The organism is Actinoplanes sp. ATCC 53533, assembly GCF_003947245.1.
Genome location: NZ_QHHV01000055.1, coordinates 1 through 115,343, shown reverse-complemented (window position 1 = coordinate 115,343; position 115,343 = coordinate 1). Strand labels below are relative to the sequence as shown.

The 115,343-nt window shown below is 72.8% G+C and carries 93 protein-coding genes and 1 pseudogene (1 of these 94 running past the window's edge); 49 read left to right on the top strand and 45 right to left on the bottom strand.

Translation table 11 applies throughout. From position 1 onward, the window contains the following. The 25 genes from DMB66_RS19000 to DMB66_RS18885 all read right to left on the bottom strand — a co-directional run. On the bottom strand, positions 1-591 hold the 5' portion of the coding sequence (locus DMB66_RS19000; RefSeq protein ID WP_199752484.1) for a class F sortase. It extends 54 nt beyond the left edge of the window; only the first 591 of its 645 coding nucleotides appear in the window; the start codon lies at positions 589-591; its stop codon lies beyond the left edge, outside the window. 3 nt (positions 592-594) lie between these two features. Beyond that, complete coding sequence (locus DMB66_RS62610) at positions 595-1,050, bottom strand: hypothetical protein (RefSeq protein ID WP_199752482.1); 456 nt, start codon at positions 1,048-1,050, stop codon at positions 595-597. 184 nt (positions 1,051-1,234) lie between these two features. After that, entirely contained in the window at positions 1,235-2,170 is a 936-nt protein-coding gene (locus DMB66_RS18990) for a pentapeptide repeat-containing protein (protein ID WP_158647277.1), read from the bottom strand. Positions 2,171-2,180: 10 nt separating this feature from the next. Beyond that, entirely contained in the window at positions 2,181-5,255 is a 3,075-nt protein-coding gene (locus tag DMB66_RS61235; RefSeq protein WP_158647276.1) for a hypothetical protein, read from the bottom strand. Between the two features lie 775 nt (positions 5,256-6,030). Further along, positions 6,031-8,154 (bottom strand): ATP-binding protein, encoded by a 2,124-nt coding sequence (locus DMB66_RS18985; protein WP_125805431.1) that lies wholly within the window; start codon positions 8,152-8,154, stop codon positions 6,031-6,033. Between the two features lie 2 nt (positions 8,155-8,156). Continuing rightward, positions 8,157-10,100, bottom strand: a complete 1,944-nt coding sequence (locus DMB66_RS18980; RefSeq protein ID WP_125805430.1) for a hypothetical protein — start codon at positions 10,098-10,100, stop codon at positions 8,157-8,159. After that, positions 10,097-10,672 (bottom strand): hypothetical protein, encoded by a 576-nt coding sequence (locus DMB66_RS18975; protein ID WP_125805429.1) that lies wholly within the window; start codon positions 10,670-10,672, stop codon positions 10,097-10,099. Before DMB66_RS18975 ends, DMB66_RS18980 begins: the two co-directional genes overlap by 4 nt. 5 nt (positions 10,673-10,677) lie before the next feature. Next, a complete protein-coding gene (locus DMB66_RS18970; protein WP_125805428.1) occupies positions 10,678-11,820 on the bottom strand; it encodes a hypothetical protein in 1,143 nt (380 codons plus the stop codon). Continuing rightward, positions 11,817-13,526 carry a hypothetical protein gene (locus tag DMB66_RS18965; protein WP_125805427.1) on the bottom strand — a complete coding sequence of 570 codons (1,710 nt, stop codon included), beginning with the start codon at positions 13,524-13,526 and terminating at the stop codon, positions 11,817-11,819. The genes DMB66_RS18970 and DMB66_RS18965 overlap by 4 nt, the downstream gene beginning before the upstream one ends. After that, positions 13,523-14,830, bottom strand: a complete 1,308-nt coding sequence (locus DMB66_RS18960) for a hypothetical protein (protein ID WP_199752480.1) — start codon at positions 14,828-14,830, stop codon at positions 13,523-13,525. The genes DMB66_RS18965 and DMB66_RS18960 overlap by 4 nt, the downstream gene beginning before the upstream one ends. A gap of 13 nt (positions 14,831-14,843) precedes the next feature. After that, positions 14,844-16,814, bottom strand: coding sequence for a phage tail protein (locus tag DMB66_RS18955; RefSeq protein WP_125805426.1), 1,971 nt, complete (start codon positions 16,812-16,814; stop codon positions 14,844-14,846). After that, on the bottom strand, positions 16,811-18,841 hold the full coding sequence (locus DMB66_RS18950) for a putative baseplate assembly protein (protein WP_125805425.1): 2,031 nt from the start codon (positions 18,839-18,841) through the stop codon (positions 16,811-16,813). Before DMB66_RS18950 ends, DMB66_RS18955 begins: the two co-directional genes overlap by 4 nt. Further along, positions 18,835-20,958 carry a putative baseplate assembly protein gene (locus tag DMB66_RS18945; protein WP_125805424.1) on the bottom strand — a complete coding sequence of 708 codons (2,124 nt, stop codon included), beginning with the start codon at positions 20,956-20,958 and terminating at the stop codon, positions 18,835-18,837. Before DMB66_RS18945 ends, DMB66_RS18950 begins: the two co-directional genes overlap by 7 nt. Next, positions 20,955-21,353, bottom strand: a complete 399-nt coding sequence (locus tag DMB66_RS18940) for a GPW/gp25 family protein (RefSeq protein ID WP_125805423.1) — start codon at positions 21,351-21,353, stop codon at positions 20,955-20,957. Before DMB66_RS18940 ends, DMB66_RS18945 begins: the two co-directional genes overlap by 4 nt. Continuing rightward, entirely contained in the window at positions 21,350-22,072 is a 723-nt protein-coding gene (locus DMB66_RS18935; RefSeq protein ID WP_125805422.1) for a phage baseplate assembly protein V, read from the bottom strand. The genes DMB66_RS18940 and DMB66_RS18935 overlap by 4 nt, the downstream gene beginning before the upstream one ends. After that, positions 22,069-23,298: a phage late control D family protein gene (locus DMB66_RS18930; protein WP_125805421.1), complete on the bottom strand. Its 1,230-nt coding sequence runs from the start codon at positions 23,296-23,298 to the stop codon at positions 22,069-22,071. The genes DMB66_RS18935 and DMB66_RS18930 overlap by 4 nt, the downstream gene beginning before the upstream one ends. After that, positions 23,298-23,957, bottom strand: coding sequence for a LysM peptidoglycan-binding domain-containing protein (locus tag DMB66_RS18925; protein ID WP_125805420.1), 660 nt, complete (start codon positions 23,955-23,957; stop codon positions 23,298-23,300). The genes DMB66_RS18930 and DMB66_RS18925 overlap by 1 nt, the downstream gene beginning before the upstream one ends. Further along, positions 23,954-24,130 (bottom strand): putative phage tail protein, encoded by a 177-nt coding sequence (locus DMB66_RS18920; RefSeq protein ID WP_199752478.1) that lies wholly within the window; start codon positions 24,128-24,130, stop codon positions 23,954-23,956. The genes DMB66_RS18925 and DMB66_RS18920 overlap by 4 nt, the downstream gene beginning before the upstream one ends. 19 nt (positions 24,131-24,149) lie before the next feature. Continuing rightward, a complete protein-coding gene (locus tag DMB66_RS18915; protein ID WP_199752476.1) occupies positions 24,150-24,671 on the bottom strand; it encodes a phage tail protein in 522 nt (173 codons plus the stop codon). Then, positions 24,668-26,278 (bottom strand): phage tail sheath subtilisin-like domain-containing protein, encoded by a 1,611-nt coding sequence (locus tag DMB66_RS18910; protein ID WP_125805418.1) that lies wholly within the window; start codon positions 26,276-26,278, stop codon positions 24,668-24,670. The genes DMB66_RS18915 and DMB66_RS18910 overlap by 4 nt, the downstream gene beginning before the upstream one ends. Before the next feature lie 13 nt (positions 26,279-26,291). Beyond that, positions 26,292-26,747, bottom strand: a complete 456-nt coding sequence (locus tag DMB66_RS18905; protein WP_125805417.1) for a phage tail protein — start codon at positions 26,745-26,747, stop codon at positions 26,292-26,294. 13 nt (positions 26,748-26,760) lie between these two features. Next, positions 26,761-28,836: a phage tail sheath C-terminal domain-containing protein gene (locus DMB66_RS18900; protein ID WP_199752474.1), complete on the bottom strand. Its 2,076-nt coding sequence runs from the start codon at positions 28,834-28,836 to the stop codon at positions 26,761-26,763. A gap of 219 nt (positions 28,837-29,055) precedes the next feature. After that, positions 29,056-29,838, bottom strand: a complete 783-nt coding sequence (locus tag DMB66_RS18895; RefSeq protein WP_125805416.1) for a carboxypeptidase-like regulatory domain-containing protein — start codon at positions 29,836-29,838, stop codon at positions 29,056-29,058. Beyond that, complete coding sequence (locus DMB66_RS18890; RefSeq protein ID WP_125805415.1) at positions 29,835-30,431, bottom strand: DUF4255 domain-containing protein; 597 nt, start codon at positions 30,429-30,431, stop codon at positions 29,835-29,837. Before DMB66_RS18890 ends, DMB66_RS18895 begins: the two co-directional genes overlap by 4 nt. A gap of 132 nt (positions 30,432-30,563) precedes the next feature. Then, on the bottom strand, positions 30,564-33,434 hold the full coding sequence (locus tag DMB66_RS18885) for a LuxR family transcriptional regulator (protein WP_125805414.1): 2,871 nt from the start codon (positions 33,432-33,434) through the stop codon (positions 30,564-30,566). Positions 33,435-33,752: 318 nt separating this feature from the next. Between DMB66_RS18885 and DMB66_RS18880 the strand changes: the two genes are divergently transcribed. Together DMB66_RS18880 and DMB66_RS63820 are read left to right on the top strand one after the other, a co-directional pair. Then, entirely contained in the window at positions 33,753-33,938 is a 186-nt protein-coding gene (locus tag DMB66_RS18880) for a hypothetical protein (protein WP_125805413.1), read from the top strand. A gap of 122 nt (positions 33,939-34,060) precedes the next feature. After that, on the top strand, positions 34,061-34,882 hold the full coding sequence (locus tag DMB66_RS63820) for an ATP-binding protein (protein ID WP_125805412.1): 822 nt from the start codon (positions 34,061-34,063) through the stop codon (positions 34,880-34,882). Positions 34,883-35,108: 226 nt separating this feature from the next. Here DMB66_RS63820 and DMB66_RS18870 read toward each other — a convergent pair. The 3 genes and pseudogenes from DMB66_RS18870 to DMB66_RS18860 form a co-directional block, all read right to left on the bottom strand. Further along, positions 35,109-36,365: pseudogene (locus DMB66_RS18870) on the bottom strand (tripartite tricarboxylate transporter permease); the annotation flags it as partial. 66 nt (positions 36,366-36,431) lie between these two features. Further along, positions 36,432-36,893: a tripartite tricarboxylate transporter TctB family protein gene (locus tag DMB66_RS18865; RefSeq protein ID WP_125805411.1), complete on the bottom strand. Its 462-nt coding sequence runs from the start codon at positions 36,891-36,893 to the stop codon at positions 36,432-36,434. 1 nt (position 36,894) lies between these two features. Further along, positions 36,895-37,917: a tripartite tricarboxylate transporter substrate-binding protein gene (locus tag DMB66_RS18860; protein ID WP_125805410.1), complete on the bottom strand. Its 1,023-nt coding sequence runs from the start codon at positions 37,915-37,917 to the stop codon at positions 36,895-36,897. A 146-nt stretch (positions 37,918-38,063) separates the two neighbouring features. Here DMB66_RS18860 and DMB66_RS18855 point away from each other — a divergent pair, with 146 nt between their 5' ends. Both DMB66_RS18855 and DMB66_RS18850 read left to right on the top strand, forming a co-directional pair. Continuing rightward, positions 38,064-38,747 (top strand): response regulator transcription factor, encoded by a 684-nt coding sequence (locus tag DMB66_RS18855; protein ID WP_125805409.1) that lies wholly within the window; start codon positions 38,064-38,066, stop codon positions 38,745-38,747. Positions 38,748-38,753: 6 nt separating this feature from the next. Next, complete coding sequence (locus DMB66_RS18850; RefSeq protein WP_125805408.1) at positions 38,754-40,187, top strand: HAMP domain-containing sensor histidine kinase; 1,434 nt, start codon at positions 38,754-38,756, stop codon at positions 40,185-40,187. Between the two features lie 12 nt (positions 40,188-40,199). On the opposite strand, the gene DMB66_RS18845 is transcribed toward DMB66_RS18850, so the two are convergent. After that, positions 40,200-41,159: a TAXI family TRAP transporter solute-binding subunit gene (locus tag DMB66_RS18845; protein WP_125805407.1), complete on the bottom strand. Its 960-nt coding sequence runs from the start codon at positions 41,157-41,159 to the stop codon at positions 40,200-40,202. A gap of 285 nt (positions 41,160-41,444) precedes the next feature. Here DMB66_RS18845 and DMB66_RS18840 point away from each other — a divergent pair, with 285 nt between their 5' ends. From DMB66_RS18840 to DMB66_RS18820, 6 genes are all read left to right on the top strand, one after another. Beyond that, entirely contained in the window at positions 41,445-44,267 is a 2,823-nt protein-coding gene (locus tag DMB66_RS18840; protein ID WP_125805406.1) for an AAA family ATPase, read from the top strand. 19 nt (positions 44,268-44,286) lie between these two features. Further along, a complete protein-coding gene (locus DMB66_RS18835; RefSeq protein WP_125805405.1) occupies positions 44,287-46,794 on the top strand; it encodes a caspase family protein in 2,508 nt (835 codons plus the stop codon). Next, positions 46,791-47,024 carry a hypothetical protein gene (locus DMB66_RS18830; protein ID WP_125805404.1) on the top strand — a complete coding sequence of 78 codons (234 nt, stop codon included), beginning with the start codon at positions 46,791-46,793 and terminating at the stop codon, positions 47,022-47,024. The genes DMB66_RS18835 and DMB66_RS18830 overlap by 4 nt, the downstream gene beginning before the upstream one ends. Before the next feature lie 136 nt (positions 47,025-47,160). Next, on the top strand, positions 47,161-48,231 hold the full coding sequence (locus tag DMB66_RS18825) for a hypothetical protein (RefSeq protein ID WP_125805403.1): 1,071 nt from the start codon (positions 47,161-47,163) through the stop codon (positions 48,229-48,231). A gap of 19 nt (positions 48,232-48,250) precedes the next feature. Then, the gene (locus DMB66_RS65240) at positions 48,251-48,379 is read left to right on the top strand and encodes a hypothetical protein (RefSeq protein ID WP_255440832.1); all 129 of its coding nucleotides are present in this window, start codon (positions 48,251-48,253) and stop codon (positions 48,377-48,379) included. Positions 48,380-48,384: 5 nt separating this feature from the next. Next, positions 48,385-48,573, top strand: a complete 189-nt coding sequence (locus DMB66_RS18820; protein WP_125805402.1) for a hypothetical protein — start codon at positions 48,385-48,387, stop codon at positions 48,571-48,573. A gap of 5 nt (positions 48,574-48,578) precedes the next feature. Here the strand turns inward: DMB66_RS18820 and DMB66_RS18815 are convergent, their stop codons facing one another. Then, positions 48,579-50,729: a CHAT domain-containing protein gene (locus tag DMB66_RS18815; protein ID WP_125805401.1), complete on the bottom strand. Its 2,151-nt coding sequence runs from the start codon at positions 50,727-50,729 to the stop codon at positions 48,579-48,581. A 124-nt stretch (positions 50,730-50,853) separates the two neighbouring features. Between DMB66_RS18815 and DMB66_RS18810 the strand changes: the two genes are divergently transcribed. After that, a complete protein-coding gene (locus DMB66_RS18810) occupies positions 50,854-54,537 on the top strand; it encodes a CHAT domain-containing protein (RefSeq protein WP_125805400.1) in 3,684 nt (1,227 codons plus the stop codon). Between the two features lie 10 nt (positions 54,538-54,547). Here DMB66_RS18810 and DMB66_RS18805 read toward each other — a convergent pair whose 3' ends face one another. Further along, complete coding sequence (locus DMB66_RS18805; RefSeq protein ID WP_125805399.1) at positions 54,548-57,355, bottom strand: CHAT domain-containing protein; 2,808 nt, start codon at positions 57,353-57,355, stop codon at positions 54,548-54,550. 37 nt (positions 57,356-57,392) lie between these two features. Here DMB66_RS18805 and DMB66_RS18800 point away from each other — a divergent pair, with 37 nt between their 5' ends. From DMB66_RS18800 to DMB66_RS18710, 19 genes are all read left to right on the top strand, one after another. Then, a complete protein-coding gene (locus DMB66_RS18800; protein ID WP_125805398.1) occupies positions 57,393-58,160 on the top strand; it encodes a hypothetical protein in 768 nt (255 codons plus the stop codon). 69 nt (positions 58,161-58,229) lie between these two features. Beyond that, positions 58,230-59,060, top strand: a complete 831-nt coding sequence (locus DMB66_RS18795) for a hypothetical protein (RefSeq protein WP_125805397.1) — start codon at positions 58,230-58,232, stop codon at positions 59,058-59,060. Then, positions 59,057-59,818, top strand: coding sequence for a hypothetical protein (locus tag DMB66_RS18790; protein ID WP_125805396.1), 762 nt, complete (start codon positions 59,057-59,059; stop codon positions 59,816-59,818). Before DMB66_RS18795 ends, DMB66_RS18790 begins: the two co-directional genes overlap by 4 nt. 4 nt (positions 59,819-59,822) lie before the next feature. Next, complete coding sequence (locus tag DMB66_RS18785; protein WP_125805395.1) at positions 59,823-60,284, top strand: hypothetical protein; 462 nt, start codon at positions 59,823-59,825, stop codon at positions 60,282-60,284. Continuing rightward, positions 60,281-61,174, top strand: a complete 894-nt coding sequence (locus DMB66_RS18780) for a hypothetical protein (protein WP_125805394.1) — start codon at positions 60,281-60,283, stop codon at positions 61,172-61,174. The genes DMB66_RS18785 and DMB66_RS18780 overlap by 4 nt, the downstream gene beginning before the upstream one ends. Then, a complete protein-coding gene (locus DMB66_RS18775; RefSeq protein ID WP_125805393.1) occupies positions 61,171-62,352 on the top strand; it encodes an OmpA family protein in 1,182 nt (393 codons plus the stop codon). Before DMB66_RS18780 ends, DMB66_RS18775 begins: the two co-directional genes overlap by 4 nt. A gap of 7 nt (positions 62,353-62,359) precedes the next feature. Next, positions 62,360-64,597, top strand: a complete 2,238-nt coding sequence (locus tag DMB66_RS18770) for a serine/threonine-protein kinase (RefSeq protein ID WP_125805392.1) — start codon at positions 62,360-62,362, stop codon at positions 64,595-64,597. Between the two features lie 42 nt (positions 64,598-64,639). Next, entirely contained in the window at positions 64,640-65,899 is a 1,260-nt protein-coding gene (locus DMB66_RS18765) for a hypothetical protein (protein ID WP_125805391.1), read from the top strand. Then, positions 65,896-67,887: an AAA family ATPase gene (locus DMB66_RS18760; protein WP_125805390.1), complete on the top strand. Its 1,992-nt coding sequence runs from the start codon at positions 65,896-65,898 to the stop codon at positions 67,885-67,887. Before DMB66_RS18765 ends, DMB66_RS18760 begins: the two co-directional genes overlap by 4 nt. Next, positions 67,884-68,432, top strand: a complete 549-nt coding sequence (locus DMB66_RS18755) for an FHA domain-containing protein (RefSeq protein WP_158647275.1) — start codon at positions 67,884-67,886, stop codon at positions 68,430-68,432. The genes DMB66_RS18760 and DMB66_RS18755 overlap by 4 nt, the downstream gene beginning before the upstream one ends. Positions 68,433-68,444: 12 nt before the next feature. Next, complete coding sequence (locus tag DMB66_RS18750; protein ID WP_125805388.1) at positions 68,445-69,644, top strand: hypothetical protein; 1,200 nt, start codon at positions 68,445-68,447, stop codon at positions 69,642-69,644. Further along, a complete protein-coding gene (locus tag DMB66_RS18745) occupies positions 69,641-70,387 on the top strand; it encodes a 4Fe-4S single cluster domain-containing protein (RefSeq protein WP_125805387.1) in 747 nt (248 codons plus the stop codon). The genes DMB66_RS18750 and DMB66_RS18745 overlap by 4 nt, the downstream gene beginning before the upstream one ends. Beyond that, positions 70,362-70,610, top strand: coding sequence for a hypothetical protein (locus DMB66_RS18740; protein ID WP_125805386.1), 249 nt, complete (start codon positions 70,362-70,364; stop codon positions 70,608-70,610). The genes DMB66_RS18745 and DMB66_RS18740 overlap by 26 nt, the downstream gene beginning before the upstream one ends. 2 nt (positions 70,611-70,612) lie before the next feature. After that, on the top strand, positions 70,613-72,295 hold the full coding sequence (locus tag DMB66_RS18735) for a ThiF family adenylyltransferase (protein ID WP_125805385.1): 1,683 nt from the start codon (positions 70,613-70,615) through the stop codon (positions 72,293-72,295). Positions 72,296-72,346: 51 nt separating this feature from the next. Then, complete coding sequence (locus DMB66_RS18730) at positions 72,347-72,727, top strand: hypothetical protein (RefSeq protein WP_125805384.1); 381 nt, start codon at positions 72,347-72,349, stop codon at positions 72,725-72,727. 1 nt (position 72,728) lies between these two features. Then, positions 72,729-73,202, top strand: coding sequence for a hypothetical protein (locus DMB66_RS18725; protein ID WP_125805383.1), 474 nt, complete (start codon positions 72,729-72,731; stop codon positions 73,200-73,202). Positions 73,203-73,239: 37 nt separating this feature from the next. After that, on the top strand, positions 73,240-74,247 hold the full coding sequence (locus DMB66_RS18720) for a hypothetical protein (protein ID WP_125805382.1): 1,008 nt from the start codon (positions 73,240-73,242) through the stop codon (positions 74,245-74,247). Beyond that, on the top strand, positions 74,231-74,980 hold the full coding sequence (locus DMB66_RS18715) for a Mov34/MPN/PAD-1 family protein (RefSeq protein WP_125805381.1): 750 nt from the start codon (positions 74,231-74,233) through the stop codon (positions 74,978-74,980). The genes DMB66_RS18720 and DMB66_RS18715 overlap by 17 nt, the downstream gene beginning before the upstream one ends. Further along, a complete protein-coding gene (locus tag DMB66_RS18710) occupies positions 74,977-77,076 on the top strand; it encodes an AAA family ATPase (protein WP_125805380.1) in 2,100 nt (699 codons plus the stop codon). The genes DMB66_RS18715 and DMB66_RS18710 overlap by 4 nt, the downstream gene beginning before the upstream one ends. Before the next feature lie 75 nt (positions 77,077-77,151). On the opposite strand, the gene DMB66_RS18705 is transcribed toward DMB66_RS18710, so the two are convergent. Together DMB66_RS18705 and DMB66_RS18700 are read right to left on the bottom strand one after the other, a co-directional pair. Then, a complete protein-coding gene (locus DMB66_RS18705) occupies positions 77,152-77,445 on the bottom strand; it encodes a hypothetical protein (RefSeq protein WP_125805379.1) in 294 nt (97 codons plus the stop codon). After that, positions 77,442-78,269 carry a phytanoyl-CoA dioxygenase family protein gene (locus tag DMB66_RS18700; protein WP_199752470.1) on the bottom strand — a complete coding sequence of 276 codons (828 nt, stop codon included), beginning with the start codon at positions 78,267-78,269 and terminating at the stop codon, positions 77,442-77,444. The genes DMB66_RS18705 and DMB66_RS18700 overlap by 4 nt, the downstream gene beginning before the upstream one ends. A gap of 98 nt (positions 78,270-78,367) precedes the next feature. On the opposite strand from DMB66_RS18700, the gene DMB66_RS18695 reads away from it, so the two are divergent. Together DMB66_RS18695 and DMB66_RS18690 are read left to right on the top strand one after the other, a co-directional pair. Further along, positions 78,368-79,168 (top strand): AraC family transcriptional regulator, encoded by an 801-nt coding sequence (locus DMB66_RS18695; RefSeq protein ID WP_125805378.1) that lies wholly within the window; start codon positions 78,368-78,370, stop codon positions 79,166-79,168. 367 nt (positions 79,169-79,535) lie between these two features. Beyond that, positions 79,536-82,142, top strand: a complete 2,607-nt coding sequence (locus DMB66_RS18690) for a S8 family serine peptidase (RefSeq protein ID WP_158647274.1) — start codon at positions 79,536-79,538, stop codon at positions 82,140-82,142. 211 nt (positions 82,143-82,353) lie between these two features. Here the strand turns inward: DMB66_RS18690 and DMB66_RS18685 are convergent, their stop codons facing one another. Continuing rightward, positions 82,354-85,776: a BTAD domain-containing putative transcriptional regulator gene (locus DMB66_RS18685; RefSeq protein ID WP_125805376.1), complete on the bottom strand. Its 3,423-nt coding sequence runs from the start codon at positions 85,774-85,776 to the stop codon at positions 82,354-82,356. Next, positions 85,773-86,537 carry a transposase gene (locus DMB66_RS18680; protein ID WP_233624693.1) on the bottom strand — a complete coding sequence of 255 codons (765 nt, stop codon included), beginning with the start codon at positions 86,535-86,537 and terminating at the stop codon, positions 85,773-85,775. The genes DMB66_RS18685 and DMB66_RS18680 overlap by 4 nt, the downstream gene beginning before the upstream one ends. A 245-nt stretch (positions 86,538-86,782) precedes the next feature. Here DMB66_RS18680 and DMB66_RS18675 point away from each other — a divergent pair, with 245 nt between their 5' ends. From DMB66_RS18675 to DMB66_RS65560, 8 genes are read left to right on the top strand one after another with little or no spacing between them, the layout of a single operon-like run. After that, the gene (locus DMB66_RS18675) at positions 86,783-87,469 is read left to right on the top strand and encodes a triacylglycerol lipase (protein ID WP_125805374.1); all 687 of its coding nucleotides are present in this window, start codon (positions 86,783-86,785) and stop codon (positions 87,467-87,469) included. A 33-nt stretch (positions 87,470-87,502) separates the two neighbouring features. Then, positions 87,503-88,558, top strand: coding sequence for a calcium-binding protein (locus tag DMB66_RS18670; protein WP_158647273.1), 1,056 nt, complete (start codon positions 87,503-87,505; stop codon positions 88,556-88,558). Between the two features lie 60 nt (positions 88,559-88,618). Next, on the top strand, positions 88,619-89,878 hold the full coding sequence (locus DMB66_RS18665; protein WP_125805372.1) for a tyrosinase family protein: 1,260 nt from the start codon (positions 88,619-88,621) through the stop codon (positions 89,876-89,878). Between the two features lies 1 nt (position 89,879). Next, positions 89,880-93,350: a DUF6603 domain-containing protein gene (locus DMB66_RS18660; protein ID WP_125805371.1), complete on the top strand. Its 3,471-nt coding sequence runs from the start codon at positions 89,880-89,882 to the stop codon at positions 93,348-93,350. Between the two features lie 13 nt (positions 93,351-93,363). Then, complete coding sequence (locus DMB66_RS18655) at positions 93,364-95,916, top strand: hypothetical protein (RefSeq protein ID WP_125805370.1); 2,553 nt, start codon at positions 93,364-93,366, stop codon at positions 95,914-95,916. Beyond that, positions 95,913-99,524: a hypothetical protein gene (locus DMB66_RS18650; protein ID WP_125805369.1), complete on the top strand. Its 3,612-nt coding sequence runs from the start codon at positions 95,913-95,915 to the stop codon at positions 99,522-99,524. Before DMB66_RS18655 ends, DMB66_RS18650 begins: the two co-directional genes overlap by 4 nt. After that, the gene (locus DMB66_RS18645; RefSeq protein ID WP_125805368.1) at positions 99,521-100,993 is read left to right on the top strand and encodes a hypothetical protein; all 1,473 of its coding nucleotides are present in this window, start codon (positions 99,521-99,523) and stop codon (positions 100,991-100,993) included. The genes DMB66_RS18650 and DMB66_RS18645 overlap by 4 nt, the downstream gene beginning before the upstream one ends. A gap of 32 nt (positions 100,994-101,025) precedes the next feature. Beyond that, entirely contained in the window at positions 101,026-101,757 is a 732-nt protein-coding gene (locus tag DMB66_RS65560) for a hypothetical protein (RefSeq protein ID WP_125805367.1), read from the top strand. A gap of 37 nt (positions 101,758-101,794) precedes the next feature. Here DMB66_RS65560 and DMB66_RS18635 read toward each other — a convergent pair whose 3' ends face one another. From DMB66_RS18635 to DMB66_RS18625, 3 genes are all read right to left on the bottom strand, one after another. Beyond that, complete coding sequence (locus DMB66_RS18635) at positions 101,795-102,205, bottom strand: hypothetical protein (protein WP_125805366.1); 411 nt, start codon at positions 102,203-102,205, stop codon at positions 101,795-101,797. A 109-nt stretch (positions 102,206-102,314) separates the two neighbouring features. Continuing rightward, positions 102,315-103,001, bottom strand: a complete 687-nt coding sequence (locus DMB66_RS18630) for a hypothetical protein (protein WP_125805365.1) — start codon at positions 102,999-103,001, stop codon at positions 102,315-102,317. Between the two features lie 14 nt (positions 103,002-103,015). After that, positions 103,016-103,522 (bottom strand): SigE family RNA polymerase sigma factor, encoded by a 507-nt coding sequence (locus DMB66_RS18625; protein WP_125805364.1) that lies wholly within the window; start codon positions 103,520-103,522, stop codon positions 103,016-103,018. Positions 103,523-103,724: 202 nt separating this feature from the next. Here DMB66_RS18625 and DMB66_RS18620 point away from each other — a divergent pair, with 202 nt between their 5' ends. The 9 genes from DMB66_RS18620 (at position 103,725) to DMB66_RS18585 (ending at position 111,352) form a co-directional block, all read left to right on the top strand. After that, positions 103,725-104,612, top strand: a complete 888-nt coding sequence (locus DMB66_RS18620; RefSeq protein ID WP_125805363.1) for a hypothetical protein — start codon at positions 103,725-103,727, stop codon at positions 104,610-104,612. A 3-nt stretch (positions 104,613-104,615) separates the two neighbouring features. Beyond that, positions 104,616-105,908, top strand: a complete 1,293-nt coding sequence (locus DMB66_RS18615) for a Tat pathway signal protein (RefSeq protein ID WP_125805362.1) — start codon at positions 104,616-104,618, stop codon at positions 105,906-105,908. Next, positions 105,905-106,699, top strand: a complete 795-nt coding sequence (locus DMB66_RS18610) for an ABC transporter ATP-binding protein (RefSeq protein WP_125805361.1) — start codon at positions 105,905-105,907, stop codon at positions 106,697-106,699. The genes DMB66_RS18615 and DMB66_RS18610 overlap by 4 nt, the downstream gene beginning before the upstream one ends. After that, on the top strand, positions 106,696-107,937 hold the full coding sequence (locus DMB66_RS18605) for an ABC transporter permease (protein ID WP_233624681.1): 1,242 nt from the start codon (positions 106,696-106,698) through the stop codon (positions 107,935-107,937). Before DMB66_RS18610 ends, DMB66_RS18605 begins: the two co-directional genes overlap by 4 nt. Before the next feature lie 580 nt (positions 107,938-108,517). Further along, positions 108,518-108,745, top strand: coding sequence for a hypothetical protein (locus DMB66_RS18600; protein ID WP_125805360.1), 228 nt, complete (start codon positions 108,518-108,520; stop codon positions 108,743-108,745). Then, positions 108,745-109,236, top strand: coding sequence for a hypothetical protein (locus DMB66_RS18595; RefSeq protein ID WP_125805359.1), 492 nt, complete (start codon positions 108,745-108,747; stop codon positions 109,234-109,236). Before DMB66_RS18600 ends, DMB66_RS18595 begins: the two co-directional genes overlap by 1 nt. A gap of 662 nt (positions 109,237-109,898) precedes the next feature. Then, the gene (locus DMB66_RS18590; RefSeq protein ID WP_125805358.1) at positions 109,899-110,126 is read left to right on the top strand and encodes a hypothetical protein; all 228 of its coding nucleotides are present in this window, start codon (positions 109,899-109,901) and stop codon (positions 110,124-110,126) included. Positions 110,127-110,652: 526 nt separating this feature from the next. After that, on the top strand, positions 110,653-110,814 hold the full coding sequence (locus DMB66_RS61230) for a hypothetical protein (RefSeq protein ID WP_158647272.1): 162 nt from the start codon (positions 110,653-110,655) through the stop codon (positions 110,812-110,814). A gap of 274 nt (positions 110,815-111,088) precedes the next feature. Continuing rightward, entirely contained in the window at positions 111,089-111,352 is a 264-nt protein-coding gene (locus DMB66_RS18585) for a hypothetical protein (protein WP_125805357.1), read from the top strand. Between the two features lie 333 nt (positions 111,353-111,685). Here DMB66_RS18585 and DMB66_RS18580 read toward each other — a convergent pair whose 3' ends face one another. The 7 genes from DMB66_RS18580 to DMB66_RS61225 all read right to left on the bottom strand — a co-directional run. Next, entirely contained in the window at positions 111,686-111,907 is a 222-nt protein-coding gene (locus DMB66_RS18580) for a hypothetical protein (RefSeq protein WP_125805356.1), read from the bottom strand. A 63-nt stretch (positions 111,908-111,970) separates the two neighbouring features. Further along, on the bottom strand, positions 111,971-112,414 hold the full coding sequence (locus tag DMB66_RS18575; RefSeq protein WP_125805355.1) for a hypothetical protein: 444 nt from the start codon (positions 112,412-112,414) through the stop codon (positions 111,971-111,973). A gap of 18 nt (positions 112,415-112,432) precedes the next feature. Beyond that, positions 112,433-112,927 carry an EndoU domain-containing protein gene (locus DMB66_RS18570; RefSeq protein WP_233624680.1) on the bottom strand — a complete coding sequence of 165 codons (495 nt, stop codon included), beginning with the start codon at positions 112,925-112,927 and terminating at the stop codon, positions 112,433-112,435. A 6-nt stretch (positions 112,928-112,933) separates the two neighbouring features. Beyond that, positions 112,934-113,428, bottom strand: coding sequence for a hypothetical protein (locus DMB66_RS18565; protein ID WP_125805354.1), 495 nt, complete (start codon positions 113,426-113,428; stop codon positions 112,934-112,936). A gap of 3 nt (positions 113,429-113,431) precedes the next feature. Then, on the bottom strand, positions 113,432-113,758 hold the full coding sequence (locus DMB66_RS18560; RefSeq protein WP_125805353.1) for a WXG100 family type VII secretion target: 327 nt from the start codon (positions 113,756-113,758) through the stop codon (positions 113,432-113,434). Then, the gene (locus DMB66_RS18555) at positions 113,755-114,183 is read right to left on the bottom strand and encodes a YbaB/EbfC family nucleoid-associated protein (RefSeq protein WP_158647271.1); all 429 of its coding nucleotides are present in this window, start codon (positions 114,181-114,183) and stop codon (positions 113,755-113,757) included. Before DMB66_RS18555 ends, DMB66_RS18560 begins: the two co-directional genes overlap by 4 nt. A gap of 166 nt (positions 114,184-114,349) precedes the next feature. Further along, positions 114,350-115,343, bottom strand: a 994-nt coding sequence (locus DMB66_RS61225) for a hypothetical protein (protein ID WP_158647270.1), incomplete at its 5' end; no start/stop codon positions are given.

Here is a 115,343-nt window from a genome sequence, read left to right as displayed (position 1 = left end):
GGATCCGCCACAAGTGACCAGGCGCAGCGCCGGATAGGCGGTCGGGCCGTAGACCAGGCTGGTAGGAAACTGCGACTTCGGATACCGGGCCACGCCGGTCACCGTGAACCGGGCCACCGTGCCGTCCGCCCGAAGGACAGAGATCCGGTCACCCGTTCGGAGCGTGCCCAGCAGATAGAAGACGGCGGGACCGTCACGCGCCGAGTCGACGTGGCCGAGGATCACCGCGGCGCCGGTCTCACCCGGGACCACCGAGTTCTCGTACCAGCCGGCGGGGGCGTCGCTCTCCAACGGCGGGACCTCGACCGTGCCGTCGGGTTTCAGCCCCAGTCGAGCCAGGTCGGTGTGCACCCCGATCCTCGGAATGTCGAGGCGGATCGGGAGCGAACGGGCCGGCGTCGGCGCGGGCAGGTGCGATGGGGACAGACCGGGTGCGGGGACCGACTCCCGCACGCCGGCCGGCGCCGCGGGATCCGCCTGCCGGACGGGGGCGGAATGAGGCTGGGCGATGCCGACGGCGGTCAAGGTCGTGCCCACTAGCGCGAGGGCGGCGGCCAGGGCCGCCACCCTCGGACGCGGGATGCGACGCACTCGTCAGCGATCCGCCGGCCGGCGGCGGAAGGCGAACACACCGGCGAGCAAGGCGGCGAGCAGAGTGATCAGACCGGCCACCAGAACGCCCGGGATGCCACCGTCGGCGGTGCTGCCACCGCCCGTGTCGGGCCCGCCCTTCGGCGGAGCCGTCGTGGGTTCACTGTTGACCGGCGTCGTCGGCGTCGTGGGCGGTGTGGTCGTGGGTGTGGTGGGTGGCGGCGTGGTCGGCGGCGGCGTGGTGGGCGTGGTGGTGGTCGGCACGGTCGTCGGGGGGTCGGTGACCTTTGTGGGCGTGGGCGGGCTGCTCGTGGAGCCGCCGACCGGGGTGGTGCCCCCGTCGCCGCAGAACGCGAGCAGCAGCAGAATCAGAATGATGATCGCGACAAGAGCGGCCCAGAGAAAGCCGAGCCGACGACGCCGGTAACCCCGAGTCTGCGCCGGAGTGCTGTCAGACATTGCCTCTGCCTCCTGATGTAGTAATCGGATTCCGTCCACTCAGCCGACAGCGGGTTCCGGAACGGCGAGCAGCACGTCGAGATAACAGCGACCGCGGTCGAACCCGGCCAGTAGCGGCACAATGGACTCGTGGGCCCACCCCGCGAGATCCGGACGCTGGGACGCATCGGGGCGTGCCGTGGTATCAGGCGTTCCCGGCGCATTCCGCGTCAAGCTCGATCAGGATGTCGGCTACCTCGTTTCGTTCCGCGTCCGTCGTGCCCAGTTCGTCTCGGTGCCAGATCCCGATCTTGCGGTCGGGGTGCGCCCACCGGATCTGATTGGCGAGGACCGCGGCGAACGCGTGGGTTCCCGACAGGCTGTCCATACCGCGTTCGAGCACGCAGCGATAGTTGCGCACAACAACATGGCCGTCGCCACTGGGCAAGGTCACTCGCTCAAGCGAAAGCTGCCGGAACTCCACATCGTGCAGCTCCGCGCCGCCGAAGTCGACGTCTTGCATCGGATTCTCGGTAGTCACCTCACTATCCGGCGGCTTCCGCCAAAATATGATCTCGCGCAGCACACCAGCGAAGGTGCACCGTACGAAGCTAGACGCATCGAAGTCTATGCCGGCAAGCTCGGCCTGCGAGAAATCGACGTCGATAAACTCGGCGACCGAACACACAATGCCCCGCAGATCAGCGCCGACAAAACTCGTGGCTTCGTAGCGGTCCCCTATCCCGTCTTCCCAACCGCCCAGCACGGCATCCCTCAGGCCGGCGCCATCGAATGAACAACGGTACAACTTCGTAGCCCACAACCCGAGGTCATCGAATCGGACTCGGTCGAATCTGCAGTTGTCGACAGTGGCGCCGAAGAAGCGCAGATCCGTCAGCCTGCTTCCGGAAAAGTCGATGCCTTCGAGGCGCACCCCGTCGAACGTCAGATCTCCGGCCGACTTGCTTTCCGCGTCTGACTTCGACAGCCGGGATGCGACCGCGTCCGGCGACGGACTCGTGATGCCTCTGAGGTCCACTCGGCCATCGACGTCGGACAGACCCAGATCATCGAGGGACCGGCCCGTCAACAGCCTCGCAAAGATTTCGACGATATTCTCATGGCTCCGGGCCTCTGCCACTCTGAACCTCCTATGGCTTCCTCGCTGCGCGCACCTGCTCGTTGAATTCCTTAACATATTCCGAGTAGGACATCGGACTGTAGAGCAACGCCAAGGCCTCCACGCCGAAGTCCGGAGCATAGGCCGCCAAGTGAGCGGACCAACTGTTGCTCGTGGTGACGTCGCCCCACCACAGTCTCGACGCCTCGTACACGTCGGGCACCCGGGAGCCCTGCGGTAGGCCTCGCGGAGAAACCTGCACCTTCGCCCGCTTGAGGGACCCGTCGGCCGCCACCTTGGTCTTGAACGCACTGTCGATCTGAGTGCCCTGATGCTGGAAGAACCGAACGTACCACGGAGCCTTTTTGTCCTTTGTCGACTTCTTCGAGCCATCCTTCTTCTGGGCTTCTTCGGCTATTCGCCCCTGCTCGACGTCACGAATCTGCGGATCGCTCAAGCCCTTGCTCTTGAAGGAAGCAACCGCAGAGCGCTGGTGTTTGCGCAGGGCGGCTTCGACCTTTGGGGTCCACTTCGCGGGTACCAGAAGATCCCCACGTGTGAACGTCTGACCGTAGCTGGCGATCGCGGCGTCCAGCGAGGTGAAGGCTGCCTTGCTCGTTTGCAGGTGCGCCTTCCTGTCAGCGGCCTTGGTGGCGGCCTTCGCACGCCCCGCGGCCTTCTCCGCCTTGCCGGAGAGTTGCACGATCCCGCGCAGCGCGGCAACCTCAGCCTTGCTGGCAGGCTTTCCCTTCAAGGTCACGATGATCGCCTTGCACTTGTCGATCACGCGGCCAGGGACACTCGCCATGGTCAGTTCCCCGGACTGAGTCAGCCGGAGGGTGTGCTTCTGATCGACCATCGGCACCTTGGCCGAAAGCTCCGGTATGGGCCCACCGGGCGCTTCCTCCTTCTTCGCCTTCTTTCCCTTCCTCGTGAACCTCGACGCGATCTTCGCCCAGGCTTTCTTGATGAGGGTGACGATCTTGTTGATGACCCAGTCGAGGGCTCGGCCCACCTGCTTGGCGAGCTTCTCGACGAACTTCTTCACCCGGCCCGGGATTCCGCCCAGGCCGAGGACCGCCGCCAGCACGCCGATCAGGACCGGGATCGATCTGGCCAGGGCCTTCTCGATCAGGGCCGGCACTCCGCCCGAGCCGCCCTTGGCGATTGCGATGATCGCGTCCAGGACCGCGTTGACGAAGTCGATGATCTGGCGGCCGCGCTCCACGATGAACCGGACGATGTCGATGATCAGTTTCACCGCTCGGATGAAGGCGGACGCCGGGTTGAGCAGCGACAGGATCCAGGTGATGCCGGCCTCGATCACCGTGGGCACGATGAACTCGGCGATGTTGTCGAAGAGGTTCTTCTTGAGGTCGCCGACCCTGGTCTTGACGTCGTCCCAGACCGCGCCGACGCCGTCCTTGGTGATGCGGACCAGGATGGGCACGGCCTGCTCGACGTGGCCGATCGCCTGTTGCACCGGCTTCGGGAGCTTCTTCATGATCCGGGCCCGGATCGCCTGGACGGTGAGGCCCAGCATGCTCGCCAGCATCAGCGCCAGGCTCCTGGCGTCGAGCTTCGCCGGCAGTTGGATGCCGGCCTGGGCCGCCGCGCCGAGCAGCCAGCCGAGCAGGCCGTCCAGCAGGTGCTTCCAGATGTTGCCGAGGAACTGCTTGAGTCCGGCGCCGACCGCGGAGACCAGGTTGCGCAGGAAGCCGATCGGGTCCTTGAGGATCAGCATGACCGCCTGCGCGGCCTTCGCCAGCACGCCGAGCAGCAGGTTCTTCAGCTCGAGGATGGCCTTGATCACGCCCTTGACGGCGTCGACGGCCTTGGCGACCAGGCCCTTGTTCTTCTCCTTCTCGGCGGCGATCTCGTCGTCGACCGCCTTGAGCGCGTCGGTGTACTTGGTCGCCAGGGTGTCGACCAGTTCGGTGCCCTTGTCGTCGACGGACTGCTGCAGGTCGTCGAAGCGGCCGGCGAAGTCCGCCGCGGCCTCGCGGGCGATCGCCTTCTGGTCCGCGGGCAGCTTGGTGATCGCCGTCTGGAGTTCGGTGCGGCCCTGGGCGATGCGCTGCTTGGCGCGGCCCAGCTCGGTCGCGATGAGGTCGGCGACGTCCGCGATGACCTGACGCATGCCGCGTAGATAGCCTTCGCGGGCGCGTACGAAGATGTTGTCGGCTTCCTTCGGCAGGCCGAGCAGTTTGTCCCGGCCCCAGCGATACCAGCCGAGCTTCCCGCTGTACCGCCGGTCCTTGTACGCCTCCATCTCCCGCTTGTGCTCGGCGGTGAAGGCGTCGCGGACCTCCTTCTCCCGTTCGGTGAACTTGGTGTCGACCTTCTCGTCGAGGCCGGTCAGAATCTCCTCGACGTCCTTCTTCGTCGCGTCGAAGACCCTTTGCAGCAGGGCCATGACGGCGGCCTGCTTCGCCTCGTCGGTGGTCTGTGCCTTGGTCTTGCCGCCGGTGACCTCCTGGCCCGTGGCACGCCGGGCCGCGGCGAGCCCCGCCATGCCCTCGGCTCCGGTCTTCCCGGCTGCGGCGGTGGCTGCGTTCAGGGTGGTGCGCTCGTTGGCGCGTACCTTGCCGGGTGCCTCGGCGGAGTGCTGGGCGACCGTCTTGCGCTGGTCCAGAGCGCCGGTGAACTGGGGCTCGTTGGACTTGACCAGTTGCGGTTCGGTGATCTGAGCGTCGGCCATCTGGGCGTCGATCTGCCGGGGGCCGGCGGAGAAGTCAGTCGCGGCGGGCGGGGCGGGATCGGGCACCGCGAGGCGCGGGTCCGGGCGGGCGGGTGCGCCCGGCGGGCGGTCCGGTGCCAGGGGTACGACCTGCTTGTCGACCACCTTGGACGTGTCCGGCCCGGCCGCTGTGGTGGTGGCGATCTCCCCCGCCGAGGTGGCCTTGCCGGTCTGCACCTGGCCCTGCACCTCGGCCTTGGCTTCGGCCGCCTTGCCGGAGTCGGCGAACTCGTCGGCCTCCTCCAGGTTCTGCGGTGCCCGCTTGGCGATCGCCTCCTCGACGGCCCGGATGAACGCGTTCTTGTCGAACTCGCGCGGCTTCGCGGCGTCCATGTTGTCGGCCTGGGCGGCCTTGCCCTCGGCCACCCGGTGGTCGTCGGGCTGACGGGCGGCAGCGCCGGCGGCGCCCGCCTCGGCCTCGGCGGGCGGGTGACCTGGCGCCGATCCGCCGCTTCTTGGCTTTGACGTCCTTGGCGAGCGCACGGAACTTCGGATCCGACCCGGGACCGCCCCGCTGCCCGGCCGGAGCCGCACCATCGGCAGCCGGGGAGGCGGCAGCGGAAGAAGCGGCAGCGGAAGAGGCCGCAGCCGAGGAAGCAACCGGGGAAGCGGCAGCGGAACGGGCCGAGGACGAGGATTCGACCCGGGAGGCGGCAGCAGGGGAAGCAGCAGCGGAGGCTTCCCCAGCCCGGACCGGTGTGGCCGCGGCAGCGGAAACCGGCCCGGCCGCGGAACTCGCGACGCTGCCGGGCGGGCCCGAGCCGGCCCCGGCCGGCAACGGCGGGGCCGCGAGAGCGGCCGATGCGGGACCCGAGAGGACGGAGGCGGAAGAGTCCGGCCCGCCGCGCGACGGCAGACCAAGCGACGGTACGGCCGAAACCGCCGCCCGGGCAGCCGGAGCCCCACCGGACAACCGCCGCCCCGCATCCGCGACCGCCGCACCCGGCGGCAACGCCTGCAGCATCGACGCGACGGCCGAGTTGCCGGCTACCGGTCGCATCCCGGGCCCGGCCGAGCCACGTCCCGCCGGCCGGGCCCGGACCGGCTCGGCCGCCCGCACCGGGGCACGTTTGCGCGCCGGGGCGACCGTCGCCGCCGGACGGGGTCCGGGCATCCGCGTCTTCGCCGGCGGGGGCACGGCTCAGCTCCGTCCCTGCTTGGCGTGCCCCTCCAGGAGGCTCGCGTACGCGCCGAGGTCGCTCTGGCGCAGCAGCCTGGCCTCGCGCTGATACTGCCGGGCCACCCCGGCGACCACATCGCGCATGGTGATCGCGCGCCCGTCGTCGTCCGCCGCGATCAGCGCCGCGTTGCGGGCCGCCGAGGAGATTCCCGCGCCGGTCATGTCGAGCCGTGCGAGGGCCTCCATGTCCACGTCCGGGGCGACGGGTGCCTCCGGCGGAAACGCGCCGTCCCACAGCCGCAGCCGCTCCGCGTGGCCGGGACGCACGAAGTTGACGACGAAGTGGAACCGCCGGGTGAACGCGACGTCGATGTTCTCCTGCAAGTTGCTGGCGAGCACGACCAGCGCGTCGCTGGCTTCGAGCCGTTGCAGCAGATAGCCGACCTCGAGGTTGGCGTACCGGTCGGTGCCGTGCCGGACGTCGCCGCGCTTGCCGAAGAGCGAGTCGGCCTCGTCGAAGAACATCAGCGCCTGGCTCTCCTCGGCCTGGCGGAACACCGTTTCCAGGTTCTTCTCCGTCTCGCCGACCCATTTGGAGACGAGCTGGGAGAGGTCGACCTTGAGCAGGTCGAGGCCGAGGAGCCCGGCGATGATCTCGGCGGTCAGCGTCTTGCCGGTGCCGGGCTCGCCGGTGAAGAGCGCCTTGACGCCCGCGTCGCTGGTGCGCCGCCCGAAGCCCCACGCCTCGGCCACCCGGGGCCAGGCCCGGAACGCCGCGGCTATCTCCAGCACCCGGCGGTACTGCTCCGGCGGCAGGACCAGGTCGTCCAGGGTGCGCCGCGGGGCTACCGCGCGCGCGTACGCCGAGGAATGCCCGCGGGTGACGGCGGCGAGCGCCGGCGGCAGGTGGTTCTCGATCCGGTCCGGGCGGCCGTTGCCCGCGAAGTGGGCGCCGGTCTCGGCCACCGCGGCGACCGCGCGCAGTTCGTCGCCGCTCATCCGGTACCGGACCGCGAGGTCGGTCACCAGGTCGGCGGCGAGCTGCGGCAGGGCTGCGGACCACGCGGCGCGGCGCTGCCGGTGGTCGGGCGCGGGCAGGGTGGTCTCGGCGTACGCGCGGCAGGTGAGCAGGGGCACCGGTCGCCAGGGCACGGCTCCGCTGACGATCACGGGCAGGCGGGTAAGGGTGAGGAGTTCGACGATCGCCGCCTCGGCCGGGCCGTCCCGCACCTCGTCGGCGGCGATCCAGACCACGGCGCGCAGGGCGGCGGCGGTCCGGGCGGCGGCCGCGAGCCGGGCGGTCAGGGCGCCGGGCGGGTCGTCGGGCACGTACCCGGCGGGCAGGGTCCGCAGTGGCCGGCCGGCCGCCGCGGCGACGGCCAGGGCGGCGTCGCGCTGGGTGGCCGCGGCGCCCCACATGCCGATCAGGTTCAGGCGTCCGTCGGCGACGGCCGGGCCGAGCCGGTCGGGTACGGCCGGGTCCAGGTTCGCCGGCGGGGCCCAGCCCGGCGGCGCGAGCACCTCGCCGGGGTCGCGGGCCACCAGGTCGAGGTCGCCGGACCAGCCGAGCAGCAGGTCCAGCACGCCGTCGCCGAGCCGGAACTCCTGGCCGGGGCGGGACGTGTCGCCGGGCAGCGCGCGCAGCAGACCGTACCGGCGCAGCGGCGCGAACTCGGCGAGCAGCCGCGGCACGGCGAGGCCGCCGCCGAGAGTCGCGGCGAGGAGTTCGGCGCTGGGGGCGCGCCGGTTCAGGTCGTCCACCACGTACGCGAAGATCCGCTCGTACGCCGCATCGAGATCGGGCAGGGCAACCAGCAGGAGCAGGTCCTGCTCGGCCCGGCACAGCCGGAGCCGGGCCGCGAGCGCGTCGAGCGGCAGCGCGTATCCGATCGCAGCCGCCGCGCGCCGCACGTCACGTTCCTCGCCGGAGACCTCACCGGGCGAGAAGCCGACCGGAGCCGCCGCGTCCACCTGGTCGAGGAGGGCCGCCACCTGCTCGTCGGTGACGCAGAACGGGGTCAGGTCGGGACGGCTGAGCCGGGCGGCCGACTGGCCGCGCCGGTCGGCGGCGGCGCGCAGTGCGCGGTGCAGCGGCCCCAGCCGGATCCGCAGCTGGGCGTGGGCGAGGTCGGACCGCTCGGGCATGGCTACCCTCCGCTGAAGCGCAGTGTGCGACCGCCCAGCCAGAACGCCCCGGGCACGTCGGCGAGCAGGCCACAGCGGTCGAGGTCGGCGTGCCGCCGGCCAAGGGGCAGCCGGACGCGCACCTCGTCCGGCGTATGGGTGACGACCGCGCTGAGATCGCCGAAGCGTTCCGCGGCCAGCGTCGCCTCGGTGGGCTCGCGGTCCCGCCAGAGCTGCCAGGCGATGGTGGCGAGGCCGATGCCGGCGGCGAGCGTGACGGTGCGTTGCAGTGGCCCGCCGTGGTCCAGGGGGACGGCAGCGCGGGCGGCGGCGTCGGCCATCTGCCGGTCGAGGGTCTCCGCCAGCAGTCCGAAGTCGACGTCGGCGGGCGGTTCGGCGGCGGGGTCCGTGGCCCAGAGCCGGCGCCGCCCGGGAAGCCGGTGCCACCGTTCGCCCCGGCTGGGTGGGAACGCGGCGCAGAGGGCTACGCCCGCGGCGGCCAAGGCCCGGGCGGGTGCCGTGCCGAGCGCCGGGCCGGCGATCAGGGTGAGTGGTCGTCCGGCCGCCCGCCAGCCCGGCACCAGGCCGTCCGCGCCGGTGGTCCAGGCGATCGGGAACGCCCCGTCCGCCTCGGCGAGCAGCAGCCCGTCCCCGTGCCCGGCGGCGACGCGGGTCACCACCAGCGGGCGGCCGGGTTCGTGGCCGGCCGCCACGGCGAGACCGAGCAGCGCGTCGATCAGCGGCAACGCCGTCCGGGCGCGGCGGGCGAAAGCGGCGAGGTCCGGCTCGGGCCGTCCGGCCGCGAGCCCGGCGAAGGCGGCCGCGTCGTGCCGGTCGGTGGGTGGGCGGCGCCAGCCGCGTTCCAGCGGGCCGAGGGCCTGGTAGGCCAGCGCGGTCGCGAGCAGCGGGGCGTCGGCGGCGAGGCCGGCGGTGGTCAGGGCGGTGCCGATGCGGTCGAGGACGCCGATCCGTGCCAGGGCGGCGGCGACCAGGAAGGGCACGGCGGACCGGACCTCGACGGTGCCGAGCCGCACCGGCGGGGCGTCGTGGGGCGCGGTGGTGGTGGCTTCGGCGGGTGGGCCGTACCGGCTGGTCAGCGCCGCGGCGAGGGCCCGGCCGTCCGGAGTGTCGGCGGGGAGCGCCGCGGCGTCGGCCAGCCGTCGCCGCGCGGTGCCGTGGGCAGTGACCGGTTTCCCGCCGTCGGGTAGCGCCTGCGGTGCGGGCGCGGCCACGACGGCGACGTCCTTGTCCGGGTGGGATCCTGCCGGCTCGGGCGCGGTGCCGGTCGCAGGATCGGTGGCAGCGCCGGTCGCCGCCCGGGGCACGGCCGGCGGGCCGGCTTCCGGGTGAGCCGGTTCGGGGTGGACGCCGCCGAGCACCGCGGCGTAGTGGCTCAGCGTCTGCTCCGGCAGCAGGTCGAGCAGTTCGGCCAGGTTGCCCTGGGCGCGGATCTCGGCGAGCAGCCGGGCCAGCGCCACCGCGGGCGGCAGGTCCGCGAACGACGTCGCTCCCGCCCCGGCGGCCTCGTCGTCGCGGCCCGAGCGGGCCGGGGTGATCCCGCCGTCCGGGTCGTGGAGCACCTGGTACGCCGGGCCGGGGCCGGCAGGTGCCCGCGCGGCGCCGCCCGGCCACTGCGCGAACGTCGGCGTGTGGGGACTTTCCACGAACACCGTGGTCGGGCCCGGGCCGGGCCGGGAGGCGTGCAGAGCGGCCGCGGCGAGCACCGGCCATCGGCCCGGCGCAGCGCGCAGGGTCGCGGCGGAGACCGGGACCACGATCGTCACCGGTTCGGTGATCTCCACGTCCTCGCCGCCGGCCGGCTCGCCGGCGTACCGGGCGGCGATCAGGTCGGCGACCGCCTGGACGATCGCGGGCGGCAGGTCCCGGGGGTGCGGACCCCAGCTCCATCCGCCGCGGCGCAGCACCCGCACGACGCAGCGCTCGACGAGGATCGTCGGCTCGGTCACGACGTCGCCCGCAGGGCTTCGAGCCGGCCGTGCCAGCCCGCGGCCAGGGTGAGCACCGTGTACCAGGCGTCCGCTTTCAGCGCGACGCCGATCGTGGTCAGCTTGCGACCGGCGAAGACCTGGCCGACGAGGGTGATCTCGGTGACCTCGCCGGTGAGGGTCTGATCGCCGTCGCTTCCGGCGAGAACCACCAGCACCGGGGTGGGCTGGGCGGTCGAGGTGCGGTCCAGGGTGATATTGATGCCGGTGGTCTTGAGCTCGACCGGCTTGCTGCCGGCCTTCCACGGGCTGAGCGGCGCCGGGGTACGGCCCGGGCCGATCCCGAACGCCATCGGGTCGTCCAGCAGCCCCGCCACCCGCTCGGCGGCGGCCGTGGCGAGTTGCTCGGCCGGCACGAGCACCCGGGGCGCCTGCTCCGTGCCCCCGCCGTCGTCGGCTGCCCGGCCCAGGCGCAGCGGGAGCGCGGCCCCGACCAGCCGGTCCCGCGACGCCGGGGGGCCCGGCGGCCCGGTCAGGTCGATCGCGCCGAGGATGTGCTTGGTCAGCGTCGTGTGGACGACCGTGACGCCCATCGGAATCAGCCTCCCTGCTCTGTCGCGGCCACCGCCAGCAGCAGGAAATCGGCCGGCGCGGGCGACTCGGTCTGCACCGGGCCGCCCGTCGGGAACGTGACCGTGCGGATCCGGCAGTTCACCCGCCGCTCCTCGTCGAGGTGGCAGACCACGGTGGTCTCGATCGAGATCTCGTCCAGCGGGGGCGCGATCTCCGGGCGATGCGGCCGCAGCCACACGTGCAGCACGACGCTCCCCTCGGCGACCTTGTCCGGGTCCACCCCCGCCGGCAGGGGCAGCAGCAGGCCGTCGTTGATCACTCCGGAGGCCACCAGGACGTCGCCGCCGCGGGGCGCTTCCGTGATCGAGCCGCGGACGGTCAGCGTGCCCGCCGGCGAGACGGTCACGAGGTCCTGCTCGCTGCCGCCGGCGCCGACGGTGCCGAAGAAGAACCCGTCCTTCTCGTCGATCCGCAGCACCGTGCCCGGCTCGCCGACCGGCCGGGTGCGCAGGACCAGCCCGCCGGCCGGCGCCGCCACCACGGCGGCGCGGACCCCGGCGCGGGGCGGCGCCACTCCCTGCGGATCCTCGTCGCTGATGTCGACGAAGTGCTCCCCGTTCCAGTGCACATAGCCGAGCAGGACCCGCCACCGGTCGCCGTCGCCGGGCCCGTCGCCGACCGCCACCGGGTCGAACGCCGTCAGCTGGTCGCCCAGCTTGCCGAAGATGATCTGGTAGGTCTCCTCGATCCGGGCCGGCGGCTGCCCGGTCCCGCACCGGTCGCTGGTGAACGAGAGCGGCACCTGCTCGTCGTCCAGGCCGGCGAGGAAGACCGGGTACGGGTCGGTAGCCGCCGGGTTCTTCGGGTCGGCACCGTTGATCTCCTCGAAGCCCGACTCCAGCAGCACCACCGGATCCGGGACGACGATCTCGCGCCCGGTGCCGTCGATCGCCACCCCGGCCCGGAGGGTCACCTCCACGTACGGGTCGCCGCCGCCGGGGTCCTCCTTCTGCTCCTTGGCGAGCGTCAGCCCCTCGGCGATCCCCCACTGGTGCAGGTAACGGTCGTGCCGGGCGGCGTGGTTCCGCGGGTGCCCGACGCCCGCCTCCAGGTCGGCGGCGGCGAGGATCTGGCCCTCGGAGAACGTGGGCCGCAGCACCGCCGTCACGGCGCGGCCCTCCGCTCCAGCTCGGCGAGCCGCTCCCGCAGGTCGGCCAGCTCGTCGCGGGCCGGTTCCCGGAGCAGGGCCAGCAACTCGTCGAGGTCGGAGCCGTAGACCGGCGGGGCGAGCAGGCCCTCGACGTACGCGAGTTCCAGCGGCTCGTCCTCGCCCTTCTCGCCCGGGTCCGGCTGGTCCGCCGGGGGCGAGCAGCAGATCCGGGTGGCCAGTTCCCAGGCCCGGTGCAGGGCCGGCGTCCAGGCGCCGCCGGTGTGCACCTGGGGCCGCTCGATCGTGCAGATCCGCAGCACCGCGCAGTCCCGCAGGGTGAGCCGGGCGAGCAGCACGTCGGAGTCGGCGCAGTCGTGGCACGCCGGCAGCAGGCTGCGGCAGGCGCAGTCCGCGAGCAGCCGGCGCAGGCAGCCGATCAGCCGCGCCGCCGCCTTCTCGAGCGCCAGCAGATCCCGCGCGTCGGCCGGGCCGGCGCCGGCGGCGGGCTCCGGCACGGGCAGGCTCACGTCCGCCGGGAGCGTGCAGTCGCCACGGTCCGGGATGTTCTCCAGCCGGACGAAGAGCCACTCGCGCAGCCGCCGCAGGTCGGCACGGACCTCCGAGGTCAGCGGCAGCCCCGCGAGGAGCATCCGCCGTTCCTGCTCCCAGCCGTGCTCCGGCCTGGTGCCGCAGCGGGCCACGGCCTCGGTGAGCACGGCCCGGACGGTGGCGCGCAGACCCGGGTCGTCCCAGACGTGCTGGTCCTTGGCCAGCAGCGGTTCGAGGACACCGAGGGCGGCCGCGAAGAGCGATCGGGCCTCGCCCAGCACCTCCTCCACCCCGCCGATCTCCGCGGCGGCGAGGTCGTACCGGGCGATCAGGGCGGCCAGCCGGCGCACCTGTTCGGCGATCTTGCGGGCGGCCTCCCCGGACGGCGTCGGGCCGGCTGCGGCCAGCGTCGCCTTCAGGTCCTGGTACGCGGTGCGCAGCGGCAGGATGTGCTCCTCCCGGAACTCGACCGGCCGGGTGGGTCCCGCGCCGACCTCGGCCAACGCCGGCCGGAACAGGTCCAGCCGGTAGGCCCGCCCACGGATCTCCTCGAACCGGTTCGGGTCGCCGAGACAGCGCGCCAGCCGGGCACCGTGGTCGCCGCCGTGGTCGCCGTGGTCGATCGACTTGAGCAGGAAGCCGTACGTCTCCCGCACCCGCGACGGCTGGCAGTCGCCGCCGCACGAGTCACCGGTGGGGTACGCGGCCACCGGCTCCACCCGCTCCTCCAGGTAGCGCACGTAGAGGCCGTAGTCCCGGTCGTCCGGGTCCAGGCCGGGTGTGGTGCACGGATCGCCGCAGTCCACCCCGAGCGAACGGTGGCGCAGATCGCGCAACAGCGCGGCGACGTCCAGCCGGGCGTCGGACTCCACCACGATGTCGTGCCCGCAGCAGTCCAGGGCGTACCCGGCCCGGACGCCGACACCGCCGCGGCCGCACGGGTCGCAGACCACGTCCAGGCCGCAGACCACCCCCGCGCCGAGGATCATCCGGTTGTGCAGGCGCGCCTTCGCGGTCACGTACCCGGTCAGGGCGCCCAGGTCCTCGTCGGTCAGGAGCTGGCCGGGGAAGAACAGCGGGCGGGTGAGGCCGGCGCCGCTCCCGGCGACGGCCGAGCCGGCACCGCTGCCGCAACCACCGCCGCAGCCGCACCCGGCGGTCGTCACGGCGGTCATCCCGCGCCGCCCGCGACGAAGAACCAGCTCTCGAAGACGTCGCCGCCGGCACCGCTGCCCGACGTCCACGGCCCGAACCCGGCGGGTGGGCGCCCGCACCACCCGCGGCGCGGCTCCGGACCGCCGATGAGCGGGACCCGGCCGCCGACGTGCGTGCCGTCCACCGGCCGGCAGCAGCGGTCCAGCAGGAACGCCGTACGGATGGTGATCAGCACCCGGTCGTCCTCCTGCAACGTCTCCCGGGTGGTCTGCCGGTAGCGCAGCTCCCGGGTGTATCGCTCGCCCTGCGGCACCTCGCCGAACTCGCCGCCCATGAACCAGGAGGAGGCGTTCTTGCCCGCCCCGCCCTCGATCACCTGAATGTCGATCACGCCGCGTTGCAGGCCGCCGACGTGGATGTCGTCGGAGAACCGCACTCGCAGGCCGCCGGCGCGGTCGGTGGTGCCGAGCAGGCGCTTGGTGTCCTCCACGGAGTACGTCTGCCCGTGCTCCCAGCTGATCCCGGTGATGACGGTCGGTACGCGCAGCCCGAACAGCCGGCGGATGTTCATGTGGATCCCCTCCGGACGGACCGGTCCCCGCCAGTCCACGTCGATGCGGGCGAGCCAGAGCACGGGATGCGGCTCGCCGGCCAACAGCTGGTCGTCGACCGGGCCGCAGGTGCCGCAGCGGCGGTCGGATTCCGGCCGCCGGGACGTGACGCGGATCCGGAAGGTCTCCCGGGTCCAGCCGAACTCGCAGTCCGAGGTGTCGCCGCAGTCGGAGACGAAGACGGACCGCGTCGGCGACGTGCCTTCCTCGTGGTAGACGACGCCGATCCAGAGGGTCCTCGGCGGGTTGTCGGTGCGCTCCTCGGCGGGCAGCCGCTCCCAGAGGTCGATCTCGCAGGTGCCGGGCACCACGATCTGGTTGCCCTCGGCGTCGACGCCGAGCCCGGGGGTGATCCAGACCTTCCCGCGCGGCGGCCAGGGCCGGGCCCCCGTCTCGTCGATGGGCTCCGCCCCCTGGGCCGTTTCCTGGGCCGCTTCTTCGGCCGCTTCTTGGGCCGCCTCCTCGGCCGGCGCCTCCGCGACGCCCGAATCCGGGGCCTGTTCGGTAGCGGCGGCGGAGGCCTGGGCGCCGCGCACGAACAGGCCGTGCGCCACCCCGTACCCGAGCAGGCAGCGCACCTGCCGCTTCAGCTTCTCCTGCAGGTATTCCTGCTCCCCACGCAGGTCCGGCGCGTTCAACGCCCGCCCGTGGAAGTACCGCAGCCGCCGCGGAGCGGGCGCGTCGAAGTCGATGCCGGTTTCCGTCATGTCCATCCCTCGATTCGATTCACCACACGACCGTCGTCACGCCGACCGTGGACCGTTCCCCCACCGCGATTCCCCGGTACTCGCCGCGCCGGCCGGGTGCCAGCACGCTCTGCCTGTTCAGCCGCAGCGGCTCCACACCGGCCACCGGTTTCGCCGCCGCCGAACCCAGCACGGCCGGCGGCAACGGCACGAGCGCCGTGTCCACCCCGACCACCGACCGCACCCCCACCACCCAGCCGAGCCCGCCGCCGTGCACCTCGGCGACGGTGTGCGCCGGGGCCTGCGCCCGGACCAGCCGGGCCAGCGCGTCCAGGTCCGGCCGCCGGTCCGGGCGGGCCGGCAAGGAGACCCGGATCCGGTACGCGTGCTCGCGCAGCGGATCCTCGTACGCGTCGCCGTGGCCGCGCAGCGGCGCACCGGCGAGCCTCGCCCCGACCCGCATCCGGCCGCGCGACCGGCCGAAGAGATGCGCCACGCCGAGCTGCCCGTCGACCCCCAACCGCAGCCAGGCCCGCTCCGCCGCGAGCTCGTGGAGCACCGGGTCGGCGCCGAAGACGATCCGCACCGCCCGGGCCACGCCGGCCGGGGTGCCCCGGGCGCGGAACAGCTCGGGCGCCGCGGCGATCAGCTCGCGCCGCACGTCGTCGCCCCAGCCCGCCTCGAACGCGAGCCCGAGCAGCCCGCCCAGCCAGGGCAGGGCCTCGCCGGGAACGGCCCGGCCGTCCAGCAGCGCCGGATAGCGCTCGACGACCCGGTCGACGTCGCCGATGGTGGCGTCGAAGAGCGACAGGAACCGCTCGGCGAAGTCGTCGGCGGCCGGGTCCTCCCGGAACGCCGCCGGCAGCAGCTCGGCGCTGGTGTGCCGGGGGAAGTCGAGCCGGATCCGCCGGACCAGCGGGGTGTCCCGGCCGTCCGAGGTGAGCCGCACCCGCAGGTAGAGGTAGCGGCCCGGGGGCTGGTCGACGAGCGCGTCGAGGGCGCCGGGCGGGAGCGCCTGCCAGTCGGATCCGGCCGGCCGGCCGGCGTCGTCGGCGTCCTCGGTGACCGCGACCGACACCTGAACGGTGGTGCCCTCCGGCACGTCCGCGTCGATCCGCACCCGATGCCACCGGCACCGGGACACCCCGCTGTCGAGCGCGGTGGTCTCCAGCTCGCCTTCGGCGGCCAGCGTGCCGGCGGCCCGGGGCAGCGGCTTGTCCAGCGGGCGGCCCTGCCAGTCGAAGCACTCCAGGCCGGCCTCCGCGGCCGGCGACTCCGGCCGGTGCAGGCAGAAACCGCCGTCCGGATCGTCCACGGCCGACGCGAGGGCGCTCGGCGGCAGCTCCGCGGCGAGGTCGTCGAGGGTGGCCGCCACCGGCGTGGAGCCGAGCCGGTCCGCCACCCAGAGGCGCCGGCCCTCGCCCTCCGCGGTGACCAGCCAGACCCGCCGGTGCGGCCCGAACCGGAGACCCTCGACGCGGCCCGGCAGCCCGGTCGCCCAGGTGCGGCGCAGCCAGCCGTCGGGGGCGTACGCCCGCAGCATCGTCCCGTCCGGCCCGGCGGCGAGGACCGTGCCGTCCCGGGCCACCGCCAGCCGCGCGATCGGGTCACCGGTGGCGATCCCGGTCGGCTGCTCGCCCTCCCGCCACCAGATCACCAGCCGGCGCGGGCCGGCGACGGCCAGCCAGTGTCCGCAGGCCGCGACGGCCACCGGTCGGCGCGGCCGGGGACCGGCGAGCCGGACCGGGGTGAAGCCGGCACCGCAGCCGTCGCGCCGCAGCACCCGGGCGCCGGCCAGCAGATACCAGCCGGGTCGCCGGGCGGGCGCGAGGCGCCGGTCCGGGAACCAGGGCAGCAGCTCGGCCCGGTCCGGCCCGTCGGGGACCGGCCCGAGGCGGGGCAGGCGCAGGCCGGCCGGATCATCGAACCCGATCAACGGCGGTACGGGCGGCACCTTGTCGCGCCGGTCGGGGTCCCAGCCGACATACGCGTCGAGCAGGCGGAAGGTCATCGCCGCTCCCCGCCCGGTTCCGGGGCCGGGATCAGCACCGGCCGGTCGGCCCAGGGCAGCGCGTACCGGCGCAGCGGCGCATCGGCGCAGGGCGGGCTGGGGCGGCCGGCCACGACGGCGCGCAGCAGCGGAACCGCCCGCACCCCGGGGACGGCGAGCAGCCGCCGGACCAGTGCCACATACGGCAGCGGTGCGCCCAGCTGCCACCCGTCCCGGTCCGCGCCACCGCTGACCGGGTGCAGGTAGGCCAGCAACGCGTCGCCGGCCGCCTGGAAGACCTCGGCGCGGTCCCGATCCGGGTCCACCGCCAGCCGGGCCTCGATCCGCACCCGCTGGTAGCCGGGGGCCGCGGCGACCACCCGGACGCCGGCGGGGGCCGCGTAGCCGGCCAGGTGGCGGGCGACCGCGTCCAGAGTGGCGCTGTCCGGGACCGGCGGCATGCCACCCTCCTGCCGGGCGGGGACGACGAAGACCCCGACGACCCCGGGCACGAACGCACCCGGGCGGGCCGGGTCGACCCCGGCCACCGCGTGCGCGCGCGCCACCAGCACACCGGGGGTGCCGGCGGCGAGGTACGCGTAGTCGGCGACGGTGACCGCCCGCCCGCCGGCCCGCAACCGGGCCGGGCCGTGCCGCAGGGTCCGCTCGACCGGTTCCGCATCGGCGCCACCGGAGGCGGGCAGCGGGTTCGTGACGCCGGTGACGAAGGGCAGCGAGGTGACCGTGGCGTTGACCGCCCCGGCGGTGACCGCGCCGGCCCGCCCGCCGCCGACCCGGTAGCTGAGGGCCCGCACGTTGCGGAACCCGGGCGGCACCTTGGCGCCCTCCCGCCCGTCGCCGAAGGTGAGCTCGCCGGTCGCGTGGTCGACGGTGAACACCCGGGCGTCGGGCGGCTGACCGGCCAGGCTCGCCACCTCGTGCCACCGGGCGGCCACCGGCGGGTCCCCGGCCAGGTCGTCGTCGACCACGACCAGCACGCTGCCGGGCACGACCGGGGCGGCGGTCAGCCGCATCCGGGTACGCCCGTCGGCCGGCCCGCTCGCGACCGGCAGCAACGCCTCGTCGCGTACGGTCCGGACCGCGGTGGCGGCGACCGCGTTGAGCCGGATCGCGGCCAGCGCCGGGGCCTGCGGGTACACCCCGTGCGCCAGGATCACCCGCAGCCACCGCAGCTCCGGCAGCGGCCGGGAGGAGGGCGGCCGGCCCGGCGCCCAGCCGATCGGCAACCGCAGGTCGATCGTGCCGGAGACCCGGAGCCCGGCGGTGCCGTCGCGGGCCACCTCCACCGGCCGGTACCGGTTGCCGTCGAGGACCGCCCAGTTCAGCAGCGGCTCCGCCGGGGCCGGTGCGGTGTCCCCGCCCGCACCGACCGGCTCCGGTGTGCCGCCGGGGGCGACCACGGCCTCGACCGTGAGCATCGGGTACGGCGCCGCGGGTCCGGCGAGCCCGAGCCAGAGCACGTCCCCCGGCTGCGGCCGGGGCCCGAACGGCGCGAACGGGCGGTCCGGCCGCACCGGGTCGAGCCGGCCGGCACTGCCGCTGAGCACGGTGGCCAGGGTGGCCGGCGTGGCCCAGAGGTCCCGGTGGGTCTCGAAGACGACCTGCTGGCCGCTGCCGTCGGCGGGCGCCGCGCCGGCCTGGAAGCCCGCCGGGATCAGCACCGACGCGCCGTCCGGCGGGGTGACCGTGAACTGGAGGACGGCGGCGGCCGGATGGGGTGCGGCGATGCCGGCACCGGCGATCCGCAGCACCTCGGTGAGCAGCTTCTCGGGCAACCTGTTGAGGCGCTCCAGCACCGGTGCGGCCTGGACGGCGAACAGCTCGATCAGGGCGCCGCCGGCGTCGGCCGGGTCGGGGCTGCTCCAGTCCGGTGTGTAGGCCGGCACGCGGCCGCGTACCCGGTCCCGGATCGCCGCGCGAACGGCGTTGACCAGTTCCGGTTGCCGCCCGGACGGGCCCGGCCCCGGCACCAGCCGGGGCACGTCACCGGTGAATTCCTTTCCCCACCAGGCCGGCTCGGTCACCATCCGCCTCCCGTCGGGCCGGGCTCCATCGGGATGACCCGCAGGGCCGTGCTCTCCAGCGCGGGCAGTTCGCCGTCGCGCAGCGCGGTGTCCGTGCAGTCGTCGGCGGGTTCGGCGCCGTCCAGGCCGACAGCGACGGCGGTCACCTCGGCGGCGTCGCCGAGCGCGGTCTGCGCGACCCGCACCAGGGCGGTGGGGCGCAGCGGCGCGCCGAACGGCCAGCCGTCCTCGTCGTCCCCGCCGGCCAGCGGGTCCAGGTAGCGGCGCAGGGCGAGCCGGAGGGCGGCGCGGATCGCGGCGGGATCGGCGGGGCGGCCGCGCACGTCCACCCGCAGCCGCACGGTCCGGTAGCGCGGTTCGCCGACGTAGACCTCGGTGCCGAGCAGCCGGGCCCGGTCCAGGCGGGCGCGGACGGCGGCGAGCATGCCGGGATCGGGCCGCACGGCGGCCACGTAGGCCGGGTCGGCCAGGGTGCGGTCGTCGCGGTTCACGGCGGGCAGGATACGTACGCTCACCGCACCCGGCACCTCGGCGCAGGGATAGCCGGGGTGGGCGCCGATCGCGACGTGGCATCGGGCCACCGCCATGCCCTCGGTGCCGCGGGCCAGCGTGCCGAAGTCCTCGGCGGTGACCGCGCGACGCACCCGGGCGAGATCGCCGGCGACCCGCGCGCGGGCCTGCTCGACGGTCTCCGGGTCGCGCCCGCCCGCCGCGGGGACCACATTGGCGGCCGAGATGATCACCTGAGGATCGGGCTGCCGGACCGCCAGCCAGTTGGCGGTCCGGCCGCCGTTGCCGGTCTCTCCGCCGCCCAGCGCGTACCGGACGACGACCGCGCCGGGCACCTCGTCCGGCACCGGGACGGCCCCGGTGAGCCCGTCGCCGAAGCGCAGCGCCCCGGCGTCCCGGTCGACTGTGAAGACGCGGTCGCCGGGGCCGCTGAACGCGAAGGTGGAGACGGCGGTCCAGTCCTGTCCCGTGCCGCCGCGCCGGATCCGCAGCGACGGCGTGAGCCGGGCCGCCTGCCGGTCCGGCCCGGTGGCCCGGATCCGGAGGTCCGAGGTGAGCAGCCGCCCCCGGGCGCCCGGCAGGTCGAGCCGCTGGCCGGGAAGCCGGCGCCAGGATTCCCCATCCGACCGCCCCGCCGCCACCCTTGACCGGACTGAAGACTCCGATGGAATGCCGAGGTCGGCGCCGGTGGCCTCGCGGGCCTCGGCGTGCTCGGCGGCGGCGGCGTTGGGCACGGCCTGCCGCAGGACCGGCGGCTGCGACCAGGTGGCCGCCGCGGTGTGGATCCGCAGGCCGTACCGGTCCGGCGAGGCGCCGGCGCCGCACCACGCGTCGGGAAGCCTCAGCGTGACCACGCCGGAGCGGCGCAGCCCGGCCGTGCCGTCGTCCACCTCGGCGACCGGCCACTCCGGACCGCCGGGCTCATACCAGTGCCAGGTCAGGGCGGCGGGCGGCGGGACGTCCGGCACCGCGCCGGGATGCCAGGACGGCGGGCTGCCGGCCGGCGTGTCGAGCTCCAGGAGCAGGGTGAGCGCCGTGCCCGTTTCCGGCCGCCGGGTCGTGTCGCTGCGCTCGAAGACGAGCCGGACCTCGCCCGGCTCCCCGTCGGCGCCGAGCACGGCGACGCCGCGGCCGGCGCGCAGGTCGGCGATCCGGTCCCGGCCGCCGGCGAGCACCTGCTCCGGCCCCGCCGCGAGCGGCAGCACGGTCACGTCCCCGGCCAGCGTGAAGGTGACCTCCTGGACCGGGTCGCGGGAGAGGACGGTACCGGCGGGGACGGCGATTCCCCGCGCCACCCGGTCCAGGGCCTCCGGGTCGTCGGGCGCCGCCTCGACGGCGAGCCGCAGCACGGTGCCGGCCGGCCGGGCCGGGCGCGGTCCGTCCGCCCCGAGCAGGTCGAGGGCCGCCAGCACCAGGTCGCCGGGGACCTGGTCGAGCCAGTACAGACGCTGCTCGAGCAGGTACGCGAGCAGCTCCAGCAGGGTGATGCCCGGGTCGACCGGGGCGTGCAGGGTCCACACCCCGGCGGACGCGGCGGGAATCCGGCGGCGCGCCGCGTCGGTGAGCGTCTCCCAGGTGAGGTCGTCGAGGACCAGCTGCGGCAGGCTCACGGTTCCACCCCGCCAACGCCAAGGTAGTAGGGAAAGACCAGGTTGGCCCGGGTGTTGGTGTGCCGCACCCGGTAGCCGACCCGCACGTCGACCCGGCTCTCCCCGACCCGCTCGGCGTGCACCTCGTCCAGCTCGATCCGCGGTTCGAAGTCGAGCACCGCCTCCCGGATCGAGTCCTCCAGGTCGCGCAGGTTCCGGGTGCTGTCCGGGGCGAAGAGCAGCTCCGGCGCGCGGGTGCCGAGGTCGGGCCGCATCACCCGCTCGCCCCGCCCGGTCAGCAGCAGGGCCAGCAGGCAGTACCGGATGCTGTCGCCGCCGGAGGCGTACGCGAGCCGGCCCGCCTCGTCGGGCAGGATCGGGAAGCGCCAGCCGGTGCCGGTGAAGTCCTCGCTCACCCGGTCCTCACCACCGTCGAGAGCACCGTCGCGTCCACGATCGGCGGGGTGGGCGTCGACGTCGGCCCGGCCGCCGAGGGGTGGACGTGCGCGTTGAAGAGACCGACCAGCACGTCGCCGAAGGGCACCGGGTGGCCGGCGCCGTCGCCGACCGACACGCTCTTCGCCTCGATCGACACCTGTGGCGCCTTGAGCGTCACCCCGGCCTTCGAGTCGAGCGTGATCCGGCCGTCCGCGGTCACCGAGACGCTCGCCCCGGCGGCCGCCTTGATCCGGATCTCCTTGCCCTGGTCGTCGAGCTCGACGACGTGCCCGGCGGCCGAGGTGACCCGCACCGCGGCCTGCGACTGCTGGTCGTCCAGGAGCACCTGGTGGCCGTGCTTGGTGCGGATGAGCTTCTGGTCGCGCCCGTCCTTGCGCGCGGTGGGCGGCTTGTCGACGCCGTTGTAGAGACCGCCGAGGACGATCGGGAAGCGCATGTCGCCGTGCACGAACGCGACGAGCACCTCGTCGCCTTGTTCCGGCACGAAACAGAAGCCGTAGCCGCCGCCCGCGTACGGCTGGACGACGGGGCACCAGTCGGTGACCGTGCCCGGGTCGAACCAGGGCAGGCTCAGCTTGACCCGGCACTCGTCGTCGCCCTCGGCCACCTCGACGATGGCCGGCGCGACGCCGTAGTAGCGCTGGTCGGTGCTGCGGGAACGGGGCGTGACGCTCATCCGCGGTCACCCGACCACACCCGCCGGCCGGCGAACTCGGTGACGAAGCCGCTGCTGCTCAAGGAGTGCTCCACTCGGCGTACGAAATAGGAACCGGAGAAGCGGGCGCCGACGCCGAAGATCTCGACGTTGTCGCCGGGGCGTAGCTCCGGCAGGCCGGCCACCCGGCCGGTGGCGGTGATGAACTCGTAGGCGCTCTCCCGCAGCAGGCTGGTGGCGAGGAAGCGGGCCTCCTCGACGGAGGCGACCGGAGCGTCGATCACCATGTCCTGGCGGCCCTCCAGGCTCGCCGCCGCCTCGCCCGGGCCGTTTCCGCCGTCCTTGCCGTCCAGGCCGCCCGGCAGGTCCTTGACGTCGGCCTGGTAGGTGATCGGCTTCTTGGTGCGCCGGTCCCAGCCGCGCACGGTGAGCTTGCCGACCTGCTCGGAGAGGGTGATCGCCGGGGTGAAGCTGACCAGATTGGGCACCATGCCGGCCGGCTGGGTGGCGGTGCCGGGCGGCGGCGGCATGGTGCGGTCGCGTTCGCGCCGGGCGCCGGCGGAGAGCCCCGGACCGTAGCCGAACTGGAAGACCCGGACCGGCGCCGAGTCCCGGCCGTCGGACGGGCGGTCGAAATGCAGCACGGCCGGATCGCCGAAGTCGTCGCCCGGCATCAGGTAGCAGTTGAAGTCGATCCGTTTCGCGCGCTCCACCAGGAACGTCGCGTCGTCCTGGTTCTTCTGCACGACCAGCTCGTGCACCGGGCCGTCCTCGGTCGCCACGAACCGCATCTTGTGGCGCTCCGCGACCTGCCGGGCGATCTGCCAGTCGGCGAGCTGATGGTAGGTCTTGGGGTCCGTCTCGCTGGGTTTGCTCTTCTTCAGCAGCTCCATGTCGTCCACGCCGCTTATCGCGATGGTGGGCGAGGCGCCGTCCGGGAACGACGGGCTGAGCGTCTTGACGATCCCGGTGAAGACGAGCAGTTCGGTCTCGGCGTACCCGAGCTTGATCTCGATGCGCCCGCCGATCGGGAAGGTGTCGCTGTGCTTGAAGGTGAGCGTCTCGTCGTCCCAGTTGTTCATGGTGAGGTCGAAGCCGGACAGCTCCTCCAGGTCACGGCGGACCTTGAGGTCGATGACGTCGCCCTTGGTCGCCGGGTCCGCCTCGACCCCCTTGATCCGGACGGAGAAGGCCGGGGCGTACCGGTCGGCGGGCGCGATCTCGCGCAGGCTCGGCGCCACGTCCATCACCTCAGTCTCGGAACCGTCAGCAGCCGGCCGGGCCGCAGGTCACGGGGGTCCTCGATGCCGTTGGCCCGGGCCAGCACCCGCCACGCGCCGGGGTCGCGGTAGACGGCCGCGGCGATGCCGCTGAGGGTGTCGTTGCGGCGCACGAGGTAGCTCTTCTCGACCGTCGGCGAGGACAGTGGCGGGTCCTTCACCTGCCGCTTGACCTCGCGATACTCCTTCAGGCCGAGGTCGAGCTTGGCGCGCAGCGGCACCCCGTCCGGCTTGAAGAGCTGGTAGGTGACGTCGAGCTTCTCCAGCACGCCGCGGAAGACGGTCGGTCCCCAGACGAAGCGGACGATCGGCGGCGCGTGCTCCCGGCTGTCCGGCGTCATCAGCGCGCGCAGCCGGTCGACGAAGCGGACCCGCACGTCGTCGAGGCTGTCCGAGGTGTCGACCAGCGCCTCCAGGGTGAGCGTCTCGCTGCCGCCGCGGACGTACTGGATCGGCGGCGTCTCCAGGCCCGGGATGCCGATCTCGGCGAACGTGTTCGCTTTGCTGATCTTGAAATCGGTGGGGTTGAACCGCAGCGGGATCTCGTTCGTCACCCCGTCGGCGGCCCGCGGCCTGACGATCTCCAGGTGCGCGCGGGCCGGCCCGGGCCCGGCCGGGGCGCTCATCGGCCCGGCTCGCGGTCGCCGATGGCCTGCTCCCGGCCGGTACGGGCGCGGCGCTCGCATTCCCGGGCGTACGCCCGACTCCACGCGTTGATGTGCCGCTCGAAGAGCCGCGCGAAGACCGCGTCGTCGTCGCCCTCCACCTGGAAGTGGACCTCCAGAAGTCCAATCCGCACCGAAGCCATGACTCTCCCCTCAGGCCCGTAGGACCGCGTCGATGCCGGTCTGGCTCAATCCCTCGTGGGCGATCTCGAGCTGCTCGACCGCCACCGCGCTCTGCTCGGCGTGCAGGTCCGGGCCGGTCCACTTGGCGGCCAGCCCGGCGTGGAAGGACCACGCCGCGGCGGGCAGCCCGTCGGCGCCGAGCAGCAGCACGGCCCCGTCGCGGCGGGCGCCGAGCGAGTCGCCCAGGCCGGCCGCGTACCACGCCCAGAGTCCGGGGCCGCGGGCCACGCCACGCTTGAGGGTGAGGCGGTTCCAGCTGTAGCGCAGGGGTAGCTGGTGCACCGCGTCGTTGTGGCCGCCCTCGGCGTACGAGACCACCTCGAGCTGGCCACCCAGCCCGGTGACCTCCTGGAAGGCGCCGGCCGCGAGCAGCGGCAGCAGCAGCGCCTGGGCCGGCGGCAGATAGACGTCGCCGGGGTCGAGCGTCACCAGGAACCGGTGCTTGGGCACCGGATCCGGGCGGAGCGCGTCCAGCGGGGTCGGCGCGGTCACCGTTCGATCACCTCCAGGGCGCGGTCCTGGCCGAGCACCAGGCGGATGTCGATGAATTCCATCGGGTTCGCCGGTGCCACCCCGATGTCGCAGACCACGGCGGCCGGGTCGGCGCCGGGCGGGTTGTTGCGCTCGTCGCAGACCACCGTGAACGCCTGCTCGGGGCGGTCACCGGCGAGCGCGCCGGAGCGGAACGCGGACAGCAGCACCGAGGTGATCCCGCGGACCAGGGTGAACCGCAGCTCGGGGCCGTTGACCTCGAAGATCAGCGGCTCGGCGACCCGGCGGATCGCGCGGACCAGCAGGTGCACGAGCCGCCGGTGGGCGACGAACCGGCCGCTCGCCGCCGGGTTCTCGGCACCGGCGGCGGTCAGGAGCGTGCGGCCGCCCCACACCAGCGGGCCACGCCCGGCCGGGGCGCGCAGCAGGTTGACCCCGGCCGCCGAGAGCCTCGCCTCCTGCTCCACCGGATAGCCGGTGGCCAGGTCGGCGACGTCGAGCAGGGCGGCGTTCGCCGGGGTCTGGTGCGGGCCGCGCTCGCCGTCGAGGCGGGCGATGAGGCCGAGCACGTGACCGCTGCAGGGCACCGTGCGCAGCCCGCCGGCCGGGTCCGCCGGGTCCGGCACCCGGACCGCCGGGTGATAGGCGGCGGCCGCCCGCAGCAGGTCGGGCTCCAGGCCGGCGAGGCCCGCGACCCAGCTCCGCACCTGCTCGGCGGGCATCGGGCCGGCTGACATCGCGGCGGTGCCGGTGACGTCGAGGACGGCGAGCCGGTCGCGCAGCGGGGCGATCTCGGCGAGCAGGGTGCGGAGCACGCCCGTGCGGGACTCGGTATCGCCGAGATCGGCACCGAGGTCGGGGAGCGCGATCAGGGCCGGTTCGGCCAGCGTGGCCTGCTCGCGGACGGCCTCCTGGTAGCCGGCCTCGGTGGGTTCCGGGTCCGCACCGCGGGTGGTGGTGGCGCCGGGCCCGCCCAGCACGATCTGCCAGGTCCGGGTGAGCGGGCCGGACGGGGTGGCCGGCGGCGCCTGCGTGCCGGGGACCGGGACGAGCCGGATCAGCCGGGAGGCGGTGAGCCGCTGCACCAGGACGGCCGGGGGCAGGGCCGGGAAGATCTCGACGGGCTCGCCGGGGGTGGTGATGCGGAAGCTCACCACCGGCGGCCCGGCCACGCTGCTGGCCCGGAAGGTGATGTCGACCCGGGTCTGGTTCGCCCAGGCGCCGGGGCTGGTCGCGGTGATCTCGTACGCGGTGTACGGGAAGCCGCCCCGGGCTGGCGCCGACCCGGTCCACCGGCCGCCGGCCGTCTCGCCCACGGTCCAGACCGCGGCGGCGGTGGCCGCGCCGGGTCCGCCGACCCGGAGCAGCCAGGCGGTCCGGCCGCCGTTGGCGAAGAAACCCCGGACCGCGTACGGGGTGGACCATCGGCCGCCGACCGGGCCGAAGAGCTCCTGTGCCTCGGTCCAGCCGCCCACCCGGCACGGCGTGCCGACCGGGCCACGCGCGAAACCACCGAGCAGCACCGCCACGTCGGTACGCGCCGGGTCCGGCTCGGGCTCGCGCGGCGCCACGGTCACCCGCAGGCCGGGAAGCAGGTCGGCCACCATCTCCGCCGGCCCCCTAGACCGCGATGGCGAGACGCTCGACCGCCAGGACCAGCGTCTCCATGGCGATCTCGTTCTTGCCGGCGCCGAGCGACGGCCCGGTGTACTTGGTCGGCCACGCGCGGTCGAAGTTCCAGCGCATGGCCTCCTGACGGTTCTCGTCGAGCAGGATCACCGAGCCGGCGGTGCGCCGGACCTTGCCGTTGAGCGCCTCGACGATCCAGTTCCAGAACGCGATGTCGCCGGTGATGCCCCGCTTGAGGCTGAGGTTGGTGTACTTCTTCAGTCCCGGGATCTTGCGAACGGTGATGTCCTCGGCCCCGGTCCGGTACTCGATCGGGGTGATCTCCAGCTCGATGCCGGACACCTCGGTGAACGCACCGCTGACTGCGGTGCCGTCGTCGCTGACGTTGGTGACGATGACCTGGAAGTTGTAGCCGGCGTACGGATCGGCACGGAACACGGGCGGCATCTCGGGGCTCCCCTCACGCGGGCTGGGTCTCGCGGGTCTTCTGCTGGATGCGGAAGATGACGAATTCGGCCGGGAAGACCGGCGCCACCCCGATCACGCAGATCAGGCGGCCGTTCTGCAGGTCGGCCTCGGTCATCGTGGTGCGGTCGCAGGCCACGAAGTACGCCTCGTCCGGGCTGGTGCCGGCCAGCGCGCCGCTGCGCCACACGGTGTCCAGGAAGTTCTCCACGGTCTGCTTGACCAGCGCCCAGAGCGGTTCGGCGTTCGGTTCGAACACCACCCACTGGGTGCCTTCCTCGATCGACTCCTCCAGGAAGATGAAGAGGCGACGGACGTTGACGTAGCGCCACGCGCTGTCCGAGGAGAGGGTGCGGGCACCCCACACCCGGTTGCCCATCCCCGGGAAGTACCGCAACGCGTTGATCCCCCTCGGGTTCAGCAGGTCCTGGTGGCGCCGGGTGAGATCGCCGGCGAGCCCGTCGCGCAGGTTGATGCCGCGCACGATGGCGTTGGCGGGCGCCTTGTGCACGCCGCGCTCGACGTCGGTGCGGGCGTAGATCCCGGCGATGTGCCCGGCCGGCGGGACGTTCGTGGGCAGCCCGGTGACCGGGTGGTTGAGCACCACCCACGGGTAGTAGAGCGCGGCGTACTTGGTGTCGTAGGGTGCGCGGAAGTCGAGGATCTCGTCGACGCCGAGGCCGTCCTGCGGATCCAGGATCGCGAACCGGTCCTTCAGCTCCTCGCAGTGGCCGATCAGGGCCTGCTGCACGGTTCCGGACCAGACGCCGGGCACCGCGCAGATGGCCACGTCGTCGATGTCCTCCAGGGCCACGATCCCGGTACGCCGTCCGCTGCCGCCGTCCACCCCCACGAAGTCGCGGGGGACCAGATCCTGGTAGTTGTCCAGACCGTCCTCGTCCAGCGGCGTCCACGCCCGTTCCCCGCCGGCGAACCACGGTCCGGCGCTGACCAGCGGTCCGGGCGCGGAGGCGGTGACCAGCTCGGAGCGGGCCGAGACCGCACGGACCACGCCGTCCGGCTCGTCCAGGCCCCAGCGCAGGTTGCCGAAGATCTCCTCGGTGACGTCGCCGTCCTCGTCGGTGAAGCGGGCGGTGGTCTCGGCCTCGATCAGCAGGACGCGCTGGTTGTCGAAGTAGCGACCGGTCACGTTCTCCGTGAGGGTGACCAGGTCGCCGACCGGAGCGCCGTCGACCTCGCGCACGGTCAGCGCCGCGCCGTTGTCGAATTGCAGCAGTGCCCCGGAGTACAGCCGGGCGGCGCCGCCGATCCGGACGGTGTTCGTCGCGCCCCGGTTGGCGAGGCGCACCCGCTGCACCGCGGTGCCCGCGTCCCAGTCGAACGTGACCTCGCCCGGGGGGAACGGGTTCGTCAAGGTCAGCGTCACGTTGCCGGCGGCGTCGCGATCGCTGCGCGCCGCCTTGAACCGGCGGCCCTCGATCAGCACCCAGACGTCGTCGGGCAGCTCGCCGAGGTCGTCCGCGGGGACCCGGACGGGATCGTCCGCCTTGCGCACCGGGTCGACCAGCCGCGTGACGAAGAGTTCCCCCTCGCTGGGGTCCGCCAGCAGCGGCAGTTGCGCCCCGACCACCGGCCGCAGCCGGACCCGCAGATTCCGGCCCCACCCGCCGCCGCTGCTCGCGGTGAACGTGACGGCGTCGCCCAGCTCCGCCCCGGGGCGGACCGCGATGTAGTCGCCCCGCCCGACGCGCACCGCGTCCGTCAGGCCGGCGGCCAACTCGACCGTGGCGCGGGCACCGACCGCATAGGACTTGACCTGGACGGTCTGGAGTTCCTGGTCGGTGTCGCCCCGGAAGATCTTGATGTCCTGGTTGCCGCCGGCGAAGCCGAGCAGGTGCCGTACCTCGATCACCGTGCTGCCGGGCCCGGCATCCTGGACGATCTCGCTGCTCAGCCCGCTCGTCAGGGTCGCCTTCGCCGGCTTGGCGGTGCGGCTGAGCACCCGCTTGACGAAGAGCCGCTGCCCGCCGTTCTCGAAGAACCCGCGCACCGCGAGCGGGAACGTCCACCAGTGGCCGCCCTCGGTGGCGTTGTTCGCCCACTTGCTCACCACCGCCGCGTCGGGGTCGGGCAGCGASGGCCCCGAACGTCCGCTGGAACTCGAGGTAGCTGGTGACCAGGCGGGGCTTGCCGTTGGCGGGCCCGCGCCGGGTCACCCCGACCATGCCGGCCGTGCTGGTGCTGACGCCCGCGATCGGGCGCGGGCCGGCGTCGATCTCCTCGATGAACACGCCGGGGCTCAGGTATTCGGGCATTCCGCTGCTCCTGCCTAATCGCCGATCTCGATGACGTAGGGGTCGGGCTCCGTACCGCCCGGCTGCCCGGCGGACCGGTCGAGGCGGACCTCGACCGAACCGGCCCGGCGCGGTGCCTGGTAGGCGCCCACGGTGAACACCTCGAACGGAGGGCGCAGCACGTCCGAACCGGTCACCCGGCCCCGCCAGCGCAGGGCCAGCCGGAACCTTCCGCCGGGGTCGGTGACGGTCCGCTCGTACCAGTCGCCGTACCGGTTCCGGTCCGGCGTGCGGGCCTGGACCAGCGCGCCGGCGATCCCGGTGCCGCCGGGACGGCGCACCAGGCCGCGGATCACCCGGGTGCCCGGCGGGTACCCGAAGGCGACCGCCGGCACCAGCCGCAGCCGCTCGGGCCGCTGCCGTTCCTCGTCGGCGGGCGGGTTCAGATCGTCGTAGTGCGGTACCACGAACTCCCGGGCGTCCACCGCGGCGTCGAACTCGTCCGCGTACTCCTCCGGGGTCTGTTCCTGAAGGTCCGGCGGCTCGTCCGGCGGGTAGAGGGCGTGGTAGCCGGGAGCGTCGACCCGGACCCGGTACAGGCTCGACTCGGCGGGCCAGGGCTGGCGGCGCCGTCCCAGGCCGGGATAGGTCAGCACCCGGCCGAGCGTGACCAGCGGGCGCGCCTCGTCCGGCGCCCACTCCGCGCCGGTCCAGCGCTCCAGGGAGGTCCGGAGCGGACCGGTGTACCGGTCCCGGTGGAACTCGTCCCAGAGCACCAGCCAGCCGCCGCTGAGCGAGACCCGGGGCCGGCCCGTCATCGCCGGTTCCGGAGCAGGTCGGCATCGGTGGCGCGGGCGGTCACCGGGCGCACCTCCGCGCGGGCCGCGGCCTCCAGGTTGACCACGCGCACCTCGTAGTTGAGCGAGAGCCGGTACGGCTTCTGCAGGGCGAACCAGACGTACGACTTCTGGTCGAGGGTGAGCGGGGTGAGGGTGAGGTGCAGCGAGTCGGTGGTGCCGGCCAGGCTGCCGGTCAGCTCCCCGCCCTCGACGATCGCGTCGTTGTAGAGGGCCTCCATCGCCCGGCCCAGCATCTTGTGCTGGGTGAGCTGGTCCCCGCCCCAGGCCGTGATCAGGTAGCGCAGCACCAGTGCCATCGGCGGCTTGCGGACACCGACCCGCGGGTCGGCGCCGGACGGCTCGACGCGGATGTTCGCCCGGTTGCGCGACGCCGGGTCCTCGGCGATCTCGTAGAGGAAGAGCGTCAGCTTCGGCGGGCTGATCGGGATGGTTCCGGAGAGGTCGTCCAGGATGGCCAGCGGCCGTTCGATGCCGCCGAGGTCGCCGATCGCGTCCGCGAGCAGCGCGAGCAGGATCTCGGAGACGTCGGCGATGACGTTGTGGTCGCCCACCGCGATCTCCTCCCCGATCCCAGCCGCCCGATGCACAGCCGCCCGATTCGGCACGACGGGACGACGGTAGGACGGCGGACCGCGGCGGCGCGCCGATGAGAACCCTGGCAAGGCGCCCGGGGAACGCGGATCTCAGCGGGCCGGGGATTCCCCCTGGTTTCCGTCCCGGCCGACGAGGTGCGCCAACTCGGCACGGGAGCGCAGGCCGAGCTTGCGGTAGATGCCACGCAGGTGGAACTCGACGGTCTTGGGGCTGAGGTAGAGCGTCCGGGCCGCCTCCCGGTTGGTGATCCCCCGTCCCACCAGCTCGGCGACCCGCAGCTCCTGGGCGGTCAGCCCGGTCACCCGCCAGCTCGGCGGCTGCTCCCGCTGTTCAGGCTGTTCAGCCTGCTCCCGCTGCTCCCGCTGCTCCCGCTGCTCCCGCTGCTCCCGCTGCTCCCGCTGCTCCCGCTGCTCCGGCTGCTCCGGCGCGGGTGGGTGCCCGGGATCCTCCTGGTCGAGGGCCCGCTGCGCTCGGCCCGACCAGGGAAGCGCCGCGAGCCGGTCGAAGGTGTCGCGGGCCCGGCGCAGCGGTGCCTCCGCCTCGGCCCGGTATCCCAGGGTGGCCAGGGATTCCCCCAGGAGCAGCTGGGCGCGGGCCGCCTCGAACGGCTCGCCGGTGCCGGCCGCGGCGCGGAACAGCTCGGTGGCCCGGTCCGGGGTGACCAGCCCGGCGCAGCGGCCGAGCACCGCGCGCAGCGGCAGGGACCCGGCGCCCTGCGCGGCCACCTCGGCGACCAGCCGCCGGGCCTCGTCCCGGTGACCGGAACGGACGGCGGCCTCGGTCAGGTCGCCCACCCAGGGAACGCGCCCGAAGTCCGGCGCGCCCTGGGCCTCGGCGTGCCGGGCGGCGCCCTCCAGCCGGGCGTACGCGGCCGCGTCGTCACCGAGACTCAACTCGAGCAGCCCCTCCGTCGCCTCCGCCGGCACCACCAGGCTGCCCAGCCGGAGGCCGCTCGTGAGCTGCCGGACCTGGGCGAGCAGGGCGCGGCACCGGTCACTGTCGCCCCGCGCCGCGGCGATCCGGGCCTGACAGAGCCGCGCCGCCGCCTCGTACGCCCCTTGCCCGAGCCGCCCGGCCCGCCGGGCCGCCTCCGCCGCCTCCGCCAGCGAGTCCTCCCAGGCCCCGGTGCGCACGTGCAGCTCCGCCTGGATCGCCAGCAGCCCGGCCAGCAGGCTGTCGATCTCGCGCCGGCGGGCCTCGAAGACCAGTTCCTCCAGCAACGGCGTGACGGCGGCCAGCTCGCCGAGCCGGAGCAGCAGCACCGGATACCAGAGCCAGAGGTCGCCGCGCCAGCCGACCGGCAGCGCCCCGTCGCCGACCAGCCTCTCGAGGGGAACCCGGCAGGCGGACCAGACCTCCCGGGCCGCCACCAGTTGCCCGGTGACGGCGATCGCGGCGGCCCGCCGCCCGGTGAACACCTCCGGCGGCGGCCCGGCGCCGGAACGGCGCAACCGGCCGGCCTGCGTGACCGCGGCCAGCGCACCCCGCGGCTCCCCGGCGAGCACCTCGGCGTCGGCGACCGCGAGCAGCATCGCGGCCGCCCGATCGGGGTCGAGCGACCGGACCCGGACCGCCTCCCGGCGCAGCGTGCGGCGGGCCTGCTCGGGGCGGGCCCGGACCCGGTCGGCCCGGGCCAGCAGGGCCTGCACCTCGGCCCGGACGCAGACGTCGTCGCTGCGGTGGGCGATCTCCTCACCGATCCGGGTGGCCCGCTCCGGGTAGCCCGCGAGCTGCCAGCACTCGGCCGCGACCGTGCTGCGCCGGGCCCGGGCCGCGGCGTCGCCGGTCAGCTCGGCAGCGCACTCCAGCAGCCGCGCGACCGCGCTCATGGTCAGCGCCGCGTACGGCTGGACCGCGGCCCGTTCCAGCTCGTCGGCGACCGGTTCGTCCAGGCCCAGGGTGGCGATCCCGAGGTGACGGGCGCGCTGGGCGCCGGTGGTCACCGCCGCGAACGCGCCGTGCACCCGCCGCCGGTGCGGCACATCGCCCTGCTGGTACGCGGCGCAGCAGACCAGCGGGTCGGCGAACGTCACCTCGTTGCCGTGGCAGCGCAGCAGCCCCGCGGCCTCGGCCGACTCCAGCGCCTCGGCGGACAGGCCGAGCTCGGCGAGCACGGCCCGGATCGCCAGCAGACCGGCGTCGCCGGCCGCGGCCACGACCAGCAGGGCCGACCAGTGCGCCTCGGTGAGCCCGGCGGCCCGGCGGCGCACGGCGTTCAGCACCCGGGGACCCACCGGAAGCGGATCGGGCAGCGGCACCCCACCGCCGAGCTCTGCCGCGTCGAGCACGGCGGGCGTCTCGACCAACGCGAGCGGCACTCCCCCGCAGGTGCGGACCAGCCGCCGCAGCGCCGTGGCGGAGAGCGGCACCGGGGCCGCCTCCCGCAGCACTGCTTCGGCCTCGTCGTCGTCGAGCGGCTCCAGCTGATGCGGCTCCAGGTGATGGCCGTCGGCGCAGGGGTCCATGGTGGCGATCACGCCCACCCCGACACCGGCCGCCCGGCGGGCCACGAAAAGCACCGCGCGCCGCGACTCCTGGTCCAGCAGGTGCAGATCGTCGACGAGCAGCAACCCGGGAGCCCGCTCGGCGGTGAGCAGGCTCAGCGTGCCGGCGCCCACCGCGTACGGGTCGGGGACGGGCTGCGGGCCGGAGCCGAGACCGGCGGACAGGGCGGCGCACTGATGCTCCGGGATGCCGGGCAGCAGGTGCCGCACCGGGGCCAGCAACGCGTGCAGGCCGGCGAAGGGCAGCTGGTGCTCGGCCTCCGTGCCGTGCACCATCAGCACATGGCCGGCGCCGGCCCGCTCGGCCGCGTAGACCAGCAGGGCGGTCTTGCCGATCCCCGGATCGCCGGTGAAGAGCAGGCTGCCGCCGGCACCGGTGCGCAGTCCGGCCAGCAGCTCGTCGATTTTCCGGCATTCCGGGCTTCGGCCATAGAGGGCCATCGCTCCGGTGAGCATGCACGAATGGTAGGCACTCGTCCGGTTCGGCGCTGTCGCAATCCGGCCAAGAGCGGCACACGGCCGCCGTCGATCTCCTCGTCGGTCGTGGCTGCGGGAATCATCCGTCGCTCATCCGACACAGCCGCTCCGGCCACCTCGCCGGCATGGACACACCACGCCGCTGTTGATCGTGACCGATCGATACGCTGCGGCCGGCCAGGAGGCGTACGGTGGAGTTGTTCGCTCTGCCGGTGCGTCCCCCGTCGTGGAGGATCCAGACCGCCAGGGCAAGAAGGAGACTTCATCACCGCGAAGACGTACATCGAGAAGACCAGGGTGGTGGCGGCGCTGCGCGCACGGGACCTCCACCGCCGGGCCGACTGGGTCGACAAGGACCTGCCCGCGCTGATCGACACGACCGATCATGCGTCGTTGCTGCGAACCCTCGGCATCGATGCCGACGCCCTCCGGTCCGACCCCGAACCGGCCCTGCCCGCCGGAGCCGGGGTAACCCCGGCCTGAAGTCCCGAAGAGGTCCACCAACCAGCGGCTGACTGCGAGCTGCCAGGAGCAGCCGTGACGGTGCCACGCCATCTCGCCCACCCGACGGTGGATTGCCGGACCGTGGGTCTGGGCGGTCGTCGATGACCGCTACGGAACGGCGCGAGCAGGTGCGGCCGCTGGGGCCTCCGTACCTGCTCACCTCCATGACCGATCGGCACGGGGCGGGGGTGACCGTCACCGGCAACGCGAGCATCTCGGTGGTCGAGTTGGCGGTGCACGGTCAGTGGTCGCACCATCTCTGCGAACAGGTGTCCGCCGGGCTGCGCTTGTGCCTGGCCGGCCCGTCCGTCTCGATCATCATCGATCTGCAGCACCTGGATGACGCGTACGGGGTCAGCATGCCGTTCTGGTTGCGGGCGTGGCGGCAGGCCCGGCTCGGGCGGTGCTCGGTGCACCTGGCGTTCAGCCTGCCCGCCACGACAGCGTTGAGCCGGCGGCTCCGGACTCTCCAAGGACAACATCCACGCTTGTTCGCCACCGCGCTCGAGGCACGCATGGCGACGGCCGAGCGGATGCCGCGCGCCGACCGGATGCAGGCTCGCCTGGCGCCGCAGCCGGCCTCCGTCAGCGCCGCCCGCGACCTTGTCACGCAGGCGTGCCAGGTCTGGCACCTACCGCACCTGCTGCCTGACACGTCGCTGATCGTGTCCGAACTGGCCACCAACGCGGTCGAGCACGCCGGCACCGACTTCATCGTCACGGTGTCCCACGACGGCACGGGACTGCACGTGGCCGTGCATGACGGCACCACCCGGTTCCCGCACCCGGGCGGAGCAGCGCACGCCGGCCCGCAGGCGACGCTCCCCGCACGAGGACGAGGCTTGATGCTGGTGCAAACCGTCGCCGCCGCGTGGGGCGCCATGCCGGCCCGGGGCGGCAAGGTGGTGTGGGCCACGGTGTAGCACCTTCGGCGGGGGAACCCCCTACTTCCTCCTCGGCGAACACGGCCTCGCGCCGCTTGCGGATCGTCGGGAGGACGGCGACGACGAGCGCCGCCACGGCCAGGGCCAGCAGGCCCACGGATATCGGCCGGGTCAGAAAGACCGACGGGTCGCCGCGCGAGATGATCAGCGCTCGCCGCAGGTTCTCCTCGAGCAGGGGTCCGAGGACGAAGCCGAGGAGCAGCGGCGCCGGCTCGCAGCCGCATTTGATCAGGACGTAGCCCAGGATCCCGAAGAAGGCGATCGCGTAGACGTCGTACGCGTTGGCGGCCAGCGAGTAGGTGCCGATCGCGGCGAACAGAATGATCATCGGGAACAGCACCTGGTACGGGATGCGCAGCATGCGCACCCAGATGCCGATCAGCGGCAGGTTCAGCAGCACCAGCAGCACGTTGCCGATCCACATCGACGCGATCAGGCCCCAGAACAGCGCCGGTTCGTCGGTGATGACGTTCGGCCCGGGGGTGATGCCGTGGACGATGAACGCGCCGACCATCAGCGCCATCACCGGGTGGGCCGGCAGGCCCAGGGTGAGCAGCGGGATGAACGACGTCTGGGCGGCGGCGTTGTTCGCCGACTCGGGGCCGGCGACGCCCTCGATCGCGCCGTGCCCGAACTCCTGCGGCCGCTTCGAGATCCGCTTCTCGACGGCGTACGAGGTGAACGAGGCCAGCACGTGGCCGCCGCCGGGCAGGACGCCGAGCGCGGCGCCGAGCCCGGTGCCCCGCAGGATCGGGCCGACGATCCGGCGCCGGTCCTCGGCGGTCGGCCAGAGGTGCTTCACCTTGCTGACGATGGCCGTGCGGGTCTGTTCGTTCTCCAGGTTGCGCAGGATCTCGGCCACCCCGAACATGCCGACGGCCACCGACACGAAGTCGATGCCGCCGTACAGTTCGCGCTGGTCGAACACGAACCGGGGGGTGCCGGTGTAGATGTCCTGGCCGACCGTGCCGAACAGGACGCCGAGCACGATCATCGCCAGCGCCTTGAGCGTCGATCCGCGCGCCAGCGCGATCGACACGATCAGGCCGAGCAGCACCAGCGAGAAATACTCGGCCGGGCCGAACTTCAAGGCGACGCGGGCCAGCGGTGGGGCCGCGACGGCCAGCGCGACAGTGGCCACCGTACCGGCGAAGAAGGACCCGATCGCGGCGGTGGCCAGCGCCGGCCCGGCCCGGCCCTGCCGGGCCATCTCGTGGCCGTCGAGCGCGGTGACCGCCGCCGACGACTCGCCCGGGAGGTTGATCAGGATGGCCGTGGTCGAGCCACCGTACTGGGCGCCGTAGTAGATGCCGGCCAGCATGATCAGCGCTGTCACCGGCTCGAAGTTGAACGTGATCGGCAGCAGCATCGCCACCGTCGCGGTCGGCCCGATACCGGGCAGCACACCGACGGCCGTCCCGAGCAGCACGCCCAGGAAGCAGTAGAGAACGTTCTGGACCATGAAGGCGGTCGAGAAGCCCAGCACCAGGTTGTCGAAGAGTTCCATGCCCTCAATCCGGTCGGCGCGTCAGAACGAGAGCCACGGGCCCCACACCGGGATCCGCAGCTGGAGCCCGACGACGAAGATGAGCGTGGCGGCCACGGTCAGCCCGGCGGACACGGCCAATGCCGTGCGTGGCCGCACGCGCGCGCTGGCCATGGTGGTGAGCAGGGCGGTCACCGCCGACGCCGGTACGAATCCGAGGCCCCGGACGGTGCCGCCGAAGAACAGGACCGCGAGCACGATGGCGGCGATCGCCCGCCACGGCACCGGCCCGAACGAGATCACCTCGCCGACGATCAGTCCCTTGACGACGATCGCCAGGCCCAGGACGGTCACGATCGCGGCGGCCAGCAGCGGGAAGTAGCCGGGGCCCATCCGCAGCGGGGTGCCCAGCTCGTAGCCGAGCGCCCCTACCGCGAACGCGCCACCGATCAGGACGAAGATGCCCCCGGCGAGGATGTCCGGGAGGGACCGGCGGCGCTCCACCTCAGGAGGCCTTGACCCCGGCGTCGGCGATGACCTTCGCCCAGGTGCCCAGTTGCTCCTCGAGCTGGGCTCGGTGGGCCTCCGGGGTCGCGTCCGCCGCCGTGACCGGCGCGGTGCCGAGCTTCGCCATCTGATCGATGACCCCCTGGTCGGCCAGGGCCGCCTTCAGCGACTCGGACAGCTTCTGGACGACGTCCGGCGGCGTGCCCTTCGGGACGTAGAGGCCGTGCCACACGCTGACCTTGAGCTGGGGCATGCCGGCCTCGGTCGTGGTGGGCACGTCGGGCAGGCTCTTGACGCGCTCGGGGGTGGTGACCGCGTACGCCTTCACCTCGCCCGCGGAGATCTGGCCGCTGGTGTTGGTCGACTGGTCGCACATGAAGTCGACCTGGCCGCCGACGAGGTCGGTCAGCGCGGGGCCGGTGCCCTGATACGGGACCTCCTGCAGCTTGACCCCGGCGGCGGACTGGAACAGCAGGCCGCACAGGTGCGACGCGGCGCCGCGGCCGGCGTTGGCGAGGGTGACCTTGCCCGCGTTCGCCTTCACGTAGGTCACGAGCTCCTGGAGGGTGGCGGGCTCGAAGGTCTTGCGGGCGACGATGGTCATCGGCACCTCGGTGACCAGCCCGACCGTCTCGAAGTCCTCGAGCGGTTTGTAGCCCAGGTTCGCGTAGAGGGCGGGCGCGGTGGACATGCCGATGTGGTGCATGAGCACGGTGTAGCCGTCGGGCTCGGCCCGCGCGACCCGGCCGGCGCCGACCGTGCCGCCGGCGCCCTCGACGTTCTGGACGACGATCTTGCCGCCGAGTTGCTTCGCCATCGGCTCGGCGATCATCCGGGTGACGGTGTCCGTCGGGCCGCCGGCGCTGAAGGGCACGATGAAGGTGATGTTCTGTTCCGGGTACTTCCCGCCGCCGCCGTCGCTCTCGGTGCCGCCGTTGCCGGAACAGGCGGCGACGAGCGAAACGGCGCCGATCGCGGCGACCATCCGCGCGGCGGCCCGGTGCCTGCTGGTCGTTCTCATGTCGCGGCCTCCTCGTCAGCGCGTGCGCACATGCGTCGATGCGCGTGCTGCCTCAGTCTCAACCGGCGCGGACGCGGATGGTGTCAGAGGAATCCCAAGAACTCGGCGGCCGTCACGAGCGCCCACCGGGCGTAGGATGCGCCGGTATGCGGATAACCGTCATCGAGGATGACGACCGTGTGGCGCGGGGCCTGGTGACCGTCCTGGTCCAGGCCGGCTTCGAGGTGCGCCGCATCGCCACCGCCGCGGAGGCCGCGTGTGCCGTGCCGTCCGACGTGGTTCTCGTCGACCTCGGCCTGCCCGACGGCGACGGGCTCGACCTGATCCGCAAGCTGCGTGACCACCCGGAGACGGCCGTCATCGCGGTGACCGCGCGCTCCGAGGAGCACGAGCGGGTCCGTGGCCTGCGCGCCGGCGCCGACGACTACATCGTGAAGCCGTTCGGCGTCCCCGAGCTGCTGGCCCGGATCGATGCCGTCCTGCGGCGCACCCGGGCGGCTCGTGCGCTGAGCCACCCGGACGAGTCGCTCGTCCTCGGCCCGATGCGGATCAGCGTCGGCACCCGCGAGGTCACCGTCGGCGGCACGCCCGCGACGCTGACCCGCAAGGAGTTCGAGTTGCTCCTGCTGCTGTCCCGGCGGGCGCCGAACGTGGTCAACCGCGACGTCATCCTCGACCAGATCTGGAGCGCGACCTGGGAGTCCTCGAGTCGCACCCTGGACACCCACATCGCTGCGTTGCGGCACAAGCTCCGGCCGGACGTGCTCATCCGGACGGTCCACGGGGTGGGTTATCGGCTCCTGGCCGATCAGCCGGAGCTGATCGGCTGACCCGCCGTGCGCCGTCGCCTGCTCGTCGTCCTGGTGCCCTTCGCCGTGCTGCTCGTCGTGGCGCTCGGGGTGCCGCTCAGCGTCGCCGTGGCCGAGCGGGAGATGCAGGAGGTGTACGTCGACCGGCTCAACGACATCGGCCGGTTCGCCTCGCTGGCCGAAACCGCGCTGTCGACCGGGCGGACCGAGGCGCTCGACCAGGAGCTGACGCGCTACCACGAGCTGTACGGAATCCCGGCAGCGGTGCTCGACACGTCCGGCGCGGTGCTGCTCGGACCGGCCGGTGCCTACCAGGACGCGGCGCGGTCCGCGCCGGGATTGTCCCGGATCGTGACCGCGGCGCTGGCCGGGACGCGGTCCGAACCGTCCGGGGAGTGGGCACCGTGGCACGACTCCGCGCTGGTGGTCGCCGAGCCGGTCGGCCGCGACAGCGAGGTCGTCGGCACCGTCGTGACGATCTCCGACTTGTCGAAGGCACGCGACCGTATCCTCGTGCGCTGGGCCCAGCTCGCCGGGCTCGGGCTGCTGCCGTTGATCGCGCTGGTGGCCGTCGCCTGGCCGGTGTCGGCGTGGGTGCTGCGGCCGGTGCGGCAGCTGGACGCGGCGACCGCACGGATCTCCCAGGGCGACCTCACGATCCGCGCCGAGGCCGAGGCCGGCCCGGTCGAGCTGCGGCGGCTGACGGAATCGTTCAACACCATGATGGACGCGGTCGAGAACGCCGAACAGCGGCAGCGGGCGTTCGTGTCCGACGCCTCGCACCAGTTGCGCAATCCGCTGACCAGCCTCCGGCTCGCCGTGGAGAGCCTGGAACCGCATCTGTCGCCGGCCGGCAACGGGCGTCCGGCGTACGACGTCGCCGTCGACGAGCTGAAGGCGATGCAGCGGATGCTCAACTCGCTGCAGGCCAGTGCCCGGATGGAGAGCATGCGGACGGCGTCGCCGGTGGATCTGGACGTGGTGCTGGCCACCCGGGTGAACCGGTGGCTGGCGCTGACGGCGGCGGCCGGGGAGACGCTGGTGGTCGACGTGCCGCCGGGGCTGCGGCTGCTGGAGCCACCGGGCGGACTGGGCAGCATCCTGGACGAGTTGATCAGCAATGCCCTGCGGCTGTCGGACGCCCGGGTGGTGGAGGTGACCGCCCGAGTCGTCCCCGGTGGCCCGGGCGCCGGCGACGGTGCCGTGATGATCGCCGTCCGGGACGACGGCCAAGGGCTCGGCGCGTCCGAGCGGGCCCAGGCACTGCGCCGGTTCTGGCGGTCGCCGCGCCATCAGAATGTCACCGGGACCGGCCTTGGCCTGGCGATCTGCGCCGACCTGGTCGGGGCCGCCGGGGGCGAGCTACGGCTGGAGGAGGGCCTGCCCCGGCCGGACGGGTCCGGGTACGGATTCGCGGCCGTGGTCGCGTTGCCGGTCGTCCCGGCTCCGGCACCGGTCTGACGCGGTCCCGGGTCAGCGCTTGCGGTCGCGGAACCAGGCGGCGGCGCCCGGATGGAGCTTGATCGACCCGGTGGAGATTCCGGTACGCACATTGATCTGCCACGCCTCGGGAACGGCGTCGGCGTCCTGGCGGCCGCCGGAGGCGATCGCGCCGGTGTGCGTGAAAATCGTGTCGGTGATGGCATAGACCAGGTCGGGTGCCAGGTCGTTGCGCGCGAGAAGCACGTTCGGCACGGCGACGGTCCGGGTGGCCGGGACACCGACGTAGGCGGTCGCGGTGATCATGGCCGGAGCGTACGGTCCGGGGTATGCCGCGACGAGCGCGGCGGCCTGTTCGTCCAGCGGGATCAGCCGGATCGGATGCCGCCGTGCCAGGTCCGTGATGGCGGGCGTCGGGACGCCGGTCAGGGAGAACATGGCGTCGATCTCGCCGGCGCCCAGGGCCGCCGCCGATTCGGCCTGGCTGAGATACCGGACGTGGGCGGTCACCCGGCCACGCTCGAGAACCCGCAGCGACGTGAACTCGGTGCCCGAGTCGCGCGCACCGAGGGACACCCGCTTGGCCTCGAGATCCCCGAACTCGTCGATCGCCGAACCGGCCAGCACCACGAGATGCAGGTGACTCTCGTAGAGCCGACACACCGCGGAGATCCCCTCGGGCCCGCTGCCGTCGGCCGTGATCAGCGCATCCAGGCTCGACAGGCCGAGGTGCACGTCGCCGGCGCGCAGCATCCGGATGTTGTCGGTGGACGCCCCACTCGGCACGGTGGTCACCGTGGCGCCCGGCACCTGCTCGGAGATGCGTTCGGCCAGCGCACCGCCGATGCGCCGGTACACCGCCCCGGCCGGCCCGGTGGCCAGCCGCAGCTGAACCTCATCGACCTCGGACTGCCGGGAGCAACCGACGAGCACACTGCCAGCGGCGAGGAGCACCGCCCGCCGCCCGACCCGTCGCTCCAGGCCCGACACCATGGTCAGATGGTACGGACCCTTCCCGTCGGAGTGACGGTACGGGGAGATTCCCCGCGTTCGCAGACTGCATCGGCCTATCGTTCATCGGTTGTGGACGTACCGCCGACGCCCGTCGCCGAGGTGTTCCCGCTTTCGGCTGACCGGTGGTTCAGGGAGAGCCTCCGATAAGTCATCGTGTGCCCATGCTGAGACCAGCGCAGAGTTACGGCACAGTCTTCGGCGCACGGCCGGGCTCGACGATCGGACCGGACCGGCCGAGGGCCGCGGTGCTGGAGATCGTCGGCCGTGGCTGACTTCGTCGGCCGTCTGGCCGAGATGGCGACCCTTGCCCGGTGTCTCACCGAGGTGCGGCAGGGTACGGCCAGAACTGTGCTGGTCTGCGGGGACGCTGGCATCGGCAAGAGCCGGCTGCTGGACAGGTTCGCCGCCGCGGCTCGTGAGTCGGGCGCCCGGGTGCTGGCCGGGGCGTGCGAGGAGCACTTCGGCGACCCGATGCCGTACGGTCCGTTGCTGGAGATCCTGGAGCTCTTCGGCCGGGAGTTCGGTGCGGAGAGCGAGGCCTACCGCCGGCTGAACGACTTCTTCGATCGCCGCGGCGATCACATCTCCGGCCCGCAGCAGGTGTTCGTCAACGTCCGGCGGATGTTGCAGTACGTCGAGGTCCCGCTCGTGCTGATCATCGAAGATCTGCACTGGGCCGATCCATCGACCCTGGATCTGGTGCGGCACCTCACGCAGGCCCGGGCCGAGGAGCGCCGCCTGCTGCTCGTGTGCAGCTACCGCTCCAACGATCTCGGCCGGACCGACCCGTTGCGGCAACTGCTCGCGAGCGCGGACTTCACCCGGCGGGTCGAGCGGACCGAGCTGCACCCGTTCACCCTGGAGGAACTGGAGGAACTGCTGAACGCCGGCCCCGACGAGCTGGACCCGGCCCTGGTCGAGCGGTGTCTCGTCTGGTCGGAGGGGAACCCGTTCTACGCCGAGCAGCTGATGGCGGCGGGCGCCCTGGACAGCCCGGAGCACGTGCGGTTGTCGGCCGACCTGGAGTCGGTTCTGCTGGCCCGGCTCAGCGGTCTGGGTGACGACGCGCTGAGGGTCCTGCGGGTCGCCGCGGTGGCCGGGCGGGCGATGAGCCGACGACTGCTGCGCCTGGTCAGCGGCCTCAAGCCGGACGGCCTGGGCGCGGCCGTGCAGGAGTGTTTCGATCGGCAGATGCTGGTCGCCGGGCGCGACGAGGACACCTACCAGTTCCGGCACGCGCTGCTGCGCGAGGCGGTGTATCAGACGACAGTGCGCGACATCCGGGTCGACCTGCACAGCGCGATGGCCCGCGCGCTGTCCGCCGACGCGAGCCTGAGCCTGGCCGAGGGTTCCGCAGCGGCCGAGCTGGCCAGCCACTGGTATCAGGCGGGCAGCTGGCCGGAGGCGCTCGCGTCCGCCGTACATGCCGGACAGCAGGCGATGCGCACCTTCGCGTTCAAGTCGGCGGAGGTTCAGTTCGACCGGGCGCTGAAGCTGTGGCCGCGGCTTTCCGGCGCGGCGGGGGTGGCCGGCCTGTCCCAAGTGCAACTGCTGGTCGAGACGGCCGAGGCTGCCCGCTGGTCGGGCAACACCGATCGGGCGATCGCCGAGATCGAGAGCGCGATCGCCGAAGCCGGGGAGGACCGTCCCGATCTGCGGGAGCGGCACGCCAACTACCTGTGGGAGACGGGTCACCGGCAGGAGGCCGGCCGGGTCTACCGAGAGGCCGCCGAGATGCTGGACGGGCAGCCACCGTCGGCGGTGAAGGCCCGGGTGCTCGCGGCCATCGCGCTCGCCCGGCTGCACGCCGGCCGGTACGCGGAGGGCAACGACATGGCCGACGCCGCTCTGCGAGTGGCGATCGATGCCGACGCGCGGGCCGAGGAGGGCCGGGCCTTGGACGTCTCCGGCCTCGCGCGCGGCATGCTCGGCGAGTTCACCGACGGCGTCGAGCGGCTACGCCGGGCCATCACGATCGCCCGGGAGGAGAAGCACATCGAGGACCTGCTGCGGGCGTACGCAAATCTGGGTTTGATCCTGGAGAACGCCGGGAACCTGCGGGAGGCCGCGGAGGCGTCGATGACCGGTCTGGCCGAGGGACGGAGGCTCGATCTCGGAGCCACGACCCAGGCCATGATTCTGGCCAACAACGCGAGCGTCGCCCTGGTCATGCTGGGCGAGTGGCGCGACGCCGAGCAGATCATCACCGAGGTGCTGCTGGACCGGCCGCCCGCCGAGAGCATCTATCCGCGGCTGACCCTGGCCGAGATCAAGACCGCGCGCGGCGCCTTCGACCAGGCTCGGGAACTGCTCGACGCGATCGACGGGGTCGAGCTCAACGGCGATCCCCGGTTCCTCGGCCCGCTGCACACGATCCGGGCACTGGTCGCGCTCGGCGACAACGACCTGCCGGAGGCGGTGCGGGAGGTGGCGCGCGGCGTGGCCGCCCTGCGTGAGGGGGAGAACAGTCTGGAGCGGCTGCGGCTGTGCGCAGTCGGTCTGCGCTGCGCGGCCGACCTGGCGGCCACCGATCCCCGGCGGGCCATGGCGGTCGGCGACCAGCTGGCCCGGGAGGGATTCGAGGCCCAGCCGCCGGAGTCCACGCCGGAGACCGACCAGCTCGTCCGGTTGTGCCAGGCGGAACGGCAGCGGCTGCAGGGCATCGAATCGGCGGTGCTGTGGAGCCAGGTCGCCGAGGGATGGACCCGGCTGGACCGGCCCTACGAGGCGGCCTACGCGCGATGGCGGCAGGCCACGGCGGCAGGCCGCATCGAGGGTCGCGAGCCACTGCTGGAGGCACACCGGGAGGCCGAGCGGCTCGGCGCCGAGCCGCTCCGGGCCAACGTGGTCCGGCTGGCCCGGCAGTTCGGCCTCGACCTGGCCGACCGGCCGTACGGGCTGACCGAGGCCGAACTCGAGACGCTACGACTCCTGTGCCAGGGCCTGGACGCCTCCCGGATAGCCAAGGCCCGCGGGGTCACCCGCCGGACCACGGAGACCCAACTCCACCAGGTCTACCGGAAAATGGAGGTACACGGCCAGGTCGAGGCGACAGCGAAGGCACGGCGGGACAACCTGTTCCCGTAGCGGTCCGTCAGAGGCAGGCATGACACGACATGCCCTCCTGATCGGTTCTGAGACCAACGGCCTGAGCGGAGTGCTCAACGACGTGGAGGCGATGGCGGCTGCTCTGGAACCGCGGGGGTTCCAGGTCGAGCGGCTGGTCACGCCGGCCGCCACCCGCGAGGCCATCCTCGACGCGTACGAGAAGCTCATCGTGGACGCGCGCCCGGATGATGCGTTCGTCCTCTACTACAGCGGCCACGGCGGCCGGGCCCGGGCCGTGGACGGGCCCGACCTGCAGTTCATCGTGCCGGACGACTACAACGACTCCGACGAGGACGACTTCCGCGGCATCACCGGCGTCGAACTGTCCGTCCGGCTCGCCCGGCTGACGAACGTCGCGCTCAACACCACGGTCATCCTCGACTGCTGCCATGCCGCACACATGTCCAGGCAGACCGCGATGCGGGTCAAGGCGCTGCTGCGCCCGCCGAGCGTGCGGATCACCTACGACTCGATCCGGCGGCACAACGCCCGGATGGTGGACGGTGGCCTGGCGATCGACCAGCGCTCCCTGATCAGCAATCCGCACGCGGTCCGGGTGGTGGCCTGCTCGCCGTCCGAGTCGGCCTGGGAGGGCACCAACCGCGACGGAGTGGAGATGGGGCTGCTCACCGACGCACTGTCCCGGTCGCTGCGCGACAATCAGAGCCTGCGGGTCAACTGGTCGACCCTGATCGACGCGGTCCGCCGGGACGTGCAGGAGTTTCAGCCGGTGCAACGGCCCGAGGCGGAGGGCCCTTCCGCTCGGGCTCCGTTCGAGACGACCGACCTGGATGCGCTGAGCTCACTGCCGGTCGTCGCGGTCGCGCCGGACCGGATCCAGCTGCTCGGCGCGCCGCTGCTCGGTGTCGAGCGGGGCGACGAGTTCACGATCATGCCGGCCGCCGCCACGGGACCGCAGGACGGACCGCCGATCGGCACCGCGACTGTCGACCGTCTCCAGCCGACCTCGGCGACGGCGCAACTACGCCTCACCGTGACCGGGCAGCCGGTTCCGGCCGATGCCCGCGCCCACCGCACCCGAGCGGCCGCCTCCGCCCTGCCGGTGCGGCTCCCGCTCGACCATCCCGCGGCCGCCGAACTGACCAAGGCCATCGGCCTGCGCCCGCTCCTGCGGCCCGACCCGGACGCCACCATCGCGGTGGTCGCCGACGAGCAGGGCCACCTCGCGGTGCACGACGACGACGGCCCGCTGCACCCGCCCTATCCCGCAACCGCGCTCGGTATCGGCTCGGTCATGGCCAACCTCCAGCGCATCGCCCAGGCCACCGCCCTGCGGCGCCTCGCCGGCGACCCGCAGCGGCCGTTGACGCACGACGTGCACGTCGAGTGGGGGCTGGTGCGTGACGGCCGGGAGGAGCCGCTCGCGCTCAACGGGTCACTGCTTTTCGCGTACGGTGCGGAGCGCATCTACATCCGGCTGCGTAACGACGGCGACCAGGCCATGTTCGTCTCGCTAGTCGACATCGGCATCGCGTCGCGGATCGCACCGCTGACCGCGGCCGACCCCGGCGGCATCCGGCTAGCTCCGGGCGCGACCTACACGTACGGCTGGGACGAGGATCGGGAGCGACTCGCGGGAGTCGCCGTGACCTGGCCGGAGGGCGTCGAGACCACAGTCGCTCGGCCAGAGACAGTAATCGTGCTGATCAGCGACGGGCCGGTCGACGTCGGTGTGCTACGCCAGCAGGGTGCACGCTCGGGCGCCGTGCGCGCGGGGGACGATTCCCAGCTGGAACGGCTGCTCGCCCAGATCGCCACCGGCACGAGCCGGGAGGTCGGCGACGCGCCGCCGTCGCGCGTCCGCTACGACGTCGTCCCGATCGATTTCGTGGTGAGCCCGACCCCGCCACCGGAGGCGGAGACGGCGTCGTTCCTCATCGACGACCGGCCGGAGCAGCCGGTACGCCTGCTGTCGCCGCGCGGCGCCACGCCCGGCCGGGTCGCCGTGCGCATCGGTGAGCTGATCGTCCATCGCAACCGGGCGCTGGGCAGTGCCGACATCCGGGTGGACGCGATGGTCCTCACCAACGGCACCGGCGGCGTGCCGGCCTACCACGCCGAGACGATGCGGTTCAGCAACGTCCGCGACGACGAGCGGCTCCCCCTCGACGATGTGCTGATCTATCACGGACCCGCGGCCGACTTCCTCGACATCGCCGTGTGGGTCTCCCGCGACACCACCGACAGCCTCGCCCTCAGCGCGCTGCTGGAGCGGAAGCTCACCAGCCCGGTGGTGCAGGCGGCCGGCGCTCAGGTCGCCGGCCTCGCGATGGCCGCGCCGCAGGCCGCGGTGGCGGTCGCGGTCGCCGGGGGCGCGGCAGTGCTGGTGAACACGGCCTACGAGCTGCTCACCGGAGTCGTGGGCCGGAGCATCGGGCTCTACCGCACTTCGCTGCTCGCCCAGGAAGAGTTCGGCCTCGGGCGCCACCAGCGGCACCCCCAGGATTTCACGTTCACGTTCTCGATCGAAGGAGTAGACGCATGACCAAGAAGCTCATCATCGGCACCCAGGAGTGGGGCATCGCCGACGCGGACGCCGAGGGCGTCGCCCGGCTGGTCCGCGACGCGATGACCAACGGCACGTCGGTGGAGTTGACCCTCCACGACCCCGCGGGGGACGCGGGGGACACGGTGACCGTATTCCTCAACGGTGCGGTCACGTCGAGTGTGGTGCTCGACCTGAATTCAGGGCCCCGGCCCAGCCAGATGTCCTGAGCCCAACCCCTCGTACGTATGCGGCAGGCGGCCCGCCTGCCGCATACGTACTTCCACGTACGACTCACGCGATGTCCCCGTTTGATCTCCGCTGATCTCCACGATCAGGGCAAACGCCGACATCAGAGGAGTTGCCGTGGCCGATTCGAGGTCGTTCGGCGCGGCGGACGAGGTCCGCCGGCTGGCTCGCGAGGGCATCCTCGCGGAGGAATTCCGGACCGCCGACGCCGAACGGCGGCGTCACCTGCGTGCGGGTGCCGGCGCGATCGCCGGTCCGTTGCTGTTCCTGCGGTTGACCAGACCGCTCGAGCTCCGGCGCGGCCACCTCCGATGCGCCGTCGGGCTCCAGGGGCTGGCCGCCGAGTGCCTGGATCGCTATCACCATGATCTCGACGCGGTCCTGGATCATCTCTTCGCCCGGGCTGTCACACCCATCGACAATCTCGAAGGCTGGCTCGCCCTGCGGCTGCGCCCGGCCACGGTGGACGGCTACCGCAAGCGCCGCGGCGAGCGTGGCGCCCCGCAGCGCCCCCGCGTCCCGCGCTGGCTGGCCGACGAGCTCGGTCACGACAGCTGGCGCCTGGAACTGGCCGTCGCCATCCTCGAGTGGTCCGGTAATGACGCGACGGCCGGCTCCTCGCTGTGGCCGCTCACCTCCTGGGCCGAGCGGCGAGCCGCGCACACCGGCGACCACACGGCGACCGAGGCCGTGGTCTCTCAGGAGGTCGAGATCGTGCTGAACGCCATGCGCCGGCGCACCACCTGGTACGAGAAGAACGTCGAGCGCCCGATCGGCCGCAAGAGCGCACCGGTCTGGATCCCGTCCCGCAGTGCCGATGGCACGCACGCCGAACCGGAACCGGTCGTCGTCGCGCTCCACGAGCGCACCGACGCCCTGCTCAATGAGCTCGCCGCCCGCGCCATCGAGCTCCTTGACATCCGCATCGGGCGGGGCCAGGAACCGGATGAGGCCGTTTCCGAGGTGCTGCACGCCGTGTTCGGCGGCGTGCCCTGCTCCGACGGCCTGGACCGGACGCCGGACGCCGGCGAAACCGGCCCCGAACAGGTGATCAGCCTGATCGGTGACCCCGACCGGCTCGACCGGATCATCGCCGTCGTGGTGACCCTGCTCTCCCGGCCGCCGCAGTCACCGAGCACCGAGAATGACGGCTCTCTGGACCGTCCGTCAGAACGCTGGGAGGGCTAGCATCGGAAGGGTGAGGGCGATGACTGAGACGGACCTGGGGGCGATGGCCGGCGAGCGCCCCACCAGCCGGCCGTCACGGCGGCACGTCCGCGCGACGGATCCGGCCAGATCGCCGTTGCGGACCGCGCGGGCCCGCAACGGCCGCTGACCGCCATGTGGTTGCCCAGCGACGACCTGCACGACGTACTGGTGCGCGAGCTGCGTGCCGCGGTGCACGCACGACTGGCTGGTGGTGCCGATCCGGCCGAGGTGCTGGCCGATCTCGATCGTCGGCTGGCGGCCCTGCGCGAGATGGAGCTCGCCGAAGCCCGGAGAGCCGGGCCACCGACGCAGGGCGGATGAGATCGTCATACTCCGATGTGGATGAACGGAACCCAGTGCGCGGGCGGGAGGCTGTGGCCGGCCGGGACGTGCGTCTCGACCGCCTCCACGTCGCGCACCCGGCTGGCGTGGCGTGCGTCGGCCAACCGGGCGTAGGCGGCGACGCGCCGGCTGTCGTCCATCGCACGCAAGTCCCGGGAAGCACAGGCCAATGCCTCCGCGACGGTGTGGCCGCGGGTCAGCCGCCGGTACATCGTGGTCATCAGCAGGCAGGCCGAGATGTCATCGACCGGCCAGAGCGACACGATCAGGTGGCGGACGCCGGCCGCGAGCGCCGCCCGGGTCAGGCCGAGCACGTCCCCGCCGGCGGTCGCCCGGCCCCTGCCGGTGTGGCAGGCTGACAACACCAGCAGGTCGACATCCAGGTCCAGCGCGGCCAGGTCCGGCAGCGTGAGCCGATCCGCTCCGGACAGAGCCAGTTCACTCAGGTAGGGCCGCAACTCGTCGACCGCGCCATGGGTGGCCAGGTGGACGATGGATCGGCCGACCGCGTGATGGGCGAACGCCTCGCTGGTCGAGGCCGGCCCGGCCAGCACCAGCGCGGAGGGGAGCCGGCTCGCGATAGCCCGGACCTCGACCCCGGTGCCGGGCAGCCGCGGCAGATCGGCGTACTGCGGATCGCCGACCAGCAGCGCCTTGCCGGTGTCGAGCCGCCGGCCGGCCTCGGACCGGGTCAGCAGCGCGGCCGACGGCAGCACGGACAGCACGAAGTGCTCGGCCAACGCGACCCGGTTCAGCGGCAGGACGGCGAACGGAAGCAGCATCAGATTCCCGGGCGGCGCCACGAAGAGGCGGTCGATTCCCGTCAGCGCCGTGGCCACCGGCTCGATGAGGTCGACCGCCAGGCGGGCCGCCAGATCCGGGACGCGGTCACCGTCGGCGGCCGGATCGGCGCACGCCGAGTGCAATTCGCGGACCGCCCGGGCCAGGTCACGGCGCGACAGGTTCCGCCGGCGGCAAACGACCCCGTCGCGACGGACCGCCCAGACGAGCAGGTCCCGGTCGAACGACTGGTAGTAGAGCAGCGCGGCGTTGGCGGGCAGCGACTGCCGGATCTCGTCCAGGCTCGGCCCGGCCGGCCACCCGACCGGCGAGCCCGACGACACCCGGTCCACGGCTGACTCGGCCGCCACGACCTCGGCGGCCACGTCGGCGTGCCGGGGCTCGGCACCGCGCAGCGCGGCCGCGGCCAGTCGCTCATGAGTGGCACCCAGGCGGGCTTCGGCGCCGCGGATCGCCGGGCTCCGGCCCGGTTGTGTGATCGCCGCCCGCACCCGGTCGGCCAGTCCGAACGCGCCCCCGACGTCACCCAGCTCCACCCGGGTCCGGACGGCGACGTGGTACATCCCGGCGACGGCCACATGATCGCCGGCCAGCGCGCGATAGTAGTCATTCGGCACCGGTGCTCGCTCGAACGCGGCGACCGCCCGCCCGGCCAGATCGTCGGCCGCCTCGACGTCGCCCAGGTCGAGCGCGATGCCGGCGCGGCGGCCGAGGTCCGACCAGGTCGGTTCGGGCGGCAACGCCGGGGCCAGGGCGAGGATCTCCCGGGCCTTCTCCGGCCGCCCAGCCAGGATGTTCAGCTCCGCCATGGCGACCGGGTCGGGCAGATCGAGGTCGTCGAGCACCCGCCACGCCTCGGCCATCCGATCCAGTTCGATCAGCAGAACTGCCTCCAGGTACGACCCGGCCGGCGCCCTCGGCAGCGCCTGCTCCCGCAGGCTGCGCCCCTCGCCCAGCCGCCCCGCGTGGTCGGCCCGCGTCGCCCGGTGCCGCAGCGTGAGGGCCTCGATACGGCGATCCGCGTCCCGCAGATCCCGCACCGCGTCCCGGATCGCCTCGAACCCGTACCCGACCGCGGGCAGCGCCGCGGCGACCCGCAGGCACTCGGTCAGGCGTTTCCCGGCCAGCTCGGTGCAATCGGGATCGGCCAGCTCCTCGGCGATCCGGTTGAGCCTCAGCGTGGCCACCGCGGCCCGGGCGAACGCCATCGGATCCCCGAGCGCACCCAGTGCGATGCCCAGCCGCTCACGGCCGTCGGCGGCGCTCACCGCGAGCGCCGCCCACCGGGCGTTCCGGTCGACGAGCCATCGCGCGAGATCCTCCTCGTCCGGCATGCGGACCCTCCCTTTCGCCGGCCGGCCACACCGAACCGCTGGAACACGCCGATGCGGTCGGTCTCCGCCAAAGTCATCTCCCAGAGGGCTCTGACGGACAGCGCGCGTCCGTCAGAACAGTGACGTGGACGAGAATTCTCTCGATTATGATTTCGACACTCCGCCCGAGCTGATCGACCGAGCCATCGCCGAGCCCGCCGAGCCGGACGACGATCCGCTGGCCTGGTACGGCCTCGCATGGTTGCGGTGGCTCCGGTGCGGCCAGGCCGCCCTCGTCCCCGGCCGCCGGTCGGCGCCGGACGACCTCGACCGGATCATCGGCGCCTGCGACCGGGCGCTGGCCCTGCTCCGCTCCGACCGGCCGGGCGGGGCCGGACTCGAGACCGCGCTGGTCCAACTGCTGGCGGAAGCGCTGCAGAACCGCGACTCCGGCGGTGACCTCGACCGCGCGATCGACCTCGGGACCCGGACGATCCGTCGCCTCCCGCCCGGCGGGCCCGAGTGGTTCGCCCTCACGAACGTGCTCGGCGACAACCTCTTCGGCCGATTCGCCCGGCACCACCGGGCGGACGACTTCGACGCGGCCGAGCGGGCCTTCCGGGCTTTGCTCGACATCGGATGGCCGGACCGGCCCTCCCTGTGGCTGCGGCTCGGCTCGCTCCACGAGGAACGCTTCCGGGCCGGCGGAAACGTCGCGGATCACCGGCACGCGTTGAGGATCCTGCGAACCGGGTGGGAGGAGGGATCGGGATATCCGATGCTGGCGATGTCCTACGCCGACGCCGTCATCAACTCCGGTGCGGCCGCCACGGCGGGCGAGCTGGACAGCGTCATCGACCTGTCGGCGACGGTCGGCCTCGGGTCGGTGCCGACGGCGTTGCAGCCACAGTGGCATTACCTGCTGATGGTCGCGCATTTCCGCCGCGCGGTCGCCGGCGAGCGATCCGACCCGGCCGAGCTGCGCGCCGCGGCCGAGGAGGCCGGCCGTCTGATCGGGCACCCGGCCACCGAGGCGGATCTGATCGCCGAGGCCCGCGCGGTGCGGGCGACCGCCCGGCTCGACCTCGCGGCGATCACCGGTGACCGGATGGCCGATATCGAACCGATCCTCGCCGACCTCGCAGCGGTCGGGCCGCAGGTCAATCCTCAGCTTCGCCGATCCGTGGACGCGCGACTCGTCCGGCTGCTGGCCGAACGGGCCCGCCGATCCGGCTCCGACCGGGATGCCGCCGCGGCCGAGGCGGCCGCGGCCGAGACGCTCGCCCGGCTGCCCGAGCGGTCGCCGGAATGGGCGGAGGTGGGCTACCACCTGGCTTACCTGTCGATCGTGAGCGCGGAGGCAGGACGCGCCGGCCCGATCGCCGCCGACCGGGCCGTCGACATGCTCGGCCGGATCGTCGCGGGCGGCAGCACGCCACCCAAGATTCGAGCGGCCGCCGCCACGCAACTCGCCACGGCGGCGTCCGCACTCGCCTACTACGTCGGCGGCGACCCGGCAGCCGTGGACACCGCGATCAACCAGGCCTACAAGGCGCTTCGAGAGACCAGCCGCGACGACCTCAACCGGGTCGCGATGGCCGCCTCGGTGGCCAACGCGCTGATCCTGCGGTATGAGATGCGCGGCAGCCTGGCCGACCTCCGCTGGAGCCTCGACCTGCTGAACGACGTACGGAACGAGGTGCCCGATGATCCCCAGCGGCACGAACTGGACCTCAGCCTGGCCCAGGCCCGGATCCTGTGGTGCGAGGCCACGAACGAGACTCCCCCGGCCGGCACGTTGGAGCTCCTGACCGGCGTGCTGGCCGCCGCGCCGCCCGGCGATCCGCGGCGGGTCCAGGCGCTGCGCGGTCTGGCCGGCGGGTACGCCATGCGCGCCGGGGCGACGGGGCAGCCGGACGACTGGACCGAGGCCGTCCGGTACGCCCGCGAGATGCTGGCCGGTCTGCCGCCCAGCGCCCCCTTCACGGCCCTGATGCGACTGAGCGCGGGCAGCACCATGCTCCTGGCCGGCCGCGTCCAGGACGCTCCGCATCTCGTCCGCGAAGGCACCGATCTCCTCGCCGCCGCCCTGCGCGAACCGGCCGGTCACCTGCTCCGCGCCCGCTTCCTGACCGGGTACGGCATGGCGTTGCTCGACCTGTACCAGCGTGAGTCCCGTCCGGACGATCTCGGCCGCGCCGTCCGAACGCTGCGTGAGGCCCACCAGCTGGCGAGCGATGAGCCGGGGCAACGCGGTGCCGCCGAGGTCGGGTTCGCCCTCAGCACGGCGCTCGCCGCCGCCGGGGACCTGAACGCCGCGGTCGAGTCCGGCCGGGCGGCGCTGCGGGCCCGGGCCTGGCAGGTGCTCCTGCAGTCCGGAACCCAGGACGCGATGGTCGCCGCCCGCGCCACCGCGTCCGAGGCGCTCCGGTTGGCCCACGTGGCTCTGGACGCCGGCGACCGCGCCGGCGCCTGGTCGGCGCTGGAGACCGGCCGCGGGCTCGTCCTGCACGCCGCGACCGTGGCCGCGACCGTCCCCGATCTCCTGCGCCGGGCGGGCGAAACCGAACTCGCCGCCCAGTGGACCCAGGACCCCGTGCCGGACGGGGCCAGTACGCGCTGGCGGGACGCCGCCCCGGCGATTCCCGGCGACGCCCGCTTCCGGACGCTGACTGTCCTCGGACAGCAGGCGCGGCTGCTCGACCCGCCGTCCATCGAGGACCTCGGCGAAGCGCTGACCGCCATGGCCGCCGACGCGTTGGTGTATCTGTGCCCCGGCCTGGACGGCGCTTCCGGGCTTGCCCTCATCGTTGCCAGGGATGGCAGCGTCGACGCTCTGGACCTGCCCGCGCTCACCGGCGACTGGGCCGTGCCGTCAGCCGTGCAACAGGCCGTCGCCGTCCGGGAAATCAGCCCGGTGCCCGACAGCACCGCGGTCGGGAGCTCCCTCGCCGAGGTGTGCCGGACGGGCTGGGACGCGGCGATCCGACCGTTGCTCGACCACTGGCGCCCCGCCCACACCGGCGCACCGCATCTCGTGCTCGTGCCCAGCGGGGCCTTGGCCACAGTGCCCTGGCACGCGACATACGGCAACGGCCGCTGGGCGATCGACGAGGCCGCGTTCTCCTACATCGCCTCGGCGCGGCTGCTGGTCGAGGTCGCCCGCCGGACGGTCCCGCCGCTCAACGGAGCCGGGCTGGTGATCGGCAACCCCGACACCGGCGACCGGGACCAGGCTCTGCCGCACGCCGGAGCCGAGGCCAGCACGATCTTCCGGACGCACTACGCCGCGGGCCGGTACTGCGGCCGCCCCGACGGACCGGCCGTCACCGCCGACGGCCGCGGCACCCCGGAGGACGTCCTCGCCTGGCTGACCGCAACCGGCGCCCCGCCCGCCACCGTCCTCCACCTGGCCTGCCACGGCGTCATCCGGGCCGACGGTCCGGCCTCGTCCTACCTGCTGCTGTCGGACGGCACGCGCGTCTCATCCGAGGAGCTCATGCGAGCTGCCGCGGCCCGCCCGGCCGGCCGTTCGCCCGGACTGGTCTCGCTGGCGGCCTGCACGACCCACCGCGCCGGCCGCGCTTACGACGAGGCGGTGACCCTGTCCACCGCGTTCCTCGTGGCCGGCGCGACCAGCGCGATCGGCTCCCTCTGGCCGGTCCCGGACCGCGCGACGGCCCGGCTGATGGTCAGCTTCCACGACCATCTGGCCGCCCACGGCCGCCGGCCGCACGAGGCGCTGAGAGCCGCCCAGCGTGAGATGCGCACCGCCGGTGACGACACATCCCTGACCGGCTGGGCGGGTTTTGTCCACCTCGGCTGGTAGCCGACCCCAACTAACGTCCAAAATGGACGAACGCCGCCCACTCGGTGGGAGGCGCCGGCTCCGATCGGGTGGTCAGGGCCCGAAGCTGGGCCGGCATCGTGGCGGGCGGCCGGTGGTTCGGGGCGATCATCCAAAGCTGGGCCCGGCGCAGGGCCTCGGCCGGTGGCAGGTTCTCCTGCCGCAGGTAGTGGTGGAACATGAACATCAGGACCGAGGTGGCCGCGTCGGGAACGCTCCACTGGGTGCCGACCACCGTTGCCACGTTGTTGGCCAGCAACGTCGTGCTCAGGCTGAACGCCTCGTCGTCCCCGCGGCCACAGACCCCGCTGCTGCACGCGCCCAGCACCGCCAAGGCGATCGGGCGGCCGACGCCGGCCGCCGACGACACGAGTTCCTCGGCCGACAGGCGTTCGCCGCCGGACAGCAGCAGGTAGGACGTGTCCGCGGTGTCCGTGCCGGGCTCGACCACGCCGTGACACGCCAGGTGCAACAGCGCACCCGCCTCGCTGGCGTCGGCCAGCCAACCCGTCACGTCCTTCCGGGTGCCGGGGCCCTCGGGAGCGGTGGAGCCGTCGGGAAGACGGCCTACGTAGCGGGCCGCCGGGTAGAAGGCCTCCCGGATCGCCCACGCCTCGTCCCGGGCCGCGCTCAGTTCGGCGGCAGCGCCGGCCGTGTCCGGGTCGGCGACGATCAGGCATCGTTCCGCGGCCGGCGCGGCGCCTCGCCAGGCCAGGTCGCAGAGCAGGCGCGCCGATGGGGCGTACGAGAAGGTCGCGTCCTCGATCGCATAGCGCAACCGGCCGTCGACCGTCCGGCGGGAGGCGTGCCAGGGGATCCGGACCAGCTCCCCCATCGGGATCAGCACGATCCTGGACGCGTCCGGGATGCGGGCGAGGACCGGGCCGATCGCCGCCGTCCAGGCCCGTTCGCACAGGTCTTCCAGCGTGCCGATGGGGGCCGACGCGGTCAGGTCACGGCGCTGACTGGTCCGCGTGGTCGCGGTCAGGAACGTGTCGAAGTCAGCTCCCCAGCCGTGGACCAGCTGAGGCAGCATCAGCCAGGTCGGCGGCTCCGCGGCCGGCACGATCACCGCCGCCCCGGAGCGCTCCCGGCCAGGCATCAGGTAGACGAGGGCGTCGGCGCCGAGTGAGGTGAGCGCCACCCGGACCTCGTTGAGGTCGGGCGGCGCCAGCAGGCGCACCGAACCGGCGTCCAGGGGCGCCTGGGCGGTCCCGGCCGCGTCGAGGGGGATGTGGGCGATCGCGCTGATCACCTCGCGCCGCAGCTCACCGGGCACCTCGGAAGCGTCACCGGCCGTGGCGAGCCACCGCTCGGCCAGGTCGGGCCGGCCCTCGTCAACCAGGCGAACAGCCAGCTCCCGGGTCTCGGTGGCGGCGTACAGGATCAGGGCTCGGCCGGCGTCCAGGGCCATCGCCGCCGACTCGGGATCGTTGTCCTGGATGCACCACGACGCGACGTCCATGGCGTCTCCGGCCGCGTTCCGGGCGGCCACCTGGGCGGCCGCGGTGTCCGCCTGGAGCAGCACGTTCCACGCGTGTCCCCGCAGGCCGGACAAGGCCACCTCGCGGCCCCGCACCCGCTGCCCGGCGAGACGGTAGGCGTGCGCCAGCGGGTTGCTCAGGGTGGTCCAGTGCCCGTGCAGATCCGAACCGGCGATCGCCCGCGCCTTCTCCAGCAGCTGGATCGCCTCGGTCAGGTCAGCGCGGCCGGCGAGCATCTCCACCCGGCGCAGTAGGGCGGTCCCCAGAGTGGACAGGTAGAAGACCAGTCGATGGTCGTGTTCCCCGGCCAGCGAGACTGCCTCGCGCAGATGATCGACGGCCGAGTCGAGCATGGCGTCCGAGTCGTACCCGTAGCCCATCTCGGCGAAGCCGAGGGTGTGCAGACGCACGGCGCGCTCGGCCGGCGCCAGCCCTTGCGCCGCGGCCTGGTCGCGCAGCGTCGCCAGATTCTGATCCGCGTTCGGCGACGGCGTAGCGGTTGTGCCGGTGGTGGCGGCGGTGGTGAGCGTGTCGTTCAGGTCCAGGATCGGACCGAGGTTCTTGATGAGGTCGGCCGTCTGGCGGTGGGCCGGGTCACCCGGCGGCAGGCCACCGATGATCTGCTGAGCGTTGCGTATCTCGGCGGCGAACAAGGTGAAGTCGCCCCGAATCGCTGCGGCGTACGCCTCGGCCATCGCGGCCATGGCCGTGGCTCTGATCCGGATCTTCGAGGTGTCGCCGATCCCGCTGTCCTCCAGCGTCGTCAGAAACTCGCGGATCCGCCCGGGTGACTTGATCACTTCGCTGGGACTGCCGTCGTGGAAGTCGCGGAGCATGGTCAGCCCGACGCGGGCGGTCTCCACCAGGTCCTGTTGCGGGCGCACGCCGGCCGCGGTCGCGGCGAGACCCTCGAGTTCCTGAATGGCGGCCCGGACATTGAACCCCGGACCGCCGTGCATCGACGCCTCCAGCAGTGATCGGGCCCGCACCGCGGCCGCGGTTGCCGGCCACTCTCCGAGCGGCCGGGGATCCTCATTCGCCACCGCGGTCAGCGCCGCGGCCCGGGGGTCACTCGACTGTTGCGCCTGAATCATGCTGGTGACCAGGATCGACGCCAATTTCGGCCGGCCCGGGAAATCGGCCGGCAGTTCGTCGAAATCGGCGAGGGCGGCGGCCAGGTCGGCGTCCGCCCGGTCCTGGCCGAACCGGGTCGCGAGCATCCAGCAGCGCGCGAACCGCCAGGCGGCGTCATCGGACGCGCCCACCTGGACGATCGCTGCGGACGTGCGGTCGATCATCGCCTGGAGATCTGTCATACCTGTCTTCTGACGGACGCGTCCGTCAGAAGCCAACATGACCAACCACGTCCTGAGTGTTCTCATCCAGATGCCGGCCGAGCGGCTGCCGACGGTGATCGCCCGGCTCACCGCCGAGGGGGACCTGCTCGGCCGGGCAGTGGCGTACGGGCGCAGCTACCAGTTCGACCACCGGCCGCAGACACTCATGGACGCCCTCGCCGATCTGGAAGCGTCCAGCGGCTCAACCGCCGACCGGTCGGCCGCTGCCCGGTTCCTGGCCCTGCGGGTGATCGAAGCGACGCTGGTCGGGCAGCGCGTCGGCACGTCCCGGGTGATCAGCATGCTGGCCGGCGCCGAGGACGACCCGGATGATCACGGCAGTCTCGACGGTTTGCGGGCAATGGCATACGCCGCCGGTGCGCTCGGCGACGAGCCGGGCACCGACCCGGCGGCAGCGCTGGCCGAGTTGGACGCGATGTCGCCACCCCGGGACTCCTCCTACGCCGCGCTCTGGCCGGCCCTGCGCAATGGGCTGTCGGTGCGGATCGCCGCCGACCGGCAGGACATGAGCCTCATGCCGGACGTCTCCGCGCAGGTGGCGGCGATGAAGGCCGATCACCGGTTCGGCCCGGCGCAGCATCCGGCGATCGAGCTCATGGAGATCATGAGCGAGATGATGGCCGCCGTTCAACGGCGGGACGTGGCCGCCGCGACGGCCGCGACCACGCGGATGCGGGCGGCACTCGACCACCTGCCGGCCGGCGACCCCACTGTGGACGCCCTGCGCGCCCAGCTCAACGCAGCGATGTCCCAGCTCGGTTGAGCTGAGATTCCCCGGTCCGTCAGAGAAGGGCGGACAGCGACACCACGAGGTTCGGAAGGACGCGGCGTGATGAATTGGCCGTTCGCGGCGCCGGAAACGGCCGCCACGCTGACCGGGATCACGGTCCTGATCATGGCCGCCTCGTTCATCGTAGGCCGGCGTCACCGGTCGCAGCAGCGGCAGGTGATCGCCGAGGCGCTCGAGAGCATGGCCGAACACCTGGCCGCCGGGTTGACCACGACCGCCCAGGAGCAGCGCCGGCTCGCCGTGGCTCTGGTCGATCAGCACAGGCTGGCCGCGCGGGTGGACGAGGACGTCCGGCCGTACGTCATCAGTGGTCCGGCAAAGCCGGGAACGCTCCCGCCGGCCACCGGCCGGCCGATCGACCACGTCGCCGCCGCCGTCGACGACCTACGGGCCATCGCGCAGCGCCGGGGCGACGCCGGCGCCACACCACCGGTACGAGGCTCGGCGCTCGGGCCGGTTCCGGGTCTGCAGGACTCGCCGGAGCTGAGGGAGGTCTACGAGGCGATGCTCACCACTCTCACCGACCGGATCCGGCAGGCCAACGCGGTCGTGCTGATGGCGGTGACGCTGGGTGCCGGTGACGCCAAGACCCGCGCCCGGATCGCCGACGCGCTGCGAACGGCGGACACCGGCCGGCAGGACAGCGAGACGCTGGCCGGCAAGGGCCGGCTGGTGTCGGCCGTGCACCGGCTGGCCCATACCGACACGCCGGTGCCGGAGAGCGGCGTGCCCGGCGAGGCCACCCGGCAGGACGTACGGCGCCAGTCGTCGACGCTCCGCGAGATCGTCGCCGGGCATGAGGCTGAACTGCTCGGCTGGCTGATCGACGCGCGAACCCGATGCGCGCCGGAGAAGGGTGGTACGGCGGCATGAGGTGGCGGCGACAGCCCACGGCGGCGAACGCACCGGAGCCGATCCCGTACGCGCCCCGCGATCGCAAGACCGACACCCGGCGTGGCCGGCGGGACGGGCGCAAGCGCATCCCGTCGTTCACCACGCTGACCGAGCAGCTCGAGGCCCAGGCCCGGGTCAGCACCCCGTACCAGGAAGAGCTGAGCCACGCGGGGATGTACCGGATCAACGAGCAGCACCGGCGTTTCCTCACCCGGATCACCGAGACCCGGGACGAGATCGCCCGGCTGCGTGGCGCCCTCGACACGGACCTGGAGATGATCGAACGGGCCCGGACCGCCCTGACCGAGAAACAGGCCGAACTGACCGAGTCCGAGCTGCAGCCGCGCAACTACCAGGAACTCCCGCTGACCGGCACGCCGGTGCTACACGGTCGCCGCGCCGCGATGCGCGATCAGCGGATCGCCGCGGCCCGTGCCGAACTGGCCCGGTGCGAGGCCGCAGCGGACGGCCGCCGCCAGGCGATCACCACGGCGACTGCTCGGATCGACCACGAGTTCGCCCTGGTCCAGGCCGGCGCCCGTCGCCTGGCCGACTACTACGTGCTGCGGATCGCGTCCTACTGGGACGCGGTCGTGCAGACCCATCCGGACGGCCGCAATCTCTCGACGGCCCTGCCGATCGTCTCCCTGACGCTTCCCTCGTGGGTCGACGCGACCTGCCAGGACGGCGTCATCACCCTTCCGGCTCCGGCCGGGATGCCACCCACCGAGGAGTGACGCGATGAGGATACCGCTGATTCCGCGGTGGAACCGCCGGCCACGCATGCCCCGCCCGCTGCGGCATGCCATGGCCGAACTCGAACAGCTCTCCCGGGAGCCAGTCGAATACACCATCGACCTCACCCCGATCATCGACAGCCTGCGGGAACACATCGGCGACCAGGCGCCCGACCCGGAAGACGTCCGGTTCCGGCAGGCCGTGGACGACTACATCCTGCACTCCATCGACGAGGTCAAGGCCGGCCTGCATGCCCGGCACGACGGATACATGGACCGGCTCGACCGGCTTGAGGTCTTGGTCCGGCCCTATCTGGACCGGGCCGTCACGATGAGCCGCAACACGCGCAGCCAGCTGTCCGATATGGACGCCGCGGTGACCAACGCGCTCGACCAGCTGAGTGATCCGGAGACCCCGATCTACGACCCCCGTGAAACCGACCCGCCGAGGGAGCCCCGGCCATGATCGAGCCCACCGCGCGGCCGGCGCGCCGCGTCATCCATGGCGACCTCTCGCAGATCGCCGGGCGGTCCTGGACGCATGGCCTGTTCTGGCTGGTCCTGCTGGCCGCCGGCGGCGTCGACGTGGTGACCTTCTACCAGGTGCTGATCCTGGTGCTGAACGTTCCGCCGCTGATGGTGACGATCGCGGTCGTCGGGTTCGCCTTGGTCGCGCTGACTCTCGCCCACTACGCCGGGCTCCAGGCTCGGGCCACACTCAACCCGCGGAACATCACCGGCTCGAAGACGCTGGCGCTCGTGCTCGGCGGGACCTGGGCGATGCTCGGCGGGACCGCGTTCGTCGTACGGCTGGTCCTGGAGCCGGCCAGCGGAAGCGCCGGCGCCTCGACGTTCGCCACCGACGGCGGCGCCGTCACCGACGGCCTGGGCACCGGCGGGCCGGACCCAGAGCTGTACCTGTCGGCGCTGCTCTTTCTCGTGCTGTACATCGCCACCGGGGTGGTGGCGAGCCTGGCCGGCTACTTCCGGCAGGAGCCGGCCGCCCAGCAGTTCGGCCGAGCGGCCGCCAAGCGGACCGCGGCAGCCCACAAGCACGCGGACACGCATTGGGAGTTCTCCCAGGCCGAACAGGTCTGGCTGGCGATCAGCCGAGCACGCGAGCGCCGCGAAGCCGCGATGGCGCAGGTGGATCGGCAGTTCGAGGCGACCGCGAACCGGCTCCGGGCGGACGCGGAGCTGATCATCGCACGCAACCGGAATGTGGCCCGGGCACTGGGCCGGACCGGGTCGGACGATCCGACGGTGCCGATCCAGCTCGCGCCCCCGTACCCGCCACCGCCGCAGCCGCCACATCAACGTCGACCGGGAACGGGCGAATCAGAGGAGGCACCGTGAACCACCGAATCCGCGGCCTGCTGGCCGCATCCACGATGGCCGCAGGCTCATTCTTCAGCTGCGACGGTGGCGGCGCGTTTCCGCCGGAGCCGGTGTCGATCAAGTGCCCAGCCGCGGCCCACCAGGGCCAGGCCATCACGCTGGTCGTCGGCGCCCGGGCGAACAGCCCGGCGCCCGGCCTGCCCGACGAGGTCCAGGGCCTGATCCGCGAGGCCGCCAAGAACTCGAAGCAGGTCCAGATCGTCCGGGTGGACGGGGAGCCGACGGTGGCGCTGGACGCCACCTTCAAGACCGACGGCAACAACCCGGACATCCGCGACCGGGAGCTGCGGACGTTCCTGGACCAGGTCAGCGGATACGGAAAGACCCTGAAGCCCAAGAAGCCGCAGGCCGACGTGCTCACCGCACTGACGGTGGCCGCGCGGAGCACGCCGGCGAACGGCACGATCGTGGTCATCGACTCGGGGATCCCGACCATCGGGCCGCTGAGCTTCACGAACCCGGAGATGTTCACCGCGGACCCGAAGGAGGTCGTCGAGTTCCTCGGTTCCGAGAAGCTGATGCCCGACCTGGACAAACGCAACGTCGTGCTGGTCGGTCTGGGCGACACCGCCGACCCGCAGCCGGCCCTGCCGGAAAATCTCCACAAGCAGGTCACCGACCTGTGGACGACGATCGCCGAGAAGGCCGGCGCGGGCTGCGTGTACGCGCTGAAGTCCGCGGCCACCCGCACGGCGGTTCCGACCGACGTACCGGTCAGCGTCGTCGCGCTGCCGAAGCCGCCGGTCTTCCCCGAGTGCGGCACCACCGTGCTCACCGACAGCAGCCCGGTCGGATTCACCGTCGACACCGCCGACTTCCGCGACCCGAAGGGCGCCCGGGCCACGCTGAAACAGCTGGCGACGCGGATGGCCGGGCATTCGCAACGGGTCCAGCTCACCGGCACCACCTCCAGCGAAGGAAGCGACGCGGCCAACCAGGACCTGTCCGAGCGCCGAGCCGACGCGGTCGAGGACGTCCTGGTCGATCTCGGGGTGGCGCAGTCGCGCATCAGCGCCCGTGGCGCCGGCGAACACTATCCGGGACGGGTGCGGGACACCACGGCCGAGGGCACGCTCATCCCCAGTGCCGCCGTCCGCAACCGCTCGGTGGTAGTCAAGCTGTCCTGCGACGGTTGATCCCACGATGACCCATCCGGCACCCGATGCCGATGCGCCCGCCACCGAACTCGACCCCGGCCGGCGCCGGCTTGACGACGGCGACATCACCCAGCTGGACCCGGGGCGGACCAGGCCCGCCGTCCCGGAAGGGCTGCCGCCGGAACTCGACGCGCGTTTCGTCGTGCTGCGCCGGCTCGACCGGGCCGGCGCCGAGGGGGACATCTACCTCGTCCAGGAGCGGGCCAGCGGCACCGAGCGGGTACTGAAGCTCTATCGGGACCCGGGGCCGGAGCCCGCGGTGCGGACGTTCCTGGAGAGCAAGCAGAGCCGGTACGCCGTGACGGTCGCCGAGGTCGGCACGGCGGCCGACCGCCGGTACGAGGTGCTGGAGCACCTGGCCGGCGGAAGTCTGGCCGAGCTGCGGCGCGACGACCCGAACCGGCTCACCGCCGAGGTGCTGACTGAGATCGTCCGGCAGCTCGCCGACGCGCTGGGCGAGATGCACGCGAACCGGATCGTGCACCGGGACGTCAAACCGGCGAACATTCTGGTACGCCGGCTGGCACCGCTCGAGGTCGCGCTGATCGACTTCGGCATCAGCCTGTATGTGCCGGCCGACATGCCGGCGGCCGACGCCTCCGGTACGGTGCGGTACCTGCCGCCGGAATACATCAGCGGCCGGTTGGTGTCGCCCGCGTTCGACTGGTGGTCGCTGGGGATCAGCGTTCTCGAACTGGCCACCGGGCAACCCTTCCTGGAAGGACTGGACAACCTTCTGGTGCGGGTCGAGATCACCGCCCGGCCGGTCAGCACCGAGGCCGTCGTGGACCCGCGCCTCCGGTTGCTGTGCCAGGGCCTGCTCGCTCAGAACCTGGACGACCGCTGGGGCGCCGCGGAGGTGACCGAGTGGCTGGCCGGCGGATCCCCGGCGGCGCCGACCGGGTACGCGGCTCCGGCCGGCGCCGCGGAGACCGAGATCGTGGCCGAACACTCCTACCCGTACGCCGACGCGGAGTACCGCAATCGCGTACTGCTCGCCGTGGCCATGACGGCGAACTGGGAGCACACCGTACAGCTGCTGTTCGGCCGCGATCCGGAGCCGCTGCGTGCGCTGAACGCCTGGCGGGAGCAGTTCCCGCCGGACCCGGGGTACACCGACGATCCCGGGCAGCCCGCCAACGTGCGCCTGCTGCGCCTGGTGCGGTCGATGGCGCCCATGCTCCCGCCGATCTACCGCGGCGTGAACGTCGTCCGCACCACGCTGCCGGCGATCGCCCAGGGCGCGTTCACCAACGACGCCAACCTGCCCGCGATCGTGGCGGAACTGTGGCGGTTCTACCTGCTGCCGCTGCTCGCCACCGGCCGCGCCGGCGGAGGCCTCGCCGGCGGCGACGGTCTCGATGAGGTCGACCGGCAGTGGCGGGGCCGGCTGCGGCGGTGGCAGGAGGCCGCGCGCGAGATCGAGGACCCCGGCGCACGTACGGAATTGGCGGGCGCCGGCGAGGGCCGGCAGCGGGCTCGCGCCCGAGCGCTGGCGCTGAGCCTGTGGGCGACGGTGGCGGATGACAACACGCGCGCCGAGATCCGGCGGGCGCGGGCGGCCGAGGCACGCCGGTTCCGGCTGCCGTGGTTCAGCCGCCTGCTGGAGCAGCCGGACGGCGTGTGGCTCGCCTACCAGGTCCGCGACTACGCCGAGGGACGCGCCGAGGAACAAATGGCCGCCGCCCAGCGCCGTGCCTGGCTGAACCGCAACCGCCGGTTCCGAGAGTGGTCGCGCCGGCAGAACCGGCCGGTCGCGCTCTCCTGGGCGGTCGCCGGGGTGTTCCTGATGACCTCCCTGTGCGGGGTCCTCATCGCCGTGAGCGACGCCGTCGCCCCCGCCTCGGACAGCGCGGTGCTGAACGCCTGGGTCGCCACGATGTTCGCCGGTGCCGCCGCGCTCACCGCGGAGGCGGTGCTGGCCTGGGAGATCGGCGGCCGGTTCCATCCGCGCTATTCGACTCTCGGCGCCGCGTTCATCGCGCTGGGCCGGGCGGCCCGGTCGCTCACCGGCCGCGGGATCGCGGTCGTCGTGCTCCTCGGGGTGCTGGGTCTGGCCGCCGTCCTGACCGCGTACCAGCCGATGATCACGCCGCTGCTCGCCGGCCTCGGCAGTGTGGCCTGGGCCGTCCCCCGCTACATGCATTGGCAGACCGACCGGGAGCAGGAGCGGGCCGAGGCGGACCGCGGCGCCCGCGAGCTGCTGGCGGCCCGCGCGACCTGATCAGAAGCGGCGTGTCCGTCAGTATCCCGATGAGGAGGAACGATGAGTGCTGGTGGAGTTGTGGTCCTGCCGATGGCCGTGGTGCTGGCCGCCGGGGCGGCCGTGGTGCTGACGGCGGCGGCCGCGGCCGCGCTGACCGTCTGGGCCGTGAACCAGGCGGCCGAGGCGGCGCTGCGCGCGCTGGGCAACGTGGGTCAGGACCTTCAGAACACGGCCGAACGCCAGAGCCAGGCGGAGATCGCGGCGCTGCGCTGGCCCCACATCGCGGCCGAGGTCGTCGAGGTGAACGCGCGCATCCGGCTGCTGGCCGAGCGGGCCAGCCGGACCGGCGTGGTGGTCGCGGTGCCCGCGCCGCTGAATCTGGACGGGTGCACCGAGCGGCAGGCGGTCGAGTGGGCCGCGCGGGCCCGGGTGCTGCTGAGCGCGGCCAGCGACGCGCTCGTCACCGCGCGCGCCGCGACCGAGCGCGAACGGCTGGCCGCCTCCCTTCCCGCCGCCGTCCTGGCGCTGCCGGACACCGCGGCCGCGTTGAGCCAACTGCAGGAGACGCTGCGGAACCGCCGGGCCACACCGGCTCCGGCGCCCACCCGCGGCCCGGACGTCGACGCGATCCTGCGGACACTCGACGAGGACGTGAACGAGAACGAGCGGCTCGAGGCGCTCGAGGCGGCGGCCCGGGCTCGGGCGGGCAGCGCCAGCCCGATGTTCGCGCGCCAGCTCCAGATGAGGGTCGTCGAGCTGAACGACCGGGCGGCCCGCCGGCGCCTCGCCGCCCAGCTCATCGGCGTACTGGAGGAGCCGGTCGTGGTCCGCACCCCGCCGCCGACGCCCTACACCGGGACGGCCGCGAGACTCCGTGCGGTCGTCGCCGGCGACGCCGACCTCACGCCCGACCTGCTGAACGAGGGCGCCGGGGCGGTCCGTTGGGCGGAGAGTGTGGTCCGCGCGAACTTCGTCCGGGAGACCGTCAGCCAGTGCCTGGCCGATCAGGGCTACACCGTGGACGGCACCTCCGACCTTCGCCTGACCCGTACCGATTGGCAGGGTGAGCACTCCGCCGAGGTCTGGATCGACGAGAACGACGTCGTGCACGGCCGGGTCGTCCGCGACCGGGACGTCGACGGCGATGAGGCGGCCATGCGTGACCGTGATCGCTGCGACGGCTTCAACGCCGACCTGGCCGACCTGGCCCACCGCCTGGATGCCGAGGTGGTCATCGACCACGGACACGTGCCGCAGCGTCGCTCTCAGACCGGACCGGACACCCGGGTCCAGCAGGTGCGAGTGCGGCGGGCCCGATGACGACCGCGCCGATCCTGCCCGGCTTCCCGGCATTCGCCAACGAGCTGGCCGGCACGCTCGCCGTGCATTCGCAGTTCGTGCTGCACGGCAATCTGCGTGACCTGTTCCTGATGGAACCGCCGGGTCGGCCGGCCCGGCCGGTGGCGATGCTGCCGCTGCTCTGGGCGGCGCTCTCCCCGCGCGGATACAGCTGCCTGGTCTGCTATGACCCGGTCGACGGTGTCACTGTCTTTCCGCCGCAGCCGGTGCCCACCGAAGCGGCCCAGCGGCTGCTCGGCAACCGGGTCGTCGGGCGACGGCCATCGCTGGAACGGCTCCGCGTTCACCTCGCGAAGGTCGTCGGCGTCGCGGAGCAACCGCCGCCGGAGGGTGGCGCCGCCGGGCCGGCCCCGGGTGATCCCCCGCCCGACCCCCGGCATCAGGGCCCTCGGCATCAGGTCGCCGCACCGGCGAAACGCGATGCGACGGTCAGGCCGCCGGTACGGGCCGCCTTCGTCATCGACTACGCCGCCCGGATGACCCGGGTGCCCGGCCAGCTCGATCCGGCCGAACGCGACTTCTTCCTCTACTGCCAGAAGCTGGCCTTCACCGCCGTGCCGTTCGAGAGCGGGCCGGTGCCGGGCGAACGGTACAACCCGATCATCTGGCTCACCGAGGGTGAGCGTGACTTGCCGGCCTGGCTGACCTCCGGGGCGGAATCGATCCGTACGATCGCGGTCGGCATGCCGACGCTCGGTGAGCGGGAACGGCTGGCCGAGGTTGTCGCGCCGATGCTGCCGCCGGCCCGGAACCCGGGCGGCGCCGCCCCGGCCGCCCAGTTCGCGAAGCTCACCGAGGGCATGACGCTGCGGGCGATGACCGAGGTGGTCCGGCTGTCCCGGGACCGTGGCCTCGGCGCCGACCAGGTCCCGGACGCGGTCCGCGCCTACAAGCTCGGCGTCACCGACAACCCGTGGCGACATGACAGCGTGAAGAAGCACATCACCGAAGGCGAACAGGTGATCGCCGACCGGATCATCGGCCAGCCCCGGGCCACCGGCAAGACCCTGGACATCCTCAAGCGCGCCGCGCTCGGCCTGTCCGGCGCCCAGGCGACCAGCACCGTGTCCCGGCCCCGGGGCGTGTTGTTCTTCGCCGGACCCACCGGCGTCGGCAAGACCGAGATGGCCAAGCAGATCGCCGAGTTGCTGTTCGGCGACGTCAACGCCTACCTGCGATTCGACATGAGCGAGTTCGCCGCGGACCACGCGGCCGAACGGCTCACCGGCGCACCACCCGGATACGTGGGCTTCGAGGCCGGCGGCGAGCTGACCGGGGCGGTCCGGCGCAACCCGTTCCAGGTCGTGCTGTTCGACGAGATCGAGAAGGCCAACAAGTCCGTGCTGGACAAGTTCCTGCAGATCCTGGAGGACGGCCGGCTCACCGACGGGCAGGGCATCACCACGCACTTCTCCGAGTGTGTCCTGATCTTCACGTCGAACCTCGGCATCATCACCACCGACAAGACGACCGGGGAACGGGTACAGCAGGTCAAGCCGGGCATGGCTTACCCCGATCTCGAGGCGACCGTCAAGGCCGCGGTCCGGGAACACTTCACCGTCACGCTGGAGCGTCCCGAGCTGCTCAACCGGCTGGGCGACAACATCGTCGTCTTCAACTTCATCGACCGGGACTCGGCCGACAAGATCTTCGGGTTGCAGCTGACCAACATCATCCACACCGTCGAACGCGAACTGCAGATGTCGCTCAGCCTCACCGACCACGCCCGCGACCAGCTCCGGGAGGCCTGCACGATCGACACTCCGAACGGCGGCCGTGGCATCGGCAACCTGCTGGAGAGCAACCTCATCAACCCGCTCGCCCGCAAGCTCTTCGACCTGGACGCCCCGCCTGGCTCCACAGTGGAGATCACCGCGGCGTACCCCGCCACCGCCACCGCCGGGCCGAGGATCGAAGCGCTGGTGACCACGGCCGGGTGGACGCGGTGAGCCAGCTCTGTCCCCAGTGCGACCCCGGCCGGCTCTACGACGATGACCTCCCGCTCTGCCCGACTCACATCATTCCGCTGGAGCCTTATGCGGCGGAGGCTGCAACCGCGCCCGAACCGGAGCCGGAACCGGAGCGGCAGCCGGCGGCGGACCGCTCGGTCTGCTGGAACTGCGGCACGCCGGTGGCCCATCCGGGCAACACCGAATGCCTGAACCCGGAGTGCCGCAAGTCGCTGACACCGCCCGCGCTGGTGGTCCGCTTCCCGGCCGGTCACGTCGAGCTCGGCCGGGACACCCGCGTCGAGCTGGGCCGGCTCGGCCCGCACAGCGCGCTCTTCCGGTCGTACCCGAACGTGTCCCGCCACCACGCGGTCATCGGGACCGACCCGAACGGCCGTGCCTGGATCGAACCCGTGCCCACCCCGAACGGCACCTTCCTCGACGGCGTCGAGATCCCCGCCTCCGAGCGTCGGGTGCTGCGCCAGGACACCCGGATCCGCTTCGGGCTGCACGCCGAGGGAACCGTAGCCGTCTTCTCCCGTTAGGACCCCGAGACGATGACCTTCCTCCAGCGCCTGATCGAACGGTGGTGGTCGTTGTGGGCCATCGCCGGCGGACTCGGCCTGACGCGCGTGACTCCGCTGCCACCGCCCCAGGTCGACCCGCGGATCTCCGCGGCCGAGCTGACCGCCGAGGCGGAACGCCAGGGTGTCGCGGACAGCAGGACCAGGATGTACGACTCCTGGTCCTTCGGCGGACCGGACGATCCGCCGTCCGAGGACTTCGACCCCGATTACGTACGGGAGTTGCGCAGTCGCCGAGACGCCGCGCTCGCTTCGCTGCGTGCCGCCCAGCAGCACACCCAGGAGCGGATCGCCGCGGCCCAGGCCCGCCGGGACGAGTCACAGGCCCGGATGGACGACGCCCGGGCCCGGATGGCCGGGCTGGCCACCCAGGACGCGGCGGCCGAGGCCCGGAACGCCGCCGACCTGGACGGCCTGCTCGATCCGGTCGAGCAGCCGCAGGACGGCGACCGGACGCCATGGGAAGGCGAGACGGTCCCGTTGCGGCTGATCTGGCGGGTGCTGATCCTCGGCGTCCTCATCGCCGCCGAGGCCATCGTGCAGTTCGCCGTGTTCGACTATTTCCTCGGCGACGTACCCCAGCAGGGCGCCCTGATCCGCTGGATGACGCTGCTGACGTCAGCGGTGATCGTGCTCGGCCCGTTCCTGTCCGGCGCGCTGCTGCGCAGCCGAAACGCCACCGGTGGCGAACGACACGGCTGGTACGCGGTGGCCGTGCTGGTGGCGAGCTGGCTGTTCGTGGTCGTCGTGCTCGGTCTGCTCCGCGGCCGCGTGCTGGAGGAGCGCCTCGAGCGGCCCGAGCAGGTCACCGTGACGCCGCTGACCGTCATCCTCATGTTCGTGGCGCTCATGCTCATGGTCGGCGCGATGTCGTTCATGCTCGGCCTTGCCCGCCGCCACCCGTTCCAGGAGGCGTACGTCCGCAACCGCGCCCACCGCAACCGGTTCGACCTGCTGATGCGGGCGATGGCCACCCGGTTGAACCCGGCGTACCTCTCGCCGCCCGGCCCGGACGGACCGGCCGGCGGCGACCCGGAGATCCAGGAGCGGGCCATCCGCGACGCGTACGCCGCCGCCGAAGACGCCTACTTCGCCGCGCTCGCCCGGACCGTGGGCGACCCCAGCTTCACCGAGGCCGTCCAGCATCGACGGGGTCTGCAGGTCCGACGATGACCGACGAGACGCTGCGGGTCGCGCGCAGCCACTTCCCGGTCACCGCACTGGGCCCCGGCCGGCGATTCGGTGTGTGGGTGCAGGGCTGTCCGCTGGCCTGTAAGGGGTGCATGTCGCTGGACACCTGGGATTCGGACGGCGGCGCCGAGGTGCCGGTCGACGAGCTTGTCGCACGGTGGCACGACGCCCTGGACCAGGGTGCCGGCGGCCTGACCGTCAGCGGCGGCGAGCCGCTGGCCCAGCCCGGCCCGCTGGCCGCCTTCCTCGACGCGGCACACCGGATCAGCGCCGGCCGGCCCGGCGAGCCGGACATCCTGATGTTCACCGGCTACACCCCGGAAGAGCTCGACGCGGAGCAGCGGCTCGCCGCCTCCTACGCGGACGTCCTGGTCACCGGACGGTACGAGGCCGGCCAGCCGACCCGCCTGGTCTGGCGCGGCTCGGCCAACCAGCAGATGGTCCTCCAGTCCGAGCTGAGCCGCCGCCGCTATGCGCCCTACCTCGACCTGGAACCGGACCAGCCGCCGCTGCAGGTGCGCTCGGACGAGCACGGCGTGTGGATCGTCGGCGTGCCGCTGCGCGGAACCCTTCCCCGGCTGGACCACGAGATGCGCCACCGCGGACTGTCCACCGAGTCGGTCACCTGGCGCCCCGCTGTCCGTCAGAACAGAGCAGGCGGCGCGAAGGCGCCAGTTCGCATGACAACGGAGAAACCTGATGACGATGGTAGTGAACTTCCGTAACGCCCTGACCGACAACCACCAGCAGGTCGAGGTTCAGCCCGGACAGACCGTACAGCAGGCGGTGGAGGCCAGCGGGCTGATCGCGGCCGGCAACCCGTTCAGTGTGCGGGACAAGGACGGCCAGGTCGTCGACAACCGCGAGGCCACCGACTTCACCGGGCTCACCCTGTCGGTCGGCCTCCCCGGCGACGACGTCATCGGCGGTTCCACCTGCCGGAATTAACCGTGGACAAGTACTCACGCCAGGAGGCCCTCGTCGCTCAGGACGTGCTGGCCGACGCCACGGTCGAGGTGGCCGGCACCGGTCCTGCGGTCACCTACCTGCTGCAGTGTCTGGCCATGCTGGGGGTCGCCACCCGGCACGGCACCATCCATCTGAGGGGTGCCGACCGAACAGCCACGCGAGACGACGTGGCCAACCAGTTCCTGCTGCGGCCGGATGATGTCGGTGAGCCGCTCGGCGCTGTGCTCGTCCGTCGGGTGCACGACCTAGACCCGGCGGTGAACATCGAGGCCGGCGGTTCGCCCGCGCATCGGTCGCTGACCGTGGCCACCCCCGCGGCCGGTGAGTCCGCCGGGATCGCCGCCGATGGCTCGGTCGACGTCTGGGGGCAGGTGGGCCGCACCGCTGTGACGATCGGGCCGGAGCCCGGCCCGGACGGCCCGGCCACGCCCAATGTGTTGACCCCGGCCCTGTCGTGCGTCTGTGGCGGACTGCTCGCCCAAGCCGTGATCCGCGGCCTCGGCGCGGTGATCAGCGGCCCGGCGGTATTGTCCGGCTGGACCGAGGAGCGGCTGTGGCTACGGCAGCCGGGAATCGGCCGGCACGCCCTGGCGATCGGTAAGGACGCGCCCGCCCTGAACGGCGTGCTGGCCGAGGTCGCCGGTCCGGCCGTCGCCGCGGGCTTCCGGACTCTGCTCGACGGTGAGCCCGCGGAAGCTCGCATCACTATGGTCGTCGACGACGACACGGTGGTGATCAGCCTGCCGCTCCCGGCCGCGACGCGCGGGGTCACCGTGCGGCCGAACCGGCTCCCGGCGCAGGCCGCCCGCGCGCTGACCTGGTCGCCGTTCGCGTTGCCGGACGTCGCCGTACCCGATCGACTGCCGGCCTCGCGAGTCGTGATGGTCGGCGCCGGTGCCCTCGGCAGCTGGGCCGGCGCGGCCCTGGCCGCGACGCCTGCCGACGAGCTCCACCTGTGCGTCGTCGATATGGATGGCGAGGTGGAGCCGCACAACCTCAACCGGCAGGCGCTCTACACCCGCGCCGACCTCGGCAAACCGAAAGCCCAGCGGGCCGCCGAACGACTCACCGCGATCAACCCGAAGATCCGGCTGACCGGAGTGCAGACGGTGGTCGACGTGCACGCGCGCGACCAACTGCTCGGCGACGAGGTCCTGCTCGGTGTAGACCCGGTCATCGCGGACCAGCAACGACGGGTTGACACGCTCGGCGCGGCGCTGAGGTCCGCCGACGCGCTTCTCTCCTGCCCCGACAACCAGCAAACCCGATGGGTGCTCAACTGTCTCACCGAACGACTCGGCATCCCCTGGGTGAACGGTGCCGTGGACGGTTTCGTCGGGCGGGTGCACGTGTGCGACCCGAAGGATGACGGCCGGTGCGTCGTCTGCTGGCTGGGCCGCTCGGTGGCGCTCGACCCGGCCCGCCGCTCCTGCACGGACATCACCGGCCCAGTGCCGGTGCCGTCGATCGCGACCGCCGCGGCGATCATCGGCGGTGTCCAGGCCGCGACATTGATCGCCGAACTAACCGGCAATGCGGCGGCCGTCGCGCGATTCCACGCCTTGAACGGGGCCGACGGTGACCTGACCGGCTACCGCGCGGCCGACCGAGATCCCGGGGAATGCCCCGCCCATCTGCTAGAGGCCACGCCCACGAGGAGTTGACCACCGGTGTCCATTCCGATCAGCAGTAATGACTTCCGCCGGGCGACCGGCATGTTTCCTACACTCCAGCCGCTGGCCACAAGCGGCAGCGACATCACCGCCATCGCGGTGACGATCGGCGGCATCTCCGGGCGGATGCGGGAAGACCGCGCCCCGGTCTCGTATCGGATCCTGGCCTCGGTGCGAACCCTGGCGACCAGTTTGCCGCCGATCTGGATCGCGTCACCCACCGACGCGGAGATCCGGCATGTGAACATCTTCCGGGCCTCTGACGTCTGCCCGTTCACCGGTACCCGGCTCCCCACTCTCTGCTGGGGCCGGACACCGTCGGCCTGGAGTGGCGCCGCCACCTCGGAACGACGCCTGGCGAACCTGCTGGAGGCAGTGCGACAGGTGCTCGCCAACTCGAACCCAAGAAGCGCGGCCCGATGACATGGGCGTCACCGACGCGGCGGTGCAGCGACTCGTCGCGAGCGGCTATCCCGACCTCGGGGTGATCGCCCGCGGTGTCACCCCGCCGCCGCGACGGTCCGGGCGGACCACCACCGAACCGCCCGGACCGGTGATGGCGATCCGCTTGAGCGTCACCGGGATCCGCGGCGGCCGGGATCCGGATCGGCTCGCGCGCTGCTCCTACCTCCTGATCGTCGACGTCTCGAAACTGGGCGCGGCCATCCCGCCGGCGTGGATCCGCACACCGGCCGATCGGGACATCCGGCACGTCAACATCTGGCCGTCGGCCAAGAACTACTGCACCTGGGCCGGTGGCTGGCTGCCCAGCCTCTGCTGGAACACATTCGCGGCCGGTTGGCTGCAAGCGCCGCCGTCCCATCGGACACTCGGCAACGCGTTGGAATACGCCAAGCAACTCCTGAATGCGGAGAACCATGTCAGCCCAGCCAGATAGCCTTTTTCGTGCCTGGCCGAGAGCGGCCGGCCTCCTCGTGTGGTCCATCTACTTCGTCGCGCTCGCCGCGACGTACGTGGTGACCGGCCGCCGTGGCGACGCCACCGGCCAGCAGGCCGCCGCCTGGGGTCTCTCCATCGCCGTCGCCCTCGCCGTCATCAGCCTGCCGGTGCTCACCACCACCTGGGCCGAGGCCGACCCGGCCGCCCTGCGCCTGGGCTACAGCCTCTGCCTGCTCGGGACGAGCCTGCTGATCACCGTCGCGATGTGTCTCACCCTGGCCGGTCGGCCGGTCGGCGCGTGGCTGCTGCTGCCGCCGCTCGCCGCCGGCCCGCTGCTGGCGGCGTCCATCCACCGCCGACCTCGCCGTCGGCGGTGGCGGTGGGTGCGGCCGGCCAGGACCGGCTCGCGGCTCCTGCTGCGGCCGGACTGGGAAAGCCGGCTCGGCCGCACCGAGCTCGCCGTCGCGCTCGACGAGGGGTTCTGGAAGGAGGCCCGGCGCAATCTCAACCCACAGGCGTACGAACAGGGTGGCGTCGCCCTGCTCGTGCGTACCCCCAGGACCGTGCTCGTGTTCGGCGCGGTGTTCCCGGCGCAGCGCCTGGCCAATGCCGTGGCGTGCGAGTTCCCATCGGCCGAGGTCGATCGGGTGCGGCACGCGATCAACGCGGTCGCGCCGTCCATCGGCGTCCGACGCGGCACCATCGCCGTCACCTGGGTGCACACGCATCCCCGGCTCGGCGTGTTCCTGTCCGGGACCGACCGGGCCACCTCGCAGCGATGGCGTGCGCTCGACCCGCAGTTCACCCCGATCGTCATCGACATCAGCCAGGCCGCGCTGACCGAGGCGATCGGCGTGTTCAACGGCGACGGCCGGAAGATCCTGCCGATGAACACCACGGCCGGGCTGGTCGACCGTGTCGCCCTCGCCCGGCTTCGGGCCGGACTGGTCGGCGCGTACGCCGCCGGCGGCGCTGAGCCCCCGATGATCCTGCTCGGCGACGCCTTACCGAAGGGAGCGATGTCCCGTGGAACCCGGAGATGAGGGCCCGAAACTCCAGTTCGATCCCGGCCTCGCCCGGACACTCGTGGAGTTCCTCCGGCAACCGGCGCCGGTGGAGCGAGGCGGCGTGCTGCTCGGCCGCCGCAGCGGTACGAAGATCCACGGTTCGCTGGTGATCTTCCCGCCTCAGCTGGCCCACGCGTCAAGCCACTGCGCGTTCGCGGTGAACGCGATCGAGATCCTGCGCAACGCGTCGGACATGGTCGAGCCGGCCGACGCGATGCGGCCGGTCGAGAAGATCGTCGGCTGGGTCCACACGCATCCGACCATCGGGCTGTACCTGTCGAACACCGACGTCACCACGTTCGCCACCTGGACCCACCTCGACGCGGACACGGTCGCCGTGGTGATCGACCCGTACCTCGCGGGCGATGAGCTCGACCGGATCGGCTGGTGGGCCGCGCCGGACGGAGACGCGCCGGTGGAGCCGGGGCCGAGGACGGCCGACCGGCAGCGGGTGTCCGAGGTGGAGCCGGCCGAGGCGGACACATTGAGCTGGGCGGAGTCGGGGCTGCTGGCGGAGGCCATCGGCAGGGAGGGCAACGGCGGACGCTGGGAGATCGTAAGCGCCACCGGCGCGCACAGCGTCTTCCCGAGGCCCCAGCGCCGGCCCGAGCCCCTGCGCCGGGCCGACCCTCCGCCCGAGCCGGTGGACCATCCCGAGACCCGAGTCCAGTCGGAGCCGCCCGACGCCGAGACCGAGGAGGCGAGATGAGTACCGCGACCGTGCAGAGCGCCGGTACGGACACCATCTACGGCAGCTGTTTCGCCAGCATCCCCGGGCTGCCGGCCGGCAGCCCGCTGCAGATCACCTCGCCGAACGCGGCCATCTTCTGCCGACTCGCCTGGGATCTCACCAACCGGCTGACCCACCCCGATCGGGTGCTGCTGGACCGTTGGCAGCTCACCGCGCTTGGGGTCGCCGAGGGCGAGCGGGTGGACGTGACCCGGCTGGACGCCGAGCGGATCCGGCCGGCCGACGCGGTCGACGTACGCCTGGACAGCTGGACCGGCCCCGACCTGGACGCGAGCGCCGGCCTCGCCGAGTTTCTCCGTACCGGGCACTATCTGCTCCATCCCGGCCTGCGGTTCCGCTACCAGCCGCTCGGGGCGGAGGGCCGAGGCGAGTACGTCGTCGTGTCGGTGCGCGCCGACGGCGCACCGGCCGAGGTGGCGCCGATGAGCGATCGGCTGGAGATCACCGTGCGCCGGGCGCCCGGAGCGCCCGGCCGCGCCCTCGGATACGAGGACATCGGCGGCCTCGAACACGCCATCGCGCTCCTACGTCGCGAGGTCGAGTTGCCGCTGCGGCGCCGGACCGACCTGGCCGCCATCGGTGTCACCGCTCCGTCCGGCGTCCTGATCTACGGTCCCCCGGGTACCGGCAAGACACTCCTCGCACGGACCGTCGCGACGACCAGCGGTGCCCGGATGACCATGCTCAGTGGTTCGGCGCTGGCCGCGAAGCAGCCGACGGAGGCCGAGGCGGAGTTGCGGGCGGCGTTCGCCACCGAGGCCGGCGCGCCGCACCTGGTGATCCTGGACGACATCGACTACATCGCCGGCGACCGGTCCGTACCCGGTCCTTTCTCCCCGCTGCTCAGCGTCCTGCAACAGTTGCTCGACGCACCCGACCGGCCGGTCGTCATCGCGACCACGACCCGACGCGACCACATCGACCCGGCGATCCGGCGGCTCGGCCGGATCGGGCACCAGGTCGCAGTCACCGCACCGAGCGAGGACGACCGTCGCGCCATCCTGACCGTGCACAACCGCAACCTGGCCCTGTCATTCGGCGAACCGCGGCGGGCCGAACTGACCGCCGATCTGGCTCGCCGGACGGCCGGATTCGTCGGCGCCGACCTGGAGGCGCTCTGCGACGAGGCCGGCCGGGTCGCCCTTCGCCGCGCCTTCCCCGCCGAGGAGCTGGAGTCCGCCACCCCGACAGCGCGGGCGCCGCTGCAGATTCAGCCCGGCGACTGGGAGGAGGCGTTGACGCTGGTGTCGCCGTCGGCCATCGGCAGCGTGGTCTCGGAGATCCCGGCGACCACGTTCGCGGACATCGCCGGCCTGGACCGGACCGCCGCCGAGCTGACCGAGCGCCTGGTGCTGCCGCTCTCCCGGCCGCAGGTCTTCGCCGAGGCCGGCCTGCGCATGGAGCGCGGTGTCCTGCTGTACGGCCCGCCGGGAACCGGTAAGACGCTGCTCGCCCGGGCGGTCGCTCGCGAATGCGGCGCCCGGTTCATCGCGGTGCGTGGCCCAGAACTGCTGACCAAATGGTTCGGCGAGTCCGAGCAGGCGGTCCGTGACTTGTTCGAACGGGCCCGATCGGTGGCGCCGTGCGTCGTCTTCTTCGACGAGATCGAGGCCGTCGCCCGGCGGCGCAACGGCGGCGCGACCGACGGCGGCGCGGGTGACCGCGTAGTGAACCAGCTGCTGGCCGAGATGGACGGGCTGGTGGACCTCGGTCAGGTCTCGATCATCGGGGCGACCAACAACCCGGATGCCATCGACCCGGCCATCCTGCGCCCGGGGCGGCTCGGGCTGCACATCGAGGTACCGCTGCCCGATCACACGGGCCGGGTCGAGCTGTTCGCCATGTACCTACCAGCGGACGAGCTTGCGGGACACTATGAGACGTACGCCTCGATGACCCAGGGAAGCTCCGCCGCGGAGGTGGCGATGATCGCCCGCGAGGCACGTCTGGGCGCGCTGCGGCGGGTCCATTTCGCCCGCGCCGAGCCGGTCACCGACGAGGACGTGCTCGCTGGGATCCGCCGACGACCGGGTGACCGATCGCCGACGGCGTGAGCTGCGTAGGCGCATCGCGCCACCGATCCGGAACCCTTCGACGAGGGTTTGACCCCCTGAGCCGCCGGACGCGCGTCAAGTGAGAGTGATCAGCTTCTCGAACAGGAACTCGTGCTTGAGGAACGAGACGTCGTACTCGTGGCCAGGGTAGGGCGGGATCAACTGGGCCGCCTGGATTAGCCGCCAGCCGTCCCGCAACGCGGCCACGCCGGTCTCGTACGGCGGCTCGTCGCTGTCGCCCGTCGTCGGCGTGGCGCGGCCGGTGCCGTCGTACCATGACCACCCGACGACGGCGCTGTCGAGCGCGGAGGTGCCCAGATACAGGACCAACACCTGCTGGCGGGTGATGTGGTCGGTGGGCGCGGTCATCGGCTGCTCCGATCGGTGCCGGCGGCGGCCAGCGGCCGCGGACGGTTGGTCACCCGGGTCACCCAGTGATCCAGGTCGAAGGTCTCGTCGCCGGTCAACGCCCGCCACATCCGGGCCCGGTTGTAGAACTCAAGACGACCGGTGGCCTGCTCGTACCAGGGAAAGTCGGTGCGCAACTGCTCTGCCACCGCCGGATCGGCGAGGTCATCGGTGTCCCAGAGCCGGACCTGCGGCACGGTCGGATTGAAGCGAATCTTGAACATGTACCGCGGCCTGTCCGTGTCGTTGCGCCGGCCACCGTGCCAGAGCCCGTGGTGCAGCAGGACCACCGTGCCGGCCGGGCACACCAGCCGGGTCTGCCCGCGCAGGTTCTGATAGCGGCCGGTATCGCTCTCGTTCGTCCGGCGCAGGTGGCTGCCCGGCACACTCAGCGTTCCACCCATGTCGAGGGTCACCTCGTGCGGGTAATACATGAGCTGAACGTCGAACGCGTCGGGCCGCACGTCGATGATGGCGTCGCCGTGCAGCGGTTGCGCGGCGCCCTCCCGCGGCGGGCGAATGTGCACGGCATGATGGTCGATGTTCGGAGAAGGCCCGACCAGGCTGCGCAGCGCCCCCGCCACCGCGGGCAGGTCCACCAGGCGCCGCGGAAAGGACCCGGCGGCGAAAGCCTCCGGCACGGGCGTGCCGTACGGCACCTGCGCGATGCCCGCGGAGAGCACGCCGATCGCCTCCGCATTCATCTCCGCCGGCACCACCGAGGTCAGGGTCAAGGACCCGTGAGCCACGAAGTGCGCCATCTGCACCGAGGTCAGCAGTTGCATCCTCTTCTCCCTCATCACTGGTCGCTATGCGGCAACGCTAGGCGAAGCAAGGCTGCGAGCGCGTGGGCTGCATTCACCTTCACTGGTAAATTCTCACCATGCACACCGTCACGGTGCGGCTCGACGCCGCACCCCGCGTCGCCAGCGTGGGTCTCGGCGTGCACGGCACCACCGGCCTGCACGACGTGTTCCTGCTGCCCGACCTCTGGCAACTACACCTCTACCGCTACTCGGCCGAGCTGACCGTCGCCGGCACCACACATCCCATCCGTCCCGGATACGTGAGCCTGATCCCGCCCGGCACGCAGGTGCACTACCACTACCGCGGACGCTCCGAGCACCTCTACGCCCACCTGCGCCTGTCGAAAACCGGCGAGCCCCGCACGCTGCCGCTGATGCAAGACGCCGGCACCGCCGTACCCATGCTGTCCAGCCTGCTGCTGCAGGCCATCGCAGCGATGCCGAACGCACCGGCCCGAGCCACGGCCGAGGTATGGGCGGCGCTCTGGCGGGTGGCCGAATTGAGCCCGCCATCGGCTCCGGGCGACGGCCACCCGGCGGTGGTCACAGCGATCGCCTACATCGAAGCCCACCTGGCCGGCCCGCTCACGGTGCCGGCGATAGCCCGCGCGGCCGGCATCTCGCACAACCACCTGACCCGGCTGTTCCACGCCGAAACCGGCGACACCGTCGTGACCCACATCCGTCGCCGCCGACTGGCCCGGGCCCGACACCTGCTGTGCGAATCCACGCTGTCCATCCCGGCAATCGCAGCCGCCGTCGGGATCAACGACCTGCAAGCCTTCAACAAAGCCTGCCACCGCGAGCTGGGCGCATCCCCGCGAGCGGTTCGCGCGGGCACGCCTCCCAGCCTCGTGAACAGCACCGCAGCGCGATGAACAACGCCCCGCCGACGCGGCGACCTCGCGCACAAGCGGCGCGTCACCTCGGCTACGAGGTCGCCGCCCGCCACGGCCACCGCGAGGGAGCACGGGACGGGCGCTGGACCGACGGTTTCCTCAACCGGACCGCCGTGCGGTTCGCCGATCCGCATGGCAGATCACGGGCGATTTCGCCATGGCCCGCGGTCTACTTGTCCGCCATCCGTCACGCGTGGCATTTCTCTAGGACGTGGATTCCATCGTCGGCCAAGATGGATCCTCGATGCTTGATCGGTCGGGGGAGGCCGGGTTGTCCGAGGGGAAACGCCCTGTCTTATGGGGACGGTCAGGACGGCTGGGGGCATTCGGTGCGACGCTGGCGGTGATGCTGGGCGGCGGTGTCGTGGCGGCGCCGGCCGAGGCCGCGGCGGGGACGCCGATCAGATACATCGTTCGTCTCACTGCCGGTGAGCAGAAGGGGCGGGCCGGCACGGTGGCCCGCGGGGCGGGCGTGGCGGTGCGGCGACAGTTCACCTCCGCGCTGCCCGGGTTCACCGCGGACCTCACCCCGGCGAAGGCCGCTGAGCTGCGCCGCGATCCGGCGGTCGCCGCGGTCGAGCCGGTTCGGCAGGTGCGGATCAGCGACACGCAGAGCGGGGCGCCGTGGGGGCTCGACCGGGTCGACCAGCGGGCGTTGCCGCTGAACGGCACATACACCTGGACCGGGGGTGGGGCCGGGGTCACCGCGTATGTGGTGGACACCGGGGTGATGCCCACCCACAGCGAGTTCGGGGGGCGGGCCAGCGCGCCGGTCAGCACCGTTGACGACCCGTTCGGGGTCATCGACTGCCACGGGCACGGGACGCACGTGGCCGGCACGCTCGCCGGGACCACGTACGGGGTGGCGAAGGGGGCGGCCGTTGTCGGGGTGCGGGTCCTGGACTGTCAGGGGAACGGCACCGACGAGGGGGTCATCGCCGGGCTCGACTGGGTGATCGGGCACCACACGAGCGGTCCCGCGGTCGTCAACCTGAGCCTCGGCGGTGATCCGTCGCCGGCGCTGGACCAGGCCGTCAACGCGACCATCGCCGACGGGATCGTGGTGGTCGCGGCGGCCGGCAACGCCGGAAGCGATGCCTGCCAGCACAGCCCGGCCCGGGCGCCGGCCGCGGTGACAGCCGGCGCGACCACCGACGATGACCGGCTGGCCTCGTTCTCCAACCGCGGCCCGTGCGTGGACATCCTCGCGCCGGGTGACGGCGTGCTGTCCGCCGCGACCTGGTCGCCGACAGCCAGCACGACCAATTCGGGTACGTCGATGGCGACCCCGCACGTGGCCGGCGCGGCCGCGCTGTTGCTCGGCCGCGAGCCGCAGCTCACACCGTCGGTGGTGGCGGCACGGCTCACCTCGATGGCCACGCCCGACCGGATCGCCGGGGTGCCGGGCGACACCGCGAACCTGCTGCTGAGCACCCTCACCACGCCGCTCGCGCTGGCCACCGTGGCCACCCGGCGGCTGCCGGACGCCCTGGTCAGCCGCGGTTACAGCGGGACGCTACGGGCCACCGGCGGCGTCGGGCCGTACAGCTGGAGCATCGCCGGGGGCACGTTGCCGGCCGGGTTGACGCTGAGCGCGGCGGGTGTGATCTCCGGGACGCCGGCGGCGATTGCCGCGGCGGCCTCCGTGACGGTACGGGTGCGCGATGCCGCCGGCGGCACGGCGACGTCGGCGGTGACCGTGGCGGTGCGGGCGCCGGGATTGCCGGCGTTGAACGAGTCGGTCCCGGTCGCTCGGGGTCCCGGTGGCGGGCAGTTGTCCAGCGACGCCGGGTCGCCGTCGCTGAGTGCCGACGGCCGATACGCCGCCTTCGTGGCGACCGGCGGTGACCTCGTCTCCGGCGACACCAACAGCGCCGCCGACGTGTTCGTCACCGACCTGGCCACCGCGACGACCACGCTGGTCAGTCGCGCCCCCGGTGGCCTGGTGGGCGAGGGGGATAGCTGGGAGCCGGACATCTCCGCCGACGGGCGGTGGGTCGCGTTCACCTCCGACGCGCGGCTGACCGCCGAGGACGCCAACGACAGCAGCGACGTCTACCTGGCCGACCGGACCACCGGCACGGTGCGACTGATCAGCCGCCCCGCCGGGGGGACGGCGGCCGGGAGCAGCCGTTCGCCGTCGGTCAACGGCACCGGCACGTCGGTCTCCTACGTCTCCGCCGAACCGGCCCTGTGGGGCGGCAGCGGCTATGCCATCACCGCGCAGGTGCTCGTCGCCACCGTGGCGACCGGTGTGCAGACGCTGGTCAGCGTCACCCGCGGCGGGGACGCCGGCGACGATCAGAGCAGCACGCCGGTGATCTCCGACGACGGCCGGTACGTCGGGTTCACCTCCATGGCCGCCGATCTGAGCGCCAACGGACAGAGTTCTTACACCTCGCATGCCTACCGGCGGGACCTGACCGCCCGTACCACGATCATGGTGTCCGCCTGGGCGGACGGTGACCCGGACGCCTGGGGTGAGTTGCTGGATCTCTCGGCCGACGGCCGATATGCCCTGTTCACCTCGATGGATGACCTGACCGACGCCGAGACCTACTTCACGCAGGCCTACTGGCGTGATCTGAGCACCGGCACGACCACCGTGGCCAGCCGCGACCCGGGCGCAGGTCCCACCAGCGATCAGATCATCTCGGGCCGGCTGTCGCGCGACGGCTCCCGTGCCGTCGTCGGGGTGCACCGCTCCGATCCGTTCGACTCGGCCAACGACCGGTCCGCGCTGCTGTGGGTGACGCCGGCGACCGGGGTGTCCAGTCGTCTCGGCGACTGGTATGTGCCGCCGGCCGAGGATTACCTGGCCACCCGCATGGTCTGGGACGGGGCCGCCTTGTCTCTGGACGGTACGTACGCCGTCGTCGCCACCACCGACGCTTCCGCGGTTCCCGGCTACTTCACCGGTGCGCTGGTGCCGCGGGCGACCCGGCTGCGCTGACCGGGGCCGGGCCGCCGGTTTCGCAGGTGGCCCGGTCGCGCTGACCGGGGCCGGGCCGCTGCTTTCGCGGGTGGCCCGGTCGCGCTGCCGGGAGCGCGCGGACCGCGACGCTGGGCAGCGCGGACAGCGGGTGACCGATCCCGCGCGGGTCACGAGGATCCGGAATCCGATGTGGCGTGGCCGGGCTGATCCGTCGCGTTCCTGTCGGCGATCAGCGATGCGGGAGGGCGTCCTGGGCGCGACGGGTGCGGGCGACCAGCAGGTGAGCGCCGGAGCGCTCGAAGTACGAGTGGGCCCGGGTGAAGTGGGCGTGCGCGCCGCCGCTCGTCCCCAGGACCAGGTGCGCCAGCCCGGCGCCGATCGGGTCCGCAGCGGTGGTGAACAACCGCAGCGCCGCACCGGCGTGTGCCCCCGCGGCGGCCGGATCCGTCGCCAGCAACGCGTACGCCCGCGCGAGCCGGGCCGAGCCGGACCGCCTGGGCGAGTCGATCAGGTCGGCTTCGGCCTGCGCACGGTCGGCCCACCGCATCGCCTGTTCCGGTCGTCGGAGTGCGGCCTCGGCCTCGGCCAGCATCAGGCACCATCCGCTGCGGTTCAGCGGGTCGATGCCGTCGAGCTGAGGGCTGTCCGCCTCGCCCAGCAGGACGGCGACACATTCGGCCGGATCGCCGGCGTGGAGCAGCGCCTGGGCCAGGGCCCCGGCGGCCACGCCGGCGAAGTAGTCCCGCCGGGTGCCGGCCAGAGCGACCGCTTCGTGGCCCAGCCTCAGCGCCAGGTCGACGTCGCCCCGCAGCGCGGTGACGCTGCACTGGTAGGCCAGCACGAGCGAGGTGAATTCGTCGGTGTCGAGCAGCGCTGCCGCGTCGCGGGCGTCCTCGAGGCAGCGCGCCGCCGCCGGCAGATCACCCAGTGCCCGCTGGATGCAGGCGCGCAGGGCGTGGATCTGGCCGGCCAGGGTGGTCTGCCCGCTCGCCCGGGCGGTGTGCAGGGCGCGTTCGGCGTGCCGGGCCGCGTCGTGCGGGCGGTCGTGGCACAGCTCCGCGGTCGACAGCCAGGCGACCCCGTGCAGCAACTGGGCGACCTCGGCGTCCGGCATCGCGTCCACCAGCGCGGCGGCCTCGGTCAACCGGTCGCCGGTGCCGGGGCCGAGGCGGCCGGTCCACTGGTCGTTGAGGACGGAGGTGGCCAGCGCGGCCGCCAGCACCGGGCGGTCGCCGGACCGGCGGGCGGCCGCGACGGCCTCGACCGAGGGGCCGTGGCCGCCGCCGTTGGTGAAGTCGCTGGCCAGGCCCAGCAACAGGATCGCGGCGGCACGGTCCTCGGCCGCGGGCAGCCTCGCCAGCTCGGCGGCGAGCTGGGCCTGGGCTTCGGCGTGCCGTCCGAGCAGGCGTTCGATGCCGGCGCAGAGCGCGACCAGGGCGGCGCGCGGATCGGCCGCCGCGACCGGGATCAGGTGCAGCAGCTCGTGCAGGGTCTGCCGGCTCTCCCGCAGCCGGCCGCTCACGGCGAGCGCCTGGGCCCGCGCGACCAGCAGCTCCATCCGTGCGCCGGCGGCCTCCGGGCTGTCCGGCAGCAGCCGCAACGCTGTGCCGAACCAGTGGCCGGCGACGCCGGGGTTGCTGTTCAGGGCGTCGTCGCCGGCTTTCCGGAGGACCTCCACGGCCTCCAGGTCGCCGCGGGAGGCGCAGCGTTCCAGGTGGTGCGCCTGTTCCGCGGGGGCCGCACCGAGCTTGCGGAGCGTCTCCGCCGCCCGGGCATGGGCACCGACCCGCCACCCGGGGTCGATGGCCTCGTAGGTGGCCCTCCGCAGCAGCGGGTGCCGGAACTGGAACCGGTCGTGCAGCGGGCCGGCGCGGAGGATGTCGCGGGTCACCAGCCGGTCCAGGGCGGCGAGGACCTCCTGCTCGGACAGTTCCGCCGTGCGTGCGACCAGCTCCGGCTCGGCCACCTCCGGGGCCAGCGCGGCGGCCCACGCCACCCGCGCATCGATCGGCGCCAGGGCGCCGAGCTCGGCGGCCAGCGCGGCCTGGACATGCCTGGGCAACGTGTCGCCGTCCGCCGCCCGTACGGCGGACAGCCGGCCCAGGTCCGCCCGCGCCAGTGCCTGCAGGTAGAACGGGTTTCCGCCGCTGGCGTCGTACAGCTCGCGGCGGCGGGCCGCGGACAGCCGCCGCGGCAGCAGCTCGTCGGCGTCGGCCCGGGCCAGGGGGCCCAGCTCCAGAGTCCGCGCGACGCCGTCGATGACGGCCCGGCCCAGGCCGGCCCGCAGGCGGCCGGACAGCTGCCGCGGCCGGTACGACACGGCGAACAGCACCGGCCCGGCGGGCGGATGCCGCAGCAGATGCTCCAGCAGCTCAGCCGAGCCGGGGTCGGCCCAGTGCAGGTCGTCGAGGACGATCAGCAGGCCGGCCGGGCCGGCGGCGGACTCGAGCAGGCTGCGCACGGCCCGGTGCAGCCGGTACCGTTCGCCGCCGAGGACGGGCGCCGCACCGCCGCCGATCGCCGGCAGCAGCTCATGGAGCAGCGCGGCGTCACCGGCCGGCAGGTCGGTCAGCGGAGCCCCGAGGTCCGCCAGCACGTCGGTGATCAGGGCGAACGGGACGTGTTCCTCGTATTCGGAGGCCCGGCCCCAGGCCACCCTCCGGCCGGATTGCTGGGCGTGCCGGGCGAACTCGCGTACCAGGCTGGTCTTGCCGATGCCGGGATCGCCGCTGACGGCGACCACGGGCACGGCGTCGTCCCAGGTCGCGTCGAGCAGGCGGATCAGGACGGACAGCTCGTCGCGCCGGCCGAGCAGGGGCGCGGCTGCCGGCCGCGCCGGGCGTGCGGGTTCGAGGTGCGGGCGGGCGGGTTCGACGTGCGGGGGTGCGAGCTCGGGGCTCTGCCGCAACACGGCCGCCTCCAGCTCCTGCAACGCCGGACCGGGATCGATACCGAGATCGGCGGCGAGCCGCGCCCGCACCTCCCGCAGTACGGCCAGCGCGTCGGCCTGGCGCCCCGACCGGTAGAGCGCCAGCACCAACTGGCCCTGGGCGTGCTCGTCGAACGGGTGCTCGCCGGCCAGCTGACCCAGCTCGGGCAGCAGGTCGGCGTGCTCGCCGAGGGCCAGCCGGGACTCGATCAGGGACCGACGGGCATCGGAGGCGAGCGTGGCCAGCCGGTCGGACTGGGCGGCCAGCCAGGGCAGGCCGGCCACGTCGGCCAGCGGCCGGCCTCGCCACAGCGCCAGCGCCGACCGCTGCAGCTCGACCCGCCGCACGAGGTTGCCCTCTTGCCGGGCGGCCCGGAGCAGGCGCTCGGCGACCGCGACGTCGGTGCCGTCGGGGCCCAGATCGAGCAGGTATCCGGGAGCACGGGTGACGATCGCCGCCGGGTCGCCGAGCACCCGGCGCAGGTACGACACGTGGCTCTGCACCGTGTTGAGGGCGACGTCCGCGTTCTTGCCCCACACCGCCTCGATGAGCCGGTCGGTGCTGACGATCTCGCCGGCCCACAACGCGAGGGCGGCGAGCACCGCCTTGCGGCGCAGCCCGGACACCGGGCGGACGGTGCGGTCCGGGCCGATTACCTCGACCGGTCCGAGCAGGCGCACCTGCATGCTTCCGTTGCCATTGAGTGCTGTTTGGGCGCTCATGCGGCAGCCCTGCCTTGCGGCGGAACGGTCCCGGTCTTGCCCGCGGGTGCGGTGCCGGGTAGACGTTTCCCGGCGTCAGCGACATGCCGGGCCAACCGGCGGTTGGCCATCATCCCGGCGACGTTGAGATCCTCCACCACAACGGTGGCATGCTCGCGGGCCAGCCTCGTGGTGAGTTTGTGCAGCCCGTCACGGCGCAGATTCGCCACCCTGGCATGCGCCCGGCCGAGCCGGGCCTTGGCCCGCAGCCACCGCTTCGACCGGGCGAGTTTCCGGGCGGACTCGTGCAGCTTCAACCGGCCCAGCCGGGGCAGCACCACGTGCTTGCGGTCGGGCTCGACCCGGATCGTCCCGGTGGTGAACCGCACCGACGGCGTCGTGCGGTGTTTCGTCTTGAACCGCGGGAAGCCGACCTTGCGTCCGGCGCGTTTACCGGTGCGGGAGTCGGACCAGTTCTTCAACCCGCGGGCCAAAGCGTCGAGGCCGGTGTTGAAGGCCTCTTTCGAACATTCCCGCCACCACGGCGCCACCTGCTCCTTCGCCGCGTTCCACGCCTTGCGTAGGGCTGGCAGCGACCACCTCAACGCGGGCGTGAGCGCGTCGTCGGCCAGGCCGTACGAGCGTTCCGCGGCCCGCTGATCCAGCACCGCCTTGACCCGAGCGAGGGCCCAGTTGTGGGCCTTGCGGCCCGCACCGGCGTGCGACCACACCGCACGTTCCTGGCTGGGGGTGAGGTCCAACGCGAACCGATAGGCCTGCATCGACTTCACACCCGCACCCTTCCCTCGGCGTTACGGGATCAGTATCGGCTAGGGGTACGACACTTCATGAAACCCGTCGCCGGCGAGCCGGACACCACAGCACACCTACGGGCGCCAAAGAGCGCTCGAACAACAGCAGTTGTAAACCCCTGCCGTTCCAGCGCCACGTCAGCGCCACGTCAGCGCGGTTGCAGCCCTGACCGGCACGATGTGGGCGTCACAGTACACAGGGGGAGAAAAACAGCATGAGGTCCGTCATGGCGCTGGGCTCGGTCGTCGTCGCGCTGCTGGTGACGGCTCTGTCCGCCGCACCGGCGTCAGCCGGCGAGGTAGCCCGGGAACCGGTGATCCTGGTGCACGGATGGGCCGGCTCCACCGCCGACATGTCCGCGCTGCGGGACGCGTTCACCGCAGCCGGCTACCCGGCCTACGTGGTGCAGCTGCCGGGCCAGAACAACATCGTCAACGCCCACACCATCGCGGGCCTGGTGCACACCGCCCGGGCGCAGACCGGCGCGGCGAAGGTCCACCTGGTCGGGCACAGCATGGGCGGCCTGTCGACGCGCTGGTACATCAAGCGTCTCGGTGGAGCCGCCGAGGTGCGCACCTACGTGTCGATGGGTTCAGCGCAGTACGGCTACCTTCCCGCCTGCCTGCTCGGCGAGCAGGACGGCGGCCAGATGTGCCCGTTCAACCCCTTCCTGTGGGACCTCGACGAGGGTGACGACACGCCGGGCGACGTCGCGTACACGACGATCCGCAGCACCAAGGACACCGCGGACATCACCCGGCTGGACGGCGGAGCCTGTTTCCACGAGATCGCCGGCGTCGAACACGCCGACGAGCCGCGGTCCCTCCCGTTCATCGCCGCGGCGATGGCCGCCGTCGGCGGCACCTGCCCGGGCACATTCGTCGAACTGCCCGCCACCTGACCCCACCCACATTCCATGGAGCCCAAGCACCCCATGAACATGCACAAGTTCGTCAAGCCCGCCGCGATCGCCACCGCCACCGCAGCCGTGGTCGTCGGTTCGGTCGCCTTCACCCTGCGCGACGCCGACGCCGCCGCGCAGCAGGGCACGGCCAAACAGACCGGCCAGTCCATCGTCTTCGACGCCGGTCTCGGCACGGCGAACGACGTCGACGTGCTGCCCCGCACGGGCGGCGGATTCGCCGTCCACGACGAGGCCGCGACCATCAAGCTGACCGGCGCCTCGGTGTGCTCCGTCAGCGCCGACAAGCACTCGGTCCTCTGCCCGGCATCGATCACCCTGGTGACCCTGAAACTTCAGGACGGCGACGACAAGGTGACCGGCACGTACGACATCGACACGGTCCTGCAGACCGGCGACGGCGACGACCACGTGCTCGGCGGCCCCGGCAACGACCAGATCTCCGGCGGCCCCGGCAAGGACCTCCTCTACGGCGGCTTCGGCGAGGACAAGCTCGAGGGCGGCGACGGCGAGGACACCCTCTACGGCCAGGCCGGCAACGACGTGATCGGCGTCAAGACCGACCTCAAGGACCACCTGTGGGGCAGTTCCGGCAAAGACCAGCTCTACGGCGGCGAGACCGTGCACGGCGACGACGACAACGACACGCTGTACCCGGGCATCAACGGTGACCTGTGGGGCGGCACCGGCGTCGACACCCTCGACTTCTCCGCCTGGACGGAGGAGGTCAACGTGTCCATGGACGGCGTCTGGAACGACGGCGGCGACGGCAACGACACCACCACGGACCCCTGCGACGACTGGCTGCCGGGCGGCTGCATTCCGGGTGCGATGAACGCGCACGGCGACCTGGAGAACGTCCTCGGCACGAAGTTCGGCGACATCATCATCGGCAACGGCGCGAAGAACGACTTCGACTCGGGCGAGGGCAACGACGCCATCGACGGCCGCGGCGGCGACGACTACCTGAACGTCGGGGTTGGCCAGAACCAGCGGGTCCGCGGCGGCGAAGGCGTCGACACCTGCGTCGGCTTCAACATCACGACGAAGACCGGCTGCGACAAGTAGGCGTCGCGCCGGGCGGTCGTCACGACGTCAGGGTTGATCAAGGAGCGGAGCGGTGGAGCGGTGGCTGTCGACGTACGGCGGAATCAGGCGATGTTGTCCCTGGAGGTCAGAGGCCGGGTCAAGGCGGCGCTGTTCGCGATGAAGCGGATGCCGCTGACGCGGGACACGCTGGCGCCCGCAGCCACCGACTCCACTGTGTACTCTCCACCCGACCCGCCCACCACCGGCCTCAACACGCCGAAGAACGTCTACGACCAGTACGTGCACTGGCACACCGAGGGCGCCCTCGCCGGCCAGAACACCGTGCACAGTGGACCCATGTTCCTGCCCTGGCACCGCTGGCTGCTGCGGCTGTTCGAGATGGACCTCAAGCGCGCGGACTACCTGCTCTACAACCCGCCCAGCGGGCCGAAGCCGCCCGCGCCCGGCGCGGGCCAACCGAAGCCTGGACGGATCACCCTGCCGTACTGGGACTTCTGCAAGCAGGTCGACCGCGCCACGGCCAGCGGCGGGCTGACGACACCGTTCACGTGGGATCTCCTCGGCGTCTTCCCCACCAGCCGTGCCGGGGTGGTGAACTACCTCGGGGCCCCGATGGAGGTCGGCTACGTCCCCAGCGACTACGGCGACAACGACCAGTGGCCCATCTACTTCTCACGATCCGGGCAACCGGAGTACGGCCGGGCGAACCTCCTCGGGCACCTCACCCGGCGGCTCGCCTCCGACAACTCCCTCGTGCTGAACGATGTCGCCTACGCACAGCGGACGGTGGGCGAGAGCCCGGCGACCTTGACGAAGGACATGATCACGTCCTTCGACAGCGGCCCCTGGAACCGCAGCGCCCCGGCGGAGGACAGCTTCCGCAACGTGGTCGAAGGCTGGCGAAGACTGCCCGACCCGCCCGTCGTCAGCGGCGCCCAGCTGCACAACCGCACACACGTGTGGGTCGGCGGCATCATCATGGACGTGCCGCTCGCGGCCAACGACCCCGTCTTCTTCCTGCTGCACGCGAATGTCGACCGGCTCTGGAGCGCCTGGCAGTACTACAGCGCCCAGTACGACAAGAAGCGGGCGCAGTATCCGGCCAAGACGGACTACCCCGACCCGGCGACGGCCATCGACGCCGACATGGTGCCGTGGCAGGCCGGGACGCCCGACCACGACGCGTTCGGCAAGGTGGTCGGCGCCACCTTCGACACGAAGAAGATCGGTCCGACGAAGGTCGGCAGCGGCTGGGCCGCGGTGCCCAAGACCACGGGCTACCGGTACGACTCGGACCCGAAGGTTCCCGTCCTGCTACCGCCGAAGCCGGGGCCGTGACATGTCGCTGACCGCGGACCTCGCCCTCGTCCTGGCCCGGGCCGTCGCCCCGCTCGAGCGGGCCCTGACCAGCGGCGCCGCGATGGCAGCGCTGCTGGGCGACCTCGGCTGGCTGGTCGGCACGCCGCCGCCGGCGGACACCGGGCACGAGCACCACGAACACGCGGCGGGCGACCACTCGCTTCCCCCGCCCCGCGACTACGTGCTCGACAGCGAGCAGCAGGCAGCCGCGGTCGCGGCGTTCGGGGTCATCGGCGCGCTGCGCACGCTGCTGACCGTGGCCGAGCGGCTCGCGCGCGGCGAGGACGTCGGCCCGCAGACGATGGACGCGGCCAAGGCCCTGTTCGTGCTGCTCGGCACGCTCGACGGCAACGACTCGTCGACGGCGCCGTTCGACGACCCACAGCTGTGGGCGCAGCTCAGCCAGGAGCTACCCGACTACCTGCTGATCCGCTACCTGCGGGACTACGAGCCGGCCTGGTTGGCCACCCTGACCCTGCTCGGCCTGGTCGACTCCACGCTGGTCGTGCAGAGCGGCGGGCGCATCCCCTACCAGCGGCGCCGCCTGCGCTGGGACCTGCTCGACGACCTGGTCACCGACCCGCTCGGGCACCTGGCCGCGACCTACCACTGGGGCACCGCCGAGTTCGACCACCAGCGCCTGCTGCCGGCCCTCGCCGGGCTGTTCCGGGCGTACGGCAGCTTCGCCCGGCTGCACCCGCCGACGGACGCCCTGCGCAGCCGCTACTACGGCAGCATCGCGTCCGACTCGGCGCCGCGGGAGCTGGCCGTGCCGCTGCTGTTCGAGCCGATCGGCGAGGACCTCGCCGACTTCGCGGAGATCGGCTTCGCCACGTTCCCGATCCCGGAGAGCTGGGGCGGGGCGCCGCGCGGGCTCCTGCTCGCCCCGCACGTCCGCGGCGAGTTCACCCAGACCGACGAGGACGAAGACGAGGACGGCGAGGACGGCGGCGGCGCGTTGACGCTGGAGGTCGCCGGCGGCTTCGACACCGACGGGGCGGTCGGTGTCGAGATCCTGCCGTCGGGGGTGTCGCCCCGCCTCGAGCCCGGCGCGGTCGCCGTCGGGTCCACGCTGGCCGTCGCGGCGCGCCCCGACCGGCCGATGATCCTGTTCGGCTCGCGCGACGGCACCCGGCTGGAGATCGACGGGGTACGAGCGGCGATCGAGGCCCGCGGGCACGCCGACGACCTCGAGTTCGTCATCGAGGTCGGCACCGACGTGCCGGGGCAGCCGTCCAAGATCCGGTTCGCCGTGCAGCTCGACCAGGCGGACGGGTTCCTCGCCGCCGTGCTCGGCACCGGCACCCGCACGATCGAGTTCGCCGGCACGCTGTCCTGGTCGTCCAAGTACGGGCTGAGCTTCCGCGGCGGCGGCCTGGAGTTGTCCGTACCGCTGAACGTCGGGTTCGGGCCGGTGCGGCTCAGCGAGCTGCGCGCCGGCATCGCCGGGCGCTCCGGCGGCGGCGCCGCGGCGACCGTGGCGGTCAGCGGCGACCTGCGGCTCGGTCCGGTCAGGCTGACCGTGACCCGGGTCGGCGCGGCGGTCACGCTCGCCCCCGCGCCCGCCGGGCAGGCCGGCACGTTCGCGGGCCTGGACATCGGTGTGGCGTTCAAGGCGCCCGACGGGCTGGGCGTCTCGGTGGACGCGGGCCCGGTGCGCGGCGGCGGCTTCATCCGGTACGACGGCCCGGCCGGCCGCTACTTCGGCGCGCTCGACCTGCGGCTCGAACAGATCGGCCTGACCGGCTTCGGGGTGCTCGACACCCGGCTGCCGGGCGGCGCGAAGGGGTATTCGTTCCTCGCGGTCCTGTCCGGCCGGTTCCCGCCGATCGCGATCGGCTGGGGTTTCACGCTCACCGGCGTCGGCGGCCTGCTCGGCATCAACCGCCGCGTCGACGTGGACGCGCTGCGCCAGCGCATCGCCACCGGCGCGGCCGGGCGCCTGCTCGCCCCCGAGAACCCGGCCGGCAACGCCGTGGCCATCTGCGCCGACCTCGGGGCGCTGTTCCCGGCGGCGCCCGGCACGCACGTCGTCGGGCCCACCGTGAAGCTGTCCTGGCTCGGCCTGGTGCGGTTCGACCTCGGGCTGTTCTTCGTGCTGCCCGGCCCCACCCGCATCGTGCTGCTCGGCACGGCACACACGCGCCTCGGCGGCACCGAGGCCGAACCGGCGCTGAGACTCCAGCTCGACATCGTCGGCGTGGTCGACACCACCCGGCGCAGCATCGAGTTCGACGCGGTGCTGATCGACTCGAAGCTGCTCGGCGTGTTCGACCTGACCGGCGGCGCGGCGTTCCGGCTGTCCTGGGGCGACCGGCCGTACGTGGCCCTGGCGATCGGCGGCTTCCACCCGGCCTTCAACCCCGAGCCGATGGTCGTGCCGCCGAGCCTGACCCGGGTGGCGATGACCCGCGGCAGCCGCTCCGACAGCTGCTACCTGCGGCTGGCCGGGTACTTCGCGATCACTGGCAACACGCTGCAGCTCGGCGCCGCCGTCGAGGTGGTGCTGCGCGCGGGCAGCCTGACGGCCGAGGGCTTCTTCGACTTCGATGTGCTGATCCGGTTCTCGCCGTTCGCCTTCGTCGCGGACTTCCGGGCCGGGCTGCGGGTCCGCTACCACGGGCGCTCGTTCGCCGGGGTGCGGGTGCGCGGCACGCTGTCCGGCCCCGGGCCGGTCACGTTCTCCGGCTCGCTCAGCATCGACATCCTGTTCTTCTCGATCTCCTGGCGGGGCTCGTTCAGCCTCGGGCAGCACACGCCGGCGGCGGTGCGCGCGGTCGCGTCGGCGCTCGACGAGCTGGCCGACGCGCTGCGCGACGCCCGCAACCTGCGCGCCGACGGCGGCGAGGACGCGATGGTGGTGCTCTCGCCCGGCACGGCCGGGCGGCCGCTGGTGCCGGGCCGCGGGCGGCTCGTCTGGGCGCAGCGCCGCGCGCCGCTCGGCCTGGTCCTGCACCGGTTCGAGGGTGCGCAGCTGCCCGGGCCGCAGACGGTCACGCTGGCCGGCCCGCAACTGGCCGGCGACGAGCGCGACGACTTCGCGCCGGGTACGTTCACCGACCTCACGGACGCCGAGGCGCTGAACCGGCCGGCGTTCGACCGGCTCGTCGCGGGCGGCCGGTTCGGCACGGACGCCGCCGCGGGTCCGGCCGTGCAGACGGTGCCGGTGCAGGTGCAGCAGTTCCGGCTGCCCGAACCCGCGCCGAAGCTGCTCGTCGGCACGGCGCTGGCGGCGTGGGTGCTCGCGGGCGCCGGCTTCCGCGCCGACCGCGACTACCGCCGGGACGCCGAGCCGCGGGTCACCGTCACCGGTCAGCGCTGGCAGGTGCGGCGCGGCACCGCGCTGCGCCGCGACAAGCTCAGCGCCGCCGAGGCGCACGCCCACGCCGACGCCGATCCCGGTGCCGTCGCGGTCGCGGCCACCGACGTCCTACCCGCGCCGACGTGGTGAGAGGGGAATTCCGATGGCCGACCAGGTGAGTTTCGCCGGCTGGCGCCGCAGCGGCCTGCACGGGCTCGGCACCGCCGTGGAGGGCGGCCGGGTGCGGGGCACGGTCGCGGCCACCCTGTCCGACGGCGACCGGACCGCCACCGAGCAGCTGGCCTTCCTGCTGCCCGGGCCGGCGGACGTGAGCGGACTGACCGCCCGCGCCGTGCGGCGCACCGTGCCCACCGCGGGCACCACCGACGCCGAGCACGGCAAGCTCGCGCACGTCGAGCTGACCGACCCCGAGCTGCCGTGGCGGTACACCCCGTTGGTGAACGCATCGGGCGCCGCGCTGCGCCCGTGGCTGGTGCTGGTGGTCGGCACCGACGCCGAGATCACCATCGCCGGCCGGCTGGCGACCCTGTCCCCCGGCGTGTGCGCGCTGCACCGGCTGTCGGAATCGGCGGCCTGGGCGCACGTACAGGAGGCCGACGGCGCCGCCATGGCGCGCCTGCTGTCGCCGCGCCGGCTCGCGGCGGGCACCGCGTACCGGGCGGTGCTCGTGCCCGCCTACCGCGACGGCGCCGACGCGTGGGGCCCCGGGCAGGGCGCCACCGTGCCTGTGCTGCACGAGTGGCGGTTCGCGACCGCGGCCGGCGGCGACTTCGTCACCCTCGCCAAGCGGCTGCGAGCCCGGCCGGCGCCGCCCGGCACCGGCGCCGCCCCGGTGAGCTACCCCCGGCTGCCCACCGTACCGGCGCTGACCATGCGCGGCGCGCTGGCGCCGCTCGGCTCCGCCGACGCCGAGGTCCCGCCGGGCATCGCGCTGGACCTGAAGGACCTGGCCGGGCCGCGTACCGACACCGCCGGGCGCACGGTGATCGGCATGCCGGCGTACGGCGACGCGTGGCTGGCGAACCCGTCCGGCACCACCTGGGGCGCGGATCTGAACACCGACCCGCGGCACCGCGGCGCCGCGGGCCTGGGCGGCCGGCTGGCCGCCGACCACCAGGACGACCTGGCCGACGAGGCCGCGATCCAGTACGGCGGGCTCCCGGTCGCCGAGCAGCGGCTCGGCCAGCTCGACCTCGGGCTCGCCGCTGCGGGCGCGCTGTGGCGGCGCCGGCTGCCCGCCGACCCGGCCCGGCGGATCTGGCTGTTCGGCCCGGCGCTGCGCCGGATCGTGACCGAGGCCGGCACGGCCGCCGACCTGCTCACCGCGGCCGACCGTCCGCTGTCGAGGGCGCTGCTGTCGACGGCCGCGCGGCGGGTGGTGCGCGCCGGGCCGGCCCGCACCGCGCTCGCCGGCGCCCGGGCCACCGACCCGGCCCAGCTGCTGCCGGCGGTGAACCGGTGCCCCGAGCCCGCGGACCGGGAGAGCATCGGGCTGCCGCTGCCCAAGGAGTTCGACGACGCCGTCGGCAAGGCGATCGACACCGGCGGCGCCGGCCCGAAGCCGCTCGTCGACGCGCTCAAGGCGATCAAGCCCACCGAGTACGGCGCCGCCGCCCAGATCGTCGAGAAGCTCGTCAACACGCTGGTCAAGGCGGCGGCGAGCCCGAAGACGACGGCATGGACACCCGCCGTGGCGCTGCTCGGCCTGCTCGCCGAGTACCGGCACGGGCCCCGCCCCGACTGGCGCCAGCGCCTCGACGGGCTGGAGCGGCAGATCGAGGCCGACCTCGACACGATCCGCAAGGACCTGTTGCCGCCGCTGGTCGCCGAGGCCCCGCCGGCGCCGCCGTGCCGGGTGCTCGACCTGCCGACCGTCGCGGCCGACCTGACCCGCGCGTTCGACCCGACCCGCGACACGGGCGCCGCGCGGCGCCGGGTGCTGGCCACCATCGACGGCCTCGTGGGCGCCGACCCGCTGGCGCCGCCCGAGCTGTGCCCGTCGCTGCCGCGGCCGGCCTGGCAGTTCCTCGCCGAGCGGGCGCCGCACTGGCTGCTGCCCGGCGTCGGCGACGTGCCCCCGGACACGATGGTCGCGGTGCAGACCAACCCGGCGTTCGTCGACTCGTTCATGGTCGGCCTCAACGGGGCGGTCGTCGCCGAGCTGCGGTGGCGCAACCTGCCGGTCAGCACCGGCTGCACGCCCATGCGCACCTTCTGGCAGCGGCTCGGGGCGGACGGGGCGGTGGCCGACCTCGTCGGCGTCGCGGGCTGGGCCGACGGCAGCAAGCTCGGCGCCGACGCGCACCGACCCGGTGACGCCGCCGGGGCCGACCTGGTGCTCGTCTTCCGCGGCGAGCTGTTCCGCCGCTTCCCCCGCACGCTGCTGTCCCTGCGCTCGGCGAAGGTCGGCGGCACGGTGCGGTTCGACAAGGACCCCACCGCCGACCCGATCTGGCCGACGTTCCAGGGCGCCATCGGCGACGACGTCACGTTCTTCGGGTTCACCTCGGTGCCCGCCGGCGCGGTCGGCGAGCACTGGATCATGGTCGAGGAGCCGCCGGGCGGCTTCCGCTTCCTGGCCCGCGACGACGCGCCCGACACCGCCGACGGCGCCACCTACGCCGCCAAGACCCTCGCCCCACCCGTCCGGGTGCTCATCCGCGGCGACATCTTCGTGCCCGGGGAGGGCCAGTGACCGACGTCGCTCTGCTGCTGCCGCTGCGGCTGGAGACCCGGTTCGACAAGCGCGGCGCCGCCTGGTGGCTGCGCCTGCGTATCGTGCCGGACGAGCCCTGGTTCGACCGGCGTGCGGTGGCGCCCAGCGCCGCCGAGGTCGAGTCGCTGCACCGGTTCGCCGACACCGCCGGGCCGCCGGCGAACGAGCCGGCCCGCGACGCCTGGCGGGCGCTCGCCGCCGAGCACGGGAAGGCGCACGCCTGGTGGCTGCTGCGCACCCAGCTCACCTGGGACGGCAGCGCCTGGCAGGTACGCCAGGGCCCGACCCGGGACAAGCCAGGCTTCCCGGCCGTGGTCGAGTTCCCGGCGCGCGTCGAGGTGTGGCTGGCGCGCGGCGGCGGCAGCCCGGTCCGGGTCGCCGACCTGCCGGTCAAGCGCGACCGGCTGACCCTCGAACTGCCCGAGAACCCGGACCAGAAGCGCTGGTGGCTGTCCTGGCCGGAGGCGGTCGACGTGGGCCTGGCCACGGAGTTCTCGCTCGGCGCGCAGGCCGACGACATCGACGCGCTGTACGTCGTCGGCCTCGGCGACGGCGACCCGGCGAAACTGCTCGGCGCCCACGTGGACGCCGGCCGGCTGGCGCTGCTCGGCCCCGGCACCGCCACCAACACCGTCGACGGTGGACGGACCGCCGAGCCGGACGCGGACCAGTGGTGGGCGGCGTACCTGCGGGGCGCCGGCAACGCGGGCACCGGCCGCGCCGCCGAAGCGCTGACCGGGCGGGCCACGGCGCTGCCCGCGCTGCCCGGCGAGCCGGCCCCCAGCCCGTGGCCGCAACTGATGGCCGCCCTGTGGCCGGCCCTCGCCGGGCACGCCCTGCGCGATCTCGGCGGCTTCGGCCAGCAGGTCTACCGGCTGGGCGACGCCCTGGCGGGCGGGCTCGCGCCGGAGGGCCCGTATCCGGCGCTACGGATCGGCGACCAGCCGTACGGGGTCCTGCCGGTCACCGCCCTGGCCGCGTGGCAGCCCGGTCCCGGCGAGCCGAAGGCGCTCGCCGACCTCGCCGCGACGCTGCAGGCGATGCGGGCCGCCTGGACCGCGGCGGCGCAGCAGCGCGGCACGGTCGTCGGCGCGGACGCCGCCAGGCTCGCCGACCTGATCGCCCAGCCGCCCCGCTCGCCCGGCTTCGCGTACCGCGCGTTCCTGCCGACCGAGCTGTTCTCGCTGGCGTTGATGTTCGCCGGCCTCGCCGGGAACCTCGACGACCTCATGCACCAGTGGGACACCGCCGCCACCGCGCCCGGCGTCGCGCTGCGCCCGGACCAGCCGGTCCGCCGCTACGCCAGCCGCGACTTCGCGCACCCGCTCGGCATCCCGCTGGTCCAGCCGCCGGACGGCGACCCGATCGCCAAGCTGCTCGGCCGTCTCGTCACGGCGGTCGCGGACCCGAAGGTGCTCGCCTCCGACGAGAAGATCGCCCAGGCGCTGGGCTGCCGGCCCGAGAGCCTGCTGCTGGTGCTGGTGATCTGGTCGCTGCGGCTGGCCGCCGCGGCGTTCGGCCAGCCCCGCGCGGAGCAGGGCCCGGCCGGGCCGATCCTGATCGAGCCGGTCGCCGCACCCGCGACCACGGCGTCGAAGCTGGCCGGGTACGTGGCCGCGCTGACCCCGGCCCAGCTGGCCAAGGGCGAGGAGTTCCAGCAGGTGCTCAAGGCCGTCGCCGCGCTGGCCGACACGTCCGCGGGCGACCTGGCCCGGCTGCTGACCGGCGCGGTGGACACCGCCGCGTACCGGCTCGACGCGTGGCTGACCGCCCTGCCCGCGCAGCGGCTCAACCGGCTGCTGCCGTCGGCCACGCCGGGCAACCGCTGGCGGGTCGGCGCGTACGGCTGGGTCGACGCCCCACGCCCCGGCCAGCCCGGGCCCACCGCGGGCGGCCTGCTGCACGCGCCCTCGGAGTCGCAGGCCATCACCGCGGCGATCCTGCGCGACCGGGCGCTGACCGACCCGGAACCGGGCCGCTGGGCCATGTCCGTCAGCTCCGACAAGGTGCGGCGCGCCGCCGCGCTCGCCGACCAGGTCCGCACCGGCGCGCACCCGCGCGAAGCGCTCGGCCGGGCCGTCGAGCGCATCGTCGGCGACGGGGTGGCCGTGGCGGCGCTGCGCCGCACGTTCCCGCTGCGCAACGAGCAGAACGGCCGGCGCACCTGCGACGGCGTGGCCGTGCTCGTCGCCGACCCGGCCACGCTGGACCTGACGACGGCCGCCAAGGCGGGGCTGGCGAAGCTGCGCGAGGCCGTCGACGGCTACGGCGACCTGCTCGTCGCAGACGCGGTGTACCAGCTCGTCGAGGGGCGCGCCGCGACCGCGGGCGCCAGCCTGGACGCCGCCGCGGGCCTGGCCCGGCCGCCGTCGCTGGACGTGCTGCGCACCGTCCGGGAGGGCCGCTCGATCACCTCGACGGCCCTGTGGGTGCTGCCCGACAAGGCGGCGCCGTCGGCCATCCCGCTGTTCCGGCCGCGCTCCGAGCTGAGTCCCGCGACGCTGGCGGACCCGTCGGTGGCCGGGTGGCTGATCGACCAGCTGGGCAAGGCGAGCGAGTGGCACTTCACGGCGTACGGCACCGACGCGTCCGTCACGCTGAAGGACCTGGACCTCGAGCCCGCCGACGCGCTGGTGCTCACCGAGGCCGACCTGTCCCGGCTGGTGCTGCGCCGGCTCCCGGCCGCCGCGCCGGTCGGCGGCGACGGCATCGACCGGCACCGCCGCGGCCTGCGCGCCCTGGCCACGCTCGGTACAGCACCGGGCGAGCACTGGCCGCGCCTGAAGGACCTGCGCGACGTCGGCGCGGAACTCGCCGGCCGGCTCCACGACGGCGACACCGATGCGCTGGCCGCCGCCGCCCGGTGGGGCATCGTCCCGCCCGACGGGGCGACCGCGACCGCCTACGCCGCCGCCGTCCTCGACACCCGGCTCGCGGTGCCGAGCCCGGGAGAGGCGGCCGAGGCCGAGGAGGTCGTCCGCGCGATCAGGGCGCTGGTCGCGCCGGAGGGCGCGGTCGGCGTGCTGGGCCGCGCCCCGCGCGGCACGCTGCCGAAGCTGGCCCGTGCCGACGCCGCCGCGGCCTGGCTGGCCACCCTCGCCCCGGTACGCCCCGACCTGGGCCGCCTCGACGCCCACCGGCTCAGCTCGCCGGCGCCGCCGGTGGCCTGGACCAACCGCCCGGAGGACGTCTGGCAGACCCGCGCCGACGAGCCGGACCCGTTGGTCGTCGCATACCTGCCGGCCGGCTTCGACCCCGCCGGCGTGGACGAGGACGACCCGGTCGCGATCGGCCGGATCGACCACTTCAGCGAGGTCGTGCCCGCGCAGCAGCAGAGCACCCACGCCGCGTTCGGCTTCGACGGCCCGGCCGCGCGGGCCCCGCAGGCGGTGCTGGTGGCGGTGCCACCGGACCTCGGCACCGCCCTCGACACCGCGGGTCTCGTCGCGATCGTGGCCGACGCCCGGCAGCTGGCCCGGGTGCGGATGGCGACGCCCGCCGACCTGAAGCAGTACCGGGCGGTGCTGCCGACCGTGCTGCTGCCCGCGGCCGGCCCGTTCGCCGTCACCCTCCAGGAGATCCCATGACCTACCGGTACGACCGCTACCGGCGGCTCGAGCCCGCGGCCCCGTTCGCCGCGGCCGACGGCGGGTTCGCCGCCGAGATCGCCGACCCGGCCTGGTTCCTGGGCCGGCAGTGGCAGCTCGGCGAGCACCGCGGCGAGGACGCGGCGTCGCCGGTGGGCGTCGAGTTCGACGTGCGGCTCGGCCGCATCGGCGCGCTCAACGCCTCCGACCAGGCCGGCCTCACCCCGGCCGACGCCGCCCTGACCGCCGACCCGGCGAGCTGGTGGACGATCGGGCGGCGCATCGAGATCGGTCGCGGCGTGGCCGCCACGGCCACGGCCAACGGGGTCACCCTGCCGGACGACCCGAGCCTGGGCCTGCCGCCGTTGCCTCCCCCGTACGACGGCATCGCCGGCCCCGACGGCCGGGAGCTGCACCGCCGGCGCGCCGCCCTCGGGCTGCCGGACTCGTGGTTCGACCCCGCTCCCCCGCCCGGGCCGGACGACCACTGGGACGCGGCCACCTTCTCGTACGGCGGCTCGTTCCCCGTCCCCGGCGGCACGCTGGCCGTAGCCGACCACCCCGGCGGCCCACTGGAGTGGTACGCCGCCGACGCCACCGGCACCCCCGTCGGCGGGCCGGCCGAGAAGCACGCCGTGCTGCCGTCGCGGCTGCGCTACCCCGGCGCGCCGCTGCCCCGCTGGTGGGAGATCGAGGAGACGCGCACGGACCCGGGCGGCTACCCGCCCGACCGCGCCCACTTCGCGAGCCTGCTGCTGATCGAGGCGATGTCCACGCACACCGACGACTGGTACACGTTCCCCGTGCCGGCCGAGGCGGCCGCGGTCGTCTTCCTCGAATCGGTGCGGGTCCGCGACTCGTTCGGCGACACCTGGCCGGTGCAGGCGCCCTCGGACGGCTGGAGCCTGTTCGGCACCAAGGGCCTGCCCCCGGCCGCGCTCACCGTCTGGCACGTGGCCGACACGCCGCTGGCCGGACCGGCCTCGGACGAGATCATCCTGGTGGTGGACGAGGACACGAATCTGGTGTGGGCGGCGGAGCGCCGCGTCGCCGGCCGCGAGCTCGACGCGACACCCCCGGCCACGGCCCCGCCGCAGGACGAGCCGGACGACCCGCGCGCGTTCGCCTACCTGCCGGGCGGACCGATGCCGCACCGGTGGCACCCGTACCGGGTCGGCGAGGTCGACAACCGGCGCCGGTTCGTCCAGGCGCGGCTGGCCGACCTGTCCGGGGCCGAGGTGGTGCTCACCCCGGCGCCCGTCTCGGACCTGCTCGGCGGCGGGGCGACCGTGCACTCGATCGAGCCCGGCGCGGTGCCGGCCCGGGGCCTGGTCCTCGAACGCCGCGCGGTGCTGTCCCGCCGTACCGATGGCCTTCCGGTGCTTTGGACGGCGCGCCGGCAGAGCCCGGCGGCCGCGCCGCCCAGCACCACATTCCACTTCGATGCCCTCGCCGCGGTGCCCTCGTGACCCGCCGCGGCCCGAATTCCCCGGGAGACCCCATGACTGAGACGACCGAGCCCTCGCCGGTCAGCCGCCGCCGGGTGATCGCCGGGGTGACCATCGGCACCGCGGCCGCCGTCGGCCTCGAAGCGAGCCCCGCCATGGCCGCGCCGCCCGACACCGTCCGCCTCGGCCGGACGAACCCGCACCCGGCCGACGCGGGCACCCGGGTGGTCGGCGGCTTCCGCGACGCCCTGCTGTCGGTCGACAACACCTCCGACGCCGGCACGGCGCTGCACACCACCGGCCGCAGGTACGGGGTCCACGCGGTCGCCGGCACCGCGGTCCGCGCCGACGGCACGGCCATGGGCATCGCCGCGACCGGCGCGTCGGCCGCCGTCGCGGCGTCCAGCGACAAGGGCGACGCGGTCCGCGCCCACACCGGCTCCGGCTACGCCGTGGACGCCCGCGCCGACACCGGCACCGCCGTGCGCGCCGTGGCCGCCGCCACGGACGGCCACGCTCTGCAGGTCGTCGGCCACGCCACCTTCACCGGCCGGACCACGTTCTCCAGCGCCGGCACGATCACGGTCAAGGCCGGAAACGACCGCGCGGCCCTGCCCTACTTCGGCAACCGGCACAGCAGCTTCGCGCTGGCGACACCACGCGCGTACGTGCCGGGCGTCGCGGTCGCCGCGGCCGTCATCGATGTGTACGCCGACACCCTGACCATCCACCTCAGCCAGCCCACCCCCGTCGACCTGCCGGTGGCCTACCTGATCCTGGACTGAGTCACCTGCTGACAGCGCGCCAGGTTCCCGAGCCGCTTCACTCCGAGCCCTGCACTGCCGTCGCGACGACCTCGCCCGCGCCTCTGATCATTCCGAACAGGGTGTCGCCGAACGCGCGCAGGAAGTGCGCCGATTGACCTTTGTCCACAACGGCCAGCACGATCAGGGTGATGACGAACGGGGCCCAGCTCAGGTGCATGGCGATCCGGCCGGCCTTGGTTCGTGCCGATGCTCGGCCGCAGATCAGGCCGACCAGCAGCGCCGGGGTGAAGACGGGGCCCAGGCGGGGCTCGGCGACGCCACCTGAACCGACAGCGATCAGGTCGATGGCGAGGGCGGTCAACCCGGTGATCGCCGCTACGACCGCGGCCAGCGCGCCGTACGAGATGAGGTCCTTGCGTTCCTGGAAAGCCGATCCCGGCGGTGGCGACGGATCGCGGGAAGTCATGAAGCCAGACTGCCAGTTGAGCGATAAGCGGGTAATAGGGCGAATTGCCGACGATCGGCAGCTGTCCCGGCTAATCCGTTCGGCGTCAACCACCGAGCTCGGGTCCGGGTCAGCCGCCGATGGGCCGGGCCTGGTCGGTGACGGTGATGCCACCGGCGAAACGGACGATCTGGCTCTCGGTGAGGTTGGTGGAGGCGGGCACTTGCACCTGCACGGTGTGGCCGGCGCCGTCGGGGAACATCAGCCATGTGGTGTCGGAGAGCTCGGTTGCGCTGGCCAGGGGGTGGCCGATCTTCCCCGGCCGGCCATTGATGTCGACCTCTCGGGTTGACGTCTGCGCCGGGAACGTCGTCCAGGCACGCAGGGAAACCATGATCTGATGTTGGACGCTGACCGGCACGCCGGGCCTGGGCGAGGCGACGGTGACACCGGGCGGCGCCACCACGAAGGCGGATGGGTCCGAGGACGTGACGGTCCAGCCTTTCGGCACAGTCGTCACCTTGAAGCCGACCGGCTGGTCGCCGCGGTAGTCGACGAGCGTGAGGCGGACGGCGGCCGATGAGGTTCCGCTGGCGGTCGGTGGAAGGCTGGTCGCGGGCGGGCCGAACCGGACGGCGCCGACCGCGACGACGGTGATCACGGCGGCGGCCGCACCGGACAGGGCGAGGCGGCGACGGCGGCGGGCGGTCACGGCGCGATGACCTCGCTCGAGGTCCGCGGCGACGATGTCCGGGCTGGCGGGGGCGACGGGCGGCAGGTTGCGCAGGACTTCGATGACGTCGGGGGTGTCGGGCATGTCGGGTGCCTCTCTCACGGGCAGACGTGCTGGGTTCGGGCGGGGAATTGCTCACGCAGCTTCTGCAGGCCGCGGGCGCTCTGGCTCTTGACGTTGCCTTCGCCGCAGCGCATGGCCGCGGCGGTCTCGGCGATGCTGAGTCCCTCCACGTAACGGAGGACGACCGCGGCGCGCATGCTCGCCGGCAGGGTGGCCAGTAAGGCCACGGCCAGGTCGCCGTCCTGGTGCGGCGTCTCGGCGGCGACGTCGGGAAACTGCGCGCTGAGCTGTTCGCGGCGGCGGAACAAGCTGCGGCGCTCGTCGATGGCCGCGTTCACGACGCAGCGCCGGGCGTACGCGGTCGCGGTCTCCCGGCGCACCTTCGGCCAGGCCAGGTATATCCGTGTCAGGGCCGTCTGCACCACGTCCTCGGCCTTGGCCGCGTCGCCGGAGACCAGCAGCGTGGCCAGCCGCACCAGTTCCGGGCGCCGTTGCGCCACGAATTCGGTGAAGTCGCCGTCCTTCTCCGAAGTTCGTCGCACAGGTCACCGCCTTTCTCGTCGAGCTTCCGGTAGGACACCCCTGATACGACGGCGCCGGCGCGAAGGTTGCACGACGGCGTCGCGAAAGCGACCGCCCGCCAAGTGATCACCCAAGGTATTGACGATCTCACCGCGTCTCCGAGCAACTTCGCGCGGCATCGGCTTCGTAAGAGATGCGAACGGAAACCCTCAAGGAGATGTGATGCGACGTTTGACAGTGTCCGTGGCCGTGCTTTCGCTGACCCTGCTGGCTGCCTGCGGCAGCCACGCCGACGATGCCGCGGCCCCGGCCGGCGCCGCGGCCCCGCCCGCTGCCGGGGACTCCGGCACACCGGCGGCCGATTTCGACGCGGCGTCGGTCAAGGCGGAGAGCAGTATCGCCGACTGCATGAAGAAGGCTGGCTTCCAGTACGTCGCGCACCCGACGCGGGTGGACGAGACCGATCAGCGCGCCCGGTACGGCGGCCCGCAGTCGGTGCTGCAACCGGACGAGAAGGTCCAGGCGTTCCGGGCCAAGTACGGCTTCGGCCTGTTCGCGGGGCTGGTCTACCCGACCGACCCGGCGGTCGGCGCCTCGGCCACCGATACGGTCGCGAACCCGAACAACGCCATCCGCGACGGCCTCGACAAGGCCCAGCAGGCGGCGTACGACCAGGCTCTGAACGGCGCCGGCGGGGAAAACAAAGCCGGCGGGGAACCCACAACGAGCGCCGGCTGTGCCCCTACGGCGGCTCAGAAGTACTTCGGCAATGGTCCGAGCAAGGACCAGCAGGCCGCGGCGGGCCGCGACTATGCCGCCTTCCAGAACGACCCGCAGGTGGTCGCGGCGGCCCAGAAGTACGCCGATTGCCTGCGCGGCAAGGGTTACCCGGTGGCGTCGGCCTCCCCCGGCACGATCGAGCAGACCGTCCAGGGCAGCTACTTCGACAAGGTGTCGCAGGGCGGCACCCCCAGCGCGGCGGCCGCCAAGACCGGGCTGACCAACGAGATCAAGGCCGCCCTCGACGACCTCGGCTGCCGCACCGACTACGCCGAACTCGCCCGCACCAAGTACGCCGCCGTTATCCAGGCCGGCACCGGGAACGGCTGAGCCGTGCGCATCCCCTTCCCCCGCTCCGGGCCGCCGCGGGTGGTGGCCGCCACCACGGCCATCGCCCTGGCCACCGCGGTCATCGGCTGGCTCGTCGGCACCCACGTACGCTCGCCGGCCGACGCCGCCGCCGCGCATCGGGCGCCACCCGCGTCCCTGGTCACCGTCGCGGTCACCGAGCGCGAACTCACCGCCACGGTGAACGCGCAGGGAACCGTCGCCTACGGCGCGCCGCAGCCGATCGCCCTGACCGGCTCGGTGGCCACCGGAGACGCCGCGGCGACCGGCGCGCCGCTGGTCACCAAGGCCCCATCGGCCAACAAGACGCTGCGGGAGGGGGACGTGCTGCTCGAGGTCAGCGGGCGCCCGGTGTTCGTACTGACCGGCAAGGTCCCGATGTACCGGACCCTGACCCGGGGCAGCTCGGGCGACGACGTCGACCAGCTGCGCTCGGCCCTGCGCCGGCTGCGGCCCGGGAGCGGGCTGGCGGCCACCGGCGTGATCAACGACAGCGTCCTCGACGCGGTCCGGGCCTGGTACACCGCCCGCGGCTACCAGGCCCAAGGCCCCACGGCCGAGCAGAAAGCCCGGCTGCGCACGCTGCAGCAGGCGGTCAGCGCGGGCACCGGCCCGGCCCTCAAGGACGCGGAGGCCGACCTCAACGACTTCACCAAGACCTACGGGACGAGCATCGCCAGCGGCGAGATCCTGTTCCTGCCCAAGCTGCCGCTGCGGCTGACCGCGGTGACCGTGCAGGCCGGCGCCGCGGCCTCCGGGGTGATCGGCACCGCCTCCGACCCGACGCTGGTCGTCAACGGCACGGTCGCCCCCGACGACGCGGCGCTGCTCAAGGCCGGCATGCCGGCGACCCTCACCCACCCCGACGGCGAGACCTTCGCGGCCAAGCTGGCGGGAATGGGCGCGTCGGTCGCCGTCACCGCCGCCGCCGACAAGTCCGACGGCACGGACGGCACGGACAGCACGGACAGTGCGCTGGCCGGCGTCCCGATCCGGCTCAAGCCGGCCTACCCGGGCAAGCTGGCCGCCTTCGCCGGCCAGGCCTTCAAGGTCAGCATCGAGGTCGGCGGCACCGGCCATGCCGTGCTGAGCGTGCCGGTCGCGGCCGTCTACACGGCCGCCGACGGCCAGTCGCGGGTCACCGTCCAGGACGCCACCGGGTCCGTGCACGACGTCCCGGTCACCGCCGGATTGTCCACCGCCGGCTTCGTGCAGATCACCCCCAAGACCCCCGATTCGGTACGCGCGGGAAGCCGAGTGGTGGTCGGAACGCAATGACCGGTCCCACCAAGCAGCCCACACCGCGGCCCGGCGACGACTCTGGGCGTGACCGCCGAGGAGAAGATGTCATCCGGCTGACGGGCATCGGCCGCACCTTCGACGCCGACCCGCCGGTGGCCGCCCTGACCGACGTCCACCTGCGGGTCGGCCGGGGCGACTACCTGAGCATCATCGGCCCCTCCGGCTCGGGCAAGTCGACCCTGCTCAACGTGCTCGGCCTGCTCGACCTGCCGGACACCGGCGCGTACGAGCTGGAGGGGGTGCCGACCACCAGCCTGGCCGATGCCCAGCGCACCGCGGTCCGCGGCGCCCGGATCGGCTTCGTCTTCCAGTCCTTCCACCTGCTGGCCCACCGCGACGTCGAGGAGAACGTGATGCTCGGAGACCTCTACGTCGGCGCCCGCCGGGCCGGCCGCCGCGAGCGCGCGGTAGCGGCGCTGAACCGGGTCGGGATGGGCCACCGGCGCACCTTCCGGCCCGGCCACCTCTCCGGCGGCGAACGCCAGCGGGTGGCGATCGCCCGCGCCCTGATCGGCAACCCGGCGCTGCTGCTGTGCGACGAGCCGACCGGCAACCTGGACAGCGCCAACACCGCGGCCGTGCTCGACCTGTTCGACGAGCTGAAGGCGGCCCGCACCACCCTGGTGGTGATCACCCACGACGAGACGGTCAGCCGGCGGGCCGACCGCCGCGTCCGCATCACCGACGGCCGCCTGGCACCGGCGCCGACCGCGCCGACCCCGTCCGACGAGACCATCGTGCTGCCAGTCGTGGAGGGCGACCGATGATGCGCCGCCGCGGCGCCGCGCCGGTCAGCCGGTTGGATCCGCGCGATCTCTTCGCCGAGGCGCTGGCCGGGATCGGGGCCCGGCCGGCCCGCACCGCGCTGACCATCCTGGGCACCGTGCTCGGCATCGGCACCCTGGTCACCACGCTGGGCGTGTCGGCCACCGCCGGCAACCAGATCGCCGGCCGGTTCGACGCGGCCACCGCCACCGAGGTCACCGTGGACATTCCCGCCCCCGGCTCGGCCGACGACCCGCCGACCGTGGCCTGGAGCTCGCTGGCCGACCTCACCCGGCTCAACGGCGTCACCGCGGCGGCCGCCTTCGCCCGCACCCAGCCCGGCCACGAACCCTCCGTGCGCGCCAACACCGTGCGCGACCCGGAACGCGTCCTCGACCGCGCCCTGCCGGTCATCGGCTCCACCGCCGGCCTGCCCGCATCCGCCCGCACCAGCATCACCGCCGGCCGGTTCTTCGACACCGGCCACGTCACCCGGCACGACCGCGTCGCAGTCCTCGGCGCCCAGGCCGCCCAGTCGCTCGGCGTGACCCGCATCGACAACCAGCCGGCCATCTTCGTCGGCGGCACCCCGTTCACCGTGATCGGCATCCTCGGCCCGGTCGCCCGCGCCGACCAACAGGCCCTGACCGGCGCGGTCATCGTCCCCTGGACCGCCGGCGACGACGCCCTCGACCTCGGCCCGGCCGGCACCGTGGTCATCACCACCGCGCTCGGCGCCGCCCCGCTGATCGCCCGGCAGGCCCCGATCGCCCTGAGCCCCGACGACCCGGCCGCCGTCCAGGTGACCGCACCACCCGACCCGGCCGCCCTGCGCACCGGCGTCAGCGACGACGTCAGCACCCTGCTGCTGATCCTCGGCCTGGTCTCACTGATCGTCGGCGCCCTCGGCATCGCCAACGTCACCCTGGTCACGGTCATGGAACGCACCGCAGAGATCGGCCTGCGCCGCGCCCTGGGCGCCCGCCGCCGCCACATCGCGGCCCAGTTCCTCATCGAATCCACCGCGGTCGGGCTGCTCGGCGGCATCGTCGGAGCCAGCACCGGCATCATCGCCACCGTGGCGATCAGCGCCGCCCGCCACTGGACCCCGGTCCTCGACGTCGGCCTGTCCGGCCTCGCCCCGATGGCCGGGGCCGTGGTCGGCCTGCTGGCCGGCCTCTACCCCGCAGTCCGAGCGGCCCGCATGCAACCGGTCGACGCACTCCGCGGACCTAGCTGACGGCTGGGCGCGACGACCGGTGGCGCGCTGCGGGCAGGAGAAGCCCGGGTGCCACAGCTGCAGGACCACAGCGGACGGCGAGAAGGCCGTCGAGGGTGCCGGCGACCGCCCAGGAAGCGCGAAATCCCGGGCCTCGACGCGTCCAGCGAGATGCCACGGAACATCCACCGCATGGAGAAACCGGTGCCAGGACAGCAGTTCGTACGCGTAGGACGCAGCGACGCCGGGCTGGCGTCGTCGGCGAGCATGTGGTGTGGAAATTCGGTGACTGCGGGCGCCTCTACGCCCTGGTCGTCAAGAAGCCGGAACGGCATCAGCCGGTCGCCGGTCTCCTCGACCTTGCCGACCCTGGCCACCTCGAGCCTCGCGACGTCCCGAGCCTTCGTCCCTTGCTCTGCCATCCATGCCTCCGCAAGTCACCGTGGTCGATGACCGGAGATCACAGCAGATCCAGGCCACGACACGCAGTGACAAGTGCGACGAGGCCAGGATGGCGGCCGGCCGAAGAGTCACGTTGCGTTGACATCGCAAGCCCTCAAGGACGTCCCACTGTTTCGGTCAACGGGGCATCCGTTGCTCGATGCTCTGGCCCGACCCCGCCCAACGTGACCGTCTCGCCGAGATCCGCGACAACCTCATCGCCCGCATCGCCGAAGGCTGGCTCGGCGAAGTCGAAGGACTCCAGATCAGCCTCGCCGGCGCCAATGAGAAGCTTACGCAGATCGACCGACGAGCTTCCGGTGGCACGGAAATCAACCTCGGCATGCCCACATCTCCCGGCTCAACCCATCCAGCAGGAAGTAGTTGATGGAAAGATTTGAGACAGAGAGCCTGGCACTTATGCCCGGCCAGAAGGTTCGGGCAAATATCCTGAGCCATCACCCGTGGGGAGTGCTTGTCGAGATCGTCGGATTCGAGAACTCGGGCCTATCAGCCTCGATCGACATGATCCAGCAGTTCTCCAGATCCACGAATAGCCACGACGAACTGCTCGCACTCTATCCACCTATCGGTTCGCAGATCGAGGCGGTGATCGAGCAAATCCACCGCTGGCATCCCCCAGTGTCAGTGCGGCTGAGCATCCGTCCCGCCGACCTGGAGTCATTGACCTGGCGCTGCGACTTCTGCAACGAGGAGCTCACACTGAACCCCGGCGGAGACGCTCTCATCCTGGACGTTCGCAGCAACGACGGCCCAGGAAGTCATACCGTCATCTCACACCGGAAATGCCTGGCCGAAAGAATCCGTCCAGAGAACACCGGAGAGCGGGCACGGGCGCTACGCATCGGGAATATGTGACATCAGTTCCGATTCTCTACGGTCCCAACCGAAATCAACTTGCAGTTCAGTGAACTGGCGATGACCACGGATGTGCGTCTACTCGACATGGTTGTCTGGACGGCCTCGGGCCAGCCAGGGACCGCGGTGGCGCGACCGGAAGATCGGTGTACCCACCTCGCATGAGGACCTGGCACCCGTGCCGTCGGCAACGTCATCGACCGCCGTTCCGTAGCCAGTCCGGGCCGCGAGGGTGCGGGAAGATCGCGGACCAGGCAGCCGCCACTCGTGATCATGGTTGAAGTTCGAGGCTGAGACGGCGGACGTCGCGGGTCCGTCTGGCTCGTGCCTGATGGCGGAGTCGCCAGTTTGACCAGCACGAACGGCACGCAGCGGTGCGAGCCGGCCGGATCAGCAGGACGTTGATCCGGCAGCGGATCTCGCTGACGGTCAGCTCAATCATGGTGGACTGAGTGTGGCGGTCTGCCGTGCGGGCGTCAGCGGCGCAGATCGCGAGGACCGCGGGGGCGGCCAGGGCGACGGTGACCGGGCCGGGTGCCCAGCAGCGGTAGAAGGCCAGCTCACCCGTGGTGCTGTTGCGGCGGATCAGCAGACCGTGCCGGCCGTCGTCGTCCGGGTCACCATCGGCGCCGACGCCGGTCAGCCTGGCCCAGTCTCAGCGGATGATCCTGCCGTGGCAGGGCTACGGGGATGATCGGGATCCGGGCTGGTGCGTCGGCCCAGTCCCCGTCGCTGATCCGGACGAAGAACATGCGCGGGGTGCCGAGAGGGCGCGCAGGGCCGCCGGGGCGAAGCCGGCCGATGCGGTAGCCGGGCCGGATGGTCAGCCAGATCCTGAAGTCGTCGACATGCCGGCGGCGGATGTCAGTGATGAACCGGACCTCGGGTGACTTTTCGACCAGGAACCAGCCAGCGACCGTAAGGCCAGGTCGGCGCCGGAGACGATACCCGGCCGCAGGATGCAGCGCGGTATGGAGCCGAATCTGCCCGCTTCGGCCACGCCAGGCTGACCGCGTCCCCGACGGTTCTGCGGGAAATTTGATCCGAACCCGTCCCGGATCCGTTTCCTACGGGTGAAGGGCGTGAGCCTGTGTGAACCCATCAGCCGGCCGAACCGTACCTGGTGGAGAGAGCAAACATCCGACTCCTCGAGGAAGGCCTGACCGAACCAGCGCGACCAACCCCATTCGTCCAGCAGCGAGCGCAGGGCGGCACCGTGCGACCGGTACCGCCCTGCCAGAAAACGCCTGTTCCGAGGCGTTCTCGCCCTGCGATGTCCCGCCTGCGCCATCCCGTGACCCAAGGAGAGCACCGCAAGTGTCGAACCAATCTAATCCCGAGCTGCCTCGACGCGGACGCAAGCCACGTCGGACCAGCAAGAACACTGGACCTGAAACGATCGTCAGGGCGACGTTCGTGGCAGCCACGAGCTTCATCGCCACACTGATAGCTCTGGTCACCGCCCTGGTGGCCGCCGAGGCACCCACCGCGGCGATGGCGGCCGTCGTCGCCATCATCGCGGTGGTCGTCGGTTCGCTGGCTATCGCCGCTATCTACGTGTGGAAGGCCTTCAACTAGAACGAACGCATGGATTCCCCTGCCGGTTCATTCGGCAGGGGAACCGGCCGGAGCCGTCGGGGCCCGGTTGAAAGCTCGCCGGTAGCGGCTGGCCCGGCATCCCGCGAGCCGTTGCAGCTACGCGATCTGGACAAGGCGTACCCCTTGGCCGACATCGTCGTCCAGCGGGATCCGCTTATCCGAGCCGCGGGTCGGTACGCGAGGCCGGCCCCCTGGCGCGGCGAAGAAGGGAAAGGTCAGCGGCGTCCGCGGCAAGGGCCGCACCACCCACACCGTGTTCATCGGCACCGACGGACGCACCGCCCTGGCCAACTACCTGGAACACGAGCGCCCGGCCGACGCCGACGCGACCTCGACCGCGCTCTTCCTGTTTGGGCGACCGGCAGCTCGAACGATGGCTGAGCCGGTCCGTGGCCGACCACAGTGCAAGCAGGCTTCGGCGCGAGACCGGAGCAGAACGCGTCAGGCCGCGAACCTGCGCAGCAGCTGGACGCGATCCGGGTCAACGGTGCTCGCGCCACCGCTCGACAAAGCGTAGAGGTAGCCAGCGGCACACCGGCAAGTTGCGCCGATACCCGTAACCGCGTCTAAAACGGTGGGTTTCGGTGGGCAATCTTGGTTCAACGAGAACGGTGGCCTGCATTTCCGCAGGTCACCGGCCATATTTTTTCGGGCTGACAGGATTTGAACCTGCGACCCCTTGACTCCCAGCATTTAGAGGGCACAGCGACGTGCTAACAAACGTTTCACCAGGTCATTCAGAAGTATATTCGGCCGAGTAAAGGGCCCAACGCGTGTACGCCTTCCGCTTCCACTCCGATGGCACCTGAACTGCATGTTCGTGGACTCGGCTCACCCTGAATCGATGCTCTCAGCACTTCAGTCCACAAGGAATTGCCTCTTCCGTCACCCGTCGACCATCCGGCTTCAGCACCTCAGCGATCTGCAGGAAATAGGTGCCACGGCAAGCGAGCCCGGCAATCTCGCGATAGCGGTCGACTGCCTCTGGATCGCTTATGCAGCTCGTCGTCATTGTATTGGCTCCCAGCGCGACGTACACGACGTTGGCGAACTCGTCCGCCGGGTTCGGCAAACGGTCGGTGCTGCGAGTCGCGGCTGGAGCTTCGAGATCAGGCGCTGCCCCGGGCTGCCCGTGCTAGAAGAGCCGACCCCGGTACGGGTGAGTGCGGCCCCACTTCTCCTCCCACCGCAGCAGATTGGCCTGCCATTCCGGGAGGTCGGGGCGGTACTCCCGGACGACGGACCGTTCCGGCTGGGCGACCAGGAAACGCCAGTAGTCCTCGATCGCCGCCTGGGCGACGTCTGCCGGGAACTCGCCCTCAGCGCCGGGCACCCACGAGTTGGTGATCAGCAGCGCCGACGGTGTGAACGACACCGCGTAGTTCTCGCTGCTCCATGCCTCGAACGGCGGCTCGCCGCGGGCCACATCGTCGGCCATCGCCAGCGCGTCCAGGGTGACCAGGAAGAACGTGCCGAGGTCGGTGGTCAGCCACTCGCCCAGAAGGTCGTATCGTTGGTCCTCGACCTGGTAGACGGGACGGCGGAACGTGGGATCGATCCGCAAGCTGACAACACTCACCGCGGGCCTTTCGGTGCGCTAGGGAACGGGCCAGCCGTGCGTGAAGCCGCCGGACTGGTTGTAGAAACCTTCGATCGTGACGCCATTGTAAGTACCAATCCACTTGTTCCCGGACACCCGCGTCGAGTCCTTGAAGGCCCCGGACACCGCGTTGTCCACCTGTGCCGGCGTCCAGTCGTCGGGGAAGAACGTGCTGACGCCGCCGTTGCCGGCCTTCGGCTTCCAGGCGCCAGCCGGCGGGTTCAGGGTCGAGTCGAAGAACTCGGGTTCCGCCTCGTACACGCCGTTCGGGTGGGTGACCTTCGAGCCGGGCACGATCCGGCGGTCGGGGAAGTCATCGCCGCCGGGGCGGTAGTGGTAACCGGAGCCCTTGGGCTGGCCCGGCCGCACGTGACCGCCGCCGATGGTGTGGGTCGTGAAGTGCGGATTCATCCGATCCGGGCGGGCACGCTTGCGCGTCTTGCGGAGGAATCGCAGCGCGGCACGCATGAGCTTGCCGGAGCCCCTGGCCATCCCCGGTCACCCGTCCAGCAGCTGGACGATGGCGTCCTGCACGAGGTTCCCGACGATCGTCCGGGTCAGTTGCTGGAAGATCGGGATCTCGAGCAGGCTCGCGCCGAACGTCGGCACCGCCGTCGCCACCGCCTGCGCGATCTCCACCGCCAGGATGGCGAGCTGGGCGATGACCGCTACCTTGAGGGCGAGCACGATCCCGCCGCAGATCATCAGGCCGGTGCCGGTCAGCGTAGCCGCGTTCGCACCGTCCAGCAGCGCCTTGGCCGGGCTGTCCTCTCTGGCCCACCAGGCCTGGAACGCGGCGACGGCCGCGCCCTCGTGCTCGGTCCACACCTCGGTGGCGGTCGACGTCGCGTCCGACACGATCGCTTCGAGTCGGTCGGAGAACGACATCCATGCCTGGCCCATCTCGACCAGCGCGGTCTCGTCGGCCTCCGGCCAGTCGTAACCGAGGATGCCGAGCAGCGACCGGAGCTCGCCCGGTATCTCCACGCCCACGCGTCAGTCACCCAGCTTGGTGAGCAGCCCACGGAACCGGCGGCTGACGTTCTCGTCCACCTCCGTGTACTGCGCGCTGATGTCCACCACATCGGCGCCGGCCGAGGCCATCTCGTCCAGGGCGTCCTGGTAGCACTCGAACGCCCACGACGACACCTCGCCGTGGGCGGCGCCGATCAGCGAACCGATGTCGTCACTCCCCCAGGGCGCGCCGAAACCGGCCAGCTCGGACTGGAACGACGCCAGCTCCGAGGAGAGCCGCGAGGCAACGCTCTGCAGGGCCGCCCCGGACGCCGAGAGTCGCTCGGGATCGACCGTAAAGCCGGTCATCGGTCACCGGCCCTGCGGGTGAGCTGCTCCTGCGCTTCCACCAGCGACGCGGTCAGCTTCGCGAACTGGCGCTCGGCGTCGAACTGGATGTCCTTGAGCTGGTTGGTGAGCGCGCCGAGGGCGGCCGGACCGGCGGCGGCCACGGCCCGGCCCTGCAGATCGGCGAGCGCGGCGTTGACGGCCGACTCGATCTCCCGCGCCAGCTCCTCGCCGCTCAGCCGCAGCAACGAGGGCTCCAGCTCGAGGTTCTCGATCCGCCCGGGCAGAGCCGCCCGGACCCGGACCCGGCCGTCGGCGGCCTCGCCCGTACCGATGGGCGGTTCCTGCTCGTCCTGGTCGCCGGAGGGCGCCTGGGCCCGGACGAGCGCGGCCACCACGTCGGCCAGCGTGCCGCTCAGGCCGGACGGATCGATCGGGCTGGTCATCCTCAACCTCCTCGCGCGCGGGCAGTCAAGCCCGAACCGCGACCATATCGAAATCTGTCCAGTACGAAGCGAAGTCTTGCATGTGGGTAGGCACGTGCCAGCCGCTGACCTCATCGGACAAGCCGCAGCAGCCAACTACGCAACTCGGTCAAAGTGCTTGGCTACGTCATAGCCGGGTCATGCTGTCGAGCATCGCCTGCAAAACGTCGTCGGATTCCGCGCGGGCGTACGCCCGAAGGTCCTCGAAGCTCGGGACGGCCACCGCCAACTGTTTCGAAAGCTCGGCCAGCCGCCGTTCGACCCCTTCCACATCACGCACGCCGCGCCGGGAAACCGCACTCGCGGCCCGCGCCAGGACCGCCGACAGCCGGGTAGCCTGATCGTCGCACCACAGCTGGAGAAACGTGTGCTCCCGCGTCTCGAACGACCCCAGCTGCCACCACTTCATCCGCGTTCCGAACGCTTCGGCCGGCAACGAAGCCCGCAGGACCCGGTTCGGCAGGCGTCGCGGCTCGACGTCCCGATACCCCTTTCCGGCCAGCCAATCCCGCCATACCTGTACGTCGTCGACGGGTTTCTCGGCTGCCAGAGCATCACTCAGATAGGGTGCCACCAGCTTGGCGAGATACGGATCCGCAGTATCGATCGCCTTGACGAAAGTGAGCAGGCCCGAGACACACTCGACGACGTACGCCGGCAACCAGGCATTGCCCAACTCAAGCGGTTGTACGGAGGTCAGCGCACCCGGCAGATTGAAATCCTCCCGGTCCGCACGGCGGGACAGCTCAGCGACAGCATCGATCTGGAACAGCCCGGAACCCGCGACGGCCTGGAACCGTGTACGACCGTCGAGGGTCAGCGCCGGCTCTTCCAGCCATACGGCGCCGGCGTAGTGAGACTTCGGCAGTGGCGACCCGGTGAAGCCGTCGAAATAGAGGATCTGATGGTCCTCCTTGAGGACGTACCGGTGCCCGTCGGCAACCGAACGCAGCCCGATGTCGGTGAGCCCGAGGATGCTCCCGTCACGCCGCAGGTGGCCGATGGTGTCCAGAAAGCGCAGCGCTCGCTCGACCAGGGCCGGCTCGACGGCGAAGAAGGCAGCGAGGCTGGACGTGTCGCGCAATCCGGCGGTCGCGATTGCCCGCGACAGGTACTGGTCG

Coding starts and splice junctions, on each gene's coding strand:
- DMB66_RS62610 (WP_199752482.1), bottom strand. CDS start 1,050: ATGTCTGACAGCACTCCGGCGCAGACTCGGGGTTACCGGCGTCGTCGG.
- DMB66_RS18985 (WP_125805431.1), bottom strand. CDS start 8,154: ATGCCCGAGCGGTCCGACCTCGCCCACGCCCAGCTGCGGATCCGGCTG.
- DMB66_RS18975 (WP_125805429.1), bottom strand. CDS start 10,672: ATGGGCGTCACGGTCGTCCACACGACGCTGACCAAGCACATCCTCGGC.
- DMB66_RS18965 (WP_125805427.1), bottom strand. CDS start 13,526: ATGACCGCCGTGACGACCGCCGGGTGCGGCTGCGGCGGTGGTTGCGGC.
- DMB66_RS18960 (WP_199752480.1), bottom strand. CDS start 14,830: ATGGACATGACGGAAACCGGCATCGACTTCGACGCGCCCGCTCCGCGG.
- DMB66_RS18955 (WP_125805426.1), bottom strand. CDS start 16,814: ATGACCTTCCGCCTGCTCGACGCGTATGTCGGCTGGGACCCCGACCGG.
- DMB66_RS18950 (WP_125805425.1), bottom strand. CDS start 18,841: ATGGTGACCGAGCCGGCCTGGTGGGGAAAGGAATTCACCGGTGACGTG.
- DMB66_RS18935 (WP_125805422.1), bottom strand. CDS start 22,072: ATGAGCGTCACGCCCCGTTCCCGCAGCACCGACCAGCGCTACTACGGC.
- DMB66_RS18930 (WP_125805421.1), bottom strand. CDS start 23,298: ATGGACGTGGCGCCGAGCCTGCGCGAGATCGCGCCCGCCGACCGGTAC.
- DMB66_RS18925 (WP_125805420.1), bottom strand. CDS start 23,957: ATGAGCGCCCCGGCCGGGCCCGGGCCGGCCCGCGCGCACCTGGAGATC.
- DMB66_RS18910 (WP_125805418.1), bottom strand. CDS start 26,278: ATGGTGGCCGACCTGCTTCCCGGCCTGCGGGTGACCGTGGCGCCGCGC.
- DMB66_RS18905 (WP_125805417.1), bottom strand. CDS start 26,747: ATGCCGCCCGTGTTCCGTGCCGATCCGTACGCCGGCTACAACTTCCAG.
- DMB66_RS18895 (WP_125805416.1), bottom strand. CDS start 29,838: ATGACGGGCCGGCCCCGGGTCTCGCTCAGCGGCGGCTGGCTGGTGCTC.
- DMB66_RS18885 (WP_125805414.1), bottom strand. CDS start 33,434: ATGCTCACCGGAGCGATGGCCCTCTATGGCCGAAGCCCGGAATGCCGG.
- DMB66_RS63820 (WP_125805412.1), top strand. CDS start 34,061: ATGACCGCTACGGAACGGCGCGAGCAGGTGCGGCCGCTGGGGCCTCCG.
- DMB66_RS18860 (WP_125805410.1), bottom strand. CDS start 37,917: ATGAGAACGACCAGCAGGCACCGGGCCGCCGCGCGGATGGTCGCCGCG.
- DMB66_RS18855 (WP_125805409.1), top strand. CDS start 38,064: ATGCGGATAACCGTCATCGAGGATGACGACCGTGTGGCGCGGGGCCTG.
- DMB66_RS18845 (WP_125805407.1), bottom strand. CDS start 41,159: ATGGTGTCGGGCCTGGAGCGACGGGTCGGGCGGCGGGCGGTGCTCCTC.
- DMB66_RS18835 (WP_125805405.1), top strand. CDS start 44,287: ATGACACGACATGCCCTCCTGATCGGTTCTGAGACCAACGGCCTGAGC.
- DMB66_RS18830 (WP_125805404.1), top strand. CDS start 46,791: ATGACCAAGAAGCTCATCATCGGCACCCAGGAGTGGGGCATCGCCGAC.
- DMB66_RS65240 (WP_255440832.1), top strand. CDS start 48,251: ATGACTGAGACGGACCTGGGGGCGATGGCCGGCGAGCGCCCCACCAGC.
- DMB66_RS18820 (WP_125805402.1), top strand. CDS start 48,385: ATGTGGTTGCCCAGCGACGACCTGCACGACGTACTGGTGCGCGAGCTG.
- DMB66_RS18815 (WP_125805401.1), bottom strand. CDS start 50,729: ATGCCGGACGAGGAGGATCTCGCGCGATGGCTCGTCGACCGGAACGCC.
- DMB66_RS18805 (WP_125805399.1), bottom strand. CDS start 57,355: ATGACAGATCTCCAGGCGATGATCGACCGCACGTCCGCAGCGATCGTC.
- DMB66_RS18800 (WP_125805398.1), top strand. CDS start 57,393: ATGACCAACCACGTCCTGAGTGTTCTCATCCAGATGCCGGCCGAGCGG.
- DMB66_RS18795 (WP_125805397.1), top strand. CDS start 58,230: ATGAATTGGCCGTTCGCGGCGCCGGAAACGGCCGCCACGCTGACCGGG.
- DMB66_RS18790 (WP_125805396.1), top strand. CDS start 59,057: ATGAGGTGGCGGCGACAGCCCACGGCGGCGAACGCACCGGAGCCGATC.
- DMB66_RS18785 (WP_125805395.1), top strand. CDS start 59,823: ATGAGGATACCGCTGATTCCGCGGTGGAACCGCCGGCCACGCATGCCC.
- DMB66_RS18780 (WP_125805394.1), top strand. CDS start 60,281: ATGATCGAGCCCACCGCGCGGCCGGCGCGCCGCGTCATCCATGGCGAC.
- DMB66_RS18770 (WP_125805392.1), top strand. CDS start 62,360: ATGACCCATCCGGCACCCGATGCCGATGCGCCCGCCACCGAACTCGAC.
- DMB66_RS18765 (WP_125805391.1), top strand. CDS start 64,640: ATGAGTGCTGGTGGAGTTGTGGTCCTGCCGATGGCCGTGGTGCTGGCC.
- DMB66_RS18760 (WP_125805390.1), top strand. CDS start 65,896: ATGACGACCGCGCCGATCCTGCCCGGCTTCCCGGCATTCGCCAACGAG.
- DMB66_RS18750 (WP_125805388.1), top strand. CDS start 68,445: ATGACCTTCCTCCAGCGCCTGATCGAACGGTGGTGGTCGTTGTGGGCC.
- DMB66_RS18745 (WP_125805387.1), top strand. CDS start 69,641: ATGACCGACGAGACGCTGCGGGTCGCGCGCAGCCACTTCCCGGTCACC.
- DMB66_RS18740 (WP_125805386.1), top strand. CDS start 70,362: ATGACGATGGTAGTGAACTTCCGTAACGCCCTGACCGACAACCACCAG.
- DMB66_RS18730 (WP_125805384.1), top strand. CDS start 72,347: ATGTTTCCTACACTCCAGCCGCTGGCCACAAGCGGCAGCGACATCACC.
- DMB66_RS18725 (WP_125805383.1), top strand. CDS start 72,729: ATGGGCGTCACCGACGCGGCGGTGCAGCGACTCGTCGCGAGCGGCTAT.
- DMB66_RS18710 (WP_125805380.1), top strand. CDS start 74,977: ATGAGTACCGCGACCGTGCAGAGCGCCGGTACGGACACCATCTACGGC.
- DMB66_RS18705 (WP_125805379.1), bottom strand. CDS start 77,445: ATGACCGCGCCCACCGACCACATCACCCGCCAGCAGGTGTTGGTCCTG.
- DMB66_RS18700 (WP_199752470.1), bottom strand. CDS start 78,269: ATGCAACTGCTGACCTCGGTGCAGATGGCGCACTTCGTGGCTCACGGG.
- DMB66_RS18695 (WP_125805378.1), top strand. CDS start 78,368: ATGCACACCGTCACGGTGCGGCTCGACGCCGCACCCCGCGTCGCCAGC.
- DMB66_RS18690 (WP_158647274.1), top strand. CDS start 79,536: ATGCTGGGCGGCGGTGTCGTGGCGGCGCCGGCCGAGGCCGCGGCGGGG.
- DMB66_RS18685 (WP_125805376.1), bottom strand. CDS start 85,776: ATGAGCGCCCAAACAGCACTCAATGGCAACGGAAGCATGCAGGTGCGC.
- DMB66_RS18680 (WP_233624693.1), bottom strand. CDS start 86,537: ATGCAGGCCTATCGGTTCGCGTTGGACCTCACCCCCAGCCAGGAACGT.
- DMB66_RS18675 (WP_125805374.1), top strand. CDS start 86,783: ATGAGGTCCGTCATGGCGCTGGGCTCGGTCGTCGTCGCGCTGCTGGTG.
- DMB66_RS18670 (WP_158647273.1), top strand. CDS start 87,503: ATGAACATGCACAAGTTCGTCAAGCCCGCCGCGATCGCCACCGCCACC.
- DMB66_RS18660 (WP_125805371.1), top strand. CDS start 89,880: ATGTCGCTGACCGCGGACCTCGCCCTCGTCCTGGCCCGGGCCGTCGCC.
- DMB66_RS18655 (WP_125805370.1), top strand. CDS start 93,364: ATGGCCGACCAGGTGAGTTTCGCCGGCTGGCGCCGCAGCGGCCTGCAC.
- DMB66_RS18645 (WP_125805368.1), top strand. CDS start 99,521: ATGACCTACCGGTACGACCGCTACCGGCGGCTCGAGCCCGCGGCCCCG.
- DMB66_RS65560 (WP_125805367.1), top strand. CDS start 101,026: ATGACTGAGACGACCGAGCCCTCGCCGGTCAGCCGCCGCCGGGTGATC.
- DMB66_RS18635 (WP_125805366.1), bottom strand. CDS start 102,205: ATGACTTCCCGCGATCCGTCGCCACCGCCGGGATCGGCTTTCCAGGAA.
- DMB66_RS18630 (WP_125805365.1), bottom strand. CDS start 103,001: ATGCCCGACACCCCCGACGTCATCGAAGTCCTGCGCAACCTGCCGCCC.
- DMB66_RS18620 (WP_125805363.1), top strand. CDS start 103,725: ATGCGACGTTTGACAGTGTCCGTGGCCGTGCTTTCGCTGACCCTGCTG.
- DMB66_RS18610 (WP_125805361.1), top strand. CDS start 105,905: ATGACCGGTCCCACCAAGCAGCCCACACCGCGGCCCGGCGACGACTCT.
- DMB66_RS18605 (WP_233624681.1), top strand. CDS start 106,696: ATGATGCGCCGCCGCGGCGCCGCGCCGGTCAGCCGGTTGGATCCGCGC.
- DMB66_RS18600 (WP_125805360.1), top strand. CDS start 108,518: ATGCTCTGGCCCGACCCCGCCCAACGTGACCGTCTCGCCGAGATCCGC.
- DMB66_RS18595 (WP_125805359.1), top strand. CDS start 108,745: ATGGAAAGATTTGAGACAGAGAGCCTGGCACTTATGCCCGGCCAGAAG.
- DMB66_RS18590 (WP_125805358.1), top strand. CDS start 109,899: ATGATCCTGCCGTGGCAGGGCTACGGGGATGATCGGGATCCGGGCTGG.
- DMB66_RS18570 (WP_233624680.1), bottom strand. CDS start 112,927: ATGGCCAGGGGCTCCGGCAAGCTCATGCGTGCCGCGCTGCGATTCCTC.
- DMB66_RS18560 (WP_125805353.1), bottom strand. CDS start 113,758: ATGACCGGCTTTACGGTCGATCCCGAGCGACTCTCGGCGTCCGGGGCG.
- DMB66_RS18555 (WP_158647271.1), bottom strand. CDS start 114,183: ATGACCAGCCCGATCGATCCGTCCGGCCTGAGCGGCACGCTGGCCGAC.